Source organism: Maribacter corallii, assembly GCF_047345415.1.
GTDB lineage: Bacteria > Bacteroidota > Bacteroidia > Flavobacteriales > Flavobacteriaceae > Maribacter_C.
Window position 1 is genome coordinate 287,196 of record NZ_JBLFEP010000002.1, and the last position, 115,343, is coordinate 402,538.

Consider the following 115,343-nt stretch of genomic DNA (forward strand, 5'->3'; position numbering starts at 1 on the left):
TAACTATTTCCTCATTTTCATTTGGTATGTCATCCAATGCCACACGAAATGGTATTTTCATGCTATTTGGCTCCGATAGAACAGTGAAATTAATGACAGTCTCATCGAAATTCGTTGTTAACGGAAAGTCAATCGAATAGTCAAAATCACGAGTCTCCCCAAAACCCGCGGTGCTTTTATCAATACTTAAGTCAAGATTGAACATGGACTCTGACGGATCCAAAGGATTAAGTACAAGATTAAATTCTTTACCTTCTTCAATGGAATAGTTGTCGTTGGGGCCTGCGTTTTCAAGGGAAACAATGACTTCAATCGGGTCGTTATCTGTTATCTTTAAGATGTAAACGGCCGTATTGCTCAAACCTACATTGGTGCTCTCCACATTTATCGTAATGACCAGTTCTTCGGTATCCTCATTGACAGAGTCATCCAAAATGGAAAAATTCAACTGCCCATCTATCGCGTTCTCCTGAACAGTGAAGGTGTAAGTGGTGTTTTCATTTTCTAGAGTAACATCGTCCTCTGTCGATTGCTCCTGACGCAAAATCGCGATTTCGGAACCAATAACCTCATCCTGGTCTTCAATGCCGCTTCCAAAAATTTCCCGTTCCTCCTCTATAATGGAATACATTTGGTAGTTCACGGAAACGACAAATGTATCACCGGGATTCGCCCCTGTATCGGCATTTAGATTCAGGGAAAAATTAGTCCCTTCACCGACCTCATAATAGGGTCCGATTCCAGCTCCTGTTAGCGAAGATGAAATCAAAAAAGGGCCATTGGGGGCACTGTCATTATCCGTAATAGTAACGGGTTCAGTACCTCCATTTAGAATTTTTACGCGTTCAGTATCATCGTTCAAATCACCTGCATAGGTGATGGTCACATTAAAGCTTTCCAAGTCTTCCGGCTCATTATCATCATCCTTGATTACAATTTCAAATTCGGTTGAGGAAGCGCCGTCGGCAATCGTAGCTTGTCCAGTGAAAGGCTCATAGTCTTGGTTGATTAGTGCATCTCCCCCATTGAGAACAACGTTAAAGGGAAGCGGGGCACCGGTTTCATTCACCAAGGATGACGAAATCACCAGTATCGCATTTTGTGAGCCCTCTACGCCGTTTTTCTCTACACTCAAGGTAACATCGGTTACCTCGTTGTCGATAATCTTAACAGGAAACCGAACTACTCCATTGACCGCATTTTTAAGGGATATGTTGGGGTCATTGGTCGAAATGTCGATGAAGAAATATTCATCCGCTTCGAAAAGCTGATCTCCTTTCGGTTCTAGCTCCCTAATACGATCAATACCCATGTCTATAGTAGTAATGGCTATAGGTTCATTAGTAAGCGCCTCAAAATCGACTCCTTTGGTTGCCGGATTTAGATTGTTGTTCTCTTCGGTATTCAGTATTACCTCGTAAGCGGCAAGCGTACTGGAAGGCAGTTCAATGCCATTTTTGTCCCTTAGATCAAAGCCCAATTCAATTTTAGAGTCAAAAATGTAAAATCCATCCTCGATGGTATGGGCAGATTCGAAAAAGACCTCCACAACATTGTTTAGGGCCTTACAGTTACCCGCATATACTGCTGTAGCATCTTTTTCCCAGCTAGGGGCGTTTTCTGCCTGGCCAGGATTATCTACCTGAATACAAGATAAGGCCGTAGCTTGCGCATTAAGTGCCGTCAATGCCGCATTGTTTCCATTGGCGACATTTAAGGTACTCAATTGGGCATTGGAGGAAACATCAACAGCAGTCAAAGCACTGTTCCCGGAAAAATCAAGAGCCGTAAATGCGTTATTCGAGCCCCTAAAGATTGCAAGGGCAGGGTTTTGATCTACTACGATTTCAGCAATGGAATTGTTGGAAACAACTAATGATTCCAATGCAGCATTATCCATGACATCAAGCGAAGTAAAGGAACAATCCGACAAAATCAACCCTTTAAGATTTTGTAACCCATCCAAATCGTTTAAAACAGAGAGATTTGGACAGTTATCGGCATCCAATAGTTCAATTTTAGAGGTGTTTTTCAAGTTGACTGCTTCAATATTATTCCCCCGAATTGACAAAAACCGAACATTTTCCACTCCCCCGAAACTGATAATACCATTTGAATTCCCTGAGATTCCGTTGTCGTTAAGCGAAAGATCAATGACGTTTGTCAAAAAAGCATCCGCTGCTTCATTTTTGAAGAAAATAGCCTTGCCTGCCAAATTACAGTTGTCCGCTTTTATTGTGACCAGAGAAAGATTTTGTAATACCAGTTCGTCCAAATCATTTCCACTAACATCCAAGGTTTCCACAGCGCTGAAGAATTCGAGTCCGCTCAGGTCTGAAATCCCTCGATTTGAAACGTTGAGGTTAGTTACCATATCAGCATCGACAATGGATATAACACCATCCCTTACCGGATTAGAATCATGGCCTAGGGCAATGAGGGCATCCTCAAATGCAGGGTCATCTATATCTATGGTCTGGGCACCTGCCCAAACGGAGAAAAGTAATAGGGTTCCAACAAGTAATTTTCTTTTCATTTTCAAAATATTTTGATCACCTATTTATGAACTATCGATACAAATCTTTCATCAGCGGTATACTTAATCCAAAATACAGATGGTGTGCTTTTTCATTGGTAAACATGCTGCTCAAGGCGGCCGCTCCTAAAGTCACCGGGCCGTAACGTACCCCAAGGCCTGCGGATATGCTACCTGTGGCTTCCAGATCAAAGTTTACCGGAAGGTACACACTGAATTTTCGAGTTTCGTACCGCGGGGTGACCGTGACCAAATCCATCTGGGAATTGGCAAAGGCATCCGTAGACTTCGTAAGTCCTTTGATATAGTTGATATTGATATAATAGTTGTTGTTGTTCAGAATGATGTAGTCCAAGTTCAGGTTAAGTGACCTAGGCAGCAAAAAATCGGCCTGTCCGAGCGCGGGAGAGAAGTTTTCGGGGCTGGCTTGTATTGTGCGAATCAATCCTGTTTCAGGCAAATAGCTATTTTTTACGATTTCGAAGCCTGATAGTGAAATTGTATTTTGTTGAACGTCTTTATAAGCGATTGTACCGATATCCAGAACCGAAGCACTTACTTTCAATTTGTATTTGTTCACGGCACTGCTATTGCTGCGTACATCTACCCGGTTGGTTTCCCGAGGGCGCCATTCGTAGACGAAACCGATATCGCCACCAATACCCGAACCCTTGCCACTAAAATTATCGAGCACCGAACTCAGAAAAAACTCCTGGTTACTTTCGCCATTGGCATCAGGGTCGGTGTCCAAACTAATAAACGGATTGGTGCTGTTAGTGTTCAAGTTCAAGTTTGTCCCGTCATCAGTTCCCTCTAAGTCACCACGCACCTCGACGGCGCGATTGCCAAAAAAGTACTTAAAGGTTCCTCCAAATTTGACGAAGTGGTAGTTGGAATTGATCAATACGGCTGAGAGGTTGAGTCCGACTTCTCCCCATGAATGAGCCGTGTTGTTCAGGACACTACTTTGAAAGGTATACTCTCGGTCCTCGAACCCGTCATTTAGTCCCTCTAGCAAGGTATTGTTGACATTATGATAATCATAGAACGTACGGGAACGCAAAAGCAATCCGATACCGAAATTCTCATGGAAATTCCAACTTACCGAGGGTAGCAATACATCGGTATGACCGTAACTATAGCCCTCTTTTACTCTATTGGCCTCATCACTGTTTTGGGAAAAATCCAGTCCATTAAAGCCATTGGGGGTGGTTTCGACCTCAAAATTGGTAAGGCTACCAAATTGGGAAACACCCAACTGATTAAACGAAATCACGTTGACATGAATACGATATTTAGAATCCACACTATTCGCCGGATTGGCCACTACGCCATAAATACCACTATAGTTATCAAACGCAAATCCATGATGGGTGGTTTGGGCAAAACAGAGCGTGGACCAGCTAAGGAACACTAGGGAAACTACTGAGAATTTGGTATGCATTGTATAGTTTGGTTGACTATGGTTTGTCCCTGCTTCGAAAAGGAGGGTTTTAAATGTAGCGAAACATTTTAAAAATCATCTTGGTTTTACGTCGGTTACATCGAATTTTTGTTGAATTCAACGAATAAATCAAATATAATTGAGAATGGGATAGCCGAAAATACCTAGTAGTGGGTATTTATTTGGTATTCCCTTGATAATCAGAAACTAAAAGAAAGAATGCAATGATATTCAGTGTAAGATTTACCGCGAAATATCGTACGTTTATTGAATTTCTGTTCGTAGATCAACTTCCGAAATGGTCCGTTCTTGGTACCGCGTTTCGCCCTGTGGAATATCATTGATCAATTGGGTCTCCGAAGTACTGATCCGCTTCGGAAAAAAGATGTCTTCAAATGTGGAATAGTCATTGATGATGCGCTGTGTCTGAAGGGTGATTTGGTCTTTGACCTTTCCTTTTTTGAAATACGCTATTTTCTCTTTTTCCAATATCGCGAACAGCAGACCCGATTGGGTACTGAAGTAGTACTGTTTTGAAAATAGTACCCGTTTTCCTTTCTTTCTGAGGTTTCCGATTTCGATTTTCTCTTCGGGTAATTCCAACATAAAACATTCTTCGTCAGCAATACGTTTTCTACCACGATAATACGCCACTTCAGGATTGGAGACGAGCAAGAAGTCATCAAAGAAATATTGGGTGCTTGGTTTTTTTTCTTTTTTGAAGGTGTAGGGGTCTGCGTCAAGACTTGTTCCTATTCTAGGGGCTCCGGCCTTCCATTGATCCTGATCCGTGAATTTCCAAAAAAGGGAATCATTTTTAATGAGGTATTGCTCTTCTTGGGCCGCATTCAAAATATCGATTCTATTTACGCCTTGCTCATAGTCATAGGCATAAACAATAGGGTCTTGGTTGATTTTTTCACCCTTGGTCTCTGAAATGGTCTCTTTAAAATTGAGCTGTTTGATTTGACTCAAGGCCTTTAGACCTCCTAATGCCTTAAAATAACGGTTCACGATCAACTCTGGGCTAACATCTTTCTCAGGGGTATCCTCATTGAGAAGAATTTTCTTCTGGTTTGGATTGTTGAATTTCATCCATCCGATTTTAATGGCTTCCATTCGTTCAGCCCTTCCTGGATGTGTAGCACTGCCTTTTTCCGGTACATTTTGAAACATACTCTGCGCTTCTTCAAGGGTACTGCCCATTCGGGCTAATGTAGTTCCGGCAAAACGATCTGCGCTGAGCTCCCACCTTGGGTTGCTCCCTCTCTTATTCAGCGAATGATACAATAGAAAATGTCCGACTTCATGTGCCAACACCCCTATAGAAGCCCAATCCGTTTGTGATTTTTTAGACATTTGCGCCAACCATAATGGGTCATATAAAATATAGGGAGTTAGGTTTTTATCGGCATCTTCTTCGATATGTGCCAGCGCATTTTTGATGTTTTCGCACTTGCGCATCTTGAAATTTCTATTGAGCCCCATTTGCCCCATCATTTCATCGACGATAGATTCCGCTTCCGCATCGGCTGTTTGGCTTTGATTTCCAAAACAAAGGTCATCGACAGATTCGATAACCACATTTTGAAAGCCTTGAGAAACGCAAACTATCGGAATCAGAAATATCATCAATAGGGCAAGATGTGCTCCAGCGCGAAGTATAATCATCTGAATTGTTTTGGTTTGGAGTCAAAATATACAAAATTCAATGACGTTCACAAATCATGGGAAATCTCCGAAAATTTATTTTCCGGGAAAATACCCAATACTAGTGAATTTCAAATATACCCGTTATGGGGTATTTCTATCGATTGGCAAAAATCCTACTTTCAGCGTATCGATTAACTTGTATACTGATGAAAAAACCAACCTACACCTTCGCGATACTCGCTTCATTGGTATGCGCGGTAGCGGGTTTACTGGTAAACTTCATCCCTTGGGTATATAGCCCGCTTTTAAGTAGCATCTTCCTTTTTTTAGGAGTGGGCGGACTCTCCCTTATTTTCATTCAACTGTTTATTAAACACTACTGTAGAAGGGGTAAAGGGTAAGGGTTTTAAACCTGGGTTTTCCTGTTAAATAGAATGATTTGGGTACAAATCCCTCCAATACCTATCGTATCGGAATTTAAAAATTGTACTTCTTCTCGAGAGCATAACGTAGCAGTTCCCCTTTTCCTTTAATACCCAGAATTCGCATCATATTTTTACGATGGGTATCCACCGTATGGATACCGATAAACAGTTCTTCGGCAATTTCCCGTGAGGTCTTGCCCTGAGCGATTAGCGCTAGTATTTCCTTCTGGCGTCTGGTCAAGAGTCCTTTTTTGGCACTTACTTTGGCTTCGCCACCATTCACATTGATATTACCATCATAGTAGGTCTTACCATCGGCAACGGCCAGAATTGCTAGGAGTACCTCGTTTAAAGAGGTATTTTTTAAAATATAGCCCGAAGCCCCGGCCTGCAACATTTGAGTGACCGCCTCATCTTGATCGAACATGGTAAAAGCCAACACATTGATGTGCGGGTATTCTTTTTTAATGAGTCGTGTCGCTTGAATACCATCCATTTTTGGCATTCTAATGTCGGTCACTACGACATTGGGTTCTTTTTTCTGAACGATACGGAGTAGACCTTCGCCATCATTGGCGGTACCTACGATTTCTATACCGTCCTCATATTTTAAGAGGAGTTCCAATCCGTCGATAAGGGATTGATGGTCTTCTGCTATGGCTAGTCGTATCATATCGGAATATCAATAATTACGGTTGCTCCTTTACCCGGTTCGGATTCTATATGTAACGTACCCTCTAAATGGGCAACCCTTTTGTCAATACTTTTGAGTCCCATACCCTCAGAATTCGCAATGATTTTAGGGTCTTTGAACCCAACACCATTGTCTTCCACCAAAATATTCAAGGTATCCCCATGGTTGGTCAGGTGAATGTGGGCTTTTGTGGCCTGTGCATGTTTGATGATATTGGCGATCAATTCTTGAATAATACGAAATAAGGTAAGCTCTAAGCTGTTCTCCATTCGGTTGTCAAGACCGAAATCCTTAACCTCGATGATAACATGATTAGCCGATGAAACTTTGTTGGCCATTTGCTCTACCGCCTTTAACAACCCCTGCTTCGCGATGACTCCAGAATTTTTGGCATGGGCAATCGCCCTTATTTTCAGATAGGCCTCGTCAATCAGCTTGTTGGTCTTTTTATAGAGTTCATCGGTATCGTCCTTGACTTTGGAATGTAAGGAATCAAAATGCAGTTTTACCGTCGCCATCAGTCCGCCCAGATCATCGTGCAGGTCATTCGCGATCCGTTGGCGTTCTTTTTCTTGTCCTTCGATCATGGCGTCGATGGTGGTGAGCTCTTGCTCTTTCAACAGGGTCGCTACCTTTTGCTCTTGAAGCACTTTCTCCTGCTCGGCCAAGAGTTGTTTGCGCTTGGTAGTGCTATGGATCAAAAACCCGATGGCGGTACCCACAATCAGTAAGAGTCCCAAGGCGGTGGCCCAATTACGGTTTTTCCGACTTTGGGTGTCCAGTTCCAACTTATCCAATTTTAACTTGTCCGTCTGATTTTGTACGGTGAGGATAGAGGACTCCAAGGTATTGTTCTTATAGCCCAATTGGTACTCGATGTCAACTGACTTTCGAAGATAATGATAGGCGGAATCGGAATTGCCTTCTTTTTGGAAAATTAAAGAAGCTAGTCGGTTATTGTAAAACGTATCCCTAAGTTTTTGAGCAAGTTTTTGAGCCACATTAAGATAGTTTTTGCTCTTTTGAAGTTGATTATCTTGCATATTAATAGCTGCCAATTGCCAAGCTATATCACCACGAAAATTGTTAAGATAAGGGTTGTTTGAAGCTAAACTATCTGCCTTTAAAAAGAAATCTTCAGATTTTGTAAAATCTTCCTCGATTTTGTAATAAATACCCTTTTCAAAATAGTATTTGGGATAAAAACTATGGGATTTGGATATCTTTAAAAAAATCGAATCCAATTTATCCAAATAACTATAGTATCGCCCATCTACTGAATCAATATCGTCGTCTGCTTTAGAAAAAAATATCAAGCTGTACATTATGATTAAAGCGTCGTCAATAAGATCTGATTTTAGCTCAACGAATCTGTCTAAATATGGAGCATATTGTTTGCTACCAATAAAAATTTCAGATCCAAACAAATCGAGCAAAGCGATCAAAGCTGCCTTGGTTAAATATATAGTTCCAATTTTTTCACTTAATGTAAGAGCTCCTGAGAAGTGATTGTAGGCTTCCAGGCTATTACGTTTGGAGGTATAGGCGTGTTGATATCCTAATAATAACCTTTTTACAAAGCGGACCTCGTTAGAATCGCTTTCATTTAGTACAACAACGGAACTACTGGTTTTGTGTGCCATTAATTCCGCTAAATGAATCAAAGATGCCTTTAGTTCACCTTCCCCCAGTTTCGCAGTAGTTTTCAAGGCTTCTTCAAAGTCCTGATTTTTTACAAAATCGAAATAGTCTTCAAGTTCTGTTGGGTTTGACCAACCAAAACTCACGAATAAAAAAAAGAACACAAAGAATACCTTCATTCACTAAAACATGACTTTATTAAAACTCTGCTTACATCTTTTGCCAGGTAACTGCAGCGCCACCTCATTCATATAGGTCTGCGGATTTTCATTTTCAGTATCATAATCTTCTTTGCGCACCACATGCCGACCATCTTTATAGAAAAACTCAAAATCAAAGGCTTTGCCGTTATCGGGAGCACAGGAAACCCGCCCATCGGAGTCGAACAACACCTGCCCGCTGGCATCTTTTTTAGGGAACATCGGATTTAAATACCGTTCGGAATGTAAATAACTACCTTGTTCAAAATGAATGTTTTTCAAAGCGGCCTCATTCAGTGTATAGGTACTCACATCACTTTGCGCACGGGTATAGATTTTAAAGGTAAGGCCGTTTTTCATACGGCTAGTGGCGACAACAACCGAATCGATACCGATAAAATAAGTGGGTTTATAGTTGACGATTTCGAAGTCTACATTTTTCAGGGTTTTGTAATTGCGTCCTAAGGATGATTCGCCAATGGCAATGGAGGCGTAAATACCATAATTGGTCTGATAATTCTGCCCGGCCATCAACAATTGTTTTCGGTCATCGTTCAAGTCTAGAGTAGAACTGTATTCTTCAAGACCTTCCATTTTTTTGACAATCATGGCGTCATCCGCAACGCCCATTTTTTTGTCTTGTGCCCTCATAAGGGCCGGAGAGAGGATTAGCATCATCATTAATAACGGGGTAACTTTTTGAAGTGTTTTCATCGTGTTTTGTATTTTGGTTTGAGACTCAAATGTCGCCTAAACAGCAAGACAAAAAAATACCCGCTAAGGGGTATTCTAAAAATAGGAATAAAAAAGCGAAACCTATAAGGCATAGATTTCGCTGTAATTACCAAGAGACTATCTGTTTCATTCGCTTTCCGGCATCCTTGTAGCCGCTTTGCTGATAATCTTCCAATGGCCTTCCAGTTTCTTAAGAATGAACAAATCGATGAAGCGCATGTGTTGTGCTTCAATGGCGATTTCGACCTTGGCCGTGGCAATGTCATATTGCTGATCGACCGCCAAAATGGTGCCCACACGACCATTGAATTTTCCTTTTTCCCGCTTTTTGAAAAGATCTGCATAGGCTGCTGGGGATAGAATCCAGATGGGCTGGTCTTTTTTGGATAAGAACATTCGGGCATCCTCATAAAAAGGCGCTACTATTTTTTCGGGATCGTTATACGAGCTGCCGTCAATATACTGTTGTAGCGCTTCACGAATGGCTTCTTCTTCAGTCTGTGCCACTACGATTACTTGGGCGAATAAGGCTAGGGCGATACATGCGATTGTTTTCATAATACGGTGTTTTTAAGTGTTTATTCGGGTTTTATTTGAATGATTTTTCCGTTGGTACGGTCGGCTAGATCCTCGGTCAAGAGGTACAGTTTACCTTCCGGACTCTGCACTGCCTTTCGAGATCGTTGACGGTCGTTCATAAAGAGTTCTTCCATACTCACGATAGTCTGCCCATCTAACTGAACGCGCCAGAGACTGCCCCGTGACAAGCCGGGAACGATGATGTTGTTTTTCCACTGTGGAAATTCATCGCCGGTGTAGAAGGTGAGTCCTGTTGGGGCGACGGTCTGTGGCCAATACCAAATAGGGTCGGTATAGGTCACTCCTTCTAGGGTAGGTGGCGAATAGTCCTTACTTCGGTAGCCCCCGGAAGTGATTATAGGCCACCCATAGTTACCTCCTTTTTCGAGAAGGTTGATTTCATCTCCCTGCGTGGTACCGTGCTCGCTGAACCAAAGTGCACCGGTCAGGGGTGACTTGGTGATACCTTGTGCGGCACGTATACCGATAGCGAATAGTCCGGGTATGGCATCGGGTCCGAAATCGGGATTATCTTCGGGAATACTCCCATCCGAATTCAATCGATAGATTTTGCCCCTGCGATCGGTGACATCTTGTGCTACCGGTAGTTCGGGTTCATGTATTTCGCTGAATATGCGTTCACCTACCGTGATATAGAGCTTTTTTTCATTGTCAAAAGTCATTCCCCCACCGTAATGGAAGAGCCCATCGGAATAGGGGGTCGCCAAGAGTATTTGACGAATATTGGTCAACGAATCGTTTTCCAGTTCAGCCCGTATGACCTTTGTCGTGGAACCTTCGTTACTTTCGGCAACATATGATAGGTACAGTTGTCGGTTGTCCTCAAAATCGGGATGCAAGAGTATCTCTAGAATACCTGCATTGTAGGTGATTTTTGAGCCATCGGGCAAGCTGGGCGGAAAGGTCAGGGGCCGGTACTTGGCCTTTTTATAGAGGAGCGTATCAAACCGATCCTCGGGAATTCCCTTAATCTTGAATTTTTCCTTAGTGGTGAGGTCAATGCGCAGCAAATCACCGTCTTTTTCAGAGAGCAACACTTCGGTTTCAGACAAAAAGGCCATACTCCAAGGTCTTGACAAACCATCGATTACGGTTTCTTTTACAGGGTTGGGGTAGGAAGGGGCTTCTACTTTAACCTCCTTTTTGCACGCTGATAGCAGCAGTAGTACAAGAATGATTCTTTTCATGATTTTTAGTTATTATGGTTTAAGATGGCCTCTTGTTCTAAGGCTGGAATGACAATGAGATCGTACCGTTTGATCAGATCTAGCAGCGGTTCGTTCAGCAGGTATTTTACGGGCGCATACTGTGATTCTTTGATCATTTGGCGTAAATCAATAACGGTCCATATATCTTTCTTACCTGCCTGTACCAGGGTGCTGAGACGATGGGACATCGTGTTTTTCTGTGTTGTTAAATCTAAAAGATGCCCGTTTTTGAATTGATATCTCGGGATCATACCGATGTGCAGGGAGGTGCTGCCATTGTACTCCGCTATTTCACTCAAGGTATTGCCGAGCCCATAAAAAGCGTAAGGTTGAAACCCGCGAGAAAGAAAGTTTAAATCCCATTTTACGAAGAGTCTATCGTGGTCGATATCAAAACCGCTAAGGTCTAACTCTTGCCGCAACAGTCGTTTTTCTTCGCGAACACGGAGTTGGTTTTTTTCAAAGTATAATTTTTGAGCGTGCATACGGCAGATTTCGATACTGCTGTGAAAGGCCTCGAGCAGTGCGCTATCATCTAATTCTACCGCCATCTTGCCGAGAAAGTCTTGAATGGGCGCCGAGTTTTTAAGTGAAGTAGCAAAACGCAATAAGTCACCCTTTCGTGTGGTATACATCTTGCTCAAGATAGCTTTACATTTTGCATGCCGACTGTGGTACTCCTGTTGTTTCGTGTCGGACAAAGCCGCGTACATTTGATCGAGCAACCAGGGCAAATTGTTCCAAGATTCGCTTCCAAACCCAATGATAGACCATTGAAGTGCTCCTGCCTTTTGAATAAAACGGGCATCTTCAACGGACTTCATATCCGGTAGTGGAAGAATCGTTTTTTTATTCTCGGTAAGGGCGTAGATCGAATTTGCGGCTCTTAATTCGGAAACAACGGTAGTGGGTTCTTGTGCCAGGGTATGTAACCAACGTGCTGTAGGAACTCCCACACCTAAAGCCATGGTCTTATACTGTGCATCGTCTAATATGGGGAGTATTGCGTTGGTAAAATCGGAACTGCTTTTGGAATCGGGATAATCGCCAACAAGGGTAAACTGCGCTTTGGCAATTGCTTTTTTTAGTAAATCGACGCCTTCTCCGACCATTTTTCCGTCTACTATACTAAAGTGATGGATTTTTGTTCGAAGCGTTGTTGTGGTGAGCGAATCTTGAGCATTTACGACAGTTGAAATACCAAGTAAACAAAGGGATAAAACGATTTTTTGTACTGACATCATTGCATTTTAGTTTCACCCAAAACTAAGCGCACTGCAACTAAAATCCTTTAAAAATCATGATTCTTAAAACGAAAAACTAAACCAGAAGAAATTTTTTCCGGTATTGAGATGGGGTCAATTGGGTGGCGGACTTAAAAGCCAAATTAAAGGAAGTCACATTTCCGAATCCGGAATCGTAGGCGACCGTGGCTATTTTTTCTTGCGCGTAGGCGGAATCCACCAAGAGATCTTTGGCCTTCTGGATACGATACTGGTTTACAAATTCAGAAAAATTCTGTTGCTCGTTTTCATTGATGACCTGCGACACATCGCGAGCTGGTATCCCCAGGGCTTGAGCTACTTGTGCCATATGCAGCTCACTGTCCAAATAGAGGGCTTCCGATTCGAAAAGGGTACGTATGTGCTGCATGTATTTTTTAGAAGTTGCGGTATCCATCGAAGAATTTTTATACTTCTCCAAGGAAAAAACCGGTTGCTTTAAAAGAACAAAGGAAAAAGCGTATAACAGAAATGAGAAGAAAATAGCTCCTCCGATATAGTACGGGATTATGCCCAATACATTACCCATATAGAAGACCCAGATGAGCCCCACCCCAATAATCAAATTGCGATACCATACCCAAACGGATGTACCGATTTGATGCTTGAATCGGAACATCAAGAGCATTGATAATATGAGATAGGCTCCTAAATGTAAAAAAACAGCAAAATAAATAACATACGAAATGGTGCCAAAGCCGTTCGGAATAAATTTGCAAAAAACCGCGAACAATAAAAAGGGAACCAAATGCCCATAGTTGCTGTTGTGAATCTCTTTTTCCCTTCTCAAAAGCAACCGTCCGTAAAACCAAAGAAAGGGTCCGACCAATAAAACTCCCGATAATCCCAAATTCCGTTGCCAGGGTTCCAAATCAAGATATACATTTAGAATCGATTTGCCAATACGAATGGTCAACCCTAAAAGAACCAAGGCCAAAAATAAGTTCGCTTTTCGATTTCCTTTTTTAAGGGTAAGCAGATACAAACACAAGAAAACCGCCTGCGCAATACCCAATGAGCTTAAGACCAGAACAATTGAATCCATAAGGTGAATTAACCGCTTTAAAGGTATCAAAAACGCCCCAATCTTAATGCAACAGGCTGTAGAATCGTTGGTTTGGCTTGAATCAAGAATACAGTTTGTGGAAATCGCCAAGCTCACGTCGAAGTAAGGCTGGGCCACTAGCGCATAAATAGTTATGCGATACAGAGTTGGAGAGTTATATTTCCCCTATTTTTAAGCAACGAAATAGACAACCGACAATACGATGAACAGCAAACCCATATGTATACTAGCCCTTACAATGACCTTACTCAATTGTACCCCGGAAAATGAATCGGAATCACTCACTTTATTCGTAGGCACCTATACCGATACGGAAAGTGAGGGAATTTACAAGCTGCAGTTTGATGCCAAGGCCGGGAAAATTGTGGATAGTCGTCTGGCAGCGAAAATTACCAGTCCGTCCTATCTGGCAATCAACTCAAAAAAGGATATGTTGTATGCGGTTCAAGAAATCAATGATTTCGAGGATGGTGCAGGAGCGGTAACGGCTTTTTCCATAGCTGGAGATAGCTTGACGGAAATACAAACGGTATCCAGCAAAGGGGCGCATCCATGTCATGTGGCCTTATCCCCATCTGGCAATCAACTGGCCGCTGCCAATTATACCGGTGGCAACGCAAGTATTTACACTGTTGCCGCAGATGGGAGCTTAAAGGGTCCGACGGTTGTGCTCGATCATCGTAAAATTGACACTACAAAAACATCACATGCACATATGGCCCAATGGGTCAATAATGACCTTTATATCGCTGATTTGGGCCTGGATGCGATTTTGGGATATACCGATACCGCTGAACAGGTAGTTAAACAAAGCAAGACCGTACAATTGCAGGCCGGTGCCGGTCCACGGCATTTTACGAGCACCTCAAACGGAAGGTTCCTATACGTGATCAATGAATTGAATTCGAGTATTTCCGTTTTTGAACGTGAGGGCGCTATGGGGTATCGTTCCATACAGAACGAGTCTACCCTAGCACCCTATTTTAAGGGAAAGAGCTATTGTGCGGATGTTCATATCTCAGCTGATGGAAAGTTCTTGTACGGGTCGAACCGTGGTGAGAATACGATTGTCATTTTTTCGATAGACCAAGAAAGCGGGCGTTTAGCCCTCGTAGGGCGCGAAAGTGTCAAAGGCGATTGGCCCCGAAACTTCACTTTGGATCCCACCGGAAACTTTCTGTTAGTCGCCAATCAAAATAGCAATAACATCTGTGTTTTCAGAAGAGACCCAGAAAAAGGAACACTCACCTTTCTGAATGAGGAAAAACTCCCAAAACCAGTGTGCCTGTTGTTTTTGTGAAAAAGGTGATGCGAATTACACAAGAGGTTCATGGTGCGTCCCTTGAGGTAATGCTGAAAACTGTAGTTTAGTAGCCAGTAGCCAGTAGCCAGTAGCCAGTAGCCAGTAGCCAGTAGCCAGTAGCCAGTAGCCAGTAGCCAGTAACTAAGCGATTTGCGCGCGGCCTACAGCGCATAGCGAATACCAAACTACTCCAGCCCGTCTGCTTTCAACAGTTCCATTCCCGTTGACGACCGCGGTTTAAAACCGGGCCAGTCCTTTTCGTTGGAATTTGCAGGGATGTCCAAATAGGTAGCATGATTCTCTTCCTTGAGATGGGTTCCGAGAAAGGCAGTTACAAAATGTTGGTTGACATTATTGATTTTCCGTTGGTCCCAAGTGCTATCTGCATAGCGGTAATACTCGTCGATACTCAGACCTGGAGCCAATGACTCGGCCGGAGGGGGATTCGGAGCTACATTATGTCGTGCATCTTTATAGGTCAGCAGGTAACGGTCCGCGTTCACAGCACCTTCATAAATCGCCTTGATCCCGTTTTCGTAACCGGAAATATCATCTTGGCTTCCTGCAATAAAAAGGGTCGGTTTCCTTAATCCTTTTAGACCTTCGGCATCCCAGACACCCCGTGCCATCCCCCATGGGGCAAAAGCGACCACCGCTTTCACACGAGGGTCAATTGATTTTTGATAGTCTTCGTTACTTGCCGCCAAGACATTGATTGCTGTACTCCCTCCGGTCATTTGTACAAAGAAACCGGCAGCGCCATCGCTATATCCTGCACCCCCAACATTCAAGACACCATAACCGCCCATGGAATACCCAATGATGCCGGTATTATCCGCATCCAAAACCCCAGATAAAGGATCCCCTGATAACTCGGCCATTTCATTGATGACAAATTTGATATCCTTGGCACGATTCAGTAAGGTGCTATGAAAAGCATTCGCATCCTTAAAAGTAGAATCGGTATGATCGATGGCTACGACCACATATCCCTTCGTGGCCAAATTCTCGGTCAAATAGGTCATTAAATAACGTGAACCGACATAGCCATGGGATACGACCACTAGCGGAAATTTACCGTCGGAAACCTTTGGGTCGGCATCACGAATAGCCCGTCCTTTAAAAGTGAATGGAACCAAGGGGCGTAGCGAATCACCACGGGTGCCCATAACCTCTTCGTACACAACCGCTTTGGCGCCTGGGGTGACTTCTGCAGGATACCAGATCTCCACTGTCAACGGGCGATCATATAACGGGTCCTTGCCGTCTTTTGAGTTCAAAATATCCACTTGCCCTTTGTTCACCAAGTTCATGGTACGTACGCCAATAGTATGTTCTCCACGAGCGGAAAGCACTGGGGCATCGGGTAATTGATCCCCATATAGAAATTCCTGTTGGGCGTTCAGCGTGAGACTGACGTTTAAAAATAGGAGTAGAAGCCATAGGGGCCGAAATGGAACGCTTTGAATGCCTTTCATGGTGATGGTTTTGAGTTAGGCATTCAAGATAAGGAAATTAGTTGGGTACCCGATAGGAGAACTTGATATCGGTTATATTGCGTAGGACACTTATAACGAATGGTATGCTGCTTCAATAGCGGGGGCTCCATACACACGCTCTAGTCTTCGAATAGCAAAATGGGCCTGGGCCATACGTTGAAAGTGACTCATAAAGGCTAAATTGATCGAGGCACCTCCTGCGGCTCCTAGAACAGGAACGGCTTGGGCCACAAATTTTTCCGAAACTTGGATGCTGAATCGTGATGCAACCGTTGCAATAAACTGCAGCAGCGGATTTGCGCTACCGCGCAACAACCCCTCGAGTGCTTTAGTACCCCCTTTTACACCGGAACTCACTGCAATTCGCGATGCGTAATACCCTGTTTCGAGTCCATCATCGTGTTTGGACTTGCCCCCTAGGGCAAAAACCTGCAAGCAAGCCAATTGGGTATCCAGCTGGGACAGATCTTCGCCTTCACTTCTGGCGATATCCATAATCGAACGCATCATGAGTTTGGTCGTCACGCCAAGGTCTACAGCGAAGGCCGTCGCTCCGAACGCCCCTCCCAAAGCCCCGGAAGAGGTGACCAAAGCTTTATAGGTCTTGTTCCAGGGTAGTGTTTTTTTTGTATGGTTTTTCATGGAGAAGAGGTTGCTTTTAACTACCCCGTGCAGCACTTTATAACTTAGTTGCTGCAACCATTCCTGTTGTTTTTTGGGCAGTAGGTTCAGGCCATCTTCAATTTTGTTCCCGAACTTGTTGAGTCCCATCATGGCCCAGCCAATATCCTCCATTTTCGTTTTGGCATCACGCAGTATTCGTTCGTCTTCTCTTGAGAGTTCTATTGTTTTTTGCATCGATCTGTATTTGCTCGTTTTAGTGATTTAGGGGATTCGCAAAATGAACGCTTCTTCACCTTGCTTTGAATAAGATGAGCGGCTATTGGAAAAGCCACCAAAAGATACTATAAAGTAAAAAGGCCGCAAGCCCTATGGAAATAGCCCATAATTTTCGTTCCTGACGTTTGTCGTGTTTGATTTTTTCGCGAATACGCTTCATATCTTGTTCGGTGGATTCCTTCAAATTCAATTTTGTTTCCCCTCCTTGACCGTAGACATCGGCTTTTTCCTTTAGTTTTCGTTTCCGGAGCATTGCCCGGTTGTTTTTTAGGGCTACAATGGCCCCTGCTATACCTCCTCCTGCCATATTCTTTCCTGTATTGGTTCGCAATATAGGTCGACCAAGGACGGTTTTTGTTACAGGAAACCCTTGAGGCAGCCTATTTGTCAGGCTTTTGAGTCCGAAACTATAAATCCATACCTGATTCCTGGACATATATGCATTGTCCATTGCAATATTTAATACCTTCCGCAAAGTTTCCCGCCTAAAAAACCCTATTATGATGAATACATTTTCAAGACTTTTTCTGCCTGCAGTGCTTTTTCTCTTCAGTGCCACGATGATCCTAAGTTGCAAAAATGACGCGGATACATCGTCAATGGAAAAATCCGTAGATGAAATCTTTCAAGAGTATGATGCCATCGAAAAACCGGGTGCCGCGGTGGCAGTGGTTCACAATGGTGAAATCGTTTTTAAGAAAGGCTACGGTAGTGCCCATTTGGAATATGATATCCCCGTGACAATGGAAACTATTTTCCACGTGGCATCCGTATCGAAACAGTTTACGGTATTTGCCCTATTGTTATTGGCCGAAGAAGGAAAACTTACCCTAGACGACCCAATTCAAAAGTACATCGCCGAGGTGCCTGATTTTGGAGAAGCCATTACGTTGCGGCACTTGGCAACGCATACCAGCGGTATGCGAGATCAATGGGATTTGTTAAATCTGGCCGGATGGCGATGGGATGACGTCATCACCAAAGAGCATGTCTTAAAATTGGTGGCCAAGCAAAAAGACCTGAATTTTAGTCCTGGTGAGCAGTATACCTATTGCAATACCGGTTTTACGCTTTTGGCCGAAGTGGTGGCGCGCGTTTCCGGACAATCCTTTGCGGAGTTTACCCAAGAACGCATGTTCACTCCTTTAAACATGGTGAATTCGCAGTTTTATGATGACCACCAGAAGATCGTAAGAAATCGCTCTTACTCGTATTACCCGACGGAAGGCGGCTATCAAAAAAGCGTGTTGAGCTATGCCAATGTCGGGGCGACCAGCTTATTTACTACGGTGGAAGATCTAAGTTTATGGGCGATGAATTTTAAGGAAGTAAAGGTGGGAAGTGCCGCAATTGTCAATCAAATGAACACGCTGGCCGTACTCAATGATGGCGAAACCTTTGGCGGGGCCTATGGACAATTTGTGGGGACGTATAAAGGCCTACGGCAAATACAGCATAGCGGAGCTGATGCAGGGTATCGTTCGTACTTGGCCCGTTTTCCGGATCAGGACTTTGCGGTTTCCGTAGTGTCGAATTCGGGGGCCTCCAATCCCGTTGCATTGGCCTTGCAAGTGGCCGACTTGTATCTGAAGGAAGAATTGGAGGAGGAGCCTGAGGCAACGAAAGAGAAACCAAAACCAATAACCCTAACGGAAAATGAATTGCAAGCTTTTGAAGGGCATTATTGGGATGCCAAAGACCTTTATTCCAGAAAAATACAACTAACCGAGGGGAGCTTACACTATGACCGTGGCAATGGGAACACTACCGAATTGGCACCAATTTCAACAAATGAATTTGTAATGCTCGACATCCCGGGCGAAGTAAAAGTGACCTTTGTTTCGGAGAACGGAAAAGACCGCATGATCGTATCGGAAGGAGAGACCATTCTAGGTGCATTGGACGAATATACACCCCTAGATGAAGCAAGTATCGCCATGGAACCCTATCTAGGAAGCTATACTAGCGAGGAGTTGAGTACTACTTATACCCTTGTCAAGAAAGAGGGGCAGTTGGTAGCCACCCACCCTAGGGTATCGGATATTCCACTACGTTTTTTAAAAATGGATGTGTTCGATGCCGGAGGGAATACCATCGTATTTACTAGAGATGAGGATAATGAACTATCGGGACTAGAAGTCTCCACTGGAAGGGTAAAAAACCTAAAGTTTGTCAAGAACTTGAATGATTGATTGTTTTGGTGAAGTTGGGCGGACGGAGCTCGATGCTTGAGGTTGGATGTTCTATGCTTCATGCGCGATGCCAGAGGCCAAGGGCTACCAGCTAATCGTTATTTGGCTAACGGAGTCGAGAACCTAGCAATGCGAAAGGTTGACGGACCTACCCCGACAAAAAAGCAGTAATTTACTTCCGTGAAACGAAAAAGACCCAAACTGAGCAGTCTACTCTTCGCTGCCTTCATCGTGTTGTTGCTTATTCCCCAAACGCGGAGACCGATTCAAGTCGCGCTAAATCAAGCAAAGCTCTGGGTATGGTCACCCTCCGCATTGGATATGGAGGACCAAACCGAATTGGCGCCTTTTACATACCTATTGTCAGACCTGGACGGTACTTCACAAAGGATGGACATCGGTACCGGCAAGGTGACCTTTATCAGCTATTGGGCGACCTGGTGTCCCCCCTGTATTGCCGAACTCCCCAGCATTGACGAATTGTATGCCGACTATGGGCATCAAGTGGATTTTATCTTGCTTACCCAGGAAGACCCAGAGGTGGTCAGCAATTTTTTGCAAAAGAAAGGTCTTGATCTTCCTGTATTCATCCCGCAAATGCGGGCACCGGAACAATTGTATAGCCGAAGTATCCCGACCAATTACTTGATCGATGGAACGGGCAAGATCCTCATCAAGGAGACCGGTGCAGCCGATTGGAACAGTACCCGAGTACGGGCGATTCTAGACGGACTTCTTCCCAACAAGTCCTGAACGTGCTACAAGGCTTTGTGCAGTAATTTCTTTTGAACTACGGAATTTACGGAGTCTTATGTCCGAATAAATTGTTAAATTGAAAAGCCCATTAGGTTCACGCCGATGCAGTCTCCCCCGATTATGCACCACCGCTAGTTGTAATGAGCTTACAGCTGTAAAGCTTTGCGTAAAGAAATGTGATCATAAAAACGATTGCAATACCCTTTAATGGGTATTTCTGGTGCATAGGACGCTTGGAATTTTGAGCATCGGCGAAAATCCCTACGAATGGGGATACCTAAACGGGTAAATTAGAACCATATTTGACTGAACCAAAACGACTAAGAAGATGAAACCAACTAAAGTAGCACTTTATATTCTTGCCCTTATTTGTATTGTATTAATTGGGTTATTAATAAAGGATAAGAGAGAATGTGAATCTTGTCATCAGAAAGAACAACAAATAATAAGGCCGACTGAAGACTTCGATTTTAGCCTTAAAATCGATTGTACAAATCAATCGAATTATCAGGTTTTTCAGTATGATATAGCCAATGGATACTCTGTAATGGGGCAAATTAAGCTTGATTCAAACAACAATACGATAATCGAAAAAATTGATTTTACGCTCTACGAGGCGGGTACTTGTAAGAGATTTGGTATTGGAGGAGTTTCTTATGAAAAGCATGAATCTGGGCATATATTTGACATTATCATCGAATCAAGGAAGAATGCGGACGATATCCATTCCGAGTTTGCAAGGAAAATTTCCGTGGCTGTTGGTCAAAACATATTTATAAGAATCAAGTCAGAGGATTTTCCAAATTTGAGAACCTATCTTCCTACTTCCAAGAACTCAATATTAGGGGAATATGAGAATAAAGGTCTTGAAGGTATCGTTAGGCATTTCCCTCCATTAATTTGCCCTGCTAAAATCTATGAAGGTATCAACTGATCGAGTTATAAGAGTAATTGTTATTTATTGCGCTTTTATTTCGTTAAAATATGAAGTGAGGGCGCAAAACGATGGTACTCAAAAATATAGAGAAGTTCTTATTGATTTATTGTATAATAATTTCGAGGAAGCTGAGAATAAATTAAAGACTCTAGCCCCTGGCAAAGAGAGAGAAGTCTTGTCATGGCATCTAAAGTTTATTTTGGGAGGTACCAACGATTCCATTCAAGCTAGTATTTCCGAAAGCGAAACATCATTCGTCTTAGTACTTCGGCACGTCCAAAATAGTAATATAGAACAATATGCAAAAAATAAGAAAGACAGCATAGTTATCAAGAATCTCCATACGGCTTATGGTGTAGCCAAGGAATCTCAAGATGAATTATTAGTTCGCTATGTATTATATAATATGGTCTCATATCTTTACGCTATCGACGAGAAAAAAAGTCTAATTGAGCCGTATTTGAAGGAGTTGGAATTGGTATCGATGAATGAACAGGACTTAGCTTTTTTTAAGTACTACCGTGGTATTCTAGACAGTCAATATAGTAACAGGGATAATAGTCGTGAGCTGAGATCCGCTCTTGCGCTAATAGAAAAAACGGAGAATTATCTTTTGAAAGCAAAGATTTTGCAAATGATAGGTGTATTTGAGTCCTACTTCAATAAAGATCAAAAAGAGGCACTGAGCTGTTGGAGAAAAGCAGCGGATAATTTTGAATTGGTTCCAGGTGTTTTGAGGAATCAAAATTTATTTGGAATTTATAATAATATTGCTGTAGCTAACGTCAATTTAGAAAATAACAAAGATGCCTTTGAATATTACTACAAAGCGCAAGCAATAAAACCGAATGATAAACCTCTACAAGTCGCTTTTTTCTATCAGGGCTTGGCGGAGCTTCATAAAGTGGCAAAAAATATCGATAGTTCATTCTACTACTTGGCAGAAGAAAAAAGATTATTGAAAACATATTATGATAGCAATTCAAATGAGCAACTTCGAAATCTTCTAGTCAAATACCAAACTGCCGAAAAAGAAAAACAAATCCTTGAAGAACAGCAAAAATCACGAACCACACGGAACTGGCTAGTAGCTGCGGGGTTAGCACTAATTTTTGGTAGCGGTATCGCCATCCTCCTCCAGAAAAACACCACCAAAAAACGGCTTTTGGCCGAACAGGAGGCATTACTCAAACAAGAACGGGTTGACAACCTCTTGAAAGCCCAAGAATTGGTCAGTATCGATGCCATGATTGCCGGGCAAGAAAAGGAACGCCAACGCGTCGCCAATGAATTGCACGACGATTTAGGCAGTTTGATGGCGACGATCAAACTACATTTTGACAATGCCAACAGCAATACAAAAGACCCGGCTTTACAGAATGCGCAAAGACTATTGGAAGAGGCGTATCAAAAAGTTCGAGGTATGGCCCATAGCAAAAACTCCGGGGTCATGAGCGACCAAGGCCTCTTGCCGGCAATCAAGAAAATGGCCCAAGTGATTTCCGAAACAAATGCCCTAAAAGTCGCGGTAGAGGACTTTGGTATGGGCGAACGCTTGGAGAATTCCTTGGAGCTGAACCTCTTCCGGATGGTGCAAGAACTGGTTGCCAATGCCATCAAACATGCCGAAGCGACCAAAGTCGGTATTCAACTGACCCAGCACGAGGACAATCTAAATATTATCATCGAGGACAACGGCCAAGGGTTTGATCGTTCAAAAGTAATTGCGGACCAAACAGGGATGGGGTTGACCACCATTGAAAAGCGTGTAGAGCATCTTGAAGGCCACTTTACGGTGGATAGTGTTTTAGGTAGGGGCACCTCTATTTTAATCGATATTCCCGTATGATTACCGTAGCGATAGCCGAAGATCACCAGGCCCTTGTCGATGGCATCAAGTCCTATGTCAAATATGAGGATGACATCTCCATCATCGGTCACGCCGGTAATGGGGAAGAGCTTCTAAAATTGGTTCGGTTAAAGCAGCCTAAAGTGGTGTTATGCGACATTCGTATGCCAAAGCTCGATGGGATCGAGGCCACCCGCGTGATTTTGAAGGAGCTGCCCCATACCAAGGTGGTGGCCTTCACCATGTTCGACCAAGATGCGGCCGTGAAACAGATGTTGGCTGCGGGAGCTCAAGGGTATATTTTAAAGAACAGCAGCCTGGCGGTGGTATTGGAAGCGATTCGCACGGTGTATGACGGCAGGACCTATTACGATAAGAAAATCCATCTGCCGAATGCCGAAAAGAATAGTACCAAAAGCGTGCTCTCCTCAAGGGAACGGGAGATCTTGCAGCTCATCGCCAAAGGTCGTACAAGCCACCAAATCGCAGACGAATTGTTTATCGGCAAGAGTACGGTGGACACGCATCGAAAAAACATGATCCGCAAATTAGGCCTTAGCGGAGCCGGGGAGTTGCTGCGGTATGCTGTAGAAAAGAAGTATGACTTTTAACACTGTATAGCACCGTTCGATCGAATACGGAAGCTATCTCTAAACGATAACCCATTTCCAGCAAGGGGTACTGAGCGCAGCCGAAACATGCTTTTCCACCGAACATGGAAGGGCACTCTAGCAGATTTTTCATGCTGTGAATCGGGTACTGAGCGTAGTCGGAACAAACTTTTCCGACGGAACATGGAGGAACCTTATGATAGGTTTTCATATCGTAAATCGGGTACTGAGTGTAGCCGAAACGAACTTTTCCGACGGAACATGGAGGAACCTTATCATAGATTTTCATATTATAAATCGGGTACTGAGCGTAGCCGAAGTACAAAAGATGGGCTCCCCCCAGAAGCCTAGAAACACCAATCCCAACCCCACTGTCACCCTGAGCGCAGTCGAAGGCTTAGGAACACGTATCTCGACATCATCCGATGTAACAGGGTTTAACACACTCCCGTACTAGGGTCACAACTATCTCCCTCACTGATGATTTCCACAGGAGAAACCTTGTCAAACACCTCTAAAAAAACGCTAGGCGGTTGCGCCCCACTAATACCATAGTGCTCATTGATAATAAAAAAGGGCACGGCGTTCACCCCAAGCTGTTGGTAATGGGCAATCTCTTGTGTAACCGCATAGGCAATGCGATCATCGCCAAGCACCTCGGTTGTTTTTTCTGGTTCCCAGCCAAACTCTTTCATAATGTCGACCAGGACATCGGTTTGGTTGAGGTGTAGGTTTTCATCAAAATAAGCCTTTAGAAATCGCTCCTTAAGATCAGCCTTAAAACCTTCGCTTCCCGCCACATGGAGCAATTGATGTAGCGGTAGGGTATTGACGGCCAACCATTCATCCCCGAAATTAAAGGTAATCCCTTCTTCCGTACCAACCTCGGTCAGGCGATCGGTCATGGCTTTGGTACGTTCAAGATCTCCAAACTTATTGGTGAGGTAGGTGGTACGGTCCAAGCCCGTTTCCGGTATTGTAGGGTCTAATTGATAGGGGTGCCAGGTTACCTCCACAGGGGCGCCATTCCATTGTTGTAAAGCGCTTTCCAGGCGACGTTTGCCGATATAGCACCAAGGGCAGGCGACATCGGAAACCACTGATACTTTTATGGGTTGTTGTTGCATGTTAAAATTGTGTTTAGGAGTTACGGGGAGTTGGTCGTAAGAGGTTGAGGAAACCTACTGTTCTAGTTCACTTTCTATTTTAGTTCTATAAGGAGTCACTCTTGAGGAATCAAGACACTCCGCTTTAAGAACTACTACAATAGTCCTGCCCCGGCATATGGGAACAATTTGAAGATATAAACGAAGGATGCGCTTTTTAAGTAACAATCTAGGGTCAAAGGTTTTCGACCCTTTTCTAAATAGACCGTTTTTGCCTGACATTCGCCCCTAAAATCATGACCCCCATCATTTTTTTAATACCGCGTTCTTCACTACATTTAAACTGACTAATTAATCCACTCGAAAAATGAAGAAGTTCTATGCCCAATTCGGCCTTTTGGCCTTGGCGTTTTTGTGTATTCCGCTAACCGTACACTCCCAAAGAAGAAAACAACAACAAGCTGTTCAAACCGCCTATCCCGAGGCGCTTTATTCCAGTATGGAATACCGTTCCATAGGGCCGCACCGTGGTGGCCGTTCTGCCGCAGTAACCGGCGTTCCCGGAGAGCCCAACCTCTTTTATATGGGGGCCACTGGAGGTGGTGTCTGGAAGACCTTGGATGGGGGTCGCTCTTGGGAAAATATTTCCGATGGCTATTTTGGGGGCAGTATCGGTGCCGTTGAGGTAGCGAAAAGCGACCCGAACGTCATCTATGTAGGTGGAGGCGAAAAGACCCTTCGGGGGAATGTCTCTTCCGGTTATGGCCTTTGGAAAACCGAGGATGGAGGCAAAACTTGGGCCTCTGCAGGACTCAAAAAGAGCCGTCATGTGCCGCGAATCCGCATTCACCCAACCAATGCCGACGTGGTCTATGCCGCTGTATTGGGTAATATCTACAAACCCACCCAAGATCGCGGCATCTATAAAAGTACCGATGGCGGAAAGACCTGGAGCAAAAAACTGTTCGTCAATAACCAATCCGGTTTTGTCGATTTGATTCTAGACCCGAACAATCCGAGAATTCTATATGCCTCATCCTGGCGCGCACAACGTACCCCCTACAGTTTGAGTAGTGGCGGTGATGGTTCCGCATTATGGAAAAGCACGGATAGTGGTGAGACTTGGACGGAGATTTCCAAAAACGAGGGCTTTCCAACGGATACGCTCGGGATTATCGGAGTGACCGTTTCCCCAAAAAATAGCGAGCGCGTGTGGGCCTTGGTCGAAAACAAGGAAAAAGGAGGACTCTACCGTTCCGAAGACGGTGGCAAGAAATGGACACAAGTCAATAGTGAGCGAAAACTACGCCAACGCGCCTGGTATTACACGCGTCTATATGCGGATACCGAGGATGAAAATACGGTCTATGTGATGAACGTTCGCTACCACCGTTCTAAAGATGGAGGGAAGACCTTCAATACCTTTAATGCACCCCACGGAGATCATCACGACCTGTGGATCGCTCCCGAGGATTCTAAGCGGATGATCATCGGTGATGATGGGGGAGCACAGATTTCCTATGACGCGGGGGAAACCTGGAGTACGTATTACAACCAACCGACCGCACAGTATTATCGTGTGACCACCGACAACGCCCATCCCTATCGCATTTATGTGGCCCAGCAAGACAATTCGACCCTTCGCGTCAATCACCGTTCGGATGATGGCAGTATTGGCGAAGACGATTGGGAACCAACAGCAGGGGGCGAATCGGCCCATATTGCCATTGATCCTACCGATAATGATATTGTGTACGGCGGAAGTTACGGCGGATTCCTGACCCGTGTCAATCACAAAACGGGTACCGTTCGCGGTGTCAACGTATGGCCTGATAATCCTATGGGCTATGGTGCTGAGGGAATGAAATATCGCTTTCAGTGGAACTTCCCCATCATGTTCAGCAAACACGATCCGAAGAAACTCTATACCTTTTCGCAACACGTACACATGAGCACCAATGAAGGTCAAAGTTGGGCATTGCTCTCCGATGACCTCACTCGAAACGACCCTGCCAAATTGGTTTCCAGTGGAGGTCCGATTACACAAGATAACACGGGAGTGGAATATTACTGTACTATTTTCGCCGCTAATGAGAGTCCTTTGAAAGAAGGATTATTGTGGGTTGGAAGTGATGATGGCCTGATTCATGTCTCTAAAGATGGAGGGGCCAATTGGGAAAATGTGACCCCTGCGGGAATGCCTGAATGGAATATGATCAATAGTATTGAACCTTCCGCTTTTGATGAGGGCACCTGTTATGTCGCAGCCACCAAATACAAGTTGGGCGACTTTGCGCCTTACCTCTATAAAACTACGGATTACGGGAAGACCTGGAAAAAAATAACGAACGGTATACCTGCCGAGCATTTTACGCGTGTCGTCCGTGAAGACCCAAAGAGAAAGGGATTGTTGTACGCCGGTACCGAAACCGGAATGTATATTTCTTTTGACGATGGCGCCAATTGGAGTCCGTTTCAGATGAACCTTCCGATTGTTCCGATTACCGATTTGGCCATTAAAGACAATAACCTGATCGTCGCCACCCAAGGACGCAGCCTCTGGATTTTAGACGACCTTACCGTACTGCATCAATTGGATGATGGAAAGAAAAATAGGTCTTCTATCCTGTACAAACCAAAGGATAGCTACCGCACCAAAGGAAGGGCGAGTAAGGAACCTTCCAAGACCGAAGGAGCGAACCATCCGAATGGGGTGGTGACCCACTTCTATCTCAAAAATTTCGATAAGGAAAAAGATACGGTGCAGTTGACATATACCACAATGAGTAATGATACCTTGGCGAGTTTTAGTTCACAAGCGAAGGATAAAGAGCGTAAATTGAACACGGCCGAAATGAAAAAAGGAGGCAATACCCATGTCTGGAATACGCGGGGCGAAAAAGCCGAAACCCTGGATGGCATGATCTTTTGGGCCGCCGGTTTTGATGGACCCAAAGCGGTTCCCGGAAGTTATAAAGTCCATCTGAACGTAAATGGCGCCAATCAAAGCCAAGAGTTCAAGATCATTCCTGATCCACGGGCCGAGGTTTCTGCAGCCGATATGCAAAAGCAACATGATTTTATTTCAAACATTAATGCCACGATCAACAAGGCGCATGGTTCCATTAAGAAAATACGTGGGGTCAATACGCAACTCGAAGCCTTTACCGCACAGTATAAAGACAACGAGGCTACGAAGGAACTGGTCGAAAAGGCCAAAACCATGAAGGAAGAGTTTGAAAAAATAGAAAAGGCCTTGTACCAGACCAAGAATCGAAGTAATCAAGATCCCCTTAACTTCCCGATTCGGTTGACCAATAAATTGGCACACCTCAATCGCTTGGTGGGCATTGATGATTTCCCTCCGACAGATCAAGACATCGCCGTTCAACAAGAACTGACCGGTAAGATCGAGACCCAATTAAAAGCTTTTGATGCCATGGTAGACAAAGAGCTACAAGATTTCAATGCCGCCTTTAATGAGTTGCAATTGAACTATTTGTTTGTAGAGGAGTAGCTGATGGTTGTGCGGTGATTATAAGTAAGGCTCCTTATTGATTTAAGGGGGAAGGGTGATAGCATCTGGACACTAACTATACAGTGGGCCTTAGTAAATGTGCTTGCCAGCCCGTCTTTTTCTTTGGTCACTAACGAATCGAAGGATACACCTCTACTTCATATAGGAGTGGAGATTTTAAAAAATGAAATAACGAATAACCCAAAATGAGAAAACAACTTTTTGTCCTGGCCCTGTTTACCGTAACCCTCACCTTCGCCCAAACCGTGGAGGAGTATTTTTCACCCCTCAAATTCCGGAATATCGGTCCCTTTCGTGGGGGGCGTTCCGTTTCCGCTTCCGGGGTAGTCGGTGACCCGATGACGTATTATATGGGTACAACAGGTGGCGGTCTTTGGAAAACCCAAGATGCGGGGCAGCGCTGGAATAATATTTCGGATGGGTATTTTGAAATGGGTTCGGTCGGAGCCGTAGCCGTTTCGACCTACAATACCAACATCGTATATGTAGGCATGGGTGAACACGCCCCACGGGGGGTAATGACCTCGTATGGTGATGGTGTCTACAAATCAACGGATGCGGGACAGACGTGGACCCATTTGGGACTTCAAGAGACGCAACATATTTCACGAATTATCATCCATCCGACGAATCCTGATATTGTATATGTCGCCGCGCAAGGGCAATTGTATGGCCCGAACAAAGAACGGGGCGTTTACAAATCCACAGATGGAGGCAAGACATGGAAAAACACACTTTTCGTCAATGAGCTAACCGGCGCCGTAGAGCTTTCCATGGACGCGAATTATCCCGAGATTATGTACGCTGCCATGTGGGAACACCAACGAAAGCCCAATATGGTCGTTAGTGGCGGAGCAGGTAGCGGACTCTATAAATCTACCGATGCTGGAGAGACTTGGACAGAAATGACCCAAGGCCTTCCCGAAGAAAAAGGAAAAATGGCGATTTCCGTGAGTCCCGCGAACTCGAATAAGGTCTATGCGCTGATCGAAAGTGATAGCAATCAAGACAAAGGCGGACTATTTGTTTCCAACAACGCAGGTAAAAGTTGGAGTATGGTAAGTGGCGATAATCGCCTGGTACAACGCGCTTGGTACTACATCGAGCTCTTTACCGACCCTCAAGACGAAGATATTGTGTACGTTTTGAGTGCCCCGGCCCTTCGTTCGTTGGACGGGGGTAAGAACTGGGAACGCATTTCGGGTACCCATGGTGATTATCATGACCTATGGATCAATCCGGAAAACTCGTTGAATATGGTGATTGCCAATGATGGCGGTGCGGCCGTGACCTTTGACTTCGGAAAAACGTGGTCCTCGCAGGTGAATATGCCTACGGGACAGTTCTATCGGATCAATACGGACAATCTATACCCTTATAATATCTATGCAGGACAGCAAGATTACTCTTCGGCCATGGTAGCCAGTATGTCCCCGGGAAATGGCGGCATTACGATGTCCGATTTCAGTCCATCTGCCGGGGGAGAAAGTGCCTTTCTGGCGTTCGATCCCGATAACCCAAGATATGTGATGGGAGGAAGTTATTTGGGTACTATCGAGGTTTTGGATACCCACTCGAAAGCGTCTACGAATGTAATGGCCGCTCCGATTCAGTACCTTGGGCGGGAGGCACGTCATATGAAATACCTCTATAATTGGAATGCACCGACCTTGAGATCACAACACGAACCGAACACATTTTACCACGGGGCCCAATTGCTATTGCGCACCCGTGATATGGGCGTGACATGGGAGGAAATGTCGCCTGACCTGACCCGTGATATCGATGCCAAACAAGGCAATGGTGGTGGGCCGTATACCAATGAGGCCGTAGGTGCGGAAAACTATGGTACATTGGCCTATGTGCTAGAATCCCCACATGAAGCGGGTGTATTCTATACCGGTAGCGATGATGGCTATGTGCATATAACCAAAGACAATGGAGCGACTTGGCAGAATATCACCCCGAAAAACTTAGGGGAGGCTCTGGTCAATGCCATCGAGGTGTCGCCACATGATAAGGCGACCGTTTACATTGCGACCACAAAGTACAAGTTCAATGACCATACGCCGGCATTGTATAAAAGTAACGACTACGGTCGATCGTGGACGAATATTTCTACGGGAATTCCCTACGGAGCCTTTACGAGGGTCGTTCGGGAAGACCCCATCAAAAAAGACCTGCTCTATGCAGGAACGGAAAAGGGGCTTTATCTCTCATGGAACGGTGGAAAAACATGGAGGCCATTTCAATTGAATTTGCCCAAAACCCCGATAACCGATATCAAGATCCACCAAGGCGACATGATCGTAGCCACTTCTGGGAGAGCCTTTTGGATATTGGATGATTTGGCCCTGTTGTCTCAGTACGAAATGGGCAAAACGACCAACTCGCACGATGGACATCCGTACCAAATGAAGTTGTATCGACCCAAAGATGCCATGAATGGCACATGGTATGGTCCAATGAGTGGGAATACCACTAATTTTGATGGGATGAATACCTTGGCAGGGGTAAACCCTGCAAATGGCATGGTGTTGTATTACGAACTGCCCAAAGTAGCGGATTCCGTAGCTGTAACGATGGATATTATGGATGCTAACGGTACCATGGTCCGTAGTTTTTCCTCTGAAAAAGACCCAAACTATGTACCACATAATGGCGGTGGCCCAAGGCCGGCCCCAACCTTATCCAAAAAAGAAGGATTGAATCGATTTGTGTGGGACATGCGAACCGGTATTTTACCTGGAGTTCCCGGCACGTATATCGAGTCGCGTTTCAGTGGTCATAGGGTGCCTCCCGGAACGTACACTGTTCGCATCAAGTCAGGAGACAAGGCAATTACCACACAAGGAAAAATAGTGGCGGTGCCTACTTATAGCACGACCCCTGAACAATATGGTGAGTACCATACATTTTTGACCGAGGCGGAAGCCAAACTGACCGAGATGCACGAGATGATCAATACGTTATATAAAGCCCAACAACAATTAAAGGAAGTGCTGACCGATGTGAAAGATACCTCTGTAAAAGAAGAAGGCCAAAAACTTGTTGATGCACTTGATGCCTGGGATGCCGATATGATCCAAAGAAAATCGCAAGCGTATGACGATGTTGAGAATTTCCCGAATAAATTCAGCGCCGAATACCTATTTTTAATTGATGCTACCAATAGTTCCATTCCAAGGGTGAATCAACCCTCCAAAGACCGTAAAAAGGAACTGGACGCACAATGGGCCACTTTGAAAAGTAAAGCGGAACAACTAAAAACAACCGCTATTCCCGCCTTTAATAAGAGGCTTTGGGAGTCGGGTATCGGGGCAATACGCCTTGCGGACTAGATGTTTAGGTTAAGTAGCAGTATGGAATATTGACATCGAATGAAATACGTCATCAAAAGCCTTCTTTTTTTGATCTTGCTGATACCCTTCGGGTCTTTTGGTCAGACGGAAAAGCGTCCGAATGTCATATTGATCATTACCGATGACCAGGGGTACGGTGATTTGGGGTTTACTGGAAATCATCATTTGAAAACGCCTGTACTGGATGCGTTTGCCAAGGCTAGCGTGCGATTTACTAATTTTTATGTTTCACCTGTTTGTGCTCCGACCCGGTCTAGTTTAATGACGGGCCGCTACTCCTTGCGAACCGGTGTTCGCGATACCTATAACGGAGGCGCGATGATGTCGACCAACGAGATTACCTTAGCAGAATTGCTGAAAGAAGCAGGCTATGCTACGGGACTCTTCGGAAAATGGCATCTAGGGGACAATTACCCCAGTCGACCGATGGATCAGGGCTTTGATGAATCCGTGATGCACCTATCAGGGGGAATGGGCCAAGTAGGAGACTTTACCACCTGGTTTCAGGGCGACCGTAGTTACTTCGACCCTGTACTCTGGCAGAACGGCAAACAAAAGTCGTATAAAGGCTATTGCAGTGACATCTTCACGGATAGCGCCATCGATTTTATCACGGAAAGTGCGGACGAACCGTTCTTCTGTTACCTTTCCTTCAATGCGCCCCATACGCCATTGCAAGTTCCGGAACGCTATTATGAGCTGTACAAGGATATTGACCCGTCCAAGGGTTTTGCCGACGGACGCCCTTTTGTACCCATGTCCGAAAAAGACAAGGAAGATGCTCGGAAGGTATATGCCATGGTGTCGAATATCGATGATAATGTAGGGCGGCTATTGCAAAAGCTAGAGGAACTTCAAATTGCTGATGATACCCTGGTCATTTTTATGACGGATAATGGGCCACAGCAAGTACGCTACATAGCCGGAATGAGAGGAAGAAAGGGAAGCGTTTACCGCGGCGGAACACGGGTGCCTTTTTATATGCGCCTTCCACAAAAGGGAAAACGCAATGTCGAAATCGAGACGATGGCCGCCCATATCGATGTGCTGCCCACTTTGGCGGATCTTTGTGGGATTAACCTTCCTGCAGATCGTACAATTGATGGACGAAGCCTAGTGCCCCTGTTAAATGGGAATACCGAGAACTGGAAAGACCGTTCGCTCTTTTCGTACTGGACTCGGAGGTATCCGGAACGGTATCGGAATATGGCCATTCAAAAAGGCGATTATAAATTGGTGGGCCACACGGGTTACGATGCCCAAATCAAGGACTTTGAACTCTTCGATTTGGAAAATGATCCGTTCGAAGAACACGACCTTGTGCTGAAGGAGAAACAGATCGCCCAAGAGTTGCTACAAGAACTGGAACAACAGTATGGTAACTTGATTCGTTCTGAAAACCTGAAAAACCCGCCTCGAATCCAAATCGGGACGGTCAACGAAAACCCGACGGTACTCAATAGAAATGATGCCGGAGGAGATAGAGGCATTTGGGCGCAGGAAGAGGTCTATGGAAAATGGGACGTGAAAATTGCCGAGGGCACCTACAATATCACCTTCAAATTTGTAAAGCCCTTAGAAGACACCGGCCGTATGGTGTTGGAGGCAGGAACAATAGTCAATCAATTTGAAAACGAATCAACAGCCGTGGATATCATCGAGATGCCCCATGTTGTGCTTCCGGAAATGACAGGCGAACTTATTCCTTTCTATCAGAGTAGCTCAAAAAAAATATTCCCTTTTTGGGTATCCTTGGAAAAAATCGATTAGATGGATGTCAACCAAAATATAGTAGTGAATGGTTACCTTTGCGTTGCAAAGCACACCTGAATGATTGCCTATTACCCATACATCAAAGCCTTACATCTCATTTTTGTGGTGACCTGGTTTGCTGGCCTTTTTTACATTCCAAGGCTCTTTATCTACCACATTGAGGCCTCGGAAAGACCATCACCCGATAGAGAGATTTTGACCAAGCAGTTGCAACTGATGACCAAACGCCTTTGGAACATCATCACCTGGCCGTCTGCGATTCTCTGCACATTCTTTGCGCTTATCATGCTTCATTTGAATTCCGGCTTGATCTATCAGCCGTGGATGCAGGTAAAGCTGGGCTTTGTGGTCCTGCTCTTTGCCTATCACATCAAGAACCATTTGATTTATAAACAACTGCAACGCAATGAGATTCGGTATTCATCGAACTATATGCGCTTGTGGAATGAGGGGGCGACCTTGATTCTCTTCGCGGTCATCTTTCTAGTTATTCTCAAAAGTGCCGTCAACTGGATTTTCGGTGTAGTCGGTATCATCGTCCTTGGAATTTTATTGATGCTTGGAATTAAATTATACAAGCGTATTCGGGAGAAAAACCCCGAGGCCTAGAAAATCGAAAGACCAAGCCGGCCATCCCCTCCAAGAACCTTTCTTCCCTTTTTATTTTGTGATGTGACGCTGAGGGTCGGCGGGTGAAAACTTGGTTCGATATTTGCTACCTTTGGATAGAAATACCCATCGGCTTGCTCAAAAAACTTTCGCTTCGATCCCGCATTTTTACGACCATGATTCTTCTGGTGGTCATTGCGTCGGTCTTGATTTCTGGAGTAACGATCTATCAGTACCGTGAACAATTAGACGATTACCACGATATCCGTCTCGAACGTAAGGAGGAGCAGATCAAGCAAAGCATCAATTACGTACTTAAAAAAACGACCTATCCGCAGACGACGGAAAATCTTCCAATGATCTTCAAGAATGAAATCTATGAGATTGCCGATGTACAAAATGTATATTTCAATATCTACGATTTGGAGGGAGGACTGATCCGTAGTTCAAGACCTAAATTTGAAATGGACTCCATTTCAAACTGTCTGGATGCAGAAGTACTCAATAATCTTGACACTAGTGCAAATCATAGATATGTGGAGGAAAACACCGCCGCTGGAGACAAATACAAAGCCTCCTATACCTATATCAACGACTCTAAATTCAAACCGATCGGTATATTGAACCTGCCGTACTTTGAAGACCCTTCTTTCAATGATATGGAGTTACGTGAATTTTTCATTCGCTTAGGATGGGTATACTTTTTCATGCTGTTGTCGGCCATAGGTCTGGCCTATTTTATTTCAAAGTATATCACCCGATCGCTACAGACGATATCCGACATGATGCACAAGACCGATTTGACCAAACGCAACGAAAAAATATTCATCGAGGACCCAAGTGAAGAAATCGGAAAACTGGTAGACTCCTATAATGAAATGATCGATGAATTGGGGGCGAGTGCCGCCAAGCTGGCTCGTAGCGAACGCGAACAGGCATGGCGTGAAATGGCGAAGCAGGTGGCCCATGAAATCAAGAACCCCCTAACCCCCATGCGCTTAAGTGTCCAGAGCTTTCAAAGAAAGTTCGACCCTAATGACCCTGAAATCGACAAAAAGGTGACGGAGTATTCGAAAACCCTCATCCAGCAGATCGATACTATGAGTAATATCGCCAGTGCCTTCTCAAATTTTGCGGAAATGCCGGCCCAACAAAATGAGACCCTGAATGTGGTCACTATCGTGAAGCTTGCCCTGGATATTTTTACCGAAAAATACATTCATTTTATAGCGGATGAAGAGGTCATTATTGCAAAATTAGATCGCACGCAGCTTATTCGCGTAGTGACGAATTTGGTCAAAAATGCCATTCAAGCGGTTCCGGAAGTTGAATCTCCAAGGATCTTGGTGACCGTTGCCTCAGAAGGAAACGAGGTAAAGATATCCGTAGCGGATAATGGCATAGGGATCGAAGATGGATTCAGAGATAAGATTTTCGAACCCAAGTTCACCACGAAATCAAGTGGTATGGGCCTTGGTTTGGGTATGGTGAAGAATATCGTGGAAACCTATAAGGGCAGTATAAGTTTCACCTCACATCCCGGAAAAGGGACCGTATTTATGGTGTGTTTTCCGAGAGAACATCATTAACTAGATGTCAGCAATAGACTTTTATATCGTAGATGTGTTCGCTCCTCAAAAGTACAAGGGGAACCAATTGGCCGTATTTCTTGATTTGGAACAAATAGTATCGGCCGAAGAGATGTTGCACATCACACGGGAAATCAATTTCGCCGAAAGTACGTTCATACGTTCCGTTGAAGCGGACGGAAGTTTTGGAGTTCGCATATTTACGACGGAGTATGAAGTGCCTTTCGCGGGGCATCCCACCTTGGGTACGGCATACATCATCGCCAAGCAACTCAGTGAGGTACCGTCAGGTGAAATCATCTTAAGATTGAAAAAAGGCGATATTCCGGTCGAGCTGAACAGACCTGATGAGCTGGAAGAGAGCAGGTTTACCATGCAACAGGCACAACCTGATTTCTATGGTACTATCGATTCCTCCCTGGTCGCTTCGGCCCTGGGCCTAGCGGAAGATCACCTCGACCCACATATGCCTATTGAAGTGATCGACACCGGCTTGCCCTATTTGATTGTTTTCTTAAGGGATTTGAAAAGCATTCAACAGATTCGATTGGACAGCTCGAAATTAGAGCGCTTTTTGAAAAGTCAACGATTGCATAAAGAAAACAGTAGCATCGGTCTTTCGACCTCACTTTTCTTCGTTACCCCTGAAACCGTGGATCCCGAGCACCACTATCATGCGCGAATGTTCGTATTGGAAGACGGTAGTATTTGGGAGGATGCGGCAACAGGAAGCGCCAATGGCTGCCTTTTGGCCTATTTGCTCAAACATGTCGAGCCGGAAATTTCAGTAGTTGTCGAACAGGGCTATGAAATGGGTCGGGAATCGCTCTTATATTTGAACGGCAAATTGAAAAACAACAACTATATCTTAAAAGTCGGTGGTCGCGTGGTTTCTGTAGGTCAGGGTACATGGTCCATTTAAAAATCAAACTATGAAGTACAACAACATTTTAGTCGAGGAAGGGAGTACTATTGCCACAATTACAATCAATAGACCCAGCAAGCTCAATGCACTTAACAAAGAGACAATCAAAGAACTACACCAGGCTTTTAAGACTTTGGATGAAACTGGGAAAATCAAAGTGATAATCTTAATTGGAAGCGGGGAAAAGGCCTTTGTGGCCGGTGCCGATATTGCGGAGTTTGCCAATTTCTCAGTGAAAGAAGGGCGCGCTTTGGCCGCTAAAGGACAAAAATCACTATTTGATTTTGTGGAAAACCTCTCGACACCGGTTATAGCCGCCATAAATGGTTTCGCCTTAGGGGGCGGACTTGAGCTGGCGATGGCCTGCCATTTTAGGGTGGCAAGTGAAAATGCACGAATGGGACTTCCTGAGGTGTCATTAGGGGTCATTCCCGGGTATGGAGGTACCCAGCGTTTACCACAATTGATCGGCAAGGGTCGGGCGTTGGAATTGATTATGACCGCGGCGATGATCGATGCCCGTAAGGCGCTTGAATATGGTCTTGTGAATCACGTGTTACCCCAAGAAGAACTACTGACTTTTTGCGAAAATTTGGCCGGCAAGATATCGAATAACTCCTCTGTTGCTATCGCGTATGCAATAAAAGCCGTAAATGCAGGTTTTAAACATGATAGTAATGGGTATGCGTCCGAAATCGAAGCCTTTGGTGCCTGTTTTGGTACTGCTGATTTTGAAGAGGGTACCACGGCCTTTTTAGAAAAGCGCAAGGCCGATTTTCCCGGAGCATAGCGTACCCCAAACACCTACTTATGAACATTCGAAAGGCACTTGCACTATTGCTGGTAATGGCTGTGTGGCCCATGGGCTACGCTCAAGACATCCCCGTAAGCTACAGTTTAGGGGAGAATAATTCCGACCGGTATAAATTCTCCACTGTTTTGTCTATCGACAAAGCCTCCTCAGGGGAAACCGTTTTGGTACGAACGTACTACGGAGGGTTTCCACTGAAACCCAAAGGACATTTTATTGAGGTTTACAATGCCGATATGACCCTAAAATCAGACTACAATTACAAGTATGCCGGAAAACACATGGTTGATGGTTTTGTAAAAAACGGGCAGTTGTATCTATTGGAATTGGTATATGACTATGATGCCCAAGTGTATGAATACAAAGCACACCAGAGTCCGCTTGACGATTTTAATTTTTCCGAACGTGTTTTGCTTTCCGTTCCCTCGAAGGAGGTACTGAACCCGTTGGCGGTAAGTAAATACAATCGAAAATTCGGTAACGGCTTTTCAACGGCTACCCATTTCAACGATGATAAATCCGCTTTTGCCATAACGGTACACCATCGCAAAGGTAAAAACGAGCAGTATAAGATATATCTCTTCGGAACGGATCTGACACCCCATCTGAAGTATGATTTCAGTGAACAGATCGTAGATAAAAACTATGCGTTCGAGAACATAGCGACTTCAAAAGATATGAAGACCTTATATTTTATGGGAAAGGCCTTTTTCAAGAAAAGGCGATTTGATGCCAAAGAACGCAAATACCAATATGAGCTTTTAAAGATTACAAATGCGGGTCATACGAGCCAAGAATTTACTGATGAAGGTAGATTTCCAGAATCCTTGAAACCCATATTGGTCGATGACAAATTGGTCAGTGTTGGCTTCTATGCCGATCGAAAGGACAATCGCTATAATGGTTTGGCCTATTTTGAATTGCATCCGAATACATTAGCTGTTCAAACAAAAAAATACAATCCCTTTTCAAAACAGTTCATGGACGACAAATTCGGACGTGAAGTGGATGCGACCATAAAAAACCTCATTTTCAAGGATGTTCATATTACGCCATCCAAGGATATCGTGTTCAGTGCCGAGGAATATTTTGTGACGGAAGGCGAGCATTTTGATGGTGACACCAGAAGAATAGTGGATCGTTTCCATTACAATGATATTGTATGTGCCAAGTTGAATGCACAGGGTGATATGGAATGGGCCCGTAATATCAACAAATCAGAGGTAACCCAAGGAGATGCGGCTTATGCTTCCTATAGCGCACACGGATTTGGAAATGACATGTATTTCTTCATCAATTCAGGTGAGAATCCACAGACCATTGGCGAAAATCGAATCTTGTTCAAACAAGGATACAGTAGAAACCCGAATATGTTCGTGATCAAGATCGATGGCGACGGAGGCCTTTCCTATAAGAAACTCATCGATGATAAAGAAGTGCGATTGCCCATCATGGTGTCGCGACCTTTTGTCGATAAAGCTTCTGACGACCTTTTATTCTATGCTAAGAGAGGTAGTAAAAAGCAGTTGATACGAGTGCAAATAGGCGTTGAAGGTAGTACACCCTCCAAATAAGAACAGCTGTGATGTTCGCTATTTGAACGACCTATAATTAACACTCGAAAACATAGAAATTAGGATTTATTCCATAAATTTGGAATAAATCCTAATATTGAAATCCAACGAATATATCAAAGGCCGGGGCGCCCAGCACAACTCTCCTAACAAATTCTTTGAATACAGTCATGAAACACGTGATGATTTTCTTGAATTTTGTCGATTGGAAGGGGAAGATGCCGATTACAATAAAACGCAATACCTACCGATATTTCCAAAGACCATTGTCAATAAAGTGACCAGTCCTGATGTGGGCATGGAATACTCCATGAATCCCTATCAGGGCTGTGAGCATGGTTGTATCTACTGCTACGCCCGAAATACCCATGAATTCTGGGGCTATAGTGCTGGCCTTGATTTTGAGCGTAAAATATTGATCAAAGAAAATGCTCCCCAATTGCTTGAAGCCAAACTGAAGAACAAGAAATGGAAGGCGTGCACCATCGTCTTGTCAGGCAACACGGATTGTTATCAACCTGCAGAGCGAAAATATGAAATCACCAGAGCCTGTCTAGAGGTCTTTTTAAAATACAGACATCCTGTTGGTGTCATTACGAAAAACGCACTCATTCTTAGGGATTTGGATATTCTTGAAGCTTTAGCAAAGGATAACTTGATCGGGGTGAATATTTCGGTGACTTCCCTTTCTGAAAAAACAAGACGGATTCTCGAACCTAGAACATCAAGTCTCAAGAAACGGCTTGAGACCATTCGGGTACTTTCCTCAAATGGAATTCCCGTAAACGCCATGTTGGCGCCTATTATTCCGGGAATCAATAGTCATGAGGTCCTGAAACTGGCAAAGGCCGTTGCTGACAACGGAGCCTGCTCTTTTGCCTTCACTGTAGTCCGTCTCAACGGGGCCATCGGTCAGATCTTCACGGATTGGATCGAAAAGACCCTGCCGGATAAAGCGCAAAAAGTACTGCACCAAATTCAAGAATGTCACGGCGGTAATTTGAATGATAGTCGCTTTGGCATCAGGGGGCGTGGTGATGGGAAAATTGCGAAACAGATTCATGAGATGGTTCGACTGGCCCAAAAACGTTATTTTAGGGATAAGACGTTCCCTAAGTTGAATACAGCATTGCACGAGCCATATAAAGAGGGTCAGTTGCGATTATTTTGAATAAATTTAGAAGATTGTCCATTTTGCCGAGCCCCATGCGTCTTTATGGCATATTCATTTTAAAAACAATATATCATGAGTAATTTTTTATTTTTATTTAGAGGTGGAGATGCAAGACGATTGGAACAATCTCCTGAAGAAATGCAAGCCCACATGCAAAAATGGGGCGCATGGATGGGCGGACTAAAGGAAGCTGGAAAGTTGGTCGACGGTTTACCCCTATCAAAAGAAGGTAAGGTCGTGCAAGAGAGGGGAGAATTAGTTACCGATGGTCCTTTTGCAGAAGGTGCTGAGGTAGTAGGCGGATACTTGATTGTAACGGCCGATGATCTTGACGGAGCGGTTGAAATATCAAAGCAGTGTCCCATCTTTGAACACGATGGAAACGTTGAGGTGCGTGAAATCATGTCAATGAATATGTAATGGCACGGGTTATTTGACACTATGGTAACAAGGGCCTACAAGGCCCTTTCTTTGTACACTTACGGCATGGGAGAAGTAAATAACGAACAATTGGTCGAACACATATTCAGACATGAGTATGGTAAGATTGTTTCTTTCCTGACCTATAAATTCGGCCCGTCGCAACTAGAGGTAATCGAAGATGCCGTTCAAGAGGCATTACTCAAGGCAATGCAGGTTTGGGGATATGGTGAGCCGCTTAAAAACCCTACGGCCTGGTTGTTGAAAGTTGCCCAAAATAGGGTTATCGATACGCTTCGAAAAAAGAAGCATCTGGCGCATGTTGATGTGCTATTGCCCTCAAAAAATTCAGAACCTCAAAAAGAAGAAGTGCTTTTGAACACGGCAATCGGCGATAGTCAGTTGAAAATGATATTTGCCTGTTGTCACCCATCGTTATCAGCCGAATACCAAATTATTCTGAGTTTGAAATTGATTGCCGGTTTTGGGAACAGAGAAATTGCCCAAGCGCTTTTTAAAAAGGAAGAAACGGTAGCAAAATCATTTACTCGAGCCAAGAGAAGACTTCAAGACAAGGTGCGTACCTTGGATATACCGTTGGAATTGGGGTTACAATCGCGATTGAAGATCGTGCTAAAAGTAATCTACCTGCTTTTTTCGGAAGGATATGCGACGCGGTCGGGGTCGGGCTTGATAAAAAAGGATATTTGTATGGAAGCCATTCGGTTGGCTTTACTCCTAACGGATAACAAATATTGTGACACCCCGGAAGTACATGCGTTGATTGCGTTGATGTGTTTTCACGCCTCTCGATTTGATGCGAGAATCGATAGTGATGGCAATCTGGTCGATCTGGAAAATCAAGATAGGTCCCTGTACGAACGTGAGCTAATCAATATTGGAATTTACCATTTAGAGGACGCCTCGGTCAAAGAAAACCCATCCGACTATCATTTACAAGCGGCCATTTCGTATTATCATTGTACGGCCAAGAATTTTGATGATACCAATTGGCAAGCCATTCTTCAATTATACGATTTGCAGTTGGCGCGAAGCTTTTCACCCATCGCCCAGTTGAATCGATTGGTACCATTCCACCGGGTTTTTGGGGCGGAAAAGGCCATGAAGTCCCTTCGAGATTTTGAGAAAAGCCCTTATTTTATCGATAATGCCCTATTCAACGCCATCAAAGCTGAACTTTTATTGGAGTTAAAAGATTTGAAGGGTTCGAAACTGTCGTTACAACGGGCTATCGATCGCACTCATAATGAAATGGAACGCAATCACCTCTACAAAAAACTCAAGGCAATAGATGCCTAAAACCTAAAGTGATGTTTAGGTCAACTCCCAGCCTTTACGGTAGGTGCCTTTGACCCAATCGTTCGCCATATCCCAATTGGTCACCTTCATATTGGCGCCATCCCAAAGTATTTTTCGCCTTCCCGGATATTCGAAAGGATCCCAGTCCCCAGCTTTTTTACCCGGTTTGTACTTCTTGTATTGAAAGGCTTTGATAGCCAGGTTCCCCATGAGTACGGCTTCGGTCAAAGGACCGGAACGCTCAAAGGCCGATGAGGTCTCCAAACCGTTCAGACAACCTTCCACAAAATTATTTTGATGTCCCCCAGTATCCCCTTCGATTCTTTTTAGATAGGGTTTTGGGGCATTGAAGAGTTCCATATTCGAACTTGGCAACAACCGCGCGTTCCGCGAATAGGTATCAGCTACCAAAATGCCTTTGGTGCCATAGAAAATAGAACCGCCACCACCATCGCCGATTTTTTCACCGTCTTTCAGTTCATCCGGAAGGTCAGGTAACAATCCGCCATCGTACCAGTTCAAGGCGATATCCCCATGGGCCTCCGTATTGAATTTTAAGCGTACGATGGAAGAAGCGGGACAAGATGAACTGTAATCCGCTTCCACAAAATCACCCACCCAATTGGTGGTACAACTGGCTTCTGCCTCGGTCGGATAGCCAAGATCCAAGACCCCAAAGGGGGTCTCCATGATATGGCACCCCATATCACCTAACGCTCCGGTGCCGAAATCCCAAAAACCTCTCCATTTAAAGGGGAGGTAGGCTGCATTGTAATCACGTATAGCGGCACCGCCGAGCCAAAGATCCCAATCGAGTCCTTTGGGCACCGCCTGTTTTTCGGTAGGTGCGGGAACGCCTTGCGGCCAGACAGGTCGATTGGTCCAGCAGTCTACTCGATGTACCTTTCCAATGATGCCCGAATTAATCCATTCCTTGGCTTCGCGGCTACCGGCACTTGAAGCGCCTTGATTGCCCATTTGGGTAACAATACCATTTTCCTTGGCCACAGTGGTCATCAATCGGGCCTCGTTAATATTGTGCGTTAAGGGCTTTTCAACGTACGCGTGTTTTTTGGCTCGCATAAAAGGTAGCGCAATGGACGCATGCATATGATCAGGGGTCGCCACCATAATGGCGTCGATTTCATTTAAGTGCTTGTCATATACTTTTCTGAAATCCTTGAATCGTTTGGCCTTGGGATATTTTTTATAGGTATCGGCTGCCCTTCGGTCATCAACATCACAGAGTGTCACGAACTTTACTTTCTTGGTATCGTACATGCCTTGCATGACTCCTGCACCTCGACCTCCTACACCGAAAGCCCCCACATAAAGGGTGTCACTTGGAGGAACGTGGCCTTTACCCATTACAAAACTGGGAACGATGGAGAATGCCGCGGATACGGCGGCGGATTTTTTGATAAACTTTCTTCTTTGCATCTTTTGTCGGACTTGATTTAAGTGCGAGAAGATACGGAAAAATTGAATCAATGTCCAACGGCAGAAACCAAGTTAATGTTGGTCAATGGATGTTCAAGGTAAACGATACCATGAATATTTGACTCGATAATCGAGATTCATAAAAAAGCCTAGAATCGCTTTCCATTTGCCGCTATTTGTTCGCGGCTTTCCATCCTTACCGACAATCGATTACAACAGGCCGTTCCACTCGTTGTCGAACTGGTTTAAATAATCTAGCATGTATTGATGCCTTTTTTGAGCAAGCTTCTTTCCTGTACTTGTATTCATTCGGTCTTTGAGCAACAATAATTTCTCGTAAAAGTGATTGATGGTAGGCCCTGTTGCCTTTTTGTATGCCTCCTTGGTCATATTTGGTTCAGGCGCTATTTCAGGATTGTAGAGTTGACGGTTTTTAAAGCCTCCGTAATTGAAGGCCCGGGCAATACCAATTGCACCAATAGCGTCGAGCCGGTCAGCATCTTGAACAACTTCGAGTTCTTTGGAAGCAAATTTTTTGTTCGAGGATAACGCCTCCAAGCTTGATTTAAAAGAGATGTTTTCGATGATGTTGATCACATGTTCGCTGGTGGCCTTATCCACATTCAACGATGCCAGAAAATCTGCAGCCACTTTGGGGCCGATAGTTTCATCGCCATTATGAAATTTTGAGTCAGCAATGTCGTGTAATAAGGCTCCTAAACGCACTACTAGATTATCTACTTGTTCTTCCTCTGCAAGTCGTAAGGTGTTGTTATAGACCCGTTGAATGTGAAACCAATCATGGCCTCCTTCAGCATCGGCAAGGGTCTCTTTTACAAATTGGATGGTCTTCGATACGATTTCTGAATCGGTCATGCCTTAAAAGAGCTTATACCCGAAACAACAGCTTCTTGGGTCTGTTCGATAATAGTATCCACATTTTTGGTCACGGCAATGGGCCGATGTACTTTGAAGGTGATATGGTTTGCCAGTCCGTTGGGGAATTTTCCGTACTTTAACATTTTCCATGAATTGTCGATACTGATCGGTACCACCAAAGCAGATGGAGCGCTTTTCATCAAAAGTTTTAACCCTGTTGTTTTGAATGGTTTGGGGTGTCCGTCACGACTACGTGTTCCTTCCGGGAAAATGACGGCACTTCGACCGTGGGTTTCAATATACTTTCCCAACTTGATAATTTCCCGTAAGGCTTGTTTGTTGTCTTTTCTATCTATCAAGACCGACCCTCCATGCCTTAAATTATATGAAACACTCGGAATGCCCTTACCAAGTTCTTTTTTGCTCACGAATTTTGGATGGTATTTGCGCATATGCCAAATAATAGGGGGAATATCATGCATGCTTTGATGATTAGGCACAATGATCAATGGTCGGTCAAAAGGGATATTATGTGGGTTTTCAAAACTATAGGTAGTACCCAGTATATGGGTACAACGCATGAGGCAAAGATTCAACAGGGCTACACTTATGCGGTGGGCGTTATATCCAAAAAGATTAAAACAGACCCATTGAATGGGGTGGAACACCAAAAGGGTCGCCCCAAAAAAAATCAGGTATAGCGCACTCAAGGGATATGCCAAAAACTTCTGCATGGGACAAAAATAAAAAACCGCTCCTTAAAGAGCGGTTTCCCTTAAACTATTTTCAATTGTCTTCTAGTGACTGGCAACAACTGAATTTAGCAAAATTCGTTATACGCCTCTGTTAAGTTTTCTGCAATAAGTTCTGCTGGTCTTCCCTCGATATGGTGGCGCTCGATCATATGAACCAACTCCCCGTTTTTAAAGAGGGCCATGCTGGGTGATGAGGGAGGAAAGGGAACCATCATATTTCTTGCGGTATCTACCGCTTCCGTATCTACGCCAGCGAATACCGTAACCGTATGGTCTGGTTTTTTGGCGTTCTGTAAGCTCATCTTGGCTGCGGGCCTCGCGTTAGCTGCAGCACATCCACAAACCGAATTTACCACAACAAGCGTCGTTCCTTCTTGTTTTATGGCATTTTCAACAGCTTCGGCAGTATATAATTCTTCGAATCCGGCATTGGCCAGATCATCTCTCATAGGTTTTACTAATTCTGCAGGGTACATAGTATTTTTTTAAGATTTAATTTCAGTTTGTAAAGATACTGAATTTGTCGTATTTATCTTTGGCCCATTACGTTATCTTAAATGCATCTCTTGCTCTTGACATTGAGGGAACCTATCTTTGGCAAAAAAGCACTCCGATTATGATTAAATGGATCGCGGCACTACTCGGGTATTACCTTTTTAGATATCCCGGGGCGATACTGGGTTTTCTGGTGGGTAGTTTATTTGAGAGTCAATTCGGCAAGAAGGGAAGATCTCAAAGCGTTCTTGGCGACCTGACGAGACAAAAGGTGTCCCCAGCCGATTTTGAGCTGAACCTGATTTCATTGTGTTCTATCGTTATCAAGGCCGATGGCAAGGTGAGCCAGACCGAAATGGACTATGTGCGACAGTATTTCGTGAGTACCTACGGAAAAGAAAAGGCCAATGCCATTTTTCGTACGTTCAATGAGGTGAGTAAGAACAGGGAAATATCCGCAAAACGTATCAGCACTTTTCTAAATCAACGTACGAGGTATGAGGTGCGCTTGCAATTGCTTCATTTCTTATTCGGCATCGCTCAAGCTGATGGCAATGTCAGTACCGCGGAGGTCAATAAGATTCAGGAAATCGCGGGCTACTTGCGCGTGGCATTTCGAGACTTTGAAAGTATCAAGGCGATGTTCGTCAAATCGGCCGATACGGCGTATAAGATTTTGGAAATTCAAAAAGCGGCTACGGACGATGAGGTAAAAAAGGCCTATCGTACGATGGCAAAAAAATACCATCCGGATCGGGTCAACACCGAAAATGAAGCCATCAAAAAGGGGGCCGAAGAGAAATTCAAGCAGGTTCAAAAGGCCTATGAGACGATTCAAAAAGAGCGGGGAATGTAATTTATTAACGAAGGATGCTACCTATAATAGTTTATGATAATGGAAAATTTTTGGTTTTACATACAACTGGGCCTGAGTCACGTTCTCGATTTTGCGGCCTATGACCACATTTTGTTTCTAGCCGCTTTGGCCGTTCCATTTACGTTCGAGGCTTGGAGACGTGTTTTGCTCTTGGTGACGGTGTTCACTATTACCCATTGTCTTTCGTTGTATTTATCAGTCTATGAAATCGTGACGGTTGATGTTGGGCTGATCGAGTTTTTGATTCCTGTCACTATTTTAGGTACCGCACTTTTCAATCTGAATTATGGCCGAGGAGGTACCTTTGATCGGAACGTATCGCTACATCTATTGGCGACGGCTTTCTTTGGATTGATCCACGGTTTTGGGTTTAGCAATTACTTCAAAATGCTGATGGCCGAAGAAGAGAACAAACTTGGCCCTTTATTGGGCTTTGCCACCGGTATAGAAATAGCTCAGGTACTGATTGTCTTGGCGATTCTGGCAATCAGCTATCTTTTAGTCGCTGTTTTGGGATTAAAAAAATCACTTTTCGTATTGATTTCTTCCATTTTGATCATTTTGATCACAATACCTATATTGATACGAACGTTCCCTTGGTAACGGATGTTAAAATAAACCTTTTAAGGTTGTAAGAACTTTCTAAAGCGGGTATCTTAGTTGACAGCAATACACATGCGCTAGATGACGGAAACCAAACAGACCAAATATGATAAGGCCTATTTGCGTATGGCTACGGAATGGGGAAAACTATCCTATTGTGAACGAAAGAAAGTTGGTGCAATTATCGTTCGAGATCGAATGATCATCTCTGATGGTTATAACGGTACGCCGACCGGTTTTGAGAACTTTTGTGAAGATGAGGAAGGGTATACAAAATGGTATGTGTTGCACGCAGAAGCGAACGCCATTTCAAAAGTTGCCTCGTCAACACAATCCTGTCACGGGGCAACCCTGTATATTACCCTTTCACCCTGTCGGGAGTGTAGTAAACTGATTCATCAATCTGGCATAAAACGTGTAGTGTATCAAACGCGCTATAAGGACGATTCCGGTTTGGAGTTTTTAGCCAAGGCAGGAGTTGAATTGCAACATTTACCGGATATCATGTCCCAGTAAGACACTTGAAGAATGCAAAAGAGAATCAATTACATATGGCCCACCGTTTTCGCAGCAGCATTGGCGCTCGGAGTATTCCTCGGGGGTAAATTGAATTTTAACGATTCGCCCGAAAAACTCTTTACGACCAATTCAAAGAAAGATAAATTGAATCGACTTATAGACTACATTGATTATGAGTATGTCGATGAAATCAATACGGACAGTATCGTTGATATCACGGTAAACAATATCCTCGAAAAATTAGACCCCCATTCCGTCTACATTCCTAAAGAGGAAATGACCGAAGTATCGGAAAATATGAAGGGGGATTTCGTGGGAATCGGAATCAATTTTTACAAGTATAAAGACACGATTTCCGTGATACGTACAATTGCGCAAGGGCCTAGTTTTCTAAAGGGAATCGAGCCAGGTGACCGCATTCTTATGGCGGACAATGATACGCTCTTTGGCAAGGACATCTCCAATGATGAAATCGTACGGCGCTTAAAAGGTACACGAGGGTCATCAGTAAAACTTCAAGTGTATCGCAAAGCGGAAGACAAGCTTTTCACCACGAATATCAAACGTGATATCGTACCGATCAAAAGTGTAGAATCATATTATATGTTGACCCAAGATATGGGCTATATCAAGGTAAATCGTTTTGCAGAACCCACTTTCAAGGAGTTCAAAGCTGCATTGAAAGAGTTGCAAAAGATGGGGGCGAGAAAGTTGACCTTGGATCTAAGGGATAACCCAGGGGGCTACCTCGGAATCGCTGAACAAATGGCAGACGAGTTTTTGGAAGATGGAAAACTGATTCTATTCACCAAGAACAAAAAAGGGAAGGTAAACAAGGTTTTTGCCACCGATGAGGGAGAATTTGAAGACAAACCCGTTTATGTGCTGATAAACGAACGTTCGGCTTCGGCAAGCGAGATAATCGCTGGAGCCTTGCAAGACAACGATATCGGTACGATAGTAGGCCGTCGATCCTTCGGCAAGGGGCTAGTGCAAAGAGAGATGGAGCTCGGGGATGGATCTGCCGTGCGCTTGACGGTATCGAGATACTATACCCCTACTGGTCGGAGTATTCAAAGAACCTACAAAAATGGCCATAAGGATTATTACCAAAAATTTACAGATCGCTATCAAAACGGCGAATTGACCTCGGTTGACAGCATTAAGGTAGCTGACTCCTTAAAGTTCAAGACACCACGAGGCAAAGTTGTTTATGGTGGGGGTGGAATCATTCCTGATGAATTTGTCCCGATCGGAACAAATGAAGAAGAGGCCGTCGAAAGTATGGATAGCTATGGGTGGATTTCTTATTTCATTTTCGAACATTTAGATGAAGACCGGGCCCGCTACAGCGATTATTCTGAAAACGACTTCATCGCCAATTTCAAGGTCGATGATGTCCTATTTGAAAAGTTCATCGACTATCTCATGGTCCGAAGGTTCAAGATGAGCTTTTATGACTATGAAGACAGTATTAAACTTTATCTGAAGGCAGCCATAGCGGAACAATTGTTCGGCCCCAATGCGCATGCTAAAATCAAAAGCAATGCGGATAAAATGCTACAACGCGTATTGCTTTTGGACAATCCGGTAGTTCAATTGCAGGAGGCTGACCAAATAGAAGCGAAAAATTAGTCCTCGTTCATCTTGTCCTTGATTTTCCTAGAGGTCAAAAAAATCAGAAGCAAAACGATTGCGCATAACGATGCGGCTATCCCGATGAGGGCAATGATGCTATTGCCTACAAAAGGTTGCTGGAAATCTACCAAGGTCACATTGTAGACGATCAGTGCGACTGCCAAGACGATTAAAATCAAAGAGAGTGTTTTACTCATACATTTAGGTTTTCCATATCAAGAAAAATCAATGATTGAAAAGTTCGTTGATGTTGGTGGCAAAAAGTTTGACGGCAATGGCCAGCAAGATAACTCCGAATACTTTTCTGATGATACTGATTCCGTTAGTACCTAAAATCTTTTCGATTCTGTTCGATGATTTTAAAACCAGATATACAAAGATAATGTTTACGATAATCGCCACGATAATATTCTCAACATGATATTCGGCCCGTAACGACAAGAGAGAGGTCAAGGTGCCCGCTCCGGCAATCAACGGAAAGGCAATCGGAACGATTGACGCACTCTCAGGCATATCATCTTTGTATAGCGTGATACCCAATATCATTTCTATGGCCAAAAAGAAGATGATAAATGCCCCGGCAACAGCAAATGAATTGACATCGATACCGATAAGATTCAGAATCTCTTCCCCGACGAACAAGAAAGCCACCAAAATACATGCAGCTACCAACGACGCCTTGCCAGACTGAATGTGCCCTACTTTATTTCGCAGACCGATGATGATAGGGATACTACCCACAATATCGATAACCGCGAACAAGATCATGCTCGAGGTACCTATTTGGCGAATATCAAAGTTTAGATTCAACGACATATCGATTCAAATTTCGCGCAAATTTACACTTAAAAAAAAGGAACTTCTTAGGATCTGACGAATTAATTATTCGATTTAAAAGTATATTTGAACTTCCAAATCAAGGGGATGTTTCAAATAGGTAAGACCATAGTTTCCGAAGAGATTATCGAAAATGATTTTGTATGCAATCTCAGCGCTTGTAAAGGAGCCTGTTGTATCGATGGTGATGCTGGAGCACCTTTGGAAGAAGAAGAGACCGAAACACTGGTCAAAATCTTTGAAGATGTCAAGCCTTTCTTGCGAGCGGAGGGAATCGAGGCCATCGAAGAACAAGGGGCTTTTGTTCGAGGAGAGGATGGAGAATGGGAAACTCCGTTGGTCAATGGAAGTGAATGTGCCTACGTTATTTTTTCGGAAAACGGCATCACCAAATGCGGCCTAGAGGAAGCATTCAATAAAGGGGCAACCTCATGGAGAAAACCGATATCATGTCATTTGTACCCTGTAAGAGTCAAAGCGTATACAGAATTGACTGCCGTAAATTACCATAAGTGGACCATTTGCGACCCTGCCTGCACCTTAGGTGACGAACTAAAAGTACCCATCTATAAGTTCGTAAGGGAAGCACTGATACGCAAGTTTGGTGAACATTGGTATGCGGAGCTGGAAGCAGTGGCCGACACTCTTGCTAAAGAGTAGGAATATGCAGAAGGATTTTGGTTCCGGATGGATTTCCCGTATCATCGAAAAGATCCAAAATCTCAAGATCGAAGGAGTTTTGATAATCACGTGAAAAGTTCGATAATCGCTCTTTCGTGATATCGATACCTACTGATTTTCGTTTCAGCACCTTGTTTTTTTTAATGGTTTCGGCGGCTTCCCTTCCAATACCATTGTCAGTAATGGTAATGTCGATGAACCCTTCTTCCTGACCCTTATTTACTTCTAAGAGTATATTCTTTTCCCCTGCTTTTGAAGAAAGTCCGTGCCAAAGGGCGTTTTCGAGAAAGGGTTGAAGAATGAGCGATGGAATTTTTACTGTATGTGGGTCAATTTCTTCGGCAATAACGGTTTTGAAGTTGATTTCATTTGAAAAGCGAATATTCTCGATGTTCATATAGAGCTCCACGGTTTCCAATTCATCAGCCAATGGAATTTCCTTCAATGAGGAGGCTTCCAGTATTTTCCGCACCAGTTTTGAGAATTTATTTAGATAATGAACGGCGTTTTTTTGCTCGTTGTTAATGATATAGAGCTTGATGGAGTTTAGAGAGTTGAACAAGAAATGTGGATTCATCTGACTTCGCAGCATGCTTTGCTCCAATGTCAATAATTTTTTCTCGTTTTTCAATTGGTACTGTCGGTATAAAATGTAAAGTATACCGGCCAATAGTGCAATAACAATACCGCTGATCAATAATCGTGTACGGTTTTTGACCAGTTCTAATTTTACCGATTCATTCTCTTCGGCAAGTTTTTTCAATTCATTGGCCCGCTTTTCACTTTCGTAACGCATGATCATATCATTGACATAGCGCAGGTTTATATTGTTCGAGACTTCCTTATCGAACTTCAGCGACTTCTTATGGTAATCTAGCGCACTTTTATAATCCCTTTGGGCAATGGATAGGTCGGATAGAAACTTATGGGCTTCGGCCATCTGACCGGGCAGCTCATATTCTTGGGCAATTTGAAGACCCTGGCTCAAATGAGAGTCGGCTTCCTTATACCGTTTCAGATTGAGTAAAGTCCACCCCAAATTAATCTCTACCGTAGCAACCAAGCTTTGATCATCAAGTGCTTTGGCATCTGCAAGTGCCTGCTGCAGCATGGTAAGGGCCTCTTCGGGGCTGCCCATGTGAACATAAACGTGGGCAATACTGTAATTGCATAAGATTTTACCACGAGCTGAATTAATGGTGGTGTTGTGTGACAAAGAGATCTGAAAGCTCTTTAGGGCTTCTGTAAGCCTGCCTTTTGACTCTTGACATTCGCCAATATTGAAATTGTTGACGGCAAGCCCGAGGGTATTGTCCATTTCCTCATCCAATGCCAAAGCCTGTGTGAATTTGTCTATGGCAATATCATACTGTTCTAGGGTTTTATAGATATTACCTATTCCATTCAGCGACACGTTCATACTGCGTTTGAAACCCAGACTTGGATTTTCAATAGCTTCGGCAAGCTCGAGGGCACGCTGGTAATAGTCCAAAGCGGCTTGAATGGCATCGGACCTTTTGTAGACCACACCCAACATGTTCAGGGCATACACCCTAAACTCGATATTGTCCGATTCCAATGCGATTTCGAGTGCCTTTTGATGCAGCGATAAGGCTTCTGAAAACTGTGCCGTATTGCGATATTTACGGCCTAGTTGATTGAAGGCATACGCTTGCCCGTCTAAATAATTTTCTTCAATAGATCGATTGGCAAAGTAGCGCATGAGCACCGAATCATTTCGTTTCCGTTGGAACAAGGCATCGATTTCAGCATAGGTGCTGGGTGCTTTTTCGATAAGGCTGTCCACGGATTTTTTAAAATCCTCGGAAATGGATTGCGAAAACCCGAAAAGAACAACGAAATAAAATAGTACGCAAAGACGGTACTTCAATAGACTTTTGAAAGAAGGGTAAGGGCCGCTATGGGCATTATGTTTGGTCTGATACTGCATGTAAATAATTACAACATATCAAGAAAATCGGATTTCTTTTGTCTTGAAACGGGAATTTTGTGGTTTGGCTTTAAGACAACATAACCATCCGTTTTGAGAAATTCCTTTATTTTATGAAGATTGATGATATACGAATTGTGTATCCTGAAAAAAGACTCTTGAGGCAAGATTTCGTTCACCTCTTTCAGTTTTTTTGTCAGTACCATTTTTTGGCCGTCAGCGAGGTAGATCGTGCTATAATTTCCATCCGACTCGGCATAGACTATCTCATCGCTGTCAAGAAATACCAATTTTCCGTCCGTATTAAAGGTAATTTTCTTGTGGATCGAACGCGAATTAAAGTTCAGTAGAATTTTTTCAAGCCTTTCTGCGGTGTAGTGTTTCGAATTGAACTTTTTTATTTTGACGATGGTGTCTCGAAGATCATCAGTGTCTATAGGCTTTAAAAGGTAATCGATAGCCTCGTTTTTAAGGGCTTTGATGGCATATTGATTATAAGCCGTCGTAATGACGACCGGAAAATCTTTGTTCTTTAATTTTTGGATGAACTGAAATCCGTCCATTGTTGGCATTTCAATATCCAAAAACAAGCAATCCGGCGTGTTCGTTTCAAGATGTCCCAAGGCTTCAAAGGGATCGGTAAAAGATGCGGTCACCTCGATTTCCTCGCTAAAATTGGTCAATTCCCAAGATAAACTTTGCAATGCTTTTATTTCATCGTCTACAAGTACCGCTTCAATCATATGTTTTGTGGTTTTCTTCTCAAAAGAAAGTTAATCAAAATTAATGCGATGTACGATGATTTTAAAAAAAGATGTACCAATGGACGATATTCAAGTGTAATTGGTAAAAAAAGGCCCATAAATAATTTTTTACCACTAATCGTGTTATTTTTTCTGACTTTTTTTCGGTTTAGAATGATTTTTTTTGCCCTTTGCTAAAGGCGGGCCATATACGTTTGCAGTTTATACAGGATATTGTACCATTTGTACAGAAAAGCCAAATCTGACCTGAAGTATGGCATATTTTAGTGCCAGATACACAGGTATCGTTTTAGTTCCCTCGGCTCAAAGTAGTGACAAGTTTAAGTGAAGGAAACTAAATAGTTGAAGTAATGAAAAAATGTTTTATCATGTTTCTGTTTTTCGTACTCATGCTTTTAATAGCCGCTCTTACGGACAATGCCCAAGTCATTATTCAAGAAAGTCAAGGTGTTGAATATGCTAATGTTGAAATTCCAATGACGGGTGATGAGGTAAGAAGCACTATTGAAGTAGATTAAACCAAATTCTGAAAAAACCGATCGAGAGATGCAAGCTATTTTCCAAAAGTATTATGGAGCGTTCCTATTGGTGCTTGGGCCTATAGTATTCATTTCAACCATGCAATCAAGCGATACGTCCAAAGAACTTTTCCAAGATAATTTAGTAGTAATTAACAGCGGGGTGTATTCACAGGCCAAATTTGATACTGGGGTAGAAACCACCTATGACGGCACTGAGTTTACGACCTTGAACCTTCATATGCAAAATGAGTATATGAGTGCTCCGCATTCCGTGGAAGTTATCATTTCCAAGAAAAGTGATTCAGGAGTAATAGGTCCGGGAAAATATAAAGTGGTCAAGGATAAAGACGGATTTCTTAATTATAGGGACGGGGTTTTCGGTTTTTTGGACAGCAAAGACTCTGATAAGTTGCCCTTTTTCGCTCATTTCGGTGAAATTACGATAGCTGAACTTGATGATGATGAAGTAAACGGGCATTTGAATATGTATTTTAAGAATGCCGTAGGTGACTCGATTCATATGCGGGGTGAGTTTTCTGGTCGACCCTAGTAAAATGAGAGTTTGAAATAATACATATAGATGAATCGATATGGTATTCGGAAGAAGTTCATTTTTGGTTTGAAAATCAGGGATTTTGATGTAAAATGGTTAATTTTACGATAACCCTTGTGCTTTGAGATACGTCGAAAACGGAAGGCATTTTCACCTAAAAAGTACATGTTCCGTTTATCAAAAAAATATTTAGTAAGTAAAAAGCTTTTAAGATTTTTATGAAACTGCCAATCCATCAGGTACGGCCTTGGGGACACGTTCGAATAAAATGTGTTTGTTCTTGTAACTGCCCATCTGATGAATTGTTGTATGCTAGGCACCAGACCAACTTGTGTTGGAACTTGGTGATTTGCTCGATTATAGGTTTCGGGGGAACTACCTGAATCAGCACCGATTGCAACAATTTTTAGATTTTAATCCTTCAGAAGGGTCGTACGGTTTGGCGGTATCATCTAATACCACGAAGAGCTTAAAAGCCATTTGGCTTCGATAAAGATCGACCTCATTATCAAAACCGGTCTTACACTGCGCTACACCCCTAGTATTTCCCTTTGAGCAGCTGTTTTAATTCTTGTTTGTATTTGATCTTTAATAAACGCTTAGAGATAGCGCTCAAGAACTCTTGGTGTTGCCATACCCTAGTAGAAAATGATTCAAGGTTTGCCACGCCATAAAAAAGTAAAAGCAGACGAAACAGGCAATTTTCTTTGTAAATGAAACGACTTCATATGCGAGGTTCATGGCGCTTTAGTTAATGTTATAGATGAAAATCGCAAGAGCGACCCTGTTTTTCAAACCAAAAAGTATATTTGAAAACATACTTTTTGGTTTATTTTTTTGTGTTTAAGCTAATGTAAATTTTATGTAAAATATCATTTTCAGCTAAGCGTAATGTACATCAGTAGCGAGCCTAGATTTCAACATGTGATGTTAAAAACTTTGTGATGGAATCTTTAAAACACACATTTTAAATCCCTCTTTATTTTCCATCTTTGTAAGCCCAGCACCGGGGTACTATTCAACCCATTACACTAACTTTTTAAATTTTTTAAAACTATGTCCACAGCGATAGAGCCAATCTTGGCAGAAAACGACGACCGATTTGTAATTTTTCCTATAAAGCATCATGACTTGTGGGAATGGTATAAAAAGTGTGAGGCGTGCTTTTGGACTGCTGAGGAAATAGATTTAAGTGAGGATGTTACCGATTGGAACACGAAGCTAAGTGCTGATGAACAGTATTTCATTAAGCATATTCTTGCTTTTTTCGCTGCATCGGATGGTATCGTTAATGAAAACCTTGCGGAGAACTTCGTTAGTGAAGTACAGTATGCCGAAGCGAAATTTTTCTACGGTTTTCAAATCATGATGGAGAATATTCACTCCGAAACGTATTCCCTTTTAATCGATACCTACGTAAAAGATGAAAAGGAAAAGAATATATTATTCAAAGCGTTAGAAAATTTTCCCGCAATCAAGAAGAAAGCGGATTGGGCACTTAATTGGATCGAATCACCGAGTTTTGCCGAACGGCTAATTGCATTTGCCGCCGTAGAAGGTATTTTCTTTTCTGGCGCTTTTTGTTCCATATTTTGGTTAAAGAAAAGAGGATTGATGCCCGGACTTACCTTTTCCAATGAGTTGATTTCAAGAGATGAGGGCATGCATTGTGATTATGCGGTCCACTTGCACAACAAACATTTGATCAACAAAGTACCAAAAGAACGTATTACCCAGATATTGACAAACGCCCTGGATATTGAACGAGAGTTCATTACAGAGTCATTACCGGTTAGCCTTATCGGTATGAACGCCAAGTTGATGACTCAATACCTAGAGTTTGTGACGGATAGACTGTTGGTCGAATTGGAATGTGATAGAGTATACAATTCTACCAATCCGTTCGATTTCATGGACATGATTTCCCTTCAAGGAAAAACCAATTTCTTTGAAAAAAGGGTTTCTGAATACCAGAAGGCCGGAGTGCTCAATAAGGAAAAAGACGAAGACGCCCAGAAAATCAGCTTCGACGCAGATTTTTAACAGATGCCCGAAAACCCGCTCATTACTGAGGGGGTTCTTTCGATGCACTGACAAAATGTTAAAATTTTAACAACTTTACTAACCAAAATATTTCCTAAAAAATAATTGTAGCCATATGTATGTATTAAAAAGAGACGGAAGAAAAGAGCTGGTCATGTTCGATAAGATCACGGCCAGAGTTCGAAAATTATGCTACGGGTTAAACCCGTTGGTAGACCCATTGAAAGTGGCCATGCGTGTTATCGAAGGTCTATATGATGGGGTGACGACCTCCGAGTTGGATAATCTTGCTGCAGAGATTGCGGCAACCATGACGACGACACATCCTGACTATGCAAAATTGGCTGCGCGTATTTCTGTTTCCAACCTTCATAAAAATACGAAGAAGTCGTTCTCCGAGACCATGAAAGACCTCTTCGTGTATGTCAATCCGAGAACGGGCAAGAAAGCTCCTTTGCTCTCGAAAGAGGTGTTTAAGGTGATACAGGACAATGCGGAAAGATTGGATTCCACTATTATTTACAACCGAGATTTTGGCTACGATTATTTCGGTTTTAAAACCTTGGAACGTTCGTACCTCTTAAAACTGAATGGCAAGATAGCGGAGCGTCCACAGCATATGTTGATGCGTGTTTCCGTCGGCATACATTTAGATGATTTGGATGCGGCAATAGAGACTTACGAACTCATGTCAAAAAAGTACTTTACGCATGCAACACCGACACTGTTCAATTCAGGTACCCCAAAACCCCAAATGTCCTCATGCTTTTTATTGGCTATGAAAGACGATAGCATCGATGGTATCTATGACACCTTGAAACAGACTGCCAAGATATCGCAGTCTGCAGGAGGAATCGGTCTTTCTATACATAATATTAGAGCTACCGGCTCATACATTTCAGGTACCAATGGCACCTCAAATGGTATCGTGCCCATGCTACGCGTATTTAATGATACAGCGCGCTATGTTGACCAAGGTGGTGGAAAGCGAAAAGGTAGTTTCGCCATATATATGGAGCCATGGCACGCTGACATCTATGAGTTCTTAGACTTGAAGAAGAACCACGGGAAGGAAGAAATGCGTGCTCGCGACTTATTCTACGCCATGTGGATTTCCGATTTATTCATGAAAAGGGTAGAGGCTAACGAAGACTGGACCTTGATGTGTCCAAACGAGTGCCCGGGACTTTTTACGAGTCATAGTGAAGAGTTCGAAGCCTTATATACGAAGTACGAGGCGGAAGGTAAAGGTCGTAAAACGGTCAAGGCACGTGATTTGTGGGAAAAGATCTTAGAGTCGCAAATTGAGACCGGTACACCCTACATGCTATATAAAGATGCGGCCAATCGCAAGAGCAACCAGAAGAATCTTGGTACCATACGGTCTTCAAATCTATGTACCGAAATTCTAGAATATACCTCTCCTGATGAAGTCGCGGTATGTAATTTGGCGTCCATTGCCTTACCGATGTTCGTCAAAAATGGGGAGTTCGACCATAAAGAACTGTTCAAGGTGACCAAGCGGGTGACCAAAAACCTGAACAGGGTAATCGATAGAAATTACTACCCCGTAAAGGAGGCGGAAAATTCAAATATGCGTCACCGACCGATCGGTCTCGGGGTACAAGGGTTGGCAGATGCCTTCATTATGTTGCGTTTGCCGTTTACCAGTGACGCTGCAAAAAAGCTCAATCAAGAGATTTTTGAAACACTATATTTTGCTGCGGTAACCGCTTCTATGGAAGCTGCCAAGCAAGAGGGATCCTACTCTTCCTACGAAGGGTCGCCTATTTCCGAAGGACAGTTTCAACATAACCTTTGGAATATCAAGGACGAAGAGCTATCAGGAAGATGGGATTGGTCAAAATTGCGTAAAGATGTGAAAAAACACGGGGTTCGTAACTCATTACTGGTAGCCCCTATGCCAACCGCATCCACTTCCCAGATTTTAGGAAATAATGAGTGTTTCGAACCATATACTTCTAATATTTATACGAGAAGGGTGCTTTCTGGGGAATTTATTGTTGTAAATAAACACCTTCTTGAAGATTTGGTTAGACTAGGCTTGTGGAATGAGAATATGAAACAAGAGTTGATGCGTGCCAACGGTTCCATACAACACATTGAAACCATTCCTCAAGAGATTAGGGAATTGTACAAAACCGTTTGGGAACTCAGTATGAAAGACATTATCGACATGAGTCGTCAGCGCGGTTATTTCATTGATCAGAGTCAGTCGCTGAACCTATTTATGGAAAACGCCAATTACTCTAAATTGACATCAATGCATTTCTATGCGTGGAAGAGCGGCCTGAAAACCGGAATGTACTATCTCCGCACGAAAGCTGCAGTCGATGCAATTAAGTTCACCTTGGACAACACCAAGAAAAAGGAAATGCCTATCAGCGTAGCTGCGGAGGCGGAAGTTGCTGCGGCGACACCACCACCGACAGCAGAGGCAGCGGCGGCCATACAAGTACAAACTACTCCTGTTGTTGCGGCACAGGCGGAAACCGACATACAGCCTATGACTCCTCAAGAAATGAAGGAAATGATAGCGCGTGCCAAAGAAGGACAAGCCGATGATGATTGCCTAATGTGCGGTTCGTAATATGATGTAGTAAAAAACTCGAGACTTTTTTAAACCCTGGCCTAGTGCCGGGGTTTCTTACGTTATAGAAAGATTTCGGGATTTCGGGAGGGTAATAAACAAAAAAGTCCCAAAAAGGTTTGGGAATGATTGTAGTGAATTACGCTAATGATGGTCTATTTCTCAACGTATGGTTTGACCGCCATGGAAAATACATAAGCTGCAACGTAAATAAATAATATGATAAGATATTTGTCCATGCCCCGATAGTTGTTAGAGTATATACGCTACTACTAACGCAAAAAGATTACGCTTAGTGCAAATAAAGGCAGAAAATACCGATAAAAGTGATAACATTAACGATAATTAACACATTTTGAGTCTATTTAACCAATTTTGACATGATGGGATAGTAATCTATCAAGAACCATAGATTAGAATAAATAACTCATAACACTTTCCCTGATTTGATGGAAATTAATGTGCCATTGAGGACGTATGGATTTCTTCGTATTTCTTTCCGGGCCAAAAAATGTAAACGCTAGTTTAGCAACAAACATCAATGTGAAATAGCCGATTATGGTGTAAAAGTATGCGGTCATATATAAAGAACGTTGAGTGTAGGCCGTATCTTACATCGGTAGTATGCAGTATGTCGAAAAAGTGCTAACTTTTCGATGAAGTGCGTTTTGGGATTTAAATCTTCGATGAACTACCTTATCTGCTGTAGTTCATCGATGTTTTATTTAAAAAAGGCCTTCGTATATTTAGTACAAACAAATCAATAGCTAGATGAAACAACGAAAATTTATACTTGAGGAAAATGAGATACCGGAGTACTGGTACAATATTGTGGCCGATATGCCGAACAAACCTTTACCTCCCCTGCACCCAGGTACGTTAGAGCCTATCGGACCAGATGCCCTAGCACCACTATTTCCGATGGCCTTGATCGAACAAGAGGTAAGTACTGAAAAGTGGATTGAAATTCCGGATGAGGTGCGAAACATCTATTCGCTCTGGCGACCCACACCTTTATATCGGGCACATAGTCTTGAAAAGGCTTTGGATACCCCTGCGAAAATCTACTATAAATATGAAGGGGTAAGCCCTTCGGGATCTCACAAACCGAATACCGCGGTTCCCCAAGCGTATTATAGCAAACAGGAAGGAGTAAAAAAAATAACAACGGAAACCGGTGCGGGCCAGTGGGGAAGTGCACTGAGTTTTGCCTGTCAGCATTTCGATATTGAATGTGACGTATATATGGTAAAGCTCTCGTATGAACACAAACCGTACAGAAAATCGATGATGAATGCTTGGGGAGCGAATGTCTTTGCCTCGCCGACAAACTTGACCCAAGCCGGACGAAACATTTTAGAGGCCGATCCCAATAGCCCGGGATCTCTTGGCATTGCTATTTCCGAAGCTGTCGAGATGGCCGCGCAGCGTGAAGACACCAAGTATGCCCTAGGAAGCGTTTTAAACCATGTAAAACTACACCAGACTATAATTGGTCAAGAAGCCATCAAACAGATGGAAAAAGCCGGGGATATGCCCGATATCGTTATAGCTCCTTTTGGGGGAGGTTCTAATTTTGCCGGATTGGCTTTTCCATTCCTACGACTAAATATAGATGAAGGTCGTACCATTAGATGTATTGCCAGTGAGCCTACTTCCTGCCCTAAGCTTACTAGGGGGGTATTTCGATATGATTTCGGCGACACCGGCGGAATGACACCTCTACTGCCTATGTATACGCTAGGGCATGATTTTGTGCCCGCACCGATACACGCAGGCGGATTACGATATCACGGTGCTGGGGTTATTGTGAGCCAGCTCTTAAGGGATGGATTGATCGAAGCGGTCGCACATGATAATCTGGAAGTGTTCGAAGCAGGAGTGCTCTTTGCCAAAACCGAAGGAATAATTCCGGCTCCAGAAGCTACACACGGAATTGCTACGGTAATTGCGGAAGCTAAAAAATGCAAGGAAGAAGGGAAGTCAAAGACTATACTATTCAACCTATGTGGGCATGGTAACTTTGACATGAAAGCCTATGACGACTACTTTGGTGGGAAAATCGTGAAGCACGAATTATCGCAAGAAGAAATCAACGCCTCCATAGCCCAACTGAATACCCCGGAAATTCCTTCCTGAAGGCAGAGGGTATAAATAAATCGAAAAAGAGCTTCCCAGGGGAAGCTCTTTTATTTTCCTTTTAGAATCGAATTCACTACATAAAAGCATCTACCTCCTTATAGGCATCGATGACAGCTTGCTCACCTGCTTTTCCTTCTTTGGAATTGCCGTGTTCCATACCAAGCACCCCTTCAAAGCCTTTTTCATGAATCCACTTGAAGACATTCTTATAATTGATTTCCCCTGTAGTAGGTTCTTTTCGCCCTGGATTATCACCGATTTGAATATAGGCGATTTCATCCCAGGTAAGCCCCATATTGTGAATCAGATGTCCTTCTGTCTTTTGCAAATGATAGATGTCGTACAGTATTTTACAGGCGGGGCTAGCGACACCTTTGCAGATCATATAGGTTTGATCCGAATTTTGCAAATAGAGATCCGGAGAATCGGATAGGGGCTCCAACACCATGACCAAGCCATGTGGTTCAAAAATCTCAGCGCCCCTTTTTAAGGCTTCAATGACGTTGGCATCTTGAACGCCGATGGGCAATTTTCTTTCAAAACCTCCCGGTACGACGGTCATCCATTTGGCATTGACCCTTTTGGCCACTTCTACAGCTCTTTTACATCCGTCGAGAAAGATATCGAGATATTCCTTTTTACCTGCAGCAAGGGTATTGGCCATGTTGCCTCCTTTATCCACTACAAAAACGCCCATGGTCATCCCGCGTTTTGCTAAGGTTTCACCCATTTTGGTCTGTAGGGCCACATCGCGTTTCATCATCCCGTTATCTTCGAACGCCGTAAAACCTTGATCGGCCATGAAATTGATCTGGTCGATGGGGTCAACACCTACATGATTCTTGAACATCCCTAAATGCGGGGCATAGTTAAGGTTGAATTGATGTGCTGCCGTGGTATTTGGGGTTTTGGCATACGAGAATGCACCGCCCAAGGATAGTGCTCCACCGGTCATGACCGTCTTTTGAATAAAACTTCTTCTTCTCATGGTCAAAACCTTAGAGAGACCATGCTTTGCCACCGGTCAATTCCTGTAGGTCACCACAACCGATATACTCGCCGGGTACAGGTAGATAGGCCAAAACTTCTTCTCCCACATATTCCGAGGTCTTGTATCCCATAATGGTCAATCCTCTCAAACTATGGGCAAACGCATGACTCGCTACCTCATCATCGAGCAAGGCTTCTTTACCTTCTGCTATAGCTTCATTATAGGTCGTCACGGCCTCCATATTTTTGGTTTCCTCTTCTTTGGAGATTTTCAACGTACTGGCCAACGTCTTTTCGAGTTCTTCCGAGCTCAGGTCTCCTGCTTTTTCCTTTCCAGCAGCTTTCGTTGCTTTCTCCATAAAACGACCCATTGCCATTTTGGTAAATTTCTGTTGTTCTTCGTCCCCTACTTCGTTGATGAATCTATCGATAAAGAGGTTCACTTGAACCTCAGAGGCCGAAGGCGTATCGGTTTTCGGCAAAATGATATCTACCAATTTGGTCAAGACCGATCCTTCTTCCATACTGAAAAAATCAGGAGTCCATTCCATAACCGGATCGCTCTTACAACTTTGCATGAGACTGATGAGGGTGGGTGTTGCCACGGTATATCCCATGGCCAGCCCCATATTTCTGAGTGCTTTTCTTCTATCCATTATATATTTCCTTTTTTAAGTTCTTGTGCGGCATGGTTGGCCGCTCTTGCTGTAAAAGCCATATAGGTCAAAGATGGATTCACACAACTGGCCGAGGTCATGAACGATCCATCGGTGACATAGACGTTTGGCACATCATGAAGCGCATTGTTTCCATTAAGAACGGAAGTCTTTCGGTTACGTCCCATACGGGCGGTTCCCATTTCATGAATTCCAAGTCCTAAGGCAGTTTCCCTATCGAAAGGTTCAACATCTTTCAATCCGGCTTTCGTGAGCATATCAACTGCGGACTGCATCATGTCTTTACGCATGTTCAATTCGTTTTCTTTGAATTCCGCGTCAAAGGTGGCAGTAGGTAGTCCCCACTGATCTAATTTGTCATAGTCTAAAGTAAATCGGTTGTCTTCATAAGGTAATACTTCACCGAAGCCACCCATGCCAAAGGTCCATCCTCCTGGTTTAAGGATAGCGTCTTTTAGATCCTTACCATGAGAGAGTTCGGCTATGGATTCCTCCCAATTGCCACGTCTAGCACCACCTTGATATCCAAAGCCCCTTTTATAATCTGTTCTATTACTGTCGCCGCCCAAGTTCCTGAACCTTGGCAGGTATATTCCGTTCGGCTTTCTTCCCTTATAGTATTTGTCGGCGAAGCCTTCAAATTTTCCACCAGCGCCAACGCCTAAATGGTGGTCCATGATATTACGACCTAATTGATCAGAATCATTGCCCATTCCATTCGGAAAACGATCTGATTTCGATTGCATTAAAATCGATGTCGATGCCACAGCGGAAGCACAAAGAAAAATAACCTTTGCCTTGAATTCGAAAGTTTCCTTAGTCACGCGATCGATGACTTTAACACCTGTTGCCCTTTTCGTGTCTGGATCGTACATAACCTCATGAACAATAGAATCGGGTCTAAGCGTCATGTTGCCCGTTGCTTCTGCAGCCGGCAAAGTAGATGAGAGACTGCTAAAATAAGCCCCGAAAGGACAACCGCGAATACATCTGTTTCTGAATTGGCACCTTGTTCGGCCATCACCATCAAATTGCTTATCACTATTGATGTGGGCAACCCGGCCTGCCGTAACTACTCGCCCATCAAAATTTTCAGCTACTTTTTCGCGAACATGCTGTTCAACACAATTCAACTCCATCATGGGTTCAAATTGGCCGTCGGGCAATTGGGGCAGTCCCAATGTTTCTCCGGTTACGCCTATATAGGATTCCACTTTATCGTACCAAGGTGCGATATCTTTATAACGTACGGGCCAATCAACACCATGACCATCGCTTAGGTTGGCCTTGAAATCGATATCGCTCCAACGATAGCTATGACGGCCCCATTGAAGAGATCGTCCTCCGACGTGATACCCACGCATCCAATCAAAACGCTTGATTTCATTATAGGGATGTTCCAAATCGTTCACGAACCACATATGGCTGGCCGCGTTCGTGGTGTAACCTGTTCTATGTTGCTTTTCTTGCTTGGCAACCATTTCTTGGGTAGGCTGCCCACCATTGGGGAAATCCCAAGGGTCTAAGTTGGCCGTTTCATAATCGTCACGGTGCTTAACCATTCTACCACGTTCAAGTACAAGGGTCTTTAATCCGTTCTCACATAATTCTTTGGCGGCCCAGCCCCCACTTATTCCCGTTCCTACAACTATGGCATCATACGATTCCGCTTCTTGGTTGTAATAAAATTTACTCATGTATTGAATTGTTTAGTCCCTAAATTTATTAAATAATAAATTAATTTTCTACTTTTAAAAACTATTCTTGTTGCCTAAAACTAAGGGTTTTGTGATAATCTGTTGCGAATTTCGCAATTGAAAAAATCAAGGGTTGGTAAGAAAAAATGGTAATAACTTGATAGCTAAGTCTTAAGGTGCGCGTACCGTAAGGAAATTCAAAGAAAAATAAACGATATAAACCTGAACCAATGAAAAGAAGAATTTTTATCCGTAATAGCTCGCAAGCCGGGGTTGCCCTAGCCCTTATGGGAGGATATGCTTGTAAAGAAAACAAGAAAGCAGAGGCGGAAAGCACCGAAGAAGTGAAGAGCACATCTGATATCGCCGAGCCTTTCTTCGAGTTATCACTCGCGCAATGGTCTATTCATAAAATGATACGAGAAGATGGAGTGGATCCGTACTCCTTTGCGGAAAAAGCAAAAAACTGGGGGTTTACAGGTCTTGAATATGTCAGCCAACTGTACAATCCAGAACTCTCCGATGCGAATTATTCCGAAGAGGCCATGGCCGCTTTTGTAGAGAAATCGAATGCTGCGGCAAAAGAGCACGGCCTGCAGAACGTATTGATCATGATCGACGGACAGGGCAATCTGGCAGTGAATGACGAGGCCGAACGTGATGAGACCGTCGAGAAGCACAAAAAATGGGTCGATGCGGCCGCAGCTATGGGCTGCCATGCGATACGTGTTAACCTCAATGGCAGTATGGAGCCCGAAGAGTGGAAGGCCAGTGCCATAGATGGACTTACCAAACTGTGCACCTATGCCAAGACCAAGAATATCAACGTCTTGGTAGAGAACCACGGCGGTTTGTCTTCGAATGGTGCTTTGCATGCAGAGGTCATGAAAGCGGTTAATCTAGACAATTGTGGAACCTTACCTGACTTTGGTAATTTCTGTATTACTAGAAATGAGGATCGAAGCTGTAAAGAAGAATATGATAAGTATAAAGGGGTCGCTGAATTGATGCCTTACGCAAAGGCGGTAAGTGCGAAATCCAATGACTTTAACGAAGACGGAACCGCCATTGGAATCGACTACACCAAAATGCTTCAGATGGTAAAGGATGCTGGGTATACGAGTTATATCGGTGTGGAATATGAAGGAAGTGTTCTCGGTGAAGAAGCGGGAATCAAAGCCACTAGAGATCTGATGCTCAAAGTCGCCAAAGAGTTGAGTTGAATCGAATATACCGAAAATTCAAGGACATATAGATCCTGATACTCCCCAACTTTAGTTCAGAAATAGAAACCATTTGATGAAAGTCTTTTTTAACCAACTATTCGATTACAATTTTTATTGCAATAAACAATTGATCGAAACCTGTGCTACCCTTGAACACACGCCTGAAAAAAGTAAAAAGCTCTTCAGTCATATTTTAAATGCGCATCATCGGTGGAATGCCATTTTGCAGGGCACGGCGCCACAGTATGAGGTGTCTCAAACACATGAGCTCCACGCGTGGCATGATATTCATTATGAGAACCAAAGAAGTTCCTTTGAAATTACAAGGAATGCGGATGATTTTGAAAAGCGCTTTAATTACGAAAACGCTGACGGAAGGTATTTTACGAATACCCTGCAAGACGTACTTTTTCATATCATCAATCACTCGGCACACCACCGCGGTCAGATTTTAATGGATTTCCGTGCGAACGATATAACACCCCTAGATTTGGATTACATCGTATACAAACGATAAGCTAAAGCCCATGAATACTAAAGTAAAGGCACAGCTTTCCATAATGATGTTCTTGGAATTCTTTATTTGGGGAGGGTGGTTCGTAACCTTGGGTTCTTTTCTAGGCTACAATCTGAACGCAACAGGGGCGCAGTCTGCCATGGCTTACTCCACTCAGTCATGGGGGGCCATTGTCGCCCCGTTCATCATAGGCTTGATTGCTGACCGTTTTTTTAATGCCGAGCGAATTCTAGGGGCCTTGCATCTTATCGGAGCTGTCTTAATGTATCAAATGCATCAAGCTGCCGATTTTTCGGCCTTTTATCCATATGTGTTGGGCTATATGATCGCCTATATGCCTACTTTGGCATTGGTCAATTCGGTCTCCTTTAATCAAATGAAAAATCCAGCGAAAGAGTTTCCCCTTATTCGTGTTTTCGGTACTGCTGGCTGGATTATTGCCGGTTGGGTCATTAGTTTAGGATTTCATTGGGATGCGATTGAGCGTATTCAAGAAGGGGCGCTTTCGAACACCTTTTTGATGGTGGCCATCGCTTCTCTCGTACTTGGGTTGTTCAGTTTTACCTTACCCAAAACGCCACCTAGGGTCGATAAAAATGAAAAGGTGACCTTATCCGATATTCTCGGATTGGATGCCTTAAAGTTGTTGCGTGACAAAAACTTCTTGATTTTCTTTATTTCATCGGTTTTGATCTGTATTCCGTTGGCCTTCTATTATCAATATATTAGTCCGTTTTTAACGGAGTATGGAGTTGAAAATTCGACCACCTGGGCAGGTGTCGGTCAGATTTCCGAGGTGTTGTTTATGTTGCTTTTGCCTCTTTTCTTTACCAAGTACGGATTTAAAAAGACGATTTTATTTGGAATGTTCGCTTGGGTAGTTCGCTATGCGCTATTTGCTTTCGGTAATGCCGGTGATTTGTTTTTCACGTTGGTCATTGGCATCGCTTTGCATGGAATCTGCTATGATTTCTTTTTCGTATCGGGGCAGATATATACCGATTCCAAGGCTGGCGAGAAAGTAAAAAGTGCTGCTCAAGGTATGATAACGCTGGCCACCTATGGTGTGGGTATGTTGATCGGTTTTTGGATTGCAGGACAAATTGCGGACACCTATTTGCTTCGTGATGGCAATCACGATTGGGGTACGATTTGGCTGTATCCTGCTAGTTTTGCCTTAGTCGTTCTACTTCTTTTCACCTTTTTGTTCAAAAACGAAAAAATCGCCTATAAATCTTAGAGATTTTATATATTCATGGCACTTAAAAAGAATCATAACACTTAATACGATAGTTTCATGCCAAAAAAAATACGATTAGGAATACTTGGAGGGGGAGGGGATTCCCTTATTGGAGTTTTACATAGAGTCGCTTCACACATTAATGATAATTATCAAATTGTCGGGGCTTGCTTCAATCCTGATGTTAAGATGAACAAGGCTTTTGCTAAGGAAATAGATGTCCCTTTGGATAGAATTTACCCAGACTTTGACACGCTAGTGGAACAGGAACTAAAACTTCCGGAAAATGAGCGCATTCAAGTCTGTTCCGTGTTGACTCCTAACTTCCTGCACTTTCCTATGGCCAAGAAGTTACTCGACAATGGTTTTCATGTGATTTGCGAGAAGCCCATGACTACCACTTTGGCAGAAGCAAAGATCTTGCAGAAAGCGCATAAGAAATCAGGCAAGGTCTTTGCCTTGACCCATACTTATACGGGCTATCCGATGGTTCGTCAAATGCGCGAAATGATCAAAGCTGGGGCAATCGGTAAAATTCATAAGGTTGATGCGAGGTATTACCAAGGGTGGATCAATACGATAATTCACGATAAGAAAAAGAGAAATTCAGTATGGCGTCTAGACCCAAAGAAGGCCGGAATCAGTTCGTGTATGGGAGATATCGGGGTACATGCCTTTAATATGGTCGAGTATACTACCGGCCTCAAAGTGAAGTCGCTACTCTGTGACTTCAACTACCTGTATAAGGACAATAAGATGGATGTCGATGGAACCGTGCTCATCCGAATGGATGAACATGTGAAGGGCGTCATTCGCGGAAGCCAGGTGGCGACAGGTGAGGAAAATGGATTGGCGATTGCCATTTACGGTTCAAAAGGGGCCTTCAGATGGGAGCAAGAAAAACCGAATTTCCTCTATAAAATGAGCGATACTGAACCAACACAGGTCTATAAACCGGGTCATGCCTATAATTCAAAATTGTCTTTGGACGGCACCAAATTGCCGGCAGGGCACCCTGAAGGAATCTTTGATTCCATGGCAAATATATATTTGGGAGCGGCCAAGGCCATTCGTGGTAGAAAGTATAACGATGGGGAGTTTCCGACCATGGAAGACGGTGTTCGGGGAATGAACTTTATCGAAGCTACCGTAGCATCGCACAAGAATAAGAATACTTGGGTCAAGATGATGAAATAAAGAACGGAATCCCTTAAAAATAAAAGCCGCATATAGCGGCTTTTTTTATTGGACTAGTACAAGGTCTACCGTTCAAAAACTTTTTTGAACTCTTGACAAACAATGATCATACTTTCTCGAGGGAGCCGTTCGAATTCCGCCAATTCACGTGAGTAGAAGTCCCAATGGGTTCTCTTCCAATGCTCGAGGGACTTATCGCCTTCGCCCTCCAGCCTTGCATATTCTTCATCAATACTAAAAAAAGGCTTTAGGGTCACTTTAGTGGTTTCGACAATGCACTGGGCTTCGCCCTCCCAATTGGTCACTACGGTGAAGTCACCTATTTTGGGCAATCTCTCATTTCTGTACTGAAGACCTAATAATGAATCAGAAGTCGCTTGTTTGACCCCTTTTTTCACTAATCTGGCACATTCGTTGGCATCATCTTCATTATCGCAAAAATGTACCGCCTTTGGCGCCTCGTGAAAGACATCTTCGAGGTGATTTTTTAAGTAATCTCCCCACATATTATTGGCTGAAGCGTTATCCATGAAATCTAAACGTAAGGTGTGTGATTAATATTGTTGATTTTTACAGGTCAAAAGTGCTAAAGATAAGCGGTTTTATGAAAATCTTCCTTTTTTAAATTGTTCTGCCGCATGGTTCGCGGCTCTGGCCGTAAATGTCATATAGGTCAATGAGGGATTCACACAGCTAGAGGAGGTCATAAATGCCCCATCCGTAACATAGACGTTGGGTACAGCATGAATTTGGTTGTGCCGATTTACGACGGAGTTTTTGGCATAGTGGCCCATACGGGCTCCCCCCATTTCATGTATGGCACTTCCTGGCCCGTTTCTCGTGTCGTATCCCTGTACATTTTCGAAACCGGCTTTTTTGAATATATCGATAGCCTCGTTGACCATATCCTTACGCATATTCATTTCATTTTCCTTGTACCTCACATCGAAATCGAGCAGCGGTAATCCCCATTTGTCCTGTTTATCTCTACTTAAAGTAACCCTATTATCATCATAGGGCAACACTTCCCCAAAGCCGGTCATGCCAATGCGCCATGCGCCGGGCTTTAGAATGGATTCCTTCAGATTTTTTCCATACATGGTCTCTGCAATGGCCATTGACCAGTTGCCTCGACTGGCCCCGCCTTGGTAGCCAAAACCACGAACATACGTCTTTCGCTCCGTTTTTGTGTCGAGATTCACAAACCTGGGAATATAGTAGCCATTCGGCCTTCGTCCTTTATAGTATTTATTTAGGTATCCTGGTACCTCCGCACTGGCCCCGGCCTGAAAGTGGTGGTCCATAACGCCTTTGCCCAAAAATCCGGAATCGTTGCCCATACCATTGGGAAATCTTTTGGATTTGGATTGCAATAAAATACCCACCGACGCCATGGCCGAAGCACAGAGAAAAATCACCTTGGCCTTGAACTCTAGTCTTTCATGAGACTCGGTATCGATTACGCGTACCCCGGTCGCTTTTTTCGTTTTTTCATCATAGATGATTTGGTGAACAATGGAGTTGGGCCGAAGTGTCATATTGCCAGTGCGCTCGGCCGCAGGTAATGTAGACGAATTACTACTAAAATACCCACCAAAAGGACAGCCTCTACTACATCGATTTCTATACTGGCAAAGGGTTCGACCTTCCTGGCCCTGAACCGCTCCGGTCAGATTGGCACTTCTACCGATGGTCAAAAGACGGCCATCGTTAAACTGGGCATTCATTGAAGCTTGAAGGTCTTTTTCTACGCAATTCAATTCCATTGGGGGCAAAAACTCACCGTCGGGCAATTGTTTGAGCCCTAATTTTTGGCCGTTTACGCCAATATATTCTTCCACTTTTGAATACCAAGGAGCTACATCCTCGTAACGTACGGGCCAATCGATACCATGGCCATCTGTTTTGTTGGCTTCGAAATCAATAGCGCTAAAACGGTATGACTGTCTTCCCCAGGTTAGCGATCGTCCACCCACGTGATACCCCCGTAACCAGGCAAAAGGCCGAGTTTCTTCGTAGGGGTGGTCGAGAGCGTTGACGAAAAAATGGGCATTGTCCTCACCAGGTGACCATTTTCGGTCCTTGGTATGGTACTTCTCTTTTTCGGCTCTTGATAGCTGCCCTCTAAACTTCAGATCCCATGGATCTTTGTTCATAGTGGGGTAGTCTTCGATATGCTTGACCATGCGTCCTCTTTCAAGAACCAGGGTCTTCAGGCCGTTTTCGCAAAGCTCTTTAGCGGCCCATCCGCCGCTGATTCCTGTGCCAACTACAATGGCGTCGTATTGAATTTGTGGTCTAGCTTCCATAAAATCGGTCAAGAAAAAGCGCCTTTTTTGAATTCTTTTGCCGCATGGTTTGCGGCACGGGCCGTAAAGGCCATATAGGTCAATGACGGATTCACACAACTTGATGAGGCCATAAAAGCCCCGTCGGTAACATATACATTGGCCACCGAATGTAGTTGATTGTGTTTGTTCACAATGGAGGTTTTGGGGCTATGCCCCATACGAGCACCTCCCATTTCGTGAATTCCGAGTCCAGGTCCGGACGCCTCTTCATACGGTTGTACATCCTTAAAGCCGGCCGCTTTGAACATGGCGACGATTTCTTTTTTGATGTCTTTTCGCATGTTGAGTTCATTCTCCTTGAATTCCACGTCAAAGTCTAATTGAGGCAATCCCCACTGGTCCTTTTCCGTTTTGCTCAGGGTTACTCTATTATCCTCATATGGCAAGAATTCACCAAAACCTGTCACGCCGATTTGCCATTGGCCCGGCTTAAGTATTTCTTCCTTTAGGTCTTTTCCATAACCGAGTTCCGCTACCGATGTCGACCAGTCTTGACGACTGGCTGTGCCTTGATAGCCGAACCCTCGAAGATACCCTTCACGTTTTGTCTTTTGATTCAGGTTTACGAACCGCGGAATGTAGAACCCGTTCGCTCTACGTCCTTTATAATAGGTGTCTAAAAATCCATCCACTTTCGCGCTGGCCCCAAGTTTGTAATGATGGTCCATAATTCCCCTTCCGAGGGCATCGGAATCATTGCCTAGCCCATTTGGAAAGCGTTCCGAGGTCGATTGCATCAAGATGCCGACAGAAGCCATCGCGGAAGCGCAAAGGAATATAACCTTCGCCTTGAATTCCAACTTTTCATGGGTTTCCGTATCGATGACCCGAACGCCGGTCGCCTTTTTTGTGTTGTCATCGTATATGACTTCATGGACAATGGAATTCGGTCGTAAGGTCATGTTGCCTGTTCGTTCGGCTGCGGGAAGGGTAGATGAATTACTGCTAAAATAGCCCCCAAACGGACATCCGCGCCAACACCTGTTTCTATTCTGACAAACGCCCCTACCTTCAAAAGTCGCATTGGGATCGGTGATGTGCGCAGCCCTTCCTATGGTTATCAAGCGCCCATCTTCGAACTTTTCCGCCGTTGCTTTTTTGAATTCCTCCTCTACACAGTTCAGATCCATAGGAGGTTGAAATTTCCCATCTGGCAATACGTCCAAGCCGAGAAGCTCCCCACTAACCCCTATGTATTCTTCAACCTTGTCATACCAAGGGGAAATGTCTTTGTAGCGTACGGGCCAATCGATACTAACGCCTTCTTTCTTGTTCGCTTCGAAGTCAATATCGCTCCATCGGTAGCTTTGCCGTCCCCAGGTCAGTGAACGCCCTCCCACTTGATAGCCGCGGATCCAATCGAAACGTTTGGTCTCCACATACGGATGCTCCAAGTCATTTACGAAAAAGTGTTTCACATCTTCTTTTGGCGCCCAATTCACGCGTGACTGAACATGATACTTCTTTTTATCCTCAACGGATAACTCACCCTTCAACGGATAGTCCCATGGGTCGTCGTGCATGGTTGGATAGTCTTCGAGATGTTTGACCATTCGACCGCGCTCGAGCACTAAGGTCTTTAAACCGTTCTCACATAATTCTTTAGCTGCCCAGCCTCCACTAATACCTGTTCCGACAACTATGGCATCGTATTGTTCGTCCTGATTCATTTCGGATTTCTTATGGTTTTCTGATGGTATTCCCTATATTTATAACTTGACTTGGGAAGTACTCCATCGATGTAATTCCACTTCTAAATATAGGGTTAAATTCTTAAAATTTTTCAAACACAATAACTTCTAGGAACAGATAAAATGAAGACAATAAAAGGACCAGCCGTATTTTTGGCACAATTTGTAGATGATAAGGCACCCTTCAATTCGTTGGACGGTATGTGCAAATGGGCATCGGATTTAGGATATAAGGGAATTCAAATCCCTACTTGGGAAAGTTTTCTTATTGATTTGGACAAAGCGGCCGAGAGTCAAACGTATTGCGATGAGCTTAAAGGCAAGGTGAATTCATACGGATTAGAAATCACCGAGCTCTCTACACACCTTCAAGGCCAATTAGTAGCAGTGCACCCCGCCTATGACCTGATGTTCGATAATTTTGCCCCTGATTCGGTAAAGAATAATCCTAAGGCCCGTACCGAGTGGGCAGTCGACGTGGTCAAAAAAGCCGCAACAGCAAGTCGACGTTTGGGTATTTCGGCCCATGCGACCTTCTCCGGGGCACTACTTTGGCATACCTGGCACCCGTGGCCGCAACGCCCTGCCGGTTTGGTGGAAATGGGTTTCGAGGAACTCGCCAAACGCTGGATGCCCATTTTGAACCATTTTGATGAGGAAGGCGTTGATGTTTGTTATGAGATACATCCGGGGGAAGATCTTCACGATGGAGATACCTTTGAACGCTTTTTAGCGGCCACGGGCAACCACAAACGGGTGAATATACTTTATGACCCGAGCCATTTTGTGCTACAGCAACTGGATTATATTACCTATATCGATCATTACCACGAGTTTATCAAGTCATTCCACGTCAAGGATTCCGAATTCAATCCTACTGGTAAGAAAGGTGCTTTTGGCGGTTATAACGATTGGGGCGATCGCGCCGGGAGATATCGATCATTAGGTGATGGCCAAATCGATTTCAAGACCATTTTCTCTAAATTGACCCAATACGGATGTGACGTTTGGGCCGTAATGGAGTGGGAATGTTGCATCAAAAGTCCTGAACAGGGCGCGCGTGAAGGAGCAATATTCATTCAGGACCACATTATCGAAGCGACTGAAAAAACTTTTGATGATTTCGCCGGAGCCGAAGTCGATAAAGAAATGCTGCGTAAGATATTGGGAACGTAAGCAAAAACATAAGTTCCGTTAGGAACCGGTGGCGATTTCCCAAAAACAATAGGTCTATGAACGATTCGTTTTTTCAGGGAAGATGTGAAAAGGATTTTAGAACCATTTTGTTAGTAATTTAAAACAACGACGATGAAAAAACAGCTATCCATACTATTCTTTGCCTTACTGATTATGGGTTGTAAGGAAAAAGCAAAAGAGACCCAAGAACAGGCTGACGATACTATGGCTGAGGCAGAAGCAAAAGTGCCCGAAGAAGAATGGGAGGTCATTTTCGACGGGGAGACCTTCGATGGATGGCATGAATACCTGAAAGAAGGAGTTTCCGAGCACTGGAAAATAGAGGATGGCGCCATGGTGTTCTATCCGCCAAAGGATCGAAAGGAGGGCGAAAGCTATAATTTGGTTTCGGAAGCGGAGTATACCGATTTTGAATTGTCACTAGACTGGAAAATATCGGAGGCCGGAAATAGTGGTATTTTCTGGGCAATCAAAGAATTACCGGAATTGGGTCAACCATATCAAACAGGACCAGAAATTCAAGTACTTGACAATGATAAACATCCCGATGGTAAAAACGGTACCAGCCATCAGGCGGGGGCGTTATACGATATGGTCTCACCCGCGAAAGATGTGACCAAACCCATAGGGGAATGGAACACTTGTGTCATCAGCATCAACCACAAGACCAATTCGGGAAGTGTTTCCCTAAACGGAACACCATTGGTAGAATTTCCCGTGAACGATCCGGAATGGAGCGAGATGGTGTCCAAATCGAAATTTGCGGATTGGGAGCATTTTGCCAAATACACTACAGGTAGAATAGGAGTGCAAGATCATGGTGATATGGTGGCATTTCGAAACATCAAAATAAAGGAACTGTAAATAATAGAAGCGTCAACAACGCCATTTATGAGAAATACGTTTGCCTTAAGCCTCCTTTCTTTGTTTTTGGTCTCCTGTCAGGAAAAAACGAAGGAAGCCCACGAAGAGACCACAGTTGAAACGAAGCAAGAGGTCATCGTTCATGAGGAGTATACCCAACCCGAACCCACGGAACCTGAGGGAACTGAGTATTATGAACCGAAAGTTCCCGTTGTTGGGCCTGCATCGAACGATAGGCCCCCTAGTGATGCCATCATTCTTTTCAATGGAAGTTCTTTTGATGGTTGGATGCATGTACAAGATAGCACTACGGTCAAATGGCATCTCAACGAAGACGGCAGTATGACCGTGGCCGACAAAACCGGTGATATTCGTACCAAGCAAGAATTCGGTGACATGCAACTGCATATAGAATGGCGCTCTCCCTTACCCGTGCAGCGCGAGGGTCAAAATAGAGGGAATAGTGGCGTTTTTTTGAACGGGATGTATGAAATACAGGTGTTGGACAATAATGAAAATGACACTTATGTGAACGGTCAAGTAGGCGCGATCTACAAACAGGGGCCGCCCTTGGCGATGGCTTCGGTGCCTACAGGAGAGTGGAATGTATACGATATCATCTACCATGCACCTGAGTTTAACACCAATGGCGAAAAAATCAAATCGGGTACCGTTACCGTTCTACACAATGGCGTACTGATTCAAGACCATACCGAGATTAAAGGGACCACTCCGTATATTGGTTGGCCAAAGAACCCTTCTCATGGCAAAGGCCCTTTGAAGTTACAGGATCACGGGGATGACAGTCGGGTAAGTTATCGAAATATATGGGTGCGGGAGCTTTAGCCCTAACATTTGCCTTACCTTTGCAAACATCTAAATTAACACTATGATTCAATCCATGACAGGTTTCGGGAAGCATGTAGTACAGCTTGCCTCCAAAAAAATAACGGTTGAGCTCAAATCACTCAATAGTAAGAACCTGGATTTGAATGCGCGTATGCCTTCGGCCTATCGCGAAAAGGAATTGGAACTTCGTAAGATCATTGCCAAATCATTACTTCGGGGAAAGGTCGATTTCGGACTTTATGTCGAATTTACGGGTAATGAGACATCCGCACAGGTCAATGAAGAAGCAGTGCGTCAGTATATGAAGCAATTTTCATCCATTGCCGATGGTGATGACCTTAGACTGTTGGAAATGGCCTTACGTATGCCAGACGCCCTGAAAACGGAACGTGAAGATATCGACGAAGAGGAATATGCTTCTATTCAATTGGCCTTGAAAAAAGCATTAGACGAGATACACGATTTTCGTTCCGCGGAAGGACAAGTGTTAGAGAAAGACTTTTTCGAACGGGCCGAAAACTTGGAGCATTTACTTGCCGCTGTCATCAAAATGGATCCCGAACGCCAAGGTACCATCCGCGAACGGCTTGAAAAGGCGGTGGGCGATATCAAGGCAGAGGTAGATGCGAATCGTTTCGAGCAAGAATTGATATACTATCTCGAAAAATATGATATTACCGAAGAGAAGGTGCGTTTGGCAAACCATCTCGATTATTTTTTAAAGACCTTGAAGTCGGATGATTCCAACGGCAAAAAACTGGGCTTCATCACCCAAGAAATCGGCCGCGAAATCAATACCATAGGCTCAAAGGCCAATTTTGCACCGATGCAACAACTGGTCGTTCAAATGAAGGACGAACTTGAAAAAATAAAGGAACAAATGTTGAACGTGCTCTAATGAAAGGGGGTAAACTGATTATATTTTCGGCGCCGTCAGGCAGTGGTAAGACTACCATAGTCAGATATCTTTTAGAACAGCCCGAATTGAATTTGGCCTTTTCGGTATCCGCAACTTCCAGACCTCGTAGGGGAAAGGAAAAGCATAAGGAGCACTACTACTTCATGACCGTTTCTGAATTCAAGCAACATATCAAGAACGATGATTTTTTAGAATGGGAAGAAGTGTATCGCGACAATTTCTACGGTACACTGAAAAGTGAAGTGGCGCGACTGTGGGCAGAGGGCAAGAATGTGATTTTCGATATTGATGTGGTCGGAGGGTTGCGGATCAAGAAAAAGTATCCTAAAGAGACCTTGGCTGTTTTCGTGAAACCCCCTAGTGTAGATGAATTGAAGATCAGGCTCAAAAAGCGCAGTACGGAGAGCGATGATAAAATCAACATGCGTATCGCCAAAGCTTCCGTAGAACTGGCTACAGCACCACAGTTCGACAAGGTCATCAAGAATTATGACTTGGATGTGGCGCTTAAAGAGGCACACCAATTGGTTGCCCAATTTGTCAATGATCCCGTTTCAGACGAAGAAGAGTAATGGGTAAAAAAGTTGGTCTATATTTCGGTACTTTCAATCCGATTCATGTCGGACATATGGTCATTGCAAACTATATGGTCGAGTTTTCCGATCTTGATGAGGTTTGGTTCGTGGTAACGCCTCAGAGTCCTTTTAAAGTGAAAAAGACGTTGCTCGATAATCATCACCGCTACCAAATGGTCTTTGAAGCGACAAAAGACTTTTCGAAACTCAAACCCAGCAAAATCGAGTTTGAACTTCCCCAGCCCAATTACACCATCAATACACTGGTTCACCTTGAGGAAACGTACGGCACAGACCATTTGTTCTGTTTGATTATGGGAGAGGACAATCTCAAAGGATTTCACAAATGGAAGAATTATGAGGCCATCTTGAACAATTACCAACTTTATGTATATCCTCGAATTTCAGAGGGAAGTATCGCGCATCAGTTTAAGGACCATCCGAAAATACAAAGAATCGACGCCCCGATCATGGAAATCTCTTCTACCTTTATCCGCAAAAACCATAGGTTGGGAAAAGATGTTCGCCCCATGCTTCCGGAAGCGGTCTGGAAGTATATGGATGAAATGAATTTCTACCGCTAGGGCCGCTTTATTTTAGGGTTACTCTTTTAAATCGAATCTTTTTATAGTCGTCGGTTTCATAAATAACGCCCAGTGTATCTTGATGCAATTGCACCATGTCGGAATAAGCGGACATGCCCTCGTGTACTTTAAACAACGGCTGCCAACTTTTCGATTCGTCATAACTTGCCATAATCACTAAATCCGATCGTTTGTCTACATGGGAAGGTGTAGAAAACAGAAGCATAGATCCATCACTTTTTGCCATTTTAGGCCACCCAAGAAGGGCCGATTGTACGACCGGACTCGGAAACTTGTCCGACTCTGTAATGTTTTGTGAAAATGTACGCCCGCCGTCGGTGCTATAGGTTTCCCCACGATTCTTTTCAAGGGAACCTCCATTTTGGTCGCGCGTATTGATATAAATACGACCATCGGCCAATTCAACTAGGGTCGTTTCGTTGGCCTGTACGGCGTCGGTGAGGTTTTCGTCTACAGCGCCAATGTTCCAATGTGCTCCGTGGTCATCGGAATAGATCAAGGCCATGCAATACGCCTTATTCCCTTTTTTGATACTGATGGCTACCGGGGCCACCAGTCTCCCCCGATACGTTCCTACTTTTAATTCAATACCATGAACGGGGCCCAAAGCATGCCATCGCCAATGTTTTCTTTTGACCTGTCTTGTAATGTCTATAGGCGTTGCCCAGGTTTTGCCATTATCTTCAGAAACGGTCATATAAGCTTTTCGTTCGTCTTCCAGGCCATAGTCCTTGTTCAATATATCATGTTCACTTTGGGCGGTGGTGTTGAACAAGAGCACGATTTTGTCCTCAGAAGACACGTACAAGGGTACAGGATTTTGAACGGCCTTCGTATCTTGGTCGTATAACAACTGTAACGGTTCCCAACTTTGTCCTCCGTCGAATGAACGTCGATATACCAAATCGATATCCCCAAAATCACTGGTAGAGTTTTTCCGTCCTTCGGCAAAGGCGATCAATGTAGTCTCTGTTTTGATAAGCGTCGGTATCCGGAAGGAAAAATAATCCTTTAGTCCTGAATAATAGGGAACAGAGGTGTTCGTCGTATCCTTGGATAGATCTCTATAGCTCAGAGTTGGGCCATTTTGGGCTTGTACTGCACTTATAACTAAACCAAGTGCAGCAAAAAGGATGTGTTTTTTTATCATGTGCGAACTACCATTACCGAACTACCTTTTTCTAAGGTTTTTCAAATTAGGCTATTCCGCCGATATATTCAACAGCAAAGTAGCTGTTATTCGATTGCTGCCTGATACTCCTCAACATGCTGCTGAATAGGGATATTATCTATAAAAACGTTTTTCAAGACTGCCCTACCATTTTTGATATACACTAGACCATAACAGGTTTTCGTGGTATCGCGTTGCGCTTGACGCACCGAAACCTCAGCGTCATAGGCTTTGCTCTCGTTCATATAAAAACGATTGAACGGAAGATCGAAATTGACCTGTTTTCCATAGTTGTAGTTGCTCTCGGCGATTACATAATCTTCGGTAATGGCCAGGGGCGTCTTGCTCACTGTTTTTATCGTAGCATAGCCCTCGGTATCGTTTCTTAGATATACGTAAACGTTGCCTCTGTACATGCTCCAATCTTCTTCGGTCTCAAAGGAATCCAAGTCATAATTGAGTACGATGTATTTTCCTCGGAAAGGATCGCTTGGGTCAATGGGTTGAGTTTTGAACTTGTAGGCCCTTCCGCTTTTTAAGGCATCTTCTTGTTCATAGATCATTTGTGCCGGAACGAACAATTGAATCAAGAAAAGAAGTACTAATACCGGAGATGCTAATTTTTTAGTCATGGCTTTCAATTTTTTGAATTTGTTCGAATAGCGGTGGCACGTTGCTTTTTCAATAAGAGGTAATTCGTAAAAAAGAATCCTGCTCCTACAGAAATAAACAGCATACCACGGACGACGAAATCGAGATTGGTGTCGAAAAAGCGACAAATGATAAGCGCCGTAATAATCAACAGGCCATAGTTCAGAATACTATAGCTCGACTTATGGATGCCGATACGAATTGCGAAGAGTCCTAGGGCGGCCACTACGATATTCGTTAAAATCAGGTTGTGAGTGGAACCGATGTCGCGTGTGAGGTACAGTATCCCTATAATCAAAAAGGCATATTGGAATAAATTAAAATCCCGAATGTGCTTTTTGATATGCAAATAACCTAGAACAACTATTCCAGCTATATACAGAAGTATTGTCATCACTATTTCCATTTCACCGAACAAATCCTTGATAGCCTCTTTCCAGAACCATTCAAAGGTTAGGATCGTCAAAAGGATTACCGTACCCAAAGAGCCTATAATCGTATACCCGTTTCTGCGTAGTTTTTGATTTTTAAAGAAAGGGAGTTGCCCAATATTGTACAGCACTCCGAACAAGGCCAAGTACATGATAAATGACAATGAATTGCCAGTGGTAAAGGTTCCTAATACCATAACAAGGCTTAAGGGTAAAAGCCAGTTCAATATGCCCGAAATGTTACTTGATGCCTGTTTCTTTTGCAGGTGTATATAGAAAGGAATCACCCATGCCAATAACAAAAGGTACCACCACGGTGTATGACTATTAAAGAAGTAGCCAAGGTCACATGCGTACCACGTAATGAGCACCAGGTGTATCAGTACGGCTATGTTCGAGCGCAAAACGTACATTAAGGGAGCGGTAATCGCGACCCAAACCAATAGAAAACTACTCAAATTACCGGGAATATTATATATCTGGCTGACCAAGGAAATGGTCGCTCCTACGGATAAGATCAAAAAAGTGGCCGAAGATTCAATCCAGGTGGCACCTTTCGTTTTGAACAGGCTAAATGCACAAGCGATCTGACCGATTACCATGGGAAGAAAGGCAAAAAAGGTCTTAAGAGTTCTCGGCATGTCATCCCAATTGTGGGCAATGATAAGTATAATTCCCAAACCACAGAGCAGGGCTCCTAAGACGCCGAAAATCGTAAATAACCGATTAGGCTTGGCGTCGGTCTTGGTGTGGTAATAAACCGAGATCCTTTGAGCGGTTTCCGAATCGATGACTTTGGCTTGCAATAGCTCGGAGAGCTGCCGTTCCAGTTTTGAATTCATGGGATAGCTTTAAAGGTTAACGTTTGAAACAAGTTGTAATTGCTTCCAATAGTGGTGTTCTATGTGTAGTAACGAGCCTGCTCGGTATGAAGCAGGCTCGTTTAAACTACCAGATGTGATCCTCGCTATTGTCCAAAAATTGGATATCTCGGGTGTTTTTCTGAACTGCTACCGCTGCAAATAGACTCAGCGTAAATGACATGGCATAGAATCCTTTTTCGCTTAAGGCGAGATCGGCGTTCCATAAGCCGATCACAAGCAAGGTTATCGAGGCAATGGTCGTAAACCAACTAATACCGTAGTACATATCACTTACAGGCATGCCCTCTTGTCTATCACGTACACTTTTTTGTACGGATACCACAGAAAAAAGCCCGAAGAGTAAAATGGTAAAATAATAGCCTTTTTCATTAAGCTCCATGTATGCATTCCAAAGACCGATACAATAGGACACCATTCCGATGAGGAGTGCCATCCATGAAGCTGATACGAAAGCTGGGGTCGGTCTACCCGTGAACTCTTCCACTTTTTTAACTTCTTTCTTTTCGTTTACTGAATTTTCCATACGATTTGATTTAGAAATTTCGATTATTCAGGGCAAAGATGCGGTCGAACCATTGATTTTCAAATACTTCTTTTTCAAAATACTTATGATTTATAATCATTATTTATAGAGTAAATATTTATATTTAAGCATTTTATATATAAATATACTTATGATATAATGAAAGGATTAATTGCTATTTTAAGCACTTTGACAAGGGAAGAGAAGCAAGAATTTCTACTATATCTCAAACGGAAGAATCGCAGAACGGATGTCAAAAACGAAAAACTGTTCAAGTTGATCGATGCCGGGAAGACGGAGGGTTTAGATATCACCCTTTACGGAAAACCTGCACGGAATTCCTTTCATGCGTTGTGTAAACGGTTACAGGATACTTTAATCGATTTTGTGGCCAGCAAGAGCTTTGCGGGGGAAACCTCAGAAGAACTTGAAATTTTAAAATTACTGCTGGCCAGTCGTATCTTTTTTGAGAAAAAGCAGTATAACGTAGCAATCAAAACCTTGGAAAAGGCTGAAAAAATGGCGCTTCCTCTAGAGCTGTATTCTATACTGAACGAAATTTATCATACTAAAATCCAATATGCACATCTAAGTGCCAAATGGGTGCTCAGGGAAGTCATAGTCGCTTCAGAACTGAATATGGAGCTATACCAACAAGATTTTCGATTGAATCGCGCCTATGCGGTCATTAAATCGCGATTGCGGGAATCGGCGAACGCTTCGGTTCAAGAAATCGTTCAGAACACCTTTTCGGAGTTCCGGATCGAACTAAACGAGGCACTCACCTATAAATCACTATTTCAGTTGATGGAGCTTATGGCCACTGCTGCAAAATTGCAAAGTGATTTTTATTCGATTTCTCCATTCGTTCTTGAGTTGTATACGATTGTCAAAAAAAAGAGCGGTATGAAGAACAAGCACCGTTATTATCACTTGAACATATTGAATTTGCTAGCAGTGGCCCAATTCAGGAATAAGAGATTCGAGGCATCTATGAAGTTTACCACACAATTGGAACTGGAAATGGGAAGGGTCAACACTTATGATTACAAGCGCTTTTCCGAAAAGTTAGCGACCTTGAAGGCACTGAACTACAATTATACCGGGAAGCCTACCGAAGCCCTGCAAATATTGAATGGATTCAAGGGTCAGTCGTTGGATATTTTGCTTTTGACCGCCATGTGTCTGTTTCAGCAAAATCGTTTTTCCGAGGCGTATCAGTTAATCAAAGACCTCAATCACACCGATGTTTTTTATGAGAAAAAAATGGGTTGGATTTGGGTGGTCAAAAAGAACCTAATCGACATTCTCTTGCTTACGGAGCTGGATAAATTGGATTTGGTTCTTTTGCGACTGTCACGGTTCAAAAGAAAGTTTTCGAAACTCCTTAGAGCAAGGGGAGAAGAACGGGTGTTGACTTTTGTAAACTTGATCAGTAAGTACTATGAGTATCCGAAACAGGTGGAAACACAAGAATTCAAGAACGAAGTGGAAAACTCGTTCGAATGGATCGGACCCGACCAAGAGGATATTTTTGTAATGAGTTTTTACGCATGGCTAAAAGCCAAAATGGAAGGTGAAAATCTCTATGGAATTACACTGAAACTGGTCGGGCATATTTAATGATCCTGAAAATTGAACCTCGTGTGGCCAAAAAGGGTTTGGTCTAAAATAGGGGGTTGTTCAGCTTGTAGAAAGCGTATACCTTTTTTTAAAAAATACTATCGATACAATGAAAAATCGATTTTGTCCATTCGTTGTATGCCTTGATTTTATCGGTAAACGGAAAACGGGGTTTGGGTGTGTTGTCTTTTTATTACAAAAAGAAAGGGCTATTTGCTACGCTGTTCTTTCGATAATTTGCGCTGCCCATTCGTATGCCTTTTCCAAATCATCAAAAACACGGATGGGCTTTTTCATGAACAGTTTTTCCAAAACGGCCAAGGTACGCCTTCGATTGTTTTGTGATACGATGGCATAGGCTTTAAGATTCGGAAATAGTTTTATAGCCTCGTAATACCCCAGAGGATCAATGGAATAGGAGTGAATTCGGTTGGAAATATAGACAAAGGGAGTGTCGTTTCCATAAACATTTTCAGCGATTCGTAGCATGTCGGCCATTTTTTCAAAGGTGACGTGGGTACCTTCACTTACCTCTGAAATAGAGATATTTTTATAGAATACGAACCTTCCAAGGTCCAATTTATGTTCTGCTACAGGTTGTTGTTTTAAGTCAGCTATCGTGTTCATCCTCAATTATGATACCTTTAAGGTATCAAATTAACTTGGAATTCCGTCAAAGCTTTACTTTAGTTATTGACTACTTGTTAACGGTAGGGAAGCGAATACTTTTAATCGTTACTATCGAAAAGAATAACCTCATATTCGAAATCCAGAGCTTCACCATCGACACCCACATTTTGAAGAGCGACAGTGTAGGAAGTATCCCCGTCGAGTGCACCGAGATTTATTTCGGGTACCCATACAATGGTTCGGTCTCCATAGGCATTGTCCAAAGCTTCGATGGATAGTGCTATGGTTTCGTTATTTGGAGTGCGCATGGTAATGCTGGTCTCAGTAAAATCGGCATCTCTAATTGAAAAGGACCACCTCGGGTACACCAATTGTTGTGGCGCATATCCTTTTGGGGGCCAAGAAACGAAGTCGGGAGCATCGGATGGTGGTGTTCCGCTATTGCCCAGTACCCAGATAGCATTAGTAGCATCGGTGTTTCCGATGCCAATCTCTTGCAGCCTCGGCCACAATAGCCATCTTCTATGACCCACTGGACCGTTTGAGGCTCCGGCATCTCTCATATAGGAATCGACCGCTTCCGCATTTCGTGTCTGGGTCAACAACGAATTGCCGGCCCCTTCTTTGCCCGCTTCTGTATAACATGACCAGGTATTCGGCGGAAAATGGTCTAAAGTACCATTTGATTTCATCATTAAGGCGGCGTCCTGAGCCTTCTCGCTTTTTGAGCTGTTTTCGGATATGGTATTGTTCAGACCGACAGCTTGTCTGAAGTATGCAATACGCATCAAAATCTTATCTATGGTTGCCTGAGGAACTTCACCGGCAGTACAGGAAGTGTCATCTCCTGACCAGGCGACATCACCTGTGGTACTTCGAGAGGCGAGGTAATACTCCTTATATAGTTTTTGGGCCGCGGAGCGGGCAGTCAGGTTTACCTCTTGCTCTAGTTGCTGCACTTCCTCCAGGACGGCCGAATCTTTGCTGCAGGAATTTAAAACGAAAAGGGAAACTAATAGAAATAGGGTAGGGTTAAAGAGACGCATGGTAAAAGCATTTGGGTTATTTGCTAAACGCCGAAAAATGCAATTCGGTATAAACTTTTCGACGAGTGGTTAGGGAACGCAAATTTTAGGTGCGGAGAGTTGTCTTTAAAATGGAGGACAACATCTGAAGTATGATGAAAAATTCAGGCATGTTGGAAAATGGATGGTTACGGTTCCAATACACCCAAAAATTGTAGTGAGGAAACTTCTTGGAGTTCCAACTTTGAAGTCTCGAAGGTACCTTCAAGAGGAAGGTAATAGGACAAATCACACGGAATCTTGGTCAATTCCGCAGAAAAATCAACCACTACGGAATCGTTTGCGGATAGGTAAATGGTATATTGAAAATTAGATGCGTTGGGGATAAAAAGCTGAATGGTATTGTCTAACATTCGTATGTCAGCATCGGGAACCGCAAATTCATCGGCAGGATTAAAAACAAAACCCGTATTTGGAAGATTTCCCATTACCTTAATGTCATCTGGATTCAATGTCCCGTTTTCAAATAAGTTGGTATTGTTAGCATCTACCAATTTTAAAAATAGCGTGGGAAAGGCAGGGTCAAAAAGGGCACAATCAATTCCATCACCATTGTCATTTGAACAATTTGAACACGATAGTACGATTAGAATCAGCGCAAAAACAGTCCTCATATACCAGCTATTACTCGGTTCGGTCATTACTAAGATGAAGGAATCGTTAAAAGGTTGCCTCTGGAGGCAATGCAATCGATATGGCAAGGGTAAGCTCGTTCGACGCTAGTTTTATGCGTATGGATACAATGAACCATTACGGTTGTTCCACGTTAGCTTCTTGGGTGATTTTATCGGATTTGTATAATTCGATGGCCTTCACATAGTTCTGTGCACCTTCCATTGTCATATCATTGATAAAGCCATCGAGTTCCGGATGGTTCTTTTTCGTCCAACTCACCAAAGTATCCCTTTCTGCTTGCCATGCGTTCCAGTCGGTATCTTTACATTCCAGTTCTTCTATTTTTGAGATTTTACCTGAATCAAAGGAGATACCGTACCGACACTGCATTGGGTCGTTTTTTAAAAACTCGTGACGCCCTGAACTTATAGATATTGACGCAACAATCCGCTTGCCACTTTCTTCTAATTCGACAACTTCATAAGAGGTTCTAAAGACGGAATCCCATTTGAACACCTCGTAAAAACTTTCACGGGTATAGGGCATGATATAATCTCCGGCGGTAATCGTAATACTATCTGCAATCAGTGTTTTGATTTTAGTGAAGTTCCTAGCATCCCGAGCACCATAATAGTCAGTAATGATCTCTTGGCGGGATAATTGTTTATCGCCACAAGCCATTAACGTACAGAAGAGACTGGCTAAAAGAAATAGGTGTTTCATTGGTTTATTTGTTCTTTTTTGAAACTAGGTTCATGGTAAATTAGTCATCATAAATCGAACCAAGCGGCTTAAGGTATTTATCAAAACCAATTTCCTTGCAGAAAGCGTGTATGCTTTTCCTTGCTATTGGGCTGAAACCCTTTGCCGGATAGGAGTAGTCTTCATTGACTTTGATGTATTTTTTTGAGATGGCGGGGATTTCCAGCGATGATATCAAATAATTACAATCTAGACAAACGCTGATGGCAGCTAGAATTTCATCTTTAGCATAATAAACTACAGCAAAATGTGGGTCAAAGCAAGAGGCAGTAGTTGTTCCATAGCTTTGGTCAGAAGTAAATAGTTCTTCCAGGTTATCAACTTGAGATCGATTTAGTTCAATGGTATTCGCTATTTTTTCTTTTGCATTTTCCAAACAAACGTCGATTTTAAGCCCTCCCTCACCTTGATATTCGTATGCTAAAACTTTATCATAGTGTAATAGGGAAAATGGATTGTTCTGTCCTACTAAAATAAGAGGCAAGAACAGTATAATAATACGTAGACTTTTCATGTAACACTATTCATGGGACTTTGCTCCTCCCAATTCCTATTTTTCCACTGACGTTTCCCAACCATCATATGTTCCATGATTGATTTTCGCAATTTTTCGTAAGCTAGTGGTTATGGGATAGATTGAATTTATATCCACCTTGTCGTTTCTCCAAATCCGCAGCTCAAAGGGGAGTTCACTTTTTTTATTCGTTCCTGAGAATTCAATGGTAAAATCTAGCTGCGCCACCTCGGCCTCACATTTCTTCAAGTCGGTTTCGGTCTTAAAATATAACCAGTGATCTACTCTTCTTTTTTTTATCAATTTATCCCCTGCTTCCTCGAGGTTGGCCACTACGGACTGGTCGCCCATATAGTTTTTGATGTCTTCATTCGGATAAAGAAAATCGGTGTAGTAGCTCCAGAGACTATCCGCCTTTAGATGAATATAATACTCGTAATCAGGATAGTTTTCAGTGTAAAATTCCTCCAGTTTTTCCTTTATTCCTGTAGGGTCTGTTAGGTAGTAATACTGCAACCTTTCCTTCTTGTGCGTAAAAGAACCCACGAGTAGGACCTTGGTTTGCCGGCCGATTAATTCCGTAAGCTCATCTTCAACTTTGTGAAGTAGTGTAAAGGTCTTTTTTTCCGGAAAACCATCTTCCCTTGAGGTTTCATAGGTAAGTCCTGTTACCAAAACATGTTCAAAATCGGAAACAGGCGAATCATCTATGAGATCCATTCGAATCGTTGTGGAGCCTGGAGTACCATTTTCATATGATGCGATATAAGAATCCCATTGCTCATTCGCGGTCTGGCCATATACCATTGAAACGGTATAGAAAACCAAAGTGATGAGGGCTATTTTGTTTTTCATGTTCTGTTCTTACATTAATTCCTATACCAATTCATTCAAAGATATGCCCAAATCCGATAATTTAGGTTTTTCTATTGAATTCCGTGCTTGAGGAATCGATGAACGACCTCTTTTTCCGGTTAAGGGTTTTTGGGGTCGAATACCGTTATCGGTGCTTTTTTACACTTTATCCGAACTTGGGTCGGTTAACGACTATTTTGTCTGGTTGGGCGAACGAAACCCCGATAAAATAGGGTCTGCGAGTTTTATATATATAAAACAAACAGTCATGAAAACTATCGCAACTTTAATCTTTGTTCTTTTTATCGGAGTAACCGCTCAAGCGCAAACCGCTACTGAAGAGGTTACGATAGCGACCATTGAAATGACTGTAGTAGATGCCACCGAAAACAACGAGACTACTTTAGAGACCGCTCAAGAAGTTGCTCGCTTGTACATGTACAGCAACGCTCGTGTAAAGAAAGCCTTGTCTTTTACTACCAAGAGAAATAAGGCTAAAATGGCATAATCATTCTGAGTTCATTGATACCAGTATCTACCTATCTCTCCTCATACCCCTTAATTCGACATCGGAACTTCCATCAGCAAAAGTCTGGTCTGTGGCTGAATCTCAAAATCAACATTTTCCGTATGCTCGATGCCTAATCCGTCCCGTCGACCCAATGTGATATCACCAATAGTACATTTTCCTTCCAGTACGAAAACATAAAGTCCGTTTGACATATCCTTCAGTCGGTGGGTCAGTGCCCTATCGGTATCGAAATCACCTAGGTGAAACCAGGCATTCTGATGTATCCATACCCCTGCATCATCGGCATTCGGCGATAGTATTTGATGAAACCGGTTGTGCATATCGGCGGCCTTCAATGTAATCTGGTCATATCTGGGCTCGACATTGACCTTGTTGGGAATCACCCAAATCTGCAAAAACTTGACCTTACTGTCCGCATTCTTGTTCTTTTCACTGTGCTGCACTCCGGTACCGGCGCTCATGACTTGAATGTCTCCTGATTTGATGACGGCCTTGTTGCCCATGCTGTCTTGATGTGCCAAATCACCTTCCAGGGGAATCGAGATGATTTCCATATTACTATGGCCGTGCATGCCAAACCCCATTCCGGCCGAAACTTCGTCATCGTTCAAGACCCGTAATACTCCAAAATTTTCCCTTTCCGGGTCGTAATAATTGGCAAAACTGAAGGAATGGTAACTGTTAAGCCATCCGTGGTTGGCATGGCCTCTGGTTTCTGCTTTGTGAAGTGTTGCTTTCATGTTTTTTGTGAATTTTATAGTTGTAGTAGGTTGCTTCACGAGGCTTCCTAATTTAGACTATTAGTCGATTTTTTATGCAATACCTTTCCATTGAGCGCTCCTGTAAATTTTCCGTCCGATACCGCTAATTTTCCATTTATGATACTGAATATCAGTCCTTTGGAGAATTGAAAGGCATCCGTATAATCGGCTTGGTCTTGAAAGGTTTCCGGGTTGAATATGATTAGATCGGCATAATATCCAGGAAGTAATTTGCCTCTTTTTTCGATTCCCAATAACTCAGCGGTTTTTGAGGTACTCCCATTGATGAAGGTCGCCAAATCGATAATGCTGTCTTTTCTAACGTAGGTGTCGTATTTGCGTGGAAACGAACCATATTTTCTTGGATGTCCGGTATTACCATCGGAGCCCGTCACTACCCAAGGTTGTTGCATGAAATTATGGATGTCTTCAGGGTTCATATTGAATGATGCCACCCGTGCATAACTTTTCTTCAGGAGTTCAAATACCGTTTCCTCTGGGGAGCGGCCCATAATTTTTGAGATCTCCAAGAGGGTTTTGCCAATAAATAAGGAGTCATCCGTTTTTACGATCAATAGTTTTTCAGGTCCCCCACGCCGCACAATATTCTTTTTAGTTTCCTCAAGAATCGATGCCCTGACCGTTTTATCGTCATATCGGATGAAGAGGGAATCCTTGCCCCCGCTTTCCGCCCAACGCGGAACGACCGCCGCTTTCAATCCTGTGGCGGAGGCGTCGTAGGGGTATTGGTTGGCAGTGACCTGTATACCCTCTTTGCGAGCACTTTCTATGAGTTGTATGATGGAATCGCTTTGGTGCCACACATCGACCCCTAAACATTTGATATGTGAAATGTGGATGGGAAGTTTGGCCTGCCTGCCGATTTCAATGGCCTCGGTTATGGCAGCGATCAGGCCGACTGTATACGAACTTTCATCGCGCAAATGGGTATCGTACATACCATTGTGCTCGGCAACGGTTTTGGCCAAAGCGATAACCTCTTCCGTAGTGGCATAACTTCCAGGGGCATAAAAAAGCCCTGTAGACATTCCAAAGGCCCCGGCCTGCATTTCCTTATGGATCAAGGCTTGCATCTTCAAAATTTCATCTTTGGAGGCTTCACGATTACTGGTGCCCATAACCTGTTTGCGCAGGGTTCCGTGACCGACTAGCATTAGGGCATTGGTGCCGATTCCGTGCGCTTCATACTTTTGTCTGTATTCCGATGAGGGAAAAAAACTATCCCCGTCATTGCCAACGACTACGGTGGTAACCCCCTGTAACAAAAAGGGTAGGTTATGGGAAAGATCGGGGTCTTTTAATTCCCTATCCGCATGGGTATGAGGGTCAATGAAGCCCGGGGCAACGATAAGGTCTTTGGCATCGATTGTTTTTTTAGCCTTGAACAAGTCCACATCCTTGGTGCCTACAAAAACAATAGTATCGTTTTTTATGGCAATACTGGTGCTTTTCGGTATGGTGTCCGAACCATCGTACACCAATCCGTTTACAATTAGTAGATCCGCCTCAATGACCTTTTCGGTGCATGAGAGTAGACCAAGCAAAAGTAACGCACTAAATTTCAAGGTATTCATATATTATTAGTACTATAGCCCAAAACGCTGATGCGGGCTTTATCTGTTTGAGGCAATAGGGCAAGCGGTCATATAGCCGATTGTCTGGTGCACTATCAAATATATGGATTCTTCAAGACCGAAGCGAAAAGGGGCGCCTTCCATGAGCGTCGGATGAGTGGGCCGAAAGTTGGTAGGGCACTGACAGCAACGGAGGTCCTCTACGCATATGCCAATGGTTTCAAAAAAGTAAGGCTGATTGACTACGATATCAAACAGCCTTACGCATTAACTCAACTAAAATTATCGTTTCCTATTGGTTCACCGGAGTCGGCGTAAAAAGGTCAGGTATGGGATCCGGCAAATTACTATTGTTATTGATTTCATCTTGTGCATATAGAAAGCGTTGAGGGTTGACGGTGGTGGTGCTATTATTCAGAGGAAATGGCACCAATACATCGGTTTCCGACCGCAATCGTCTCACGTCGTTAAAAGGTATATATGTACTAAAACCGGTAACGTACCGCTCCTCGATGATTTCTCGAAGTACCGCCCTATCCGTGGCGATAGCATCCGAGTTTTCCATGCCGCCGGTTTCGAAATCCGCCAAAACATAGGCCTCGTAGAGAAGGGTGTCATCGGTGTTCATCAAGTTGAATGCCTCCCCCGAGTTTAAATAGGCCCGTAACTCGTTCAACTTATCGACAGCTCCTTGAATATCATTGTTCGCCCGTATCAGACACTCGGCCCATATGAGCAGATTCTCTTCGTAACTCACTAATTTCATGGGAATCGCCTGCCCATCAATACCGTTAAAAAGATCCTCGACAATACCACTTTCCTGAGCGCCATCACCACTGATAAAAGAATAGGCCCTACGAGCGGTTTCATCAGTTTTTGCATTGTTCCGGCTATTGGCGTTTTCAGGATCGATTAGATCTCTGTAAAATGTACCGTCACCTGTCATATCGCCTGCCCTACTACTATTGACAAAGTTGAACAGGATATTGCTGTTGCCGGGTACATCGCCTACAGGATTGTAAGCCATGGTACCTGCACTACTATTGATACCGTTAGCCACATTGGCCAATGCCAGGTCATACTGTTTTGTTTGCAGGTAATACCGTGCTTTCAAGGTATAGGCAGCGGCTATCCAATTCGTAGCATTGCCGCCAAAATAATTGTCTTGACTGTTGACGATACTAGTGGTGGCCCCACTTTGCAGTTTAGGTATGGCATTGTCCAACAAGGTCTGCAGGGCAGCATATACATCGGCCTGCCCATCTAAGGTAGGGTCTTCCGAATCTATTCCGGGATTTTCGGGGGTGGCCATGGAATAAGGAATATCTCCAAAGAGGGATGCTGCGGTACCCACTGCTAACGCCTCGTTGACATCGATAATCCCCTGTAAAACGCCGACATCGGGCGAAATTCTTCGGATTTCGGCATTCTGTACCAAAATCCCATTGTACAGATGCCCCCAGATCGCATCGGAATCACCCGGGGTATAATCGTAATTGTAAAGGGTTTGCTGAACCAATTGCAAGCCTATCAGTCCTCCGGTATAGTACATACTCGTTCGGGCCAGTTGCCCCTGTTGTATTTGTGCATTCGCCAACAAGGTTCCCGCTAGTAACAAATCCCCTGACGGAACTTCCACCAATTCATTCGGGTTATCGTTGACGTCCAAATAATCATCGCATCCGGTGGTAGCCATTAGGAAAATCAATGATACCAGTGTCTTATATATAGATTTCATAATTTACTACGTATTAAAAGTTAAAATTGACTCCAAAAGCATAGGTTCTTGTTCCAGGATTGGAGAAGTAATCCAATCCACGCGCCCTACCCACACCAAACTGGTTAACGTCAGGGTCGATTCCGACGACATCCGTCCATATGATCAGGTTGCGCCCTGAGACGGTGAATTCCATCGAAGTTAAACCCGTGGCATCTTGAAACCCCTTGGAGTTCAACTTGTATGATAATGAGAGTTCTCGAAGTCGTGTCCAGCTGCCATCTTCTACGGCAAATTCATTGAGTTTCCCATCACCAAAACCGTAAAGCGAGGTGTAATACGATTCATCCAACAAGACGTTGCCGCCACCAAAATTTCCGATATTACCTCGTACGACCGAACCGGCAGGGATGGTAGCCCCATCAAAATTCACCAAGTCTTCCGTCAATGTAATGGTATTGCCCACATCGGCATGCGTTCCGAAGAATGACAATATAAATCGGGTACGTTGTGCCAAATCATTCCCTTGGCTGGTATCGAAGGAAGTAGCCAACGAAAGGTTTTTATACGATAAATTGAATTGCAGGCCGCCTCTCCAATCTGGATTGGGATCACCGACAATAAGGTTTCCACCAGTGTCTACTTGTGGGAAGCCATTCGAATCTAAAATCAAACTACCGTCATCATTTCTCAAGGCACCTTGGGTATATAGTACGCCCAACGGTTCTCCATCAATGGCAACGGATTGAATTGAGGTTCCTTCTGAGAATTCCTGAATAAACTCCCCGTTACCTTCAACACCCCTTACCACGTTTTTGTTGGTGCTATAGTTCATTGCAATTGAACCTTTCCAATCTTCCTTTCTAAGAAAATCATAGCGCAGTTCCACTTCAAGCCCGTCGTTTTCAATAGTGGCGCCGTTGGCATAGATTTCATCAAAACCAAGGGAGGGAACCAAGGCAAGGTCGAGTAAGACATCTTCGGTCTTATTGGTGTAGTAGGTGGTGGAGAGGCCTAGTCTGTTGCGCATAAACCGTAAATCGAGACCTACTTCATATTCCGTTTTGATTTCAGGTCGTAGTGCCGGATTTCCTAAACGCTCATCGAACTGGAAACCGCCACCAAAGTTTTCAAGGGCTATTTCATCAGAGAAAGAGGAGAACGTTCCTACCTCAAAGACCGTCTGCTCTCGATGCGCTATGGGTACATTGGCCACCTGTCCGTACGCCAACCGCAGTTTTCCGAAAGACAGGGGTCCGGTATTCTCAAAGGCTTTACTAAACGTCCAACCCAATTCCGCGCTAGGGTAGAAGAACCCGTTGTCGGTAACTGGTAGCACTGAATGCTTCTCATAGGCCCCGCCCAGTTGTAGGATTAATTGATCGGCATAGTCGAAATTGGCCGTGCCGTAGAAACGGATGTTTCTTCTGCTGGTCCGTGTGGTTTCTGAACCGATGTTCTCCCTAGCGGATAGTTCAGCTGCATCTAAGGGTCTTCTAAAATTGGCAATGAAATTATCGGCCTCGGTGAATGTTCTTTTTCGTCTTCTATCATTGAGACCGAAACCTACGACGATATTGGTATTCAACTTTTCGGTCAATGCATAGTTGAAGTTGGTGATAAAATCGCCATTGTACTCTTCGTTATTGATCGTCTCGTCATTCAAAAGACCGAACCTTCTTGCAGCCCCTGCGGTGTAATAGGGGAAGAAATAGACTCGGGTATCCACGTAAAAATCAACACCACCCCTGACGAGCGAACTAATATTATTGTTCCATTTATACGAGACCTCACCCGTACCGATGAGACGATTTACCTTGGCTGTACTGATCTGCTCGTTGATCGTCCAAAGGGGATTGTTGTAAATGACGTTGTCGCTATTGGCTAAATACCTGCGATAGCCTCGATGCCTGTTAGGGGTAATGGAACCCGAACTGCTATGGTAATTACCGATATAATCCGATTGATCAAAATCGGGTGGCGTACGCAAAAGTCCTAGATATAAACCAGCGGTATTCGAACCTTGCTGGGTTCTATTGGAACCCGTATGCACATAATTGGCTTTAAAATTAGTTCTCCATTTATCCGACAGGTTTTGGGTCATATTGATCGTGAAATTGGTCTTTTTGTAGAAGCTACTCTTAATGACCCCCTTTTGATTGAGGTGCCCGGCGCTCATATAATAGGTGCCTTTTTCATTTCCGCTACTCACTGCAATTTTGTTATCGTAGGTTATACCTGTTCCAAAAACCTGGTCAAAGTTTCTATCGGTATAGACTTCCCTTGAATTTTTTTCGAGTATGGGATAAATAACGTTGTCCGAGACCAAAGATTCAAAAAACTCACCTGAGGTGTCTACCGCATCGTCACCGCCGGATCGATCTGCGATGATATCACCCCAAGAGCGTTGTGCGGTGGGATTGAAACTACCACCATTACCTTGACCAAACCTTGTTTGCAGTGGATGTTCGTATGAGATTTGATCGATGGAAACACCGGAAGAGTAGCTCACATTGAATTTGCCGGCCTTCCCTTTTTTTGTGGTGATCACGATGACCCCGTTCAAGGCCCTTGACCCATATAAAGCACCTGCTGAAGCTCCTTTAAAGACCTGAAACGATTCAATGTCTTCTGGATTGATATCATTCAATCTTGATTGCTGTGATACCCCGGCCGATTGATCGCTGTCACCGGAACCCGCTATGTTGTCGTTGTTCAACGGAATACCGTCGACAATGATCAAGGGTTGACTTGATCCACTTAATGAACTGGTTCCCCTAATCTGAATGTTGGAACCTGCCCCGGGATCACCTGAAGTCGCGTTGATCGATACCCCAGCGGCTTTACCGGCGATACCATCGATAATCTTGTTTTCCACAGGTTGTACCAATTTATCGGAATCGATTTTTGAATAGGTCGATGCCATTTTATCACGTTGTTCCACAAAGCCCAAGGCGGTAACCACCACTTCATCAAGCGCCTGCGAATCTTCTTGTAAGACGATGTTGATTGTGCTGTTGCCGTCGGCAACTGTCCGCTCTTCTGATTTATATCCGATAAATGAAACGACCAATACATCTCCTGTAGCTGCGTCAATGGTATAGTTTCCGTCAAAATCAGTAGTTACACCGTTCGTAGTTCCTTTGATGACAATTGAGGCGCCGGGTAGCGGCCCCGTATCATCACTCACGTTACCCGTAATGGTGGTTTGTGCGTACATCGTGGCCACGCCAAACCATACGGCCATCAAAAACAAAGTAGTTTTTTTCATAAAGTTCGATTTTTAGTTAGATTGATTTCATACGATTTTCATTAACTGAGTAGCAGACGCAGCCCCTATTAACGCTATAGTAACCTTCGTGGTTTCATCCCCAATTTCATAGGTGATTCCCTCGGCATTTTGACCATAGAGAAACCAGCCTTTTGATACGGGCTTTGTACTATTACTTGATTTTTCGTTTACACGATACCCCGGAATATGCTGTTCCAAGGCCGAAAACCACTCGTCTATAAAGTTGGGTAAAGGAGTCTTCTGTCTTTCCTCATTGGTATAAAAAACGTCATACCAAGTGGAATGAAAGTCAAGCCCTATCAGAATTTCCTTTTTTCTTGGGTGCTCTGCCTTGGGTCCACTTACATTTTATGGTGCTATTGTGGGCCAACTGTAGTCGGTATTGGATGTATACTACAAGTCCATACCTCGAGGAAAGAAAATAGTCTAATCTATAGGATAGCTTTGGCAATGTAGTTATTGGTAATTTGCGTTAACGCCTATTTTGGCCCGAAAGGGTAGTCAGGCCATCAGCAAATAACCATTGTTTTTAGGAATAAGCAACGGTGGGCTGAGGTTTAGAACAGTGTCCATCCCAGCGTTACAGAGATAGCGTAGAAACCAGAATAAGAGGTTGCTAACGGGGGTTGCGGATGAAAATGAGGACGAAGCCTAGTTCAGAACGTCGGTGCCCAGGTATTTGTCGTCTTTATTGTAATACCAGGCCCGGGTCTTCGGCATTTTGATTCCTGCTATTTCTTGCTCTCCTGTGAGAAGAATATATTCCCCATCATTTTTAGATTCATCATGATAGAATTGATAGACCTCCATGGCATAGGTGTTCGGGTCGAAATAGAAATACCAAACATCTTCACCGACTTCCTTTTCGTAGGTAGCCTTGAGTACGAGATAGGTCTTGCCCTTAAACGTTCGCTTTTCGGTTTTCGGGGCTACTAGAGTTCCCGGATCTTTTAATTTCATCGGTAACCCGTAGAGATAGGTATAATAATCTTTGTACATCGTCGCCCGGTCGCAAGTCAGGCGATGTTTCTTTTTGTCGTCTTCTGAAATGTCCGTACTGCCGTTGAGTGCCAATTCACAATTGTCTTTGTCAACGGTTTGGCTCAAGGTTACCCCGTCCTTGGTTGCGACGACTTGAAAGTACTCTTTGGGTAGGTTCATCGTAATAGCACTCACTCTGTCTTTCCCATCAGGGGTGCTCATCGTAATTTGCATTTTTCCTTTAAAGCCAGGCCACGCCCCGTTTGGGTCATGGTATTGAATGGCTTTGTTCAGTAATTCACCACCGGATAACTCTTGAGCGGTCACTGAAAAAAAGGAGAAGGTCAAAATGAAGAGAAAGAGTTTTGTGAACATCATGGGATAGTTGTTATAGGGTAGGCACATTCGTATGTTGGTCATAAATCTCCAACAGATTCATAGTTGCTTTGAGCAGATCTTTGGTCTCCAATAACAGACTAAAGTACAAAGCCGTGTTTTTCGGGCTCGATTCATCCGCCCTGGTGCGCTCGATTTGTTTGTTTATTTTTTGATCCAAAGTAGTCATCAACACCTCTTTGTTCATGATGATCTGGGTCAACTGATCATAAGCTTTGGTATCAAAAATAGTCTTGATTTCCGAAAAGAGTTCGTCAATGAAAATATCCGTTTCCTTCAAGTCCTTAATTTGATTAAAGCGTAATTTTTTGTGATTGTTATGTACATGTTTGTAGCTCGCTTTCGAGATATACTCAAGCGATTGGGTCATGTCTTGTAGATAGCTCAAAGCGGTGATATAAAAATTACTGGCGCCAACGCTCGATTCATCTAGGTTTTTGATAAAGTAAAAGATATTTCCTCGAAGGTCTTCCACCTCGCTGTCCAGTTTGGTAATCCCCTTTTTACTCTTTTTCAGACGGTCGATATCGTGTTTTGAAAGGCCATCGATCGCTTGCGTATATATTTTATTCGCTCGCTCTATGGCCATTGACATGTTCGAAGAACTCTCCTCGATCAACCCGATAATCGAATGGCTTTCCGATTTTTGAAGTCGTTCCTCAAGCTTTGTCTCCTTCATTTTTTTGTTGTGCGAAAGGTAATTTCTGCCGATCAATAAAAAGGCGATTACTAAAAGTACTGCCACGGCCCAAATACCACCGAGATGTATGATATAGGCAATGAAAGCGGCAGCCGTAAAGGCACTGATGGCCGTAAAGAACCACCCGCCTATAACGTTGAGCACTCCCGCGACCCGATACACTGCACTTTCAGGTCCCCAGGCACGATCGGCCAAGGAAGTACCCATGGCGACCATAAAGGTGACATAGGTAGTTGAAAGGGGAAGTTTCATTGAAGTTGCGATTGAAATGAGTACACTGGCGACCATAAGGTTGACGGCTGCCCTGACCAAATCAAAGGCGGGCAAATCTTGAACCCTGCTTTTTGGAATATAGACATAGGGCTTTTCAAATCGGGAATCTATTTTCTCAACGAGTGCTTTGGGAAGTATACCTCCGAGATTTTCGGAAGCCTGAATAGAGAATTTCACAATTTGTCGTGATAGAAAATTAGGCTGAAAACGTTCATCGCCCTCATCTTGACGCGATAGGTCGACACTGGTCTTCACCACGTTTTTCGCTTTGGACGAGAACCAAAGCGTAATGACCATGATTACTCCCGATGCCAATAATAAATAGGTAGGTGTTCGCACCGCTTGTGAAAGGCTTTCCATGGTAAATTCTGCTGCAGTAGTACCGGAAGAACTCCAAGAATTGAACGATTCAAGGGCCGCTAGGGGAACCCCGATAAAATTCACCAAATCATTGCCCGCAAAGGCCATGGCCAAGGCAAATGTGCCGAGAACAATGATGAAGGTATAGATGTTGATTTTTAGAAAATTACTGGCCAACCATGAGAAAAAAGACCAAATAATGAAATTGCCAAAAAGAAAAACTTCCGGATGTTGACCTATATAATCCAGTATTGCGGGACTAAAAATCGAAGCGCTCTTAAGGCCTTTGACGATAATGAAATAGATAATTGAGGTAGTGGCGAATCCACCAAAGAGCGCACCCACCCATTTCGGTCTTTCGGCAAATTTGAACGAAATCAACATCCGCGATATGAACTGTACCAAGGCACCAATAGTGAAAGCCACAACTACGGAAAGCAAAATGCCCAGAATGATTTGGGTTGCCTTTTCGGTATTGATATAGCCATCGAGCTCAGCGAAACCTCCTCCTGTGGCCGCAATCTTGACCAGGGAAATGGCCACGGCTGCGCCCAGCAGTTCGAATACGATCGATACTGTGGTCGAGGTTGGCATTCCCAGGGTATTGAAAAAGTCGAGTAGGAGAATATCGGTAATCATTACCGCCATAAAGATGATCATGATTTCGGCGAAAACGAATTCAGACGGATTGAATATGCCCTTCCGGGCGACTTCCATCATTCCACTGGATGACATGGCCCCAAAGGCGATACCCACACTTGCAACGATCATGATGGTTTTAAATGAAATCGCTTTCGATCCGATCGCCGAGTTCAAAAAGTTGACCGCATCGTTGCTGACGCCCACTACCAAGTCGGTTATGGCGAGCACAGCAAGTGCAATAATCATAAATAGATAAATGTTCTCTTCCACGTAAGAATGCAGATGGTTGGCCATCAATTAGGTCAATCACAAAAGTGCTACTATAATTCAGTTTGTAGGTTAATTTAATGTTATGAAATGGTTTAGGGCTATGGCGAATCAGATTTGGGTCTAAAGGATACTTATACGTCGAGTTTTTACGTTCAAAGTCTTGAAAACCCTATATAAATTGAAAAAAAAATAGAGGGCCGAAATACCAAAGCGGTTTATTTCTCGTTATCAATGTAAATTTAATGTTAAGCAAAAGTTGTTTAAACGTAAAATTTATGTAACTTTGTGATATAATATTCGTACTATGAAAAATACAATCTTGACACTCGCTATACTATGTTGCACCGCAATTTCCTTTGCACAGCAACAGCCTGAACTGAAGTTGAACGAGGAAACAAACCTTATAGAGGCTACCTATTTTCACGAGAATGGGAAAATAAGCCAACAGGGGACCTTCAATTTGGAGAAGCAGCTTCACGGCAATTGGATCAGCTATGATGAGCAGGGCGAGAAGATATCAAAAGGTTCTTATGTGAACGGACTAAAAACCGGGAAATGGGTGTTTTGGTCTAAAGGAGATAAGAAAGACGTAATTTATGATAATAATGCGATTGCTAGTGTGAATGGTATTCAGAAAGAGTCACCAGTGGTAAAAAATTAGCAGAAGTTTCCCCCCAAAAAAAGCATCCCGAAAAAACCGGGATGCTTTTTTTTGTAAACTATTTCAACTATAACCTCGTCTTGAGTTATTCTTTTTGAAGTCCTGCGCCGTTGGAAACGGTTTCCTCTTTTCTTACTAATGATTCTAAGCCAGCGACACCTTCCAAGCTGATTTGTTTGGCGCCCATACCCAAACTTACCTGTGTAATTTCATCTGCTTTCACTGCGATAGGCATTTCAATGGTTTCATATCCCGCGTAGGTTACGACCAAGGTGTATTCGCCACTCTCCAAAGCGCCAAATTCAAAATTGCCATGAAAATTGGTCTCAGTTTTAGCATCTACTCCTTTCAATTGCACATGGGCAAATAACAAAGGTTCGTTATGCATTTCTTGGTCCAAAATAGTACCTCTAAGACCCCCTTGGTTTTGAGCGAATCCGATGGTGGTCATCATCAAAAGGAATATGGCAAGACAATTTTTCATTTGCGTGATTCTATTTGCTGCAAATAACGTTGTCGAATGTAAAGTTAAGGTTAGCTATAGATTAAAATTGGGTAAGAAAAAGGTTAAGTTGTAAACAAATGAAAACAGATTTCCTTGGGGTATCAAAAGAAAACCCCGCTCTTCAGCAGGGTTTTCAGTGGTATTTAATTGAGGCTTAGTTTCCTGTAGCCCAATCAAACATAGTTACATCTACTTTGGTTCCTGAAGTGTAAGGACCTTCAACCGTCGCATCGGCACCGTCAATTTGAATGTTCGCTAATGGACCAGCATCTTTCATGTCAACCAAAAGCTCATAACCTTCCAAATAAAGGTTTGTAATCGTTGCTCCGGATTGCTTTTTGAACTGTAATGCCGTTCCATCTACGGTGGAGACAGCTGTGAAGTTAATTAGCTTCGGATTGCCATTAGCACCATCTGCCTCAACAGCAGTAGAAAATCCGGCTTCAGTATGTGAAACATAAGCGTTGGTCACTGTTCCATTCCAACCTTCTGTCCAGTCGATCGAATCATCTTGATTGTTCTCGAAGTAAAGGTTGCTTGCAGAAACCGTTCCTCCGAAAAACTCCACACCATCATCTTCACCATCTATTATGGCCACATAATCAATTGTTGTATTTGATCCAACAGCATATAACGTTAAACCGTTGTACTGTGATTCGGCATCGATCTGCGCACCTGCATGTTTGATGATTAAATAAGATATTGAACCTGAATCATCCGTATCCGTAGTTCCTCCATATTTGAAGTTTCCGACTTCCGCAGTAGCGTCCACACCTTCGGTGGTAGTGGCATCTCCCAAAACAACCAGACCACCCCAATCACCGGAGCTTCCTCCTGAAGATTGTAGAAGAACTGGGGCCTGGGCAGTACCTTGAATGTCAATTTGGGCTCCTTTTTGAATAACAATGTAGGTCGAAGTTTCGTCTCCTGTTTCAACAGTGGCATTAATGGTTGTTCCGGCAGGAATGGTCAATTTCGCACCCGCTTCTACGCTCAGACTTTTTTCAAGTGTATAATTGTTATTGGCATCTAGCATCATATCGCTTGTAATGGAACCTGTTAAAACAATGTCTTGTGGTTCAGGCTGATTGTCAGAGTTCACCCAGTCGAAGTCAGCAACGTCCACTGAAGCTGCAGTATTGTAGCCTTCTGCTGGATTTGCATCTTCACCCTCTATCTTAATATTTGAGAGTGGACCATTGTCTTTCATATCTATGGAAGTATCATAGCCAGATAGGGAAAGACCTGTGATAGTTGCTCCTGACTCTTTTTTGAATTGTAATGCCGTCCCACCGACCGTAGAAACCGCAGTGAAATTGACCAAGGAAGGATTGCCATTTGCACCATCTGCCTCCACAGCTGTAGAGAAGCCCTCTTCGGTATGTAGCACGTAGGCATTGGTCACTGTTCCATTCCAACCCTCGGTCCAGTCAATTGAATCATCTTGATTGTTCTCGAAGTAAAGATTGCTAGCAGAAACGGTACCTCCGAAAAACTCCACACCGTCATCTTCACCGTCCATCATTGCAACATAGTCGATAGTCGTTCCGGAACCTACGGCATAAAGTGTGAGGCCGTTGTACTGTGATTCGGCATCGATTTGCGCACCTGCATGTTTGATGATTAAATAAGAAATCGAACCTGAATCATCGGTATCCGTGGTTCCACCATATTTGAAGTTTCCGACTTCCGCAGTAGCGTCCACACCTTCAGTCGTAGTCGCATCACCTAAGATGACAAGTCCCCCCCAGTCACCGGAGTTTCCACCGGTTGATTGCATAATAACAGGCGCTGCCGCTGAACCCTGAATGTCGATTTTGGCTCCTTTTTGAACTACTATATAGGTGGAGGTTTCATCACCAGTTTCTACAGTAGCATTGATAGCGGTTCCAGCAGGAATAGTCAAAGTTGCACCCGCTTCAACACTGAGGCTTTTCTCCAAAGTATAGGTTTTGGTTGCATCGAGTGTTCTATCTTCAGTTAGGGTTCCGGTTAAGGTGGTACTCTCAGTAGGTTCCTCAGGACAAGCGGTACATGAACCACCGCAGTCTACACCGGTTTCATCTCCATTTTTAATTCCATCAGTACAAGTTGGCTCTACCGCATCCGGACCAGGATCAGGGGCATTGTCGTCACTACTACAGCTCGCAAGGACGATAGCGAACACTAGCGCGAGAATCATTGAAATTTTTGTGGGTTTCATTTTCATAATTAGGATTTTTAAAGAATTAACAATTTCAGTGTATATAAATAGGTTCTAAAAATTATAACTCAAGCCAAAACTGATACCAACTCCTGATGTATATGATAAAACCGTTTCCTCGGTTTCAATATTCGTAATCGGACTTCTCACCAATTGCGTTTGTTTGATTACTGGGTTCAATAGATTTTCGCCATTAAAACTTAGCTTCCAATGCCGTCCAAATTCCTTGCTTATCACCGTATTTAATACAACAAATCCGTTTTCCACGATAGCATCGTCATAAAGTGTATCACGATTTGCTTGGTCGGTTGGCACTCCTAATGAAAAAATCTTATCTGAGGCGTAGTTTGCCGTTAGTGCAGCAGCCCAAGGGTTTTCGCCGGTTGTATTAAAGTTCAAGCTTGTATTGAATATCCAATCAGAAGCACCTTCTAAATCAGTTTCTGAAATACCTTTATATCTAAAGCTTCTTTCTAGTTGTCCATCTTCATTGAAAACCTCTTTCAAATCTTGGGTGTGCCACATCCTAGTGGCATTAAAAACCAGATTCAACTCGGAACCTGATAATGAACCATCCTCATCATTTTCAATAGCTTTGATCAAATCGATTTTGGTCTCTGCTTCAAGACCAAAGATTTCCGCTTTTTCCCCTGAGTTGAAGTAAGAGAAAATCCCCGCTGAACCTCTTTCCCTAACACGGTTGATAGGATCCGTTATGTCCTTATAGAAGGCTGCAACTGAAACCAATTGACCTGCGGACGGAAAGTATTCCCACTTTAAATCGAAATTTAAATCCGTCGATGCTATCAGATCAGGATTACCCCGAGTAATTTGGCCTGTTGGAGATACGTAATTAAAAGGGGCTATTTCTTTAAACTCGGGCAGTGTAATAGTTCTGCTAAAAGCAAAACGCAAAGCATGCAGTTCGTTTAGGGAGTACTTTATATTTAAGCTAGGATAAAGATTGTTGTAATCTTGTTCACTGATGCCTGTTCGAGGATTTAAGTTTCCTATATCGTAATTAACGCTGATATCGTCAATTTGGTAACGAAGTCCTAGGTCGAAATTCCATTTGTTTATGCCGTAATTGAAATCGACATAAGCACCGGTGGAATTTAGATTACCCAGATAAATATCTTTGCGCTCGCCATTGGCATTGCTACCCAAAAGATTGATTTCCAAAAGGCCAGCATCAAAATTGGACTGTCTAAAAATAGCACCTAAATTATCTATTGAACTCGGGTTTATAGCATTTGTCCGTGTTTCTTCTACACCAACGAATTGAGAGCTAAAATCCCGTTCTTTGGTACGATAGGATGCTCCAATCTCAATTTTGAAGGTCTTATTTTCTTCATCGATAAATTGATGCGCGTCTTTTACAATCGCGTTGAATTCAACATCTTCGATTTCCTGACTGGACTTACGTTGCTGAAATCCGCCATTTCTAGCTAGTTGTACATCAAAATCAGGCTCTACACCGTTAGGGTCCCAGTTTACCTCATTTCGGATTCGGTTGGGTTCGTCTGCACTTAATAAGTTGTATCCGGCGGCCCAATCGAGTGTATTTTTCTCACCGAATCTATGGGTGCCCAGTAGTTGGGTTACCAAAAGACGTGTTTGTTTGGTGTTTTGATCTCGAATGAATTGGAATAATCCTTCCGAAGGAGCGGTCTCCTCAAAAATCGTAGCCTCACCATTTCGACCTCCCTCAAACACTTCTTCCGTCAACTTGTTCACGAAAAAAGTACTTGACTTTATTTTGTTCTTTTCGTTTGCCAAAAAGGTCAAATCCAAAAGAGCGGTATTTACTACTTTCTTACTAAATGTAGTCGCATCTGTAATAGTATCATCGATGAAATTTGAGCGGAACTGTCTAAAAACACCTTCTCGATGTTCAAAAGAACGAGAATGCGACGCAGTGAAAAAAGCCGAAAGCTTTTCCTTTATTTTCTTTCCGGCCGCTATCGAATAGGAATAATCGAAAGGGGCGTCTTGTTGTAATGTATTCCAACCTTGCTGGGTGACAAGTTCTCGGGTGTTCAAGTTTTGAGCATAAAATCCATAATCCGTATTTCGGGAATTTGGAGAGACTTTGAAATTGTCCCACACGCCACTTTTAGCAACGTTGGAATTTATTCCGGCAGAGGTGCTCACCGAAAGCTCACTACTTCCACTCAACTCACGAGTTGCTACATTTATGGCTCCGGATGCCTCATCCGCAGTACCACTGGCCGAGTAGGTTTTACTGATACTTACGTTTTGAAGAACCCTGGTTGGAAATAGCCCTAAATCGATATTTTTTTTATCAATATCATCGGAAGGAACGGTTAATCCGTTTAGAGTAGTGGCTAGATAACGGTCTCCCAAACCTCTAACAAAAACATCGCCTGAGGCCTCACTTGCGGTGACTCCAGAAATTTTAGTAGTGGCGGTTGCCGCATCGGAAACGCCAATTTTACCAAGTTCTTGGGCCCCGATACTCTCCTTGACCGTTATCGCTTTCTTCTGGTCTAACAAAAGCGCCGTCTCCGAATCTTTTCGTGCCACGGTGGTGACCACTACTTCTTCTAAAGCAACACCTCCGGCTGCCATCGCCATATTGATGGTCGAAACCTTTCCGGCCTCAACGGTCACGTCGGGCACTTCTACGGTTTCATACCCTAAGAAACTAAATACTACTGTATAGGTACCGGGTTCCAAATCGGCAATTTCATAAAGACCGTCAAAGTCCGAAGTGGTTCCAGTGGTGGTCCCTTTGATTAAGATGTTGGCAAAAGGCAAAGGATCGTTGTTCATCTCTTTGTCCGACAGTTTTCCGGCAACGCTGCCGGTGTCTTGTGCAGAAACCTGCACTACTGCTGCAAGTAGCAGCATGGTTAGAATTCTTTTCATTTTTAGTTTACTATGTTTGATTTTAAATACCGCTGCAAAAGAACCATGCAGGTGTAAAAGTCGAGTTATCCGTATGTTAAACATGTATTGTAAAAGTGTTAGCTAAACGTTACTATATTAAGCGAATGTTAAGCGATTCTTTGTAGCCCTACAGGCTACGGCTGCTTTGAAAAATCAGTATCTTGCGCGTTATTAATCCACGAACATGAACTGGGAACAACTTCTCTCCTTAAAGCGCTTTGGCGATACCCATAAAAGACTCCGAAAAGAACAAGATGAAACCCGATTGGGGTTTGAAGTCGATTATGATCGGATTATTTTTTCGTCGGCGTTTCGCAGCTTGCAAGACAAGACCCAGGTGATTCCCTTGTCAAAGACCGATTTTGTACATACCCGCTTGACCCATAGTTTGGAGGTGTCGGTAGTGGGCCGAAGTCTGGGCCGAATTGCCGGGAAAAAATTGCTGGAAAAGCACCCCCATTTACAGGAAGTGCACGGGTATCGCTTTAATGACTTCGGGGCGATTGTAGCTGCAGCGGCCTTGGCGCACGATATCGGCAACCCTCCTTTTGGTCATAGTGGTGAAAAGGCCATTGGAGAGTATTTTGCCACAGGGAACGGTCAACAGTACCAATCGCTTCTTACCGAAAAAGAGTGGCAAGATATCATCGATTTCGAGGGCAATGCCAATGGGTTCAAATTGCTGACCGAATCACGTGAAGGAGTGGAAGGTGGATTGCGATTGAGCTATGCGACCTTAGGGGCATTTATGAAATACCCCAAAGAATCACTGCCCAAAAAACCAACAAAGCACATCGCCGATAAAAAATTCGGTTTTTTTCAGTCAGACAAGGATAGTTTTATCGGTGTAGCTGAAGAATTGGGTCTTATCCAGACCAGAACGGGGGCGGATAGCAGCTTTTCAAGACACCCCTTGACTTATCTGGTCGAGGCGGCCGATGATATTTGTTATACCATTATCGATTTTGAAGATGGCATCAACCTCGGATTAATTTCGGAAGACTATGCCCTCGAATACCTGATTAAATTGGTCAAGGACTCCATCAATACCAAAAAGTATAATTCGCTGCGGTTTCAACAAGATCGCTTGAGCTACCTGCGCGCGCTAGCCATCAATACGCTGATTACCGATGCCATCTCTGTATTTGTTGCACATGAAGAGGCTATTTTAGACGGAACGTTCAACGTCTCCCTTTTGGATAAAAGCAAGTACACCGCTCAAATTTCGGATATTATCTCGTTGAGTGTAGACCAAATTTATCAATCGCAAGAGGTCATCGAAAAGGAAATCGCAGGCTACAAAATCATTTCCGATATTCTGGATGTCTATATTACTGCCCTGATCCGAATCAAAAATGGGGAAGGGTCCAATTATGATGCGCTGATGTTGTATACACTTCCCGAGTTTTATCAAAATACAACGGGTTCTGTCTACCAAATTCTATTGAATACTTGCTGCTATGTCGCTAGTCTATCCGATAGTGCGGCCGTTCACATGCACAACAAGATCATGGGAAAACAACTTTGATCCCAGGAATCGTTTTGTGCGTTGCTTTATGAGATTGGTCTGGGGATCTTAAAGCATAAAGTCGTCTCTAAAAATCATAGGCAATGCCCACTCCTAAAAGTTGCTTGAATTGTATGCGTGGTTCTCCGGGATCGGTAACAACGCCGTTTTCATTTTTTTGTTCATCAAAGAGGATATCATCATCGTAAATGATATGAGTGCCGATGGAAGCGTTGATGTATTTGTTGACTTTTAGGTCAAAATTCAGCTCCCAATCCACATCGACGTTTCCGAAACTGGATAGGTAATCGGTGTATAAGCTTAGGCGGTGTCGCATGTTCGTATTTTTGGCCACCTCGGTTTCCCAATTGTTCGTAATCAAAAAACCGAATTCCAAAAAGATATTTTCGCCCTCTTGAATGATAGTACCATCCGTATCTAAAACGGCTTTTTGAACCCCGAAAGCGCCCTTATCGGCCAGATCTTGGTCCAGTACAAAAGTAGATTTCTGGGTAATGGGAGAAATATATAGGTTGAATTTCTGGTTTTTCGAAATATACGAGGCCCCTGCTCCCAAAAACGAATATCCTGGTGCCATAAAGCGCGAAATGGGTGTCGTGCGATCCGGATATTTGAATCCGTTGGAGAATTGGGTATTGAAACTGGCCTTAGCGGAATAGTACCAGTTGCTGATGGTGTCACGGCGATAACCAAAGGTAGAGGTCAAACGAATGGCATCATCGGTCTTTCGTATTTTTCGTCCTTCCTGGGCGTTGATACCATAGCGAAACTGTAGTTCATTATCCCATTGAATATATCTGAATTTGTAATTCCGGGCGAAGCGAGCGGTTCCAAGGGCCGACACCGCATTGTTACCCCCCGCATTCCAATTGACAAAGGCGACTTCGCTTAGATTGATTCCTATCTTGTTGATACGTTCCCAAAACGAGGGTATCCTGAATTTTTTCAGGTTCTGGGTCAGTGGCTTGGTCTGTTTGAACGAGATAAACGGACTCGTCAAATTGACGCCCCGTCTAATGTTTTTGACCTTGAACTGTTCTTTTCGAATGACCACGGTATCGATGACCGTGGTATCGACCGCTTGGCCGGGTGGTATAGTGTCTTGTGCATTCATCCATTGTAGCGGGATGAGTAGAAATAAAAGGAGTTTTAGAAAAACGTTATACTGCATTGATAAGGGTACTTAAGTTTTCTTTTAAAGACGAGGTACTTATTTTGGCTAGATCATAGAGTTCTTCAGGAGTGCCGTGTTCGATGAAGGTATCGGCGATGCCCATTATTTTGATTATCGGGCGATGGTCGGTTTTGTTCGCATATTCCAGAATGGCACTTCCAAATCCGCCTGCTTCACAGCCATCTTCCAACGTAAGAATAGCAGGGTAGGTTTCAAAGATTCGGTCAAGCATCTTCGTGTCCAAAGGCTTGACGAAACGCATATCGTAATGACCGATTTCCGCAGGGTTGTCCCATTCCTCTAATACGTCTGTCGCTCGATTGCCAATATGTCCTAGAGACAACACAGCGACTTTCGAGCCTTTTCGCAATTCCCTACCACTGCCGATAGCGATTTGCTCAAACGGGGTTTTCCATTCCTGAAGTACGCCATACCCACGGGGATACCGAATGGCAATGGGGTGTTCAAGGCCCAACTGCGCTGTATACATGATATTTCGCAACTCGCTTTCGTTTAGGGGAGCAAAGATGATGATGTTGGGAATACATCGTAAATAGGCAATATCGTACACTCCGTGATGCGTTGCCCCATCTTGCCCGACGAGTCCGGCACGATCCAAACAAAAGACCACCGGAAGGTTTTGTAGGGCCACATCATGAATGACCTGATCATAGGCGCGTTGTAAAAAGGTGGAATAGATGGTACAAAAGGGAATCAATTCGGCCGTGGCCATTCCCGCCGCCATAGTAACGGCATGTTGCTCGGCGATACCGACATCAAAGGCCCGATCCGGAATTTCCTCCATCATAAATTTCAACGAACTCCCTGTTGGCATTGCTGGAGTAATGCCTACGATTTTGTCGTTTTCTTTGGCCAACTCTACTAAAGTATGACCAAAGACATCTTGATATTTAGGCGGTTGTTTTGCGCTGGATTTCGCATAGATTTCCCCGGTTTTTTTATCAAATTTACCAGGAGCGTGATAGGTGACTTGATTCTCTTCCGCTTGTCGCAATCCCTTTCCCTTAGTAGTACTTATGTGCAGTAATCGAGGTCCCGAAACGGATTTCAGTCGTTCAAGTTCTACTATTAGGGTGTCGAGATCGTGCCCGTCAATGGGCCCGGAATAGTTCAGGTTCAGGCATTCGAAAATATTTTCTTCCTTAGCGGTTCCTTTTTTGACGTTGGTCAGGTATTTTTTTAACGCACCCACGCTTGGGTCGATGCCTATTGCATTGTCATTGAGCACAATCAACACATTGGTATCGGTCACGCCCAAGTGGTTTAGTCCCTCGAAGGCCATACCGCTGGCGATGGAGGCATCACCGATGACCGCAATATGTTGTTTGTGGTGTTCTTCTTTGAGTTTAGCGGCAATAGCCATACCCAGAATGGCTGAAATGGAGGTAGAACTATGTCCCGTTCCAAAGGCGTCATAAGCACTTTCGCTCATTTTGGGAAAACCGCTGATTCCGCCTAGTCTTCGGTTGGATCCGAAAATATCTTTGCGCCCGGTCAAAATCTTGTGCCCGTAGGCTTGATGGCCCACATCCCATATCAATTGGTCGTTCGGGGTATCAAAAACGTAGTGTAAAGCAATGGTTAGTTCGACAACGCCCAAACTGGCTCCGAGATGTCCTTCTTTGGTCGCAACGATGTCAATAATGAATTCGCGTAGTTCTTGGGCAAGTTGCGGCAACTCACTTTTTTTAAGCCGGCGAAGGTCGCTGGGAGCATCGATGTGTTCTAATAAAGCCATTGCAAGCGACAAATGTAAGGTAAATTCGTTTTTTGAGCGCCTTGCCAGTACTGTTAAAGTCGTATTTTTGATGTGATGGTTTTACCCTACGATGATACTTATTTTATGAAAAAGGCCCTGCAGGAAGCGGAGGCGGCCTTTGAAAAAGGGGAGGTGCCCATAGGGGCGATTGTGGTTGTGGAAAATCGAATTATCGCCCGAAGCCATAATCTGACCGAACAATTGAACGATGTGACCGCCCATGCCGAAATGCAGGCAATTACAGCCGCTGCCAATTTTCTAGGGGGTAAATACCTGAAAGGCTGTACCTTATATGTTACTTTGGAGCCTTGTCAAATGTGCGCGGGCGCGTTGTACTGGAGCCAAATATCGAAAATTGTATATGCGACGGAAGACCCGCAACGAGGTTGTGGAGCGATGGGTACCAAACTACATCCGAAGACAGTCGTGGTAGGCGGAGTGTTGGAACAGGAGGCTTCCGATCTCCTCAAACGCTTTTTTATCCAAAAGCGTAATCTCAATTAAGAATCTTTCGGTTTTCTAGGTTCTTTACCTTGCATTTTGCGAACACTTTCATCGGTGAGCATATAATCCTTGAATTTTTTGCCCTTGCTTTCGGTCAGTAGAAACAGTGGCATGGCAAGCAGAAACAAGCCCAAAGTGCCCGATCCAATACATTTATGGGCCAACGCTTCTTGGGAATCATCAAGGTTAAATCCATAGATAATCAAACCGGCCGAGGCAATAACGATAAGTATGATGAGGTAACGCATGGTATAAAAAAGAGCAATTCAAACTAAGTGTGCCCTGGGGCAACATCTTTCTACTGTGTAAAATTAATCAATTCGCGCCGATAGGCGGTCAATAGTTTCGATTTGGACACAAAGCCCAAATACTTTCCATCTTTTACTACCGGAAGATTCCACGCGTTGCTATCTTGAAATTTTTTCATTACCGTTCGCATATTGTCTTTTTCGTAAAAAATAATCTCCGGTGGATTGTTCATAAAGGTCGATACGATAGTGGTTCTGTAAAGATTGGTTTCAAACATGAATTCACGAATATCGTCTAAGAGAACGATACCGACCAAGACCTCATTTTCATCCACTACCGGAAATAGGTTTCGGGTGGAATGGGCCACGGCCTCGTGTAGCATATCGCCTAAGAACATATCGGGACGTACGGTCTTGAAGTTCTGCTCAACGACATCATCCAGTTGCATAACGGTCAATACGTTTTCGTCTTTATCGTGGGTGAGTAAGGCACCTTGGGCAGCTAATTCGCGGGTATAGATGTTATGATTGATGGCATTTTTGGTAATCAGGTATGAGATGGCCGAAGTAATCATTAAAGGCACAAATAGCTCGTAACCTCCAGTAATCTCGGCAATTAAGAAAATAGCGGTCAAGGGCGCATGGAGCACTCCGGCGATCAATCCGGCCATTCCGATCAATGTGAAATTACTTTCGGAAACAGCAAAACCTACCCCGAGGTTATTCACGACCTTGGCTACCACATTGCCTAAGGCGCTTCCCATAACCATGGTGGGAATGAATATCCCTCCGGCACCACCGGCAGCAAAGGTCGTGGTCATGGCGACGGCCTTAAAAATGGTCAAACCGAATAGTAGTGCGATGACCACCCAAATGTTCGACGTATACGCATCAAAAGGGGTAGTGCCTATAGCTTGCAAGTGCTTGCCGTCAAGTAGATTGTTGATGAAACCAAACCCTTCACCGTACAGGGGTGGAATGAAATAGAGCATAATCCCAATAGCGAGTCCGCCTACCAATAACCGGTATTTCGGACTCTTCAGGGGTTCGAAAAGTTTTAAGATGGCGAAATACATCTTGGTGAAATAGATAGAGGCAATAGCAGTACCCACCCCCAATAAAATATAGAATAGGGTGTCTTTCACCTGAAAACTATCCGTAAGCGAAAAATCAAATAGCACTTCATTCCCCAAGAAAAAGTAGGAGGTAAGTACTCCGGAAATTGAGGCAAGTAATAGCGGCATGACCGATAACATGGTGAAATCGATACTAAACACTTCCACGGCGAAAATAATGGCTGCGATAGGCGATTGAAAAATAGAAGCCACCGCCCCGGCGGAGGCACACGCAATGAGTAGTGAACGAGTTTTGGAGTTCAGATGTAGGGCCGTGGCCAAATTCGAACTTATAGCGGAACCTGAAGCGACAGCCGGACCTAGTAACCCAACAGAACCACCAAAACCAACGGTCAAAGGAGCGGTAATTAAGGGAGTATAGATTTTTTTTAGGGGTATGATTCCTTTCTTCTTCGAAAGGGAAAATAGAATGGAGGATACAGCGTGCTCAAGTTTCTCTTTGTGCACGAATTTGACATATAAAAAAACCAGGGTAAGTCCGATAATCGGTAGTATGAAATAGAGTTGATTACTTGAAAATACAATACCGCTCTCTAAGGAAGACTCAATAAAAAACGTCAGGTTTTTTAATACTACGGATGCCAGACCGGCCAAAAGACCTACGGCCACAGCCAGAATATGGGTGAAGGTCTTGTTGGAGATATGCTTATACCGCCATTTTAGAAAACGCGTGAACAGTTTTTGGAAAGGGTTGGCCATATGCGCTTTTGCTTCTCTAAAAATACAAAATTCAGACGGGTAAGCAGGATTGCGTCTGGTACGACTGATAGTCCCTTAGTTAATAATACCCGGATTTGACAGAATATGGAGTATATAAATCCCTTCTTTCCCTGAAACATGGCGTTGAAGTCGGTAGTTACTCTCACTACATCAACCATTGGTTCGTTCTAGACACCCCGAACCCCGGTCACTTAGCAACATCAAGCTTTAAAGACAACTCCTTCAATTGTTCTGAATCAACGAACGCCGGAGCATCGATCATCACATCGCGACCACTATTGTTTTTCGGGAAGGCAATAAAATCACGAATGGTTTCTTGTCCTCCGAGAATGGCCACAAGACGATCTAGACCGAAGGCGATTCCTCCGTGTGGGGGAGCACCATATTGAAAGGCATCCATTAAAAAGCCAAATTGCGCTTTGGCTTCTTCGGGAGTGAAACCAAGGTGTTTGAACATGATGCTTTGTGTTTCCTTATCATGGATACGGATCGACCCACCACCAATTTCGTTGCCGTTGAGTACCAGGTCATAGGCATTGGCCCGCACGGCCCCTGGGTCTGAATCCAGGAGTTCGAGTTGTCCAGGTTTTGGTGAGGTAAAGGGGTGGTGCATGGCGTGGTAATGACCGGTTTCCTCGTCAAGTTCCAAAAGTGGAAAATCGACGATCCACAAGGGCGCGAATTCGTCCGGGTTTCTCAATCCGAGGCGTTCCGCCAATTCCATACGCAAGGCGCTCAGCTGTGCCCTTACTTTATTTGTTTCACCCGATAGTACGCAGATGAGATCTCCGGCCTTAGCTCCGGTAGCTTCTGCCCATTTGGCCAAATCTTCTTGATCGTAAAATTTGTCCACGGATGATTTGTAGCTTCCATCTTCATTGCATCTACAATACACCATTCCCAAGGCACCAACTTGAGGTCGTTTAACCCAGTCGGTCAGTTTGTCGATTTCTTTTCGAGTGTACATATTGCCTCCCGGAACGGCAATACCGACTACCAATTCGGCCGTATTGAAAACATTGAATTCCTTATGCTGCGCTACGGTGTTCAGCTCACCGAATTCCATTCCGAAACGAATATCCGGTTTATCATTCCCATAACGTTTCATCGCTTCATCATAGGTCATTCTTGGGAAGGAGTCGATGGTAACACCCTTGATTTCTTGAAGTAAATGCTTGGTCAGGTCTTCAAAAGCATCAAGAATATCTTCCTGATCTACGAAGGCCATTTCACAATCGATCTGCGTGAATTCCGGTTGCCTATCCGCTCGTAAATCCTCATCCCTAAAACATTTTACGATTTGAAAGTACTTATCCAGACCACCGACCATAAGCAATTGCTTAAAGGTTTGTGGTGATTGGGGGAGGGCGTAAAATTGTCCTGGGTTCATACGGCTGGGCACGACAAAATCACGTGCTCCTTCCGGAGTGGATTTTATCAGATATGGGGTCTCCACTTCAACGAAACCTTGATTCGAAAGATGCTTGCGGACTTCCATGGCGACTTTACTTCGAAAAATCAAGCTGTCTTTTACGGGGTTTCTTCGAATATCGAGATAGCGGTATTTCATACGAATATCCTCTCCGCCATCCGTCTCGTTCTCAATGGTGAAAGGTGGGGTCTTTGATTCGTTCAAAATAGTGACTTCTTCCACTAAAACCTCAATGGTGCCGGTGGGCAGATTCGGATTCTTCGAAGCACGTTCGATGACCTCTCCCATGGCCTGAACGACAAATTCACGGCCTAGGCCTCTCGCTTGTTCCAGTAATTCCGTGGAGGTGCGATCTTCATCGAAAACCAGTTGTGTGATACCGTAGCGGTCACGTAAATCGACCCAGGCCACAAAACCTTTATCCCTTGTTTTATGAACCCAGCCCGAAAGGGTTACTTTTTGGCCGATATGGGATTCTCGTAATTCGCCGCAGGTATGACTCCGATACATTTCATTTTATTTTAAGCTGCAAATTTAAGAAGTATTCGGGAGTAAGTGGTAGGAAAAAAAGAATCCGCTTGATAAAGCGGATTCTTTCGTCTTTTAATCTGAAGTGCCAGTCTTGGGAAGCACATCGAATTCTTCATTTTCGATCAACGGCTCCGTCTCGGGATTTGTTTCCGGTTTCTGCCAACTTCGCACCTTTGTTTTGATACGGTACGTAATATTGAACAATACCGGTACGATGATGAGGGTCAAAAAAGTCGCCACGATCAATCCGAAGATGACGGTCCATGCAAGTGGACCCCAGAAAACGACATTATCACCGCCAAAATAAATTTTTGGATCAAAACTCGCAAAGAGCGAAAAGAAATCGATGTTCAGACCGATCGCCAATGGAATCAGCCCTAGAACCGTGGTTATGGCCGTCAATATTACCGGGCGTAACCTTGCCTTACCGGCTTTTGTAATTTCTACGGTGACGTCTTCCATAGTCAGTAGATCTTTGTCGTCAAGGTCTAACTTCACCTTTTTACGATCGATTAGAATTTGGGTATAGTCCAATAGCACAACACCGTTATTCACTACGATTCCGGCCAGCGAAATAATACCCATCATGGTCATCATAATTACGAATGACCAGCCTGTTATCATTAGGCCACCGAAGACCCCTATGAAACTCAAGAAAATGGCGATCATAATGATGAGGGGTTTTGAAATGCCACCAAATTGGAAAATCAAAATAAGCATGATCAGGGCAAGACCTCCAAAAAAGGCACCGACCAAGAAATTCATTTGCTTGTTCTGTTCTTCGATTTCCCCAGTATAATCCACCTTGATATTGCTCGGAATACCGGTATAGTTTTCCATCTCTTTCCGTACTTGGTCTACCACCTGCGCTGGGTTTCCTCCTGCAGTGAGCCCTGAGTATACGGTGACCACTCGGTTGCCATCCCTATGCTTTATGGAACTGAAACCTGATGAATTCCTTTGAGAGGCGACGGCCGATACCGGAATTTCCTTGATCTGACCTGACGCTTGGTCCCTGAAGATGATATTCTGATTAAAGAGGGCATTTTTATCAAAGCGTATGTCTTCTTTAAAACGGACATTGATATCGTAATCTTCACCGTCTTGC

General features: G+C 43.7%; 97 protein-coding genes (2 of these 97 cut by a window edge). 43 read left to right on the forward strand and 54 right to left on the reverse strand.

Going from position 1 to position 115,343, the window contains the following annotated elements:
* The 11 genes from ACKWCA_RS06545 to ACKWCA_RS06595 form a co-directional block, all read right to left on the reverse strand.
* Positions 1–2,536, reverse strand: the start of a protein-coding gene (locus tag ACKWCA_RS06545; protein ID WP_413977366.1) for a T9SS type A sorting domain-containing protein. 3,905 nt of this gene lie to the left of the window's left edge; only the first 2,536 of its 6,441 coding nucleotides appear in the window; the start codon lies at positions 2,534–2,536; the stop codon falls past the left edge of the window.
* A gap of 31 nt (positions 2,537–2,567) precedes the next feature.
* Positions 2,568–3,980: a DUF5723 family protein gene (locus tag ACKWCA_RS06550; RefSeq protein WP_413977367.1), complete on the reverse strand. Its 1,413-nt coding sequence runs from the start codon at positions 3,978–3,980 to the stop codon at positions 2,568–2,570.
* A gap of 264 nt (positions 3,981–4,244) precedes the next feature.
* Positions 4,245–5,651, reverse strand: coding sequence for a DUF2201 family putative metallopeptidase (locus ACKWCA_RS06555; RefSeq protein ID WP_413977368.1), 1,407 nt, complete (start codon positions 5,649–5,651; stop codon positions 4,245–4,247).
* Between the two features lie 202 nt (positions 5,652–5,853).
* Entirely contained in the window at positions 5,854–5,991 is a 138-nt protein-coding gene (locus tag ACKWCA_RS06560) for a hypothetical protein (RefSeq protein WP_413977369.1), read from the reverse strand.
* A 119-nt stretch (positions 5,992–6,110) separates the two neighbouring features.
* Complete coding sequence (locus ACKWCA_RS06565) at positions 6,111–6,731, reverse strand: response regulator (RefSeq protein WP_413977370.1); 621 nt, start codon at positions 6,729–6,731, stop codon at positions 6,111–6,113.
* A complete protein-coding gene (locus tag ACKWCA_RS06570; protein ID WP_413977371.1) occupies positions 6,728–8,572 on the reverse strand; it encodes a sensor histidine kinase in 1,845 nt (614 codons plus the stop codon). Before ACKWCA_RS06570 ends, ACKWCA_RS06565 begins: the two co-directional genes overlap by 4 nt.
* A gap of 3 nt (positions 8,573–8,575) precedes the next feature.
* Positions 8,576–9,307, reverse strand: coding sequence for a hypothetical protein (locus ACKWCA_RS06575; protein ID WP_413977372.1), 732 nt, complete (start codon positions 9,305–9,307; stop codon positions 8,576–8,578).
* Positions 9,308–9,454: 147 nt separating this feature from the next.
* Positions 9,455–9,886, reverse strand: a complete 432-nt coding sequence (locus tag ACKWCA_RS06580) for a nuclear transport factor 2 family protein (RefSeq protein ID WP_413977373.1) — start codon at positions 9,884–9,886, stop codon at positions 9,455–9,457.
* A 20-nt stretch (positions 9,887–9,906) separates the two neighbouring features.
* Entirely contained in the window at positions 9,907–11,115 is a 1,209-nt protein-coding gene (locus ACKWCA_RS06585; protein ID WP_413977374.1) for a PQQ-dependent sugar dehydrogenase, read from the reverse strand.
* A 5-nt stretch (positions 11,116–11,120) separates the two neighbouring features.
* Positions 11,121–12,380: a hypothetical protein gene (locus ACKWCA_RS06590; protein WP_413977375.1), complete on the reverse strand. Its 1,260-nt coding sequence runs from the start codon at positions 12,378–12,380 to the stop codon at positions 11,121–11,123.
* A 76-nt stretch (positions 12,381–12,456) separates the two neighbouring features.
* Entirely contained in the window at positions 12,457–13,464 is a 1,008-nt protein-coding gene (locus ACKWCA_RS06595; RefSeq protein ID WP_413977376.1) for a helix-turn-helix domain-containing protein, read from the reverse strand.
* 259 nt (positions 13,465–13,723) lie between these two features.
* On the opposite strand from ACKWCA_RS06595, the gene ACKWCA_RS06600 reads away from it, so the two are divergent.
* A complete protein-coding gene (locus tag ACKWCA_RS06600; protein ID WP_413977377.1) occupies positions 13,724–14,785 on the forward strand; it encodes a lactonase family protein in 1,062 nt (353 codons plus the stop codon).
* Positions 14,786–14,973: 188 nt separating this feature from the next.
* Here the strand turns inward: ACKWCA_RS06600 and ACKWCA_RS06605 are convergent, their stop codons facing one another.
* The 3 genes from ACKWCA_RS06605 to ACKWCA_RS06615 all read right to left on the reverse strand — a co-directional run bounded on the left by ACKWCA_RS06605 (position 14,974) and on the right by ACKWCA_RS06615 (position 17,638).
* Positions 14,974–16,266, reverse strand: coding sequence for an alpha/beta hydrolase family protein (locus ACKWCA_RS06605; protein ID WP_413977378.1), 1,293 nt, complete (start codon positions 16,264–16,266; stop codon positions 14,974–14,976).
* 90 nt (positions 16,267–16,356) lie between these two features.
* The gene (locus ACKWCA_RS06610) at positions 16,357–17,145 is read right to left on the reverse strand and encodes an EcsC family protein (RefSeq protein WP_413977379.1); all 789 of its coding nucleotides are present in this window, start codon (positions 17,143–17,145) and stop codon (positions 16,357–16,359) included.
* A gap of 82 nt (positions 17,146–17,227) precedes the next feature.
* Positions 17,228–17,638 (reverse strand): hypothetical protein, encoded by a 411-nt coding sequence (locus ACKWCA_RS06615; RefSeq protein WP_413977380.1) that lies wholly within the window; start codon positions 17,636–17,638, stop codon positions 17,228–17,230.
* Between the two features lie 49 nt (positions 17,639–17,687).
* Here ACKWCA_RS06615 and ACKWCA_RS06620 point away from each other — a divergent pair, with 49 nt between their 5' ends.
* The 6 genes from ACKWCA_RS06620 (at position 17,688) to ACKWCA_RS06645 (ending at position 23,989) form a co-directional block, all read left to right on the forward strand.
* Positions 17,688–19,379 (forward strand): serine hydrolase domain-containing protein, encoded by a 1,692-nt coding sequence (locus tag ACKWCA_RS06620; protein WP_413977381.1) that lies wholly within the window; start codon positions 17,688–17,690, stop codon positions 19,377–19,379.
* 180 nt (positions 19,380–19,559) lie between these two features.
* Positions 19,560–20,132, forward strand: coding sequence for a TlpA family protein disulfide reductase (locus ACKWCA_RS06625; protein ID WP_413977382.1), 573 nt, complete (start codon positions 19,560–19,562; stop codon positions 20,130–20,132).
* Positions 20,133–20,463: 331 nt separating this feature from the next.
* Entirely contained in the window at positions 20,464–21,069 is a 606-nt protein-coding gene (locus tag ACKWCA_RS06630; protein ID WP_413977383.1) for a hypothetical protein, read from the forward strand.
* Positions 21,070–21,124: 55 nt separating this feature from the next.
* A complete protein-coding gene (locus ACKWCA_RS06635; protein WP_413977384.1) occupies positions 21,125–22,921 on the forward strand; it encodes a sensor histidine kinase in 1,797 nt (598 codons plus the stop codon).
* Positions 22,918–23,532, forward strand: coding sequence for a response regulator (locus ACKWCA_RS06640; RefSeq protein WP_413977385.1), 615 nt, complete (start codon positions 22,918–22,920; stop codon positions 23,530–23,532). Before ACKWCA_RS06635 ends, ACKWCA_RS06640 begins: the two co-directional genes overlap by 4 nt.
* A gap of 136 nt (positions 23,533–23,668) precedes the next feature.
* Complete coding sequence (locus ACKWCA_RS06645) at positions 23,669–23,989, forward strand: hypothetical protein (protein ID WP_413977386.1); 321 nt, start codon at positions 23,669–23,671, stop codon at positions 23,987–23,989.
* On the opposite strand, the gene ACKWCA_RS06650 is transcribed toward ACKWCA_RS06645, so the two are convergent.
* Entirely contained in the window at positions 23,970–24,659 is a 690-nt protein-coding gene (locus ACKWCA_RS06650; protein ID WP_413977387.1) for a DsbA family oxidoreductase, read from the reverse strand. The genes ACKWCA_RS06645 and ACKWCA_RS06650 overlap by 20 nt on opposite strands.
* Positions 24,660–25,005: 346 nt before the next feature.
* Between ACKWCA_RS06650 and ACKWCA_RS06655 the strand changes: the two genes are divergently transcribed.
* From ACKWCA_RS06655 to ACKWCA_RS06705, 11 genes are all read left to right on the forward strand, one after another.
* Positions 25,006–28,155: a VPS10 domain-containing protein gene (locus tag ACKWCA_RS06655; RefSeq protein WP_413977388.1), complete on the forward strand. Its 3,150-nt coding sequence runs from the start codon at positions 25,006–25,008 to the stop codon at positions 28,153–28,155.
* A 206-nt stretch (positions 28,156–28,361) separates the two neighbouring features.
* Positions 28,362–31,517 carry a glycosyl hydrolase gene (locus ACKWCA_RS06660; protein WP_413977389.1) on the forward strand — a complete coding sequence of 1,052 codons (3,156 nt, stop codon included), beginning with the start codon at positions 28,362–28,364 and terminating at the stop codon, positions 31,515–31,517.
* 39 nt (positions 31,518–31,556) lie between these two features.
* On the forward strand, positions 31,557–33,308 hold the full coding sequence (locus ACKWCA_RS06665; protein WP_413977390.1) for an arylsulfatase: 1,752 nt from the start codon (positions 31,557–31,559) through the stop codon (positions 33,306–33,308).
* A 60-nt stretch (positions 33,309–33,368) separates the two neighbouring features.
* Complete coding sequence (locus ACKWCA_RS06670; protein WP_413977391.1) at positions 33,369–33,920, forward strand: CopD family protein; 552 nt, start codon at positions 33,369–33,371, stop codon at positions 33,918–33,920.
* A 176-nt stretch (positions 33,921–34,096) separates the two neighbouring features.
* Positions 34,097–35,509 (forward strand): sensor histidine kinase, encoded by a 1,413-nt coding sequence (locus ACKWCA_RS06675; RefSeq protein ID WP_413978027.1) that lies wholly within the window; start codon positions 34,097–34,099, stop codon positions 35,507–35,509.
* Positions 35,510–35,513: 4 nt separating this feature from the next.
* Positions 35,514–36,431: a PhzF family phenazine biosynthesis protein gene (locus ACKWCA_RS06680; RefSeq protein ID WP_413977392.1), complete on the forward strand. Its 918-nt coding sequence runs from the start codon at positions 35,514–35,516 to the stop codon at positions 36,429–36,431.
* 10 nt (positions 36,432–36,441) lie between these two features.
* Positions 36,442–37,224, forward strand: a complete 783-nt coding sequence (locus ACKWCA_RS06685; protein ID WP_413977393.1) for an enoyl-CoA hydratase/isomerase family protein — start codon at positions 36,442–36,444, stop codon at positions 37,222–37,224.
* A gap of 20 nt (positions 37,225–37,244) precedes the next feature.
* Positions 37,245–38,819, forward strand: a complete 1,575-nt coding sequence (locus ACKWCA_RS06690; RefSeq protein ID WP_413977394.1) for a hypothetical protein — start codon at positions 37,245–37,247, stop codon at positions 38,817–38,819.
* A gap of 97 nt (positions 38,820–38,916) precedes the next feature.
* Entirely contained in the window at positions 38,917–39,990 is a 1,074-nt protein-coding gene (locus ACKWCA_RS06695; RefSeq protein WP_413977395.1) for a PA0069 family radical SAM protein, read from the forward strand.
* A 75-nt stretch (positions 39,991–40,065) separates the two neighbouring features.
* Entirely contained in the window at positions 40,066–40,413 is a 348-nt protein-coding gene (locus ACKWCA_RS06700; protein ID WP_413977396.1) for a YciI family protein, read from the forward strand.
* Between the two features lie 66 nt (positions 40,414–40,479).
* On the forward strand, positions 40,480–41,733 hold the full coding sequence (locus ACKWCA_RS06705; RefSeq protein ID WP_413977397.1) for an RNA polymerase sigma factor: 1,254 nt from the start codon (positions 40,480–40,482) through the stop codon (positions 41,731–41,733).
* A gap of 15 nt (positions 41,734–41,748) precedes the next feature.
* Here ACKWCA_RS06705 and ACKWCA_RS06710 read toward each other — a convergent pair whose 3' ends face one another.
* From ACKWCA_RS06710 to ACKWCA_RS06725, 4 genes are all read right to left on the reverse strand, one after another.
* Positions 41,749–43,173 carry a Gfo/Idh/MocA family protein gene (locus ACKWCA_RS06710; RefSeq protein ID WP_413977398.1) on the reverse strand — a complete coding sequence of 475 codons (1,425 nt, stop codon included), beginning with the start codon at positions 43,171–43,173 and terminating at the stop codon, positions 41,749–41,751.
* A gap of 210 nt (positions 43,174–43,383) precedes the next feature.
* Complete coding sequence (locus ACKWCA_RS06715; RefSeq protein ID WP_413977399.1) at positions 43,384–44,049, reverse strand: HD domain-containing protein; 666 nt, start codon at positions 44,047–44,049, stop codon at positions 43,384–43,386.
* Positions 44,046–44,786 carry a lysophospholipid acyltransferase family protein gene (locus ACKWCA_RS06720; RefSeq protein ID WP_413977400.1) on the reverse strand — a complete coding sequence of 247 codons (741 nt, stop codon included), beginning with the start codon at positions 44,784–44,786 and terminating at the stop codon, positions 44,046–44,048. The genes ACKWCA_RS06715 and ACKWCA_RS06720 overlap by 4 nt, the downstream gene beginning before the upstream one ends.
* Positions 44,787–44,872: 86 nt before the next feature.
* Positions 44,873–45,283 carry a BrxA/BrxB family bacilliredoxin gene (locus ACKWCA_RS06725; RefSeq protein WP_413977401.1) on the reverse strand — a complete coding sequence of 137 codons (411 nt, stop codon included), beginning with the start codon at positions 45,281–45,283 and terminating at the stop codon, positions 44,873–44,875.
* A gap of 140 nt (positions 45,284–45,423) precedes the next feature.
* Here ACKWCA_RS06725 and ACKWCA_RS06730 point away from each other — a divergent pair, with 140 nt between their 5' ends.
* From ACKWCA_RS06730 to ACKWCA_RS06745, 4 genes are all read left to right on the forward strand, one after another.
* Positions 45,424–46,158 (forward strand): TerB family tellurite resistance protein, encoded by a 735-nt coding sequence (locus tag ACKWCA_RS06730; protein WP_413977402.1) that lies wholly within the window; start codon positions 45,424–45,426, stop codon positions 46,156–46,158.
* Positions 46,159–46,197: 39 nt separating this feature from the next.
* Complete coding sequence (locus ACKWCA_RS06735) at positions 46,198–46,782, forward strand: HupE/UreJ family protein (RefSeq protein WP_413977403.1); 585 nt, start codon at positions 46,198–46,200, stop codon at positions 46,780–46,782.
* A gap of 81 nt (positions 46,783–46,863) precedes the next feature.
* Complete coding sequence (locus tag ACKWCA_RS06740; RefSeq protein ID WP_413977404.1) at positions 46,864–47,298, forward strand: deoxycytidylate deaminase; 435 nt, start codon at positions 46,864–46,866, stop codon at positions 47,296–47,298.
* 12 nt (positions 47,299–47,310) lie between these two features.
* The gene (locus ACKWCA_RS06745) at positions 47,311–48,936 is read left to right on the forward strand and encodes a S41 family peptidase (RefSeq protein WP_413977405.1); all 1,626 of its coding nucleotides are present in this window, start codon (positions 47,311–47,313) and stop codon (positions 48,934–48,936) included.
* Here the strand turns inward: ACKWCA_RS06745 and ACKWCA_RS06750 are convergent.
* Both ACKWCA_RS06750 and ACKWCA_RS06755 read right to left on the reverse strand, forming a co-directional pair.
* Positions 48,933–49,136 carry a hypothetical protein gene (locus tag ACKWCA_RS06750; RefSeq protein WP_413977406.1) on the reverse strand — a complete coding sequence of 68 codons (204 nt, stop codon included), beginning with the start codon at positions 49,134–49,136 and terminating at the stop codon, positions 48,933–48,935. The genes ACKWCA_RS06745 and ACKWCA_RS06750 overlap by 4 nt on opposite strands.
* A 28-nt stretch (positions 49,137–49,164) precedes the next feature.
* A complete protein-coding gene (locus tag ACKWCA_RS06755) occupies positions 49,165–49,755 on the reverse strand; it encodes a MarC family protein (protein WP_413977407.1) in 591 nt (196 codons plus the stop codon).
* Positions 49,756–49,863: 108 nt separating this feature from the next.
* Between ACKWCA_RS06755 and ACKWCA_RS06760 the strand changes: the two genes are divergently transcribed.
* The gene (locus ACKWCA_RS06760) at positions 49,864–50,436 is read left to right on the forward strand and encodes a DUF3109 family protein (RefSeq protein WP_413977408.1); all 573 of its coding nucleotides are present in this window, start codon (positions 49,864–49,866) and stop codon (positions 50,434–50,436) included.
* On the opposite strand, the gene ACKWCA_RS06765 is transcribed toward ACKWCA_RS06760, so the two are convergent.
* Both ACKWCA_RS06765 and ACKWCA_RS06770 read right to left on the reverse strand, forming a co-directional pair.
* Positions 50,426–52,408, reverse strand: coding sequence for a tetratricopeptide repeat-containing sensor histidine kinase (locus ACKWCA_RS06765; RefSeq protein ID WP_413977409.1), 1,983 nt, complete (start codon positions 52,406–52,408; stop codon positions 50,426–50,428). The genes ACKWCA_RS06760 and ACKWCA_RS06765 overlap by 11 nt on opposite strands.
* Before the next feature lie 8 nt (positions 52,409–52,416).
* Positions 52,417–53,151, reverse strand: a complete 735-nt coding sequence (locus ACKWCA_RS06770) for a LytR/AlgR family response regulator transcription factor (protein ID WP_413977410.1) — start codon at positions 53,149–53,151, stop codon at positions 52,417–52,419.
* A 371-nt stretch (positions 53,152–53,522) separates the two neighbouring features.
* Between ACKWCA_RS06770 and ACKWCA_RS06775 the strand changes: the two genes are divergently transcribed.
* The 5 genes from ACKWCA_RS06775 to ACKWCA_RS06795 all read left to right on the forward strand — a co-directional run bounded on the left by ACKWCA_RS06775 (position 53,523) and on the right by ACKWCA_RS06795 (position 61,039).
* Positions 53,523–53,690 (forward strand): hypothetical protein, encoded by a 168-nt coding sequence (locus ACKWCA_RS06775; RefSeq protein ID WP_413977411.1) that lies wholly within the window; start codon positions 53,523–53,525, stop codon positions 53,688–53,690.
* 28 nt (positions 53,691–53,718) lie between these two features.
* A complete protein-coding gene (locus ACKWCA_RS06780; RefSeq protein WP_413977412.1) occupies positions 53,719–54,243 on the forward strand; it encodes a hypothetical protein in 525 nt (174 codons plus the stop codon).
* 1,059 nt (positions 54,244–55,302) lie between these two features.
* A complete protein-coding gene (locus ACKWCA_RS06785; RefSeq protein WP_413977413.1) occupies positions 55,303–56,289 on the forward strand; it encodes a ribonucleotide-diphosphate reductase subunit beta in 987 nt (328 codons plus the stop codon).
* 115 nt (positions 56,290–56,404) lie between these two features.
* Complete coding sequence (locus tag ACKWCA_RS06790) at positions 56,405–58,900, forward strand: ribonucleoside-diphosphate reductase subunit alpha (RefSeq protein ID WP_413977414.1); 2,496 nt, start codon at positions 56,405–56,407, stop codon at positions 58,898–58,900.
* Between the two features lie 771 nt (positions 58,901–59,671).
* Positions 59,672–61,039, forward strand: a complete 1,368-nt coding sequence (locus tag ACKWCA_RS06795; RefSeq protein WP_413977415.1) for a TrpB-like pyridoxal phosphate-dependent enzyme — start codon at positions 59,672–59,674, stop codon at positions 61,037–61,039.
* Positions 61,040–61,115: 76 nt separating this feature from the next.
* Here the strand turns inward: ACKWCA_RS06795 and ACKWCA_RS06800 are convergent, their stop codons facing one another.
* Genes ACKWCA_RS06800 through ACKWCA_RS06810 form a run of 3 tightly spaced genes read right to left on the reverse strand, consistent with a single transcriptional unit; the run spans position 61,116 to position 64,406 of the window.
* A complete protein-coding gene (locus ACKWCA_RS06800; RefSeq protein WP_413977416.1) occupies positions 61,116–62,030 on the reverse strand; it encodes a hydroxypyruvate isomerase family protein in 915 nt (304 codons plus the stop codon).
* Positions 62,031–62,040: 10 nt separating this feature from the next.
* On the reverse strand, positions 62,041–62,688 hold the full coding sequence (locus tag ACKWCA_RS06805; protein WP_413977417.1) for a gluconate 2-dehydrogenase subunit 3 family protein: 648 nt from the start codon (positions 62,686–62,688) through the stop codon (positions 62,041–62,043).
* Positions 62,688–64,406 (reverse strand): GMC oxidoreductase, encoded by a 1,719-nt coding sequence (locus tag ACKWCA_RS06810; protein ID WP_413977418.1) that lies wholly within the window; start codon positions 64,404–64,406, stop codon positions 62,688–62,690. The genes ACKWCA_RS06805 and ACKWCA_RS06810 overlap by 1 nt, the downstream gene beginning before the upstream one ends.
* Positions 64,407–64,636: 230 nt before the next feature.
* Between ACKWCA_RS06810 and ACKWCA_RS06815 the strand changes: the two genes are divergently transcribed.
* From ACKWCA_RS06815 to ACKWCA_RS06830, 4 genes are all read left to right on the forward strand, one after another.
* Positions 64,637–65,629, forward strand: coding sequence for a sugar phosphate isomerase/epimerase family protein (locus tag ACKWCA_RS06815; RefSeq protein WP_413977419.1), 993 nt, complete (start codon positions 64,637–64,639; stop codon positions 65,627–65,629).
* A 76-nt stretch (positions 65,630–65,705) separates the two neighbouring features.
* Positions 65,706–66,149, forward strand: coding sequence for a DinB family protein (locus ACKWCA_RS06820; RefSeq protein WP_413977420.1), 444 nt, complete (start codon positions 65,706–65,708; stop codon positions 66,147–66,149).
* A gap of 10 nt (positions 66,150–66,159) precedes the next feature.
* Positions 66,160–67,389: a nucleoside permease gene (locus ACKWCA_RS06825; RefSeq protein ID WP_413977421.1), complete on the forward strand. Its 1,230-nt coding sequence runs from the start codon at positions 66,160–66,162 to the stop codon at positions 67,387–67,389.
* 57 nt (positions 67,390–67,446) lie between these two features.
* Positions 67,447–68,586, forward strand: coding sequence for a Gfo/Idh/MocA family protein (locus tag ACKWCA_RS06830; protein WP_413977422.1), 1,140 nt, complete (start codon positions 67,447–67,449; stop codon positions 68,584–68,586).
* Between the two features lie 65 nt (positions 68,587–68,651).
* Here the strand turns inward: ACKWCA_RS06830 and ACKWCA_RS06835 are convergent, their stop codons facing one another.
* The 3 genes from ACKWCA_RS06835 to ACKWCA_RS06845 all read right to left on the reverse strand — a co-directional run bounded on the left by ACKWCA_RS06835 (position 68,652) and on the right by ACKWCA_RS06845 (position 72,607).
* On the reverse strand, positions 68,652–69,116 hold the full coding sequence (locus ACKWCA_RS06835; RefSeq protein WP_413977423.1) for an ASCH domain-containing protein: 465 nt from the start codon (positions 69,114–69,116) through the stop codon (positions 68,652–68,654).
* 72 nt (positions 69,117–69,188) lie between these two features.
* Positions 69,189–70,895: a GMC oxidoreductase gene (locus tag ACKWCA_RS06840; protein WP_413977424.1), complete on the reverse strand. Its 1,707-nt coding sequence runs from the start codon at positions 70,893–70,895 to the stop codon at positions 69,189–69,191.
* Positions 70,896–70,903: 8 nt separating this feature from the next.
* A complete protein-coding gene (locus tag ACKWCA_RS06845; protein ID WP_413977425.1) occupies positions 70,904–72,607 on the reverse strand; it encodes a GMC oxidoreductase in 1,704 nt (567 codons plus the stop codon).
* Positions 72,608–72,751: 144 nt separating this feature from the next.
* On the opposite strand from ACKWCA_RS06845, the gene ACKWCA_RS06850 reads away from it, so the two are divergent.
* From ACKWCA_RS06850 to nadD, 6 genes are all read left to right on the forward strand, one after another.
* Positions 72,752–73,804: a sugar phosphate isomerase/epimerase family protein gene (locus ACKWCA_RS06850; RefSeq protein WP_413977426.1), complete on the forward strand. Its 1,053-nt coding sequence runs from the start codon at positions 72,752–72,754 to the stop codon at positions 73,802–73,804.
* Positions 73,805–73,936: 132 nt separating this feature from the next.
* Positions 73,937–74,689 carry a 3-keto-disaccharide hydrolase gene (locus ACKWCA_RS06855; RefSeq protein WP_413977427.1) on the forward strand — a complete coding sequence of 251 codons (753 nt, stop codon included), beginning with the start codon at positions 73,937–73,939 and terminating at the stop codon, positions 74,687–74,689.
* Positions 74,690–74,716: 27 nt separating this feature from the next.
* A complete protein-coding gene (locus ACKWCA_RS06860) occupies positions 74,717–75,535 on the forward strand; it encodes a 3-keto-disaccharide hydrolase (protein ID WP_413977428.1) in 819 nt (272 codons plus the stop codon).
* Positions 75,536–75,578: 43 nt separating this feature from the next.
* The gene (locus ACKWCA_RS06865; RefSeq protein WP_413977429.1) at positions 75,579–76,436 is read left to right on the forward strand and encodes a YicC/YloC family endoribonuclease; all 858 of its coding nucleotides are present in this window, start codon (positions 75,579–75,581) and stop codon (positions 76,434–76,436) included.
* The gene (gmk, locus tag ACKWCA_RS06870) at positions 76,436–77,029 is read left to right on the forward strand and encodes a guanylate kinase (RefSeq protein ID WP_413977430.1); all 594 of its coding nucleotides are present in this window, start codon (positions 76,436–76,438) and stop codon (positions 77,027–77,029) included. The genes ACKWCA_RS06865 and gmk overlap by 1 nt, the downstream gene beginning before the upstream one ends.
* Positions 77,029–77,616, forward strand: a complete 588-nt coding sequence (gene nadD / locus ACKWCA_RS06875) for a nicotinate (nicotinamide) nucleotide adenylyltransferase (protein ID WP_413977431.1) — start codon at positions 77,029–77,031, stop codon at positions 77,614–77,616. The genes gmk and nadD overlap by 1 nt, the downstream gene beginning before the upstream one ends.
* A 7-nt stretch (positions 77,617–77,623) precedes the next feature.
* On the opposite strand, the gene ACKWCA_RS06880 is transcribed toward nadD, so the two are convergent.
* From ACKWCA_RS06880 to yiaA, 4 genes are all read right to left on the reverse strand, one after another.
* On the reverse strand, positions 77,624–78,787 hold the full coding sequence (locus tag ACKWCA_RS06880; RefSeq protein WP_413977432.1) for a sialidase family protein: 1,164 nt from the start codon (positions 78,785–78,787) through the stop codon (positions 77,624–77,626).
* 86 nt (positions 78,788–78,873) lie between these two features.
* On the reverse strand, positions 78,874–79,440 hold the full coding sequence (locus ACKWCA_RS06885) for a GDYXXLXY domain-containing protein (protein WP_413977433.1): 567 nt from the start codon (positions 79,438–79,440) through the stop codon (positions 78,874–78,876).
* Positions 79,441–79,445: 5 nt separating this feature from the next.
* Positions 79,446–80,732 carry a DUF2157 domain-containing protein gene (locus ACKWCA_RS06890; RefSeq protein WP_413977434.1) on the reverse strand — a complete coding sequence of 429 codons (1,287 nt, stop codon included), beginning with the start codon at positions 80,730–80,732 and terminating at the stop codon, positions 79,446–79,448.
* Between the two features lie 106 nt (positions 80,733–80,838).
* Positions 80,839–81,297 carry an inner membrane protein YiaA gene (gene yiaA / locus ACKWCA_RS06895; protein ID WP_413977435.1) on the reverse strand — a complete coding sequence of 153 codons (459 nt, stop codon included), beginning with the start codon at positions 81,295–81,297 and terminating at the stop codon, positions 80,839–80,841.
* A gap of 159 nt (positions 81,298–81,456) precedes the next feature.
* Here yiaA and ACKWCA_RS06900 point away from each other — a divergent pair, with 159 nt between their 5' ends.
* Entirely contained in the window at positions 81,457–82,920 is a 1,464-nt protein-coding gene (locus ACKWCA_RS06900; RefSeq protein WP_413977436.1) for a hypothetical protein, read from the forward strand.
* 216 nt (positions 82,921–83,136) lie between these two features.
* On the opposite strand, the gene ACKWCA_RS06905 is transcribed toward ACKWCA_RS06900, so the two are convergent.
* From ACKWCA_RS06905 to ACKWCA_RS06930, 6 genes are all read right to left on the reverse strand, one after another.
* The gene (locus ACKWCA_RS06905; RefSeq protein WP_413977437.1) at positions 83,137–83,547 is read right to left on the reverse strand and encodes a hypothetical protein; all 411 of its coding nucleotides are present in this window, start codon (positions 83,545–83,547) and stop codon (positions 83,137–83,139) included.
* 101 nt (positions 83,548–83,648) lie between these two features.
* Positions 83,649–84,596, reverse strand: coding sequence for a CAP domain-containing protein (locus tag ACKWCA_RS06910; RefSeq protein ID WP_413977438.1), 948 nt, complete (start codon positions 84,594–84,596; stop codon positions 83,649–83,651).
* Positions 84,597–84,763: 167 nt separating this feature from the next.
* Positions 84,764–85,249, reverse strand: coding sequence for a hypothetical protein (locus tag ACKWCA_RS06915; protein ID WP_413977439.1), 486 nt, complete (start codon positions 85,247–85,249; stop codon positions 84,764–84,766).
* 136 nt (positions 85,250–85,385) lie between these two features.
* Complete coding sequence (locus ACKWCA_RS06920) at positions 85,386–85,973, reverse strand: hypothetical protein (protein ID WP_413977440.1); 588 nt, start codon at positions 85,971–85,973, stop codon at positions 85,386–85,388.
* Between the two features lie 40 nt (positions 85,974–86,013).
* A complete protein-coding gene (locus ACKWCA_RS06925; protein WP_413977441.1) occupies positions 86,014–86,388 on the reverse strand; it encodes a hypothetical protein in 375 nt (124 codons plus the stop codon).
* 174 nt (positions 86,389–86,562) lie between these two features.
* Entirely contained in the window at positions 86,563–87,381 is an 819-nt protein-coding gene (locus ACKWCA_RS06930; RefSeq protein WP_413977442.1) for a DUF695 domain-containing protein, read from the reverse strand.
* Between the two features lie 268 nt (positions 87,382–87,649).
* Between ACKWCA_RS06930 and ACKWCA_RS06935 the strand changes: the two genes are divergently transcribed.
* Positions 87,650–87,889, forward strand: a complete 240-nt coding sequence (locus ACKWCA_RS06935) for a hypothetical protein (protein ID WP_413977443.1) — start codon at positions 87,650–87,652, stop codon at positions 87,887–87,889.
* A gap of 50 nt (positions 87,890–87,939) precedes the next feature.
* Here the strand turns inward: ACKWCA_RS06935 and ACKWCA_RS06940 are convergent, their stop codons facing one another.
* From ACKWCA_RS06940 to ACKWCA_RS06965, 6 genes are all read right to left on the reverse strand, one after another.
* A complete protein-coding gene (locus ACKWCA_RS06940; RefSeq protein WP_413977444.1) occupies positions 87,940–88,653 on the reverse strand; it encodes a pirin family protein in 714 nt (237 codons plus the stop codon).
* Between the two features lie 47 nt (positions 88,654–88,700).
* A complete protein-coding gene (locus ACKWCA_RS06945) occupies positions 88,701–90,269 on the reverse strand; it encodes an N-acyl-D-amino-acid deacylase family protein (protein WP_413977445.1) in 1,569 nt (522 codons plus the stop codon).
* A gap of 292 nt (positions 90,270–90,561) precedes the next feature.
* The gene (locus ACKWCA_RS06950) at positions 90,562–92,007 is read right to left on the reverse strand and encodes a SusD/RagB family nutrient-binding outer membrane lipoprotein (protein WP_413977446.1); all 1,446 of its coding nucleotides are present in this window, start codon (positions 92,005–92,007) and stop codon (positions 90,562–90,564) included.
* A gap of 13 nt (positions 92,008–92,020) precedes the next feature.
* A complete protein-coding gene (locus tag ACKWCA_RS06955; RefSeq protein WP_413977447.1) occupies positions 92,021–95,257 on the reverse strand; it encodes a SusC/RagA family TonB-linked outer membrane protein in 3,237 nt (1,078 codons plus the stop codon).
* Positions 95,258–95,929: 672 nt separating this feature from the next.
* Positions 95,930–96,679 (reverse strand): DUF6503 family protein, encoded by a 750-nt coding sequence (locus ACKWCA_RS06960; protein ID WP_413977448.1) that lies wholly within the window; start codon positions 96,677–96,679, stop codon positions 95,930–95,932.
* Complete coding sequence (locus ACKWCA_RS06965; protein WP_413977449.1) at positions 96,648–98,924, reverse strand: inorganic phosphate transporter; 2,277 nt, start codon at positions 98,922–98,924, stop codon at positions 96,648–96,650. Before ACKWCA_RS06965 ends, ACKWCA_RS06960 begins: the two co-directional genes overlap by 32 nt.
* A gap of 280 nt (positions 98,925–99,204) precedes the next feature.
* Here ACKWCA_RS06965 and ACKWCA_RS06970 point away from each other — a divergent pair, with 280 nt between their 5' ends.
* A complete protein-coding gene (locus ACKWCA_RS06970; protein WP_413977450.1) occupies positions 99,205–99,561 on the forward strand; it encodes a toxin-antitoxin system YwqK family antitoxin in 357 nt (118 codons plus the stop codon).
* 85 nt (positions 99,562–99,646) lie between these two features.
* Here ACKWCA_RS06970 and ACKWCA_RS06975 read toward each other — a convergent pair whose 3' ends face one another.
* From ACKWCA_RS06975 to ACKWCA_RS06985, 3 genes are all read right to left on the reverse strand, one after another.
* Entirely contained in the window at positions 99,647–100,045 is a 399-nt protein-coding gene (locus ACKWCA_RS06975) for a carboxypeptidase-like regulatory domain-containing protein (protein WP_413977451.1), read from the reverse strand.
* 175 nt (positions 100,046–100,220) lie between these two features.
* Entirely contained in the window at positions 100,221–102,275 is a 2,055-nt protein-coding gene (locus ACKWCA_RS06980; RefSeq protein WP_413977452.1) for a hypothetical protein, read from the reverse strand.
* Between the two features lie 48 nt (positions 102,276–102,323).
* Complete coding sequence (locus tag ACKWCA_RS06985; RefSeq protein ID WP_413977453.1) at positions 102,324–105,161, reverse strand: TonB-dependent receptor; 2,838 nt, start codon at positions 105,159–105,161, stop codon at positions 102,324–102,326.
* Between the two features lie 205 nt (positions 105,162–105,366).
* Here ACKWCA_RS06985 and dgt point away from each other — a divergent pair, with 205 nt between their 5' ends.
* A complete protein-coding gene (gene dgt, locus ACKWCA_RS06990; protein WP_413977454.1) occupies positions 105,367–106,710 on the forward strand; it encodes a dGTP triphosphohydrolase in 1,344 nt (447 codons plus the stop codon).
* 67 nt (positions 106,711–106,777) lie between these two features.
* Here the strand turns inward: dgt and ACKWCA_RS06995 are convergent, their stop codons facing one another.
* Positions 106,778–107,881, reverse strand: a complete 1,104-nt coding sequence (locus ACKWCA_RS06995; protein WP_413977455.1) for a DUF3078 domain-containing protein — start codon at positions 107,879–107,881, stop codon at positions 106,778–106,780.
* Positions 107,871–109,643, reverse strand: coding sequence for a 1-deoxy-D-xylulose-5-phosphate synthase (locus ACKWCA_RS07000; RefSeq protein ID WP_413977456.1), 1,773 nt, complete (start codon positions 109,641–109,643; stop codon positions 107,871–107,873). The genes ACKWCA_RS06995 and ACKWCA_RS07000 overlap by 11 nt, the downstream gene beginning before the upstream one ends.
* A gap of 75 nt (positions 109,644–109,718) precedes the next feature.
* On the opposite strand from ACKWCA_RS07000, the gene ACKWCA_RS07005 reads away from it, so the two are divergent.
* Positions 109,719–110,168 (forward strand): nucleoside deaminase, encoded by a 450-nt coding sequence (locus ACKWCA_RS07005; protein WP_413977457.1) that lies wholly within the window; start codon positions 109,719–109,721, stop codon positions 110,166–110,168.
* Here the strand turns inward: ACKWCA_RS07005 and ACKWCA_RS07010 are convergent.
* The 4 genes from ACKWCA_RS07010 to ACKWCA_RS07025 form a co-directional block, all read right to left on the reverse strand.
* Entirely contained in the window at positions 110,165–110,416 is a 252-nt protein-coding gene (locus ACKWCA_RS07010) for a hypothetical protein (RefSeq protein WP_413977458.1), read from the reverse strand. The two genes, ACKWCA_RS07005 and ACKWCA_RS07010, sit on opposite strands and share 4 nt — an antisense overlap.
* A 50-nt stretch (positions 110,417–110,466) precedes the next feature.
* Positions 110,467–112,251, reverse strand: a complete 1,785-nt coding sequence (locus tag ACKWCA_RS07015) for a chloride channel protein (protein WP_413977459.1) — start codon at positions 112,249–112,251, stop codon at positions 110,467–110,469.
* A 208-nt stretch (positions 112,252–112,459) separates the two neighbouring features.
* A complete protein-coding gene (aspS, locus tag ACKWCA_RS07020) occupies positions 112,460–114,214 on the reverse strand; it encodes an aspartate--tRNA ligase (RefSeq protein WP_413977460.1) in 1,755 nt (584 codons plus the stop codon).
* 93 nt (positions 114,215–114,307) lie between these two features.
* Positions 114,308–115,343 carry the 3' end of an efflux RND transporter permease subunit gene (locus tag ACKWCA_RS07025; protein ID WP_413977461.1) on the reverse strand. Its footprint extends 2,525 nt past the window's final position, so the window shows 1,036 of its 3,561 coding nt (coding positions 2,526–3,561); its start codon lies beyond the right edge, outside the window — the gene reads right to left on this strand; its stop codon occupies positions 114,308–114,310.

Bases quoted from the DNA above. Each gene is read 5' to 3' on its own strand.
- ACKWCA_RS06550 (WP_413977367.1), bottom strand. From the start codon at position 3,980: ATGCATACCAAATTCTCAGTAGTTTCCCTAGTGTTCCTTAGCTGGTCC.
- ACKWCA_RS06555 (WP_413977368.1), bottom strand. From the start codon at position 5,651: ATGATTATACTTCGCGCTGGAGCACATCTTGCCCTATTGATGATATTT.
- ACKWCA_RS06560 (WP_413977369.1), bottom strand. From the start codon at position 5,991: ATGAAAATAAGGGAGAGTCCGCCCACTCCTAAAAAAAGGAAGATGCTA.
- ACKWCA_RS06565 (WP_413977370.1), bottom strand. From the start codon at position 6,731: ATGATACGACTAGCCATAGCAGAAGACCATCAATCCCTTATCGACGGA.
- ACKWCA_RS06570 (WP_413977371.1), bottom strand. From the start codon at position 8,572: ATGAAGGTATTCTTTGTGTTCTTTTTTTTATTCGTGAGTTTTGGTTGG.
- ACKWCA_RS06575 (WP_413977372.1), bottom strand. From the start codon at position 9,307: ATGAAAACACTTCAAAAAGTTACCCCGTTATTAATGATGATGCTAATC.
- ACKWCA_RS06580 (WP_413977373.1), bottom strand. From the start codon at position 9,886: ATGAAAACAATCGCATGTATCGCCCTAGCCTTATTCGCCCAAGTAATC.
- ACKWCA_RS06585 (WP_413977374.1), bottom strand. From the start codon at position 11,115: ATGAAAAGAATCATTCTTGTACTACTGCTGCTATCAGCGTGCAAAAAG.
- ACKWCA_RS06590 (WP_413977375.1), bottom strand. From the start codon at position 12,380: ATGATGTCAGTACAAAAAATCGTTTTATCCCTTTGTTTACTTGGTATT.
- ACKWCA_RS06595 (WP_413977376.1), bottom strand. From the start codon at position 13,464: ATGGATTCAATTGTTCTGGTCTTAAGCTCATTGGGTATTGCGCAGGCG.
- ACKWCA_RS06600 (WP_413977377.1), top strand. From the start codon at position 13,724: ATGACCTTACTCAATTGTACCCCGGAAAATGAATCGGAATCACTCACT.
- ACKWCA_RS06605 (WP_413977378.1), bottom strand. From the start codon at position 16,266: ATGAAAGGCATTCAAAGCGTTCCATTTCGGCCCCTATGGCTTCTACTC.
- ACKWCA_RS06610 (WP_413977379.1), bottom strand. From the start codon at position 17,145: ATGCAAAAAACAATAGAACTCTCAAGAGAAGACGAACGAATACTGCGT.
- ACKWCA_RS06615 (WP_413977380.1), bottom strand. From the start codon at position 17,638: ATGGACAATGCATATATGTCCAGGAATCAGGTATGGATTTATAGTTTC.
- ACKWCA_RS06620 (WP_413977381.1), top strand. From the start codon at position 17,688: ATGATGAATACATTTTCAAGACTTTTTCTGCCTGCAGTGCTTTTTCTC.
- ACKWCA_RS06630 (WP_413977383.1), top strand. From the start codon at position 20,464: ATGAAACCAACTAAAGTAGCACTTTATATTCTTGCCCTTATTTGTATT.
- ACKWCA_RS06640 (WP_413977385.1), top strand. From the start codon at position 22,918: ATGATTACCGTAGCGATAGCCGAAGATCACCAGGCCCTTGTCGATGGC.
- ACKWCA_RS06650 (WP_413977387.1), bottom strand. From the start codon at position 24,659: ATGCAACAACAACCCATAAAAGTATCAGTGGTTTCCGATGTCGCCTGC.
- ACKWCA_RS06655 (WP_413977388.1), top strand. From the start codon at position 25,006: ATGAAGAAGTTCTATGCCCAATTCGGCCTTTTGGCCTTGGCGTTTTTG.
- ACKWCA_RS06660 (WP_413977389.1), top strand. From the start codon at position 28,362: ATGAGAAAACAACTTTTTGTCCTGGCCCTGTTTACCGTAACCCTCACC.
- ACKWCA_RS06665 (WP_413977390.1), top strand. From the start codon at position 31,557: ATGAAATACGTCATCAAAAGCCTTCTTTTTTTGATCTTGCTGATACCC.
- ACKWCA_RS06670 (WP_413977391.1), top strand. From the start codon at position 33,369: ATGATTGCCTATTACCCATACATCAAAGCCTTACATCTCATTTTTGTG.
- ACKWCA_RS06675 (WP_413978027.1), top strand. From the start codon at position 34,097: ATGATTCTTCTGGTGGTCATTGCGTCGGTCTTGATTTCTGGAGTAACG.
- ACKWCA_RS06680 (WP_413977392.1), top strand. From the start codon at position 35,514: ATGTCAGCAATAGACTTTTATATCGTAGATGTGTTCGCTCCTCAAAAG.
- ACKWCA_RS06685 (WP_413977393.1), top strand. From the start codon at position 36,442: ATGAAGTACAACAACATTTTAGTCGAGGAAGGGAGTACTATTGCCACA.
- ACKWCA_RS06690 (WP_413977394.1), top strand. From the start codon at position 37,245: ATGAACATTCGAAAGGCACTTGCACTATTGCTGGTAATGGCTGTGTGG.
- ACKWCA_RS06700 (WP_413977396.1), top strand. From the start codon at position 40,066: ATGAGTAATTTTTTATTTTTATTTAGAGGTGGAGATGCAAGACGATTG.
- ACKWCA_RS06705 (WP_413977397.1), top strand. From the start codon at position 40,480: ATGGGAGAAGTAAATAACGAACAATTGGTCGAACACATATTCAGACAT.
- ACKWCA_RS06710 (WP_413977398.1), bottom strand. From the start codon at position 43,173: ATGCAAAGAAGAAAGTTTATCAAAAAATCCGCCGCCGTATCCGCGGCA.
- ACKWCA_RS06715 (WP_413977399.1), bottom strand. From the start codon at position 44,049: ATGACCGATTCAGAAATCGTATCGAAGACCATCCAATTTGTAAAAGAG.
- ACKWCA_RS06720 (WP_413977400.1), bottom strand. From the start codon at position 44,786: ATGCAGAAGTTTTTGGCATATCCCTTGAGTGCGCTATACCTGATTTTT.
- ACKWCA_RS06725 (WP_413977401.1), bottom strand. From the start codon at position 45,283: ATGTACCCTGCAGAATTAGTAAAACCTATGAGAGATGATCTGGCCAAT.
- ACKWCA_RS06730 (WP_413977402.1), top strand. From the start codon at position 45,424: ATGATTAAATGGATCGCGGCACTACTCGGGTATTACCTTTTTAGATAT.
- ACKWCA_RS06735 (WP_413977403.1), top strand. From the start codon at position 46,198: ATGGAAAATTTTTGGTTTTACATACAACTGGGCCTGAGTCACGTTCTC.
- ACKWCA_RS06740 (WP_413977404.1), top strand. From the start codon at position 46,864: ATGACGGAAACCAAACAGACCAAATATGATAAGGCCTATTTGCGTATG.
- ACKWCA_RS06745 (WP_413977405.1), top strand. From the start codon at position 47,311: ATGCAAAAGAGAATCAATTACATATGGCCCACCGTTTTCGCAGCAGCA.
- ACKWCA_RS06750 (WP_413977406.1), bottom strand. From the start codon at position 49,136: ATGAGTAAAACACTCTCTTTGATTTTAATCGTCTTGGCAGTCGCACTG.
- ACKWCA_RS06755 (WP_413977407.1), bottom strand. From the start codon at position 49,755: ATGTCGTTGAATCTAAACTTTGATATTCGCCAAATAGGTACCTCGAGC.
- ACKWCA_RS06760 (WP_413977408.1), top strand. From the start codon at position 49,864: ATGTTTCAAATAGGTAAGACCATAGTTTCCGAAGAGATTATCGAAAAT.
- ACKWCA_RS06765 (WP_413977409.1), bottom strand. From the start codon at position 52,408: ATGCAGTATCAGACCAAACATAATGCCCATAGCGGCCCTTACCCTTCT.
- ACKWCA_RS06770 (WP_413977410.1), bottom strand. From the start codon at position 53,151: ATGATTGAAGCGGTACTTGTAGACGATGAAATAAAAGCATTGCAAAGT.
- ACKWCA_RS06775 (WP_413977411.1), top strand. From the start codon at position 53,523: ATGAAAAAATGTTTTATCATGTTTCTGTTTTTCGTACTCATGCTTTTA.
- ACKWCA_RS06780 (WP_413977412.1), top strand. From the start codon at position 53,719: ATGCAAGCTATTTTCCAAAAGTATTATGGAGCGTTCCTATTGGTGCTT.
- ACKWCA_RS06785 (WP_413977413.1), top strand. From the start codon at position 55,303: ATGTCCACAGCGATAGAGCCAATCTTGGCAGAAAACGACGACCGATTT.
- ACKWCA_RS06790 (WP_413977414.1), top strand. From the start codon at position 56,405: ATGTATGTATTAAAAAGAGACGGAAGAAAAGAGCTGGTCATGTTCGAT.
- ACKWCA_RS06795 (WP_413977415.1), top strand. From the start codon at position 59,672: ATGAAACAACGAAAATTTATACTTGAGGAAAATGAGATACCGGAGTAC.
- ACKWCA_RS06800 (WP_413977416.1), bottom strand. From the start codon at position 62,030: ATGAGAAGAAGAAGTTTTATTCAAAAGACGGTCATGACCGGTGGAGCA.
- ACKWCA_RS06805 (WP_413977417.1), bottom strand. From the start codon at position 62,688: ATGGATAGAAGAAAAGCACTCAGAAATATGGGGCTGGCCATGGGATAT.
- ACKWCA_RS06810 (WP_413977418.1), bottom strand. From the start codon at position 64,406: ATGAGTAAATTTTATTACAACCAAGAAGCGGAATCGTATGATGCCATA.
- ACKWCA_RS06815 (WP_413977419.1), top strand. From the start codon at position 64,637: ATGAAAAGAAGAATTTTTATCCGTAATAGCTCGCAAGCCGGGGTTGCC.
- ACKWCA_RS06820 (WP_413977420.1), top strand. From the start codon at position 65,706: ATGAAAGTCTTTTTTAACCAACTATTCGATTACAATTTTTATTGCAAT.
- ACKWCA_RS06825 (WP_413977421.1), top strand. From the start codon at position 66,160: ATGAATACTAAAGTAAAGGCACAGCTTTCCATAATGATGTTCTTGGAA.
- ACKWCA_RS06830 (WP_413977422.1), top strand. From the start codon at position 67,447: ATGCCAAAAAAAATACGATTAGGAATACTTGGAGGGGGAGGGGATTCC.
- ACKWCA_RS06835 (WP_413977423.1), bottom strand. From the start codon at position 69,116: ATGGATAACGCTTCAGCCAATAATATGTGGGGAGATTACTTAAAAAAT.
- ACKWCA_RS06840 (WP_413977424.1), bottom strand. From the start codon at position 70,895: ATGGAAGCTAGACCACAAATTCAATACGACGCCATTGTAGTTGGCACA.
- ACKWCA_RS06845 (WP_413977425.1), bottom strand. From the start codon at position 72,607: ATGAATCAGGACGAACAATACGATGCCATAGTTGTCGGAACAGGTATT.
- ACKWCA_RS06850 (WP_413977426.1), top strand. From the start codon at position 72,752: ATGAAGACAATAAAAGGACCAGCCGTATTTTTGGCACAATTTGTAGAT.
- ACKWCA_RS06855 (WP_413977427.1), top strand. From the start codon at position 73,937: ATGAAAAAACAGCTATCCATACTATTCTTTGCCTTACTGATTATGGGT.
- ACKWCA_RS06860 (WP_413977428.1), top strand. From the start codon at position 74,717: ATGAGAAATACGTTTGCCTTAAGCCTCCTTTCTTTGTTTTTGGTCTCC.
- ACKWCA_RS06865 (WP_413977429.1), top strand. From the start codon at position 75,579: ATGATTCAATCCATGACAGGTTTCGGGAAGCATGTAGTACAGCTTGCC.
- gmk (WP_413977430.1), top strand. From the start codon at position 76,436: ATGAAAGGGGGTAAACTGATTATATTTTCGGCGCCGTCAGGCAGTGGT.
- nadD (WP_413977431.1), top strand. From the start codon at position 77,029: ATGGGTAAAAAAGTTGGTCTATATTTCGGTACTTTCAATCCGATTCAT.
- ACKWCA_RS06880 (WP_413977432.1), bottom strand. From the start codon at position 78,787: ATGATAAAAAAACACATCCTTTTTGCTGCACTTGGTTTAGTTATAAGT.
- ACKWCA_RS06885 (WP_413977433.1), bottom strand. From the start codon at position 79,440: ATGACTAAAAAATTAGCATCTCCGGTATTAGTACTTCTTTTCTTGATT.
- ACKWCA_RS06890 (WP_413977434.1), bottom strand. From the start codon at position 80,732: ATGAATTCAAAACTGGAACGGCAGCTCTCCGAGCTATTGCAAGCCAAA.
- yiaA (WP_413977435.1), bottom strand. From the start codon at position 81,297: ATGGAAAATTCAGTAAACGAAAAGAAAGAAGTTAAAAAAGTGGAAGAG.
- ACKWCA_RS06900 (WP_413977436.1), top strand. From the start codon at position 81,457: ATGAAAGGATTAATTGCTATTTTAAGCACTTTGACAAGGGAAGAGAAG.
- ACKWCA_RS06905 (WP_413977437.1), bottom strand. From the start codon at position 83,547: ATGAACACGATAGCTGACTTAAAACAACAACCTGTAGCAGAACATAAA.
- ACKWCA_RS06910 (WP_413977438.1), bottom strand. From the start codon at position 84,596: ATGCGTCTCTTTAACCCTACCCTATTTCTATTAGTTTCCCTTTTCGTT.
- ACKWCA_RS06915 (WP_413977439.1), bottom strand. From the start codon at position 85,249: ATGAGGACTGTTTTTGCGCTGATTCTAATCGTACTATCGTGTTCAAAT.
- ACKWCA_RS06920 (WP_413977440.1), bottom strand. From the start codon at position 85,973: ATGAAACACCTATTTCTTTTAGCCAGTCTCTTCTGTACGTTAATGGCT.
- ACKWCA_RS06930 (WP_413977442.1), bottom strand. From the start codon at position 87,381: ATGAAAAACAAAATAGCCCTCATCACTTTGGTTTTCTATACCGTTTCA.
- ACKWCA_RS06935 (WP_413977443.1), top strand. From the start codon at position 87,650: ATGAAAACTATCGCAACTTTAATCTTTGTTCTTTTTATCGGAGTAACC.
- ACKWCA_RS06940 (WP_413977444.1), bottom strand. From the start codon at position 88,653: ATGAAAGCAACACTTCACAAAGCAGAAACCAGAGGCCATGCCAACCAC.
- ACKWCA_RS06945 (WP_413977445.1), bottom strand. From the start codon at position 90,269: ATGAATACCTTGAAATTTAGTGCGTTACTTTTGCTTGGTCTACTCTCA.
- ACKWCA_RS06950 (WP_413977446.1), bottom strand. From the start codon at position 92,007: ATGAAATCTATATATAAGACACTGGTATCATTGATTTTCCTAATGGCT.
- ACKWCA_RS06955 (WP_413977447.1), bottom strand. From the start codon at position 95,257: ATGAAAAAAACTACTTTGTTTTTGATGGCCGTATGGTTTGGCGTGGCC.
- ACKWCA_RS06960 (WP_413977448.1), bottom strand. From the start codon at position 96,679: ATGACCAACATACGAATGTGCCTACCCTATAACAACTATCCCATGATG.
- ACKWCA_RS06965 (WP_413977449.1), bottom strand. From the start codon at position 98,924: ATGGCCAACCATCTGCATTCTTACGTGGAAGAGAACATTTATCTATTT.
- ACKWCA_RS06970 (WP_413977450.1), top strand. From the start codon at position 99,205: ATGAAAAATACAATCTTGACACTCGCTATACTATGTTGCACCGCAATT.
- ACKWCA_RS06975 (WP_413977451.1), bottom strand. From the start codon at position 100,045: ATGAAAAATTGTCTTGCCATATTCCTTTTGATGATGACCACCATCGGA.
- ACKWCA_RS06980 (WP_413977452.1), bottom strand. From the start codon at position 102,275: ATGAAAATGAAACCCACAAAAATTTCAATGATTCTCGCGCTAGTGTTC.
- ACKWCA_RS06985 (WP_413977453.1), bottom strand. From the start codon at position 105,161: ATGAAAAGAATTCTAACCATGCTGCTACTTGCAGCAGTAGTGCAGGTT.
- dgt (WP_413977454.1), top strand. From the start codon at position 105,367: ATGAACTGGGAACAACTTCTCTCCTTAAAGCGCTTTGGCGATACCCAT.
- ACKWCA_RS06995 (WP_413977455.1), bottom strand. From the start codon at position 107,881: ATGCAGTATAACGTTTTTCTAAAACTCCTTTTATTTCTACTCATCCCG.
- ACKWCA_RS07000 (WP_413977456.1), bottom strand. From the start codon at position 109,643: ATGGCTTTATTAGAACACATCGATGCTCCCAGCGACCTTCGCCGGCTT.
- ACKWCA_RS07005 (WP_413977457.1), top strand. From the start codon at position 109,719: ATGGTTTTACCCTACGATGATACTTATTTTATGAAAAAGGCCCTGCAG.
- ACKWCA_RS07010 (WP_413977458.1), bottom strand. From the start codon at position 110,416: ATGCGTTACCTCATCATACTTATCGTTATTGCCTCGGCCGGTTTGATT.
- ACKWCA_RS07015 (WP_413977459.1), bottom strand. From the start codon at position 112,251: ATGGCCAACCCTTTCCAAAAACTGTTCACGCGTTTTCTAAAATGGCGG.
- aspS (WP_413977460.1), bottom strand. From the start codon at position 114,214: ATGTATCGGAGTCATACCTGCGGCGAATTACGAGAATCCCATATCGGC.